Origin of the sequence: Flagellimonas olearia, assembly GCF_004150225.1 — a bacterium.
In the GTDB taxonomy this organism is placed as follows: domain Bacteria; phylum Bacteroidota; class Bacteroidia; order Flavobacteriales; family Flavobacteriaceae; genus Flagellimonas; species Flagellimonas olearia.
This window is the reverse complement of sequence record NZ_ML142914.1, coordinates 115344-224392: the sequence shown is the minus strand read 5'-3', so window position 1 is coordinate 224392 and position 109049 is coordinate 115344. Positions and strand designations below refer to the sequence as shown.

Annotated in this window: 94 protein-coding genes and 1 pseudogene (1 of these 95 only partly in view); 45 read left to right on the top strand and 50 right to left on the bottom strand. The window is 44.5% G+C overall.

Translation table 11 applies throughout. From position 1 onward, the window contains the following. The 3 genes from DN53_RS16595 to DN53_RS16585 all read left to right on the top strand — a co-directional run. Nucleotides 1-852 (top strand): T9SS type B sorting domain-containing protein (locus DN53_RS16595; RefSeq protein ID WP_129656039.1); only part of this gene is annotated, 852 nt, incomplete at its 5' end. Nucleotides 853-882: 30 nt separating this feature from the next. Beyond that, a complete protein-coding gene (locus DN53_RS16590) occupies nucleotides 883-1773 on the top strand; it encodes a PorP/SprF family type IX secretion system membrane protein (protein WP_129656038.1) in 891 nt (296 codons plus the stop codon). A gap of 191 nt (nucleotides 1774-1964) precedes the next feature. Next, on the top strand, nucleotides 1965-4175 hold the full coding sequence (locus tag DN53_RS16585; RefSeq protein ID WP_129656037.1) for a carbohydrate binding family 9 domain-containing protein: 2211 nt from the start codon (nucleotides 1965-1967) through the stop codon (nucleotides 4173-4175). Here the strand turns inward: DN53_RS16585 and DN53_RS16580 are convergent. Next, nucleotides 4172-4573, bottom strand: a complete 402-nt coding sequence (locus DN53_RS16580) for a response regulator (RefSeq protein ID WP_129656036.1) — start codon at nucleotides 4571-4573, stop codon at nucleotides 4172-4174. The genes DN53_RS16585 and DN53_RS16580 overlap by 4 nt on opposite strands. A 5-nt stretch (nucleotides 4574-4578) precedes the next feature. Beyond that, nucleotides 4579-6768 carry a PAS domain S-box protein gene (locus DN53_RS16575; RefSeq protein ID WP_129656035.1) on the bottom strand — a complete coding sequence of 730 codons (2190 nt, stop codon included), beginning with the start codon at nucleotides 6766-6768 and terminating at the stop codon, nucleotides 4579-4581. A 237-nt stretch (nucleotides 6769-7005) separates the two neighbouring features. Between DN53_RS16575 and DN53_RS16570 the strand changes: the two genes are divergently transcribed. The 16 genes from DN53_RS16570 (at nucleotide 7006) to ric (ending at nucleotide 23379) form a co-directional block, all read left to right on the top strand. Then, nucleotides 7006-8247, top strand: coding sequence for an MFS transporter (locus tag DN53_RS16570; RefSeq protein WP_313790148.1), 1242 nt, complete (start codon nucleotides 7006-7008; stop codon nucleotides 8245-8247). A gap of 240 nt (nucleotides 8248-8487) precedes the next feature. Next, nucleotides 8488-9492, top strand: a complete 1005-nt coding sequence (locus tag DN53_RS16565; RefSeq protein WP_129656033.1) for a DUF6340 family protein — start codon at nucleotides 8488-8490, stop codon at nucleotides 9490-9492. Nucleotides 9493-9697: 205 nt separating this feature from the next. After that, on the top strand, nucleotides 9698-11053 hold the full coding sequence (locus DN53_RS16560) for a hypothetical protein (protein WP_207211138.1): 1356 nt from the start codon (nucleotides 9698-9700) through the stop codon (nucleotides 11051-11053). Nucleotides 11054-11097: 44 nt separating this feature from the next. After that, nucleotides 11098-12339: a dipeptidase gene (locus DN53_RS16555; protein ID WP_129656032.1), complete on the top strand. Its 1242-nt coding sequence runs from the start codon at nucleotides 11098-11100 to the stop codon at nucleotides 12337-12339. A gap of 930 nt (nucleotides 12340-13269) precedes the next feature. Then, complete coding sequence (locus DN53_RS16545) at nucleotides 13270-13779, top strand: c-type cytochrome (protein ID WP_129656031.1); 510 nt, start codon at nucleotides 13270-13272, stop codon at nucleotides 13777-13779. A gap of 5 nt (nucleotides 13780-13784) precedes the next feature. Then, entirely contained in the window at nucleotides 13785-14366 is a 582-nt protein-coding gene (locus DN53_RS16540) for a fasciclin domain-containing protein (protein WP_129656030.1), read from the top strand. 33 nt (nucleotides 14367-14399) lie between these two features. Next, nucleotides 14400-16352, top strand: a complete 1953-nt coding sequence (gene nosZ, locus DN53_RS16535) for a Sec-dependent nitrous-oxide reductase (RefSeq protein ID WP_129656029.1) — start codon at nucleotides 14400-14402, stop codon at nucleotides 16350-16352. A 126-nt stretch (nucleotides 16353-16478) separates the two neighbouring features. Then, nucleotides 16479-17090 (top strand): hypothetical protein, encoded by a 612-nt coding sequence (locus DN53_RS16530; protein WP_129656028.1) that lies wholly within the window; start codon nucleotides 16479-16481, stop codon nucleotides 17088-17090. Nucleotides 17091-17101: 11 nt separating this feature from the next. Beyond that, nucleotides 17102-17536, top strand: a complete 435-nt coding sequence (locus tag DN53_RS16525; protein WP_129656027.1) for a nitrous oxide reductase accessory protein NosL — start codon at nucleotides 17102-17104, stop codon at nucleotides 17534-17536. A gap of 10 nt (nucleotides 17537-17546) precedes the next feature. Continuing rightward, a complete protein-coding gene (locus tag DN53_RS16520) occupies nucleotides 17547-18005 on the top strand; it encodes a pyridoxamine 5'-phosphate oxidase family protein (protein WP_129656026.1) in 459 nt (152 codons plus the stop codon). 103 nt (nucleotides 18006-18108) lie between these two features. Then, entirely contained in the window at nucleotides 18109-19305 is a 1197-nt protein-coding gene (locus tag DN53_RS16515) for a nitrous oxide reductase family maturation protein NosD (RefSeq protein WP_129656025.1), read from the top strand. After that, a complete protein-coding gene (locus DN53_RS16510; RefSeq protein ID WP_129656024.1) occupies nucleotides 19302-20015 on the top strand; it encodes an ABC transporter ATP-binding protein in 714 nt (237 codons plus the stop codon). The genes DN53_RS16515 and DN53_RS16510 overlap by 4 nt, the downstream gene beginning before the upstream one ends. Further along, nucleotides 20008-20790 carry an ABC transporter permease gene (locus DN53_RS16505; RefSeq protein ID WP_129656023.1) on the top strand — a complete coding sequence of 261 codons (783 nt, stop codon included), beginning with the start codon at nucleotides 20008-20010 and terminating at the stop codon, nucleotides 20788-20790. Before DN53_RS16510 ends, DN53_RS16505 begins: the two co-directional genes overlap by 8 nt. Nucleotides 20791-20819: 29 nt before the next feature. Beyond that, nucleotides 20820-22019: a hypothetical protein gene (locus DN53_RS16500; RefSeq protein ID WP_129656022.1), complete on the top strand. Its 1200-nt coding sequence runs from the start codon at nucleotides 20820-20822 to the stop codon at nucleotides 22017-22019. Between the two features lie 146 nt (nucleotides 22020-22165). Next, nucleotides 22166-22600: an RrF2 family transcriptional regulator gene (locus DN53_RS16495; RefSeq protein ID WP_129656054.1), complete on the top strand. Its 435-nt coding sequence runs from the start codon at nucleotides 22166-22168 to the stop codon at nucleotides 22598-22600. Nucleotides 22601-22653: 53 nt separating this feature from the next. Beyond that, entirely contained in the window at nucleotides 22654-23379 is a 726-nt protein-coding gene (gene ric, locus DN53_RS16490) for an iron-sulfur cluster repair di-iron protein (protein ID WP_129656021.1), read from the top strand. Nucleotides 23380-23483: 104 nt separating this feature from the next. Here the strand turns inward: ric and DN53_RS17980 are convergent, their stop codons facing one another. From DN53_RS17980 to DN53_RS16470, 4 genes are all read right to left on the bottom strand, one after another. Next, nucleotides 23484-23675, bottom strand: coding sequence for a hypothetical protein (locus DN53_RS17980; protein WP_165357485.1), 192 nt, complete (start codon nucleotides 23673-23675; stop codon nucleotides 23484-23486). Nucleotides 23676-24339: 664 nt separating this feature from the next. Then, complete coding sequence (locus tag DN53_RS16480; RefSeq protein ID WP_129656019.1) at nucleotides 24340-24837, bottom strand: DUF7689 domain-containing protein; 498 nt, start codon at nucleotides 24835-24837, stop codon at nucleotides 24340-24342. A gap of 10 nt (nucleotides 24838-24847) precedes the next feature. After that, complete coding sequence (locus tag DN53_RS16475; protein WP_129656018.1) at nucleotides 24848-25288, bottom strand: hypothetical protein; 441 nt, start codon at nucleotides 25286-25288, stop codon at nucleotides 24848-24850. A 1-nt stretch (nucleotide 25289) separates the two neighbouring features. Continuing rightward, nucleotides 25290-26030: a TIGR04255 family protein gene (locus DN53_RS16470; protein ID WP_129656017.1), complete on the bottom strand. Its 741-nt coding sequence runs from the start codon at nucleotides 26028-26030 to the stop codon at nucleotides 25290-25292. Between the two features lie 77 nt (nucleotides 26031-26107). Here DN53_RS16470 and DN53_RS16465 point away from each other — a divergent pair, with 77 nt between their 5' ends. The 4 genes from DN53_RS16465 to DN53_RS16450 all read left to right on the top strand — a co-directional run bounded on the left by DN53_RS16465 (nucleotide 26108) and on the right by DN53_RS16450 (nucleotide 29076). Beyond that, the gene (locus DN53_RS16465) at nucleotides 26108-26596 is read left to right on the top strand and encodes a hypothetical protein (protein WP_129656016.1); all 489 of its coding nucleotides are present in this window, start codon (nucleotides 26108-26110) and stop codon (nucleotides 26594-26596) included. A 471-nt stretch (nucleotides 26597-27067) separates the two neighbouring features. Beyond that, nucleotides 27068-28324: a tyrosine-type recombinase/integrase gene (locus tag DN53_RS16460; RefSeq protein WP_129656015.1), complete on the top strand. Its 1257-nt coding sequence runs from the start codon at nucleotides 27068-27070 to the stop codon at nucleotides 28322-28324. Nucleotides 28325-28486: 162 nt separating this feature from the next. Then, nucleotides 28487-28663, top strand: a complete 177-nt coding sequence (locus DN53_RS16455; RefSeq protein ID WP_207211137.1) for a hypothetical protein — start codon at nucleotides 28487-28489, stop codon at nucleotides 28661-28663. Between the two features lie 200 nt (nucleotides 28664-28863). After that, nucleotides 28864-29076: a hypothetical protein gene (locus DN53_RS16450; RefSeq protein ID WP_129656014.1), complete on the top strand. Its 213-nt coding sequence runs from the start codon at nucleotides 28864-28866 to the stop codon at nucleotides 29074-29076. A gap of 53 nt (nucleotides 29077-29129) precedes the next feature. On the opposite strand, the gene DN53_RS16445 is transcribed toward DN53_RS16450, so the two are convergent. The 7 genes from DN53_RS16445 to DN53_RS16415 form a co-directional block, all read right to left on the bottom strand. After that, complete coding sequence (locus tag DN53_RS16445) at nucleotides 29130-29858, bottom strand: outer membrane lipoprotein-sorting protein (protein WP_129656013.1); 729 nt, start codon at nucleotides 29856-29858, stop codon at nucleotides 29130-29132. A 98-nt stretch (nucleotides 29859-29956) separates the two neighbouring features. Beyond that, nucleotides 29957-32269, bottom strand: coding sequence for a Gldg family protein (locus tag DN53_RS16440; protein WP_129656012.1), 2313 nt, complete (start codon nucleotides 32267-32269; stop codon nucleotides 29957-29959). Between the two features lie 11 nt (nucleotides 32270-32280). Continuing rightward, nucleotides 32281-33222 carry an ABC transporter ATP-binding protein gene (locus DN53_RS16435; protein WP_129656011.1) on the bottom strand — a complete coding sequence of 314 codons (942 nt, stop codon included), beginning with the start codon at nucleotides 33220-33222 and terminating at the stop codon, nucleotides 32281-32283. A gap of 31 nt (nucleotides 33223-33253) precedes the next feature. Further along, complete coding sequence (locus DN53_RS16430) at nucleotides 33254-34606, bottom strand: TlpA disulfide reductase family protein (protein ID WP_165357483.1); 1353 nt, start codon at nucleotides 34604-34606, stop codon at nucleotides 33254-33256. A gap of 197 nt (nucleotides 34607-34803) precedes the next feature. Then, the gene (locus tag DN53_RS16425; RefSeq protein WP_129656009.1) at nucleotides 34804-36243 is read right to left on the bottom strand and encodes a RagB/SusD family nutrient uptake outer membrane protein; all 1440 of its coding nucleotides are present in this window, start codon (nucleotides 36241-36243) and stop codon (nucleotides 34804-34806) included. A 10-nt stretch (nucleotides 36244-36253) separates the two neighbouring features. After that, nucleotides 36254-39583, bottom strand: coding sequence for a SusC/RagA family TonB-linked outer membrane protein (locus DN53_RS16420; RefSeq protein ID WP_129656008.1), 3330 nt, complete (start codon nucleotides 39581-39583; stop codon nucleotides 36254-36256). Between the two features lie 122 nt (nucleotides 39584-39705). Next, entirely contained in the window at nucleotides 39706-40866 is a 1161-nt protein-coding gene (locus tag DN53_RS16415) for a FecR family protein (protein ID WP_129656007.1), read from the bottom strand. A gap of 121 nt (nucleotides 40867-40987) precedes the next feature. Between DN53_RS16415 and DN53_RS16410 the strand changes: the two genes are divergently transcribed. Next, nucleotides 40988-41590 (top strand): RNA polymerase sigma factor, encoded by a 603-nt coding sequence (locus tag DN53_RS16410; protein ID WP_129656006.1) that lies wholly within the window; start codon nucleotides 40988-40990, stop codon nucleotides 41588-41590. Nucleotides 41591-41771: 181 nt separating this feature from the next. Further along, nucleotides 41772-42059 (top strand): site-specific integrase, encoded by a 288-nt coding sequence (locus DN53_RS16405; RefSeq protein WP_129656005.1) that lies wholly within the window; start codon nucleotides 41772-41774, stop codon nucleotides 42057-42059. Here the strand turns inward: DN53_RS16405 and DN53_RS16400 are convergent. The 5 genes and pseudogenes from DN53_RS16400 to DN53_RS16380 all read right to left on the bottom strand — a co-directional run. Then, nucleotides 42022-42915 (bottom strand): annotated as a pseudogene (locus DN53_RS16400) (AlbA family DNA-binding domain-containing protein); the annotation flags it as partial. The gene DN53_RS16405 and the pseudogene DN53_RS16400 sit on opposite strands and share 38 nt — an antisense overlap. A gap of 107 nt (nucleotides 42916-43022) precedes the next feature. Further along, a complete protein-coding gene (locus DN53_RS16395; RefSeq protein ID WP_129656004.1) occupies nucleotides 43023-43949 on the bottom strand; it encodes a hypothetical protein in 927 nt (308 codons plus the stop codon). 3 nt (nucleotides 43950-43952) lie between these two features. Next, nucleotides 43953-44645, bottom strand: coding sequence for a hypothetical protein (locus tag DN53_RS16390; protein ID WP_129656003.1), 693 nt, complete (start codon nucleotides 44643-44645; stop codon nucleotides 43953-43955). Nucleotides 44646-44683: 38 nt separating this feature from the next. Continuing rightward, nucleotides 44684-45865 carry a putative phage abortive infection protein gene (locus DN53_RS16385; protein WP_165357481.1) on the bottom strand — a complete coding sequence of 394 codons (1182 nt, stop codon included), beginning with the start codon at nucleotides 45863-45865 and terminating at the stop codon, nucleotides 44684-44686. Next, on the bottom strand, nucleotides 45855-46748 hold the full coding sequence (locus tag DN53_RS16380) for a hypothetical protein (RefSeq protein WP_129656001.1): 894 nt from the start codon (nucleotides 46746-46748) through the stop codon (nucleotides 45855-45857). The genes DN53_RS16385 and DN53_RS16380 overlap by 11 nt, the downstream gene beginning before the upstream one ends. Nucleotides 46749-47301: 553 nt before the next feature. On the opposite strand from DN53_RS16380, the gene DN53_RS16375 reads away from it, so the two are divergent. The 9 genes from DN53_RS16375 to DN53_RS16335 all read left to right on the top strand — a co-directional run bounded on the left by DN53_RS16375 (nucleotide 47302) and on the right by DN53_RS16335 (nucleotide 54718). Then, nucleotides 47302-47724 (top strand): single-stranded DNA-binding protein, encoded by a 423-nt coding sequence (locus tag DN53_RS16375; protein ID WP_129656000.1) that lies wholly within the window; start codon nucleotides 47302-47304, stop codon nucleotides 47722-47724. A gap of 61 nt (nucleotides 47725-47785) precedes the next feature. Continuing rightward, nucleotides 47786-48166, top strand: a complete 381-nt coding sequence (locus DN53_RS16370) for a DUF6876 family protein (RefSeq protein WP_129655999.1) — start codon at nucleotides 47786-47788, stop codon at nucleotides 48164-48166. Nucleotides 48167-48249: 83 nt separating this feature from the next. Next, nucleotides 48250-48699, top strand: coding sequence for a JAB domain-containing protein (locus tag DN53_RS16365; protein WP_129655998.1), 450 nt, complete (start codon nucleotides 48250-48252; stop codon nucleotides 48697-48699). Between the two features lie 374 nt (nucleotides 48700-49073). Further along, the gene (locus DN53_RS16360) at nucleotides 49074-49628 is read left to right on the top strand and encodes a BfmA/BtgA family mobilization protein (protein WP_129655997.1); all 555 of its coding nucleotides are present in this window, start codon (nucleotides 49074-49076) and stop codon (nucleotides 49626-49628) included. 1 nt (nucleotide 49629) lies between these two features. Continuing rightward, a complete protein-coding gene (mobB, locus tag DN53_RS16355; protein WP_129655996.1) occupies nucleotides 49630-50655 on the top strand; it encodes a MobB family relaxase in 1026 nt (341 codons plus the stop codon). A gap of 4 nt (nucleotides 50656-50659) precedes the next feature. Further along, nucleotides 50660-52288: a type IV secretory system conjugative DNA transfer family protein gene (locus tag DN53_RS16350; RefSeq protein ID WP_417935934.1), complete on the top strand. Its 1629-nt coding sequence runs from the start codon at nucleotides 50660-50662 to the stop codon at nucleotides 52286-52288. Nucleotides 52289-52539: 251 nt separating this feature from the next. After that, complete coding sequence (locus DN53_RS16345) at nucleotides 52540-52995, top strand: hypothetical protein (RefSeq protein ID WP_129655995.1); 456 nt, start codon at nucleotides 52540-52542, stop codon at nucleotides 52993-52995. A 157-nt stretch (nucleotides 52996-53152) separates the two neighbouring features. Then, the gene (locus tag DN53_RS16340) at nucleotides 53153-53965 is read left to right on the top strand and encodes a hypothetical protein (protein ID WP_207211136.1); all 813 of its coding nucleotides are present in this window, start codon (nucleotides 53153-53155) and stop codon (nucleotides 53963-53965) included. A gap of 96 nt (nucleotides 53966-54061) precedes the next feature. Next, nucleotides 54062-54718 carry a hypothetical protein gene (locus tag DN53_RS16335; protein WP_129655994.1) on the top strand — a complete coding sequence of 219 codons (657 nt, stop codon included), beginning with the start codon at nucleotides 54062-54064 and terminating at the stop codon, nucleotides 54716-54718. Nucleotides 54719-54928: 210 nt separating this feature from the next. On the opposite strand, the gene DN53_RS16330 is transcribed toward DN53_RS16335, so the two are convergent. The 10 genes from DN53_RS16330 to DN53_RS16285 all read right to left on the bottom strand — a co-directional run bounded on the left by DN53_RS16330 (nucleotide 54929) and on the right by DN53_RS16285 (nucleotide 62923). Further along, nucleotides 54929-55405, bottom strand: a complete 477-nt coding sequence (locus tag DN53_RS16330) for an RES family NAD+ phosphorylase (protein WP_129655993.1) — start codon at nucleotides 55403-55405, stop codon at nucleotides 54929-54931. After that, the gene (gene parS, locus DN53_RS16325) at nucleotides 55402-56028 is read right to left on the bottom strand and encodes a type II RES/Xre toxin-antitoxin system antitoxin (protein ID WP_129655992.1); all 627 of its coding nucleotides are present in this window, start codon (nucleotides 56026-56028) and stop codon (nucleotides 55402-55404) included. Before parS ends, DN53_RS16330 begins: the two co-directional genes overlap by 4 nt. A gap of 117 nt (nucleotides 56029-56145) precedes the next feature. Further along, nucleotides 56146-56931 (bottom strand): DUF4138 domain-containing protein, encoded by a 786-nt coding sequence (locus tag DN53_RS16320; protein ID WP_129655991.1) that lies wholly within the window; start codon nucleotides 56929-56931, stop codon nucleotides 56146-56148. Nucleotides 56932-56942: 11 nt separating this feature from the next. Next, nucleotides 56943-57824, bottom strand: a complete 882-nt coding sequence (gene traM, locus DN53_RS16315; RefSeq protein ID WP_129655990.1) for a conjugative transposon protein TraM — start codon at nucleotides 57822-57824, stop codon at nucleotides 56943-56945. Nucleotides 57825-57836: 12 nt separating this feature from the next. After that, nucleotides 57837-58451 (bottom strand): conjugal transfer protein TraK, encoded by a 615-nt coding sequence (locus tag DN53_RS16310; RefSeq protein ID WP_129655989.1) that lies wholly within the window; start codon nucleotides 58449-58451, stop codon nucleotides 57837-57839. A 37-nt stretch (nucleotides 58452-58488) separates the two neighbouring features. Next, the gene (locus DN53_RS16305; protein ID WP_129655988.1) at nucleotides 58489-59307 is read right to left on the bottom strand and encodes a hypothetical protein; all 819 of its coding nucleotides are present in this window, start codon (nucleotides 59305-59307) and stop codon (nucleotides 58489-58491) included. A gap of 9 nt (nucleotides 59308-59316) precedes the next feature. Continuing rightward, nucleotides 59317-59901 carry a conjugal transfer protein gene (locus tag DN53_RS16300; protein ID WP_207211135.1) on the bottom strand — a complete coding sequence of 195 codons (585 nt, stop codon included), beginning with the start codon at nucleotides 59899-59901 and terminating at the stop codon, nucleotides 59317-59319. Continuing rightward, nucleotides 59898-62333, bottom strand: coding sequence for a TraG family conjugative transposon ATPase (locus DN53_RS16295; RefSeq protein ID WP_129655987.1), 2436 nt, complete (start codon nucleotides 62331-62333; stop codon nucleotides 59898-59900). Before DN53_RS16295 ends, DN53_RS16300 begins: the two co-directional genes overlap by 4 nt. Beyond that, a complete protein-coding gene (locus tag DN53_RS16290; protein ID WP_242502204.1) occupies nucleotides 62308-62598 on the bottom strand; it encodes a hypothetical protein in 291 nt (96 codons plus the stop codon). The genes DN53_RS16295 and DN53_RS16290 overlap by 26 nt, the downstream gene beginning before the upstream one ends. A gap of 31 nt (nucleotides 62599-62629) precedes the next feature. Then, entirely contained in the window at nucleotides 62630-62923 is a 294-nt protein-coding gene (locus tag DN53_RS16285; protein WP_129655986.1) for a hypothetical protein, read from the bottom strand. A gap of 191 nt (nucleotides 62924-63114) precedes the next feature. On the opposite strand from DN53_RS16285, the gene DN53_RS16280 reads away from it, so the two are divergent. Continuing rightward, nucleotides 63115-63735: an N-acetylmuramoyl-L-alanine amidase family protein gene (locus tag DN53_RS16280; RefSeq protein WP_129655985.1), complete on the top strand. Its 621-nt coding sequence runs from the start codon at nucleotides 63115-63117 to the stop codon at nucleotides 63733-63735. 217 nt (nucleotides 63736-63952) lie between these two features. Here the strand turns inward: DN53_RS16280 and DN53_RS16275 are convergent, their stop codons facing one another. The 7 genes from DN53_RS16275 to DN53_RS16245 all read right to left on the bottom strand — a co-directional run bounded on the left by DN53_RS16275 (nucleotide 63953) and on the right by DN53_RS16245 (nucleotide 69899). Next, nucleotides 63953-64885, bottom strand: coding sequence for a hypothetical protein (locus tag DN53_RS16275; protein WP_129655984.1), 933 nt, complete (start codon nucleotides 64883-64885; stop codon nucleotides 63953-63955). Between the two features lie 59 nt (nucleotides 64886-64944). Then, entirely contained in the window at nucleotides 64945-65925 is a 981-nt protein-coding gene (locus DN53_RS16270; protein WP_165357479.1) for an SMEK domain-containing protein, read from the bottom strand. A gap of 123 nt (nucleotides 65926-66048) precedes the next feature. Further along, nucleotides 66049-67161, bottom strand: a complete 1113-nt coding sequence (locus DN53_RS16265; RefSeq protein WP_129655982.1) for an endonuclease/exonuclease/phosphatase family protein — start codon at nucleotides 67159-67161, stop codon at nucleotides 66049-66051. 12 nt (nucleotides 67162-67173) lie between these two features. Next, complete coding sequence (locus DN53_RS16260; protein ID WP_129655981.1) at nucleotides 67174-67878, bottom strand: ATPase; 705 nt, start codon at nucleotides 67876-67878, stop codon at nucleotides 67174-67176. After that, nucleotides 67862-68500 carry a hypothetical protein gene (locus DN53_RS16255; protein WP_129655980.1) on the bottom strand — a complete coding sequence of 213 codons (639 nt, stop codon included), beginning with the start codon at nucleotides 68498-68500 and terminating at the stop codon, nucleotides 67862-67864. Before DN53_RS16255 ends, DN53_RS16260 begins: the two co-directional genes overlap by 17 nt. Beyond that, the gene (locus DN53_RS16250) at nucleotides 68497-68784 is read right to left on the bottom strand and encodes a helix-turn-helix domain-containing protein (RefSeq protein WP_129655979.1); all 288 of its coding nucleotides are present in this window, start codon (nucleotides 68782-68784) and stop codon (nucleotides 68497-68499) included. The genes DN53_RS16255 and DN53_RS16250 overlap by 4 nt, the downstream gene beginning before the upstream one ends. A 275-nt stretch (nucleotides 68785-69059) precedes the next feature. Then, nucleotides 69060-69899 carry an RteC domain-containing protein gene (locus DN53_RS16245; protein WP_129655978.1) on the bottom strand — a complete coding sequence of 280 codons (840 nt, stop codon included), beginning with the start codon at nucleotides 69897-69899 and terminating at the stop codon, nucleotides 69060-69062. A 385-nt stretch (nucleotides 69900-70284) separates the two neighbouring features. Between DN53_RS16245 and DN53_RS16240 the strand changes: the two genes are divergently transcribed. From DN53_RS16240 to DN53_RS16220, 5 genes are all read left to right on the top strand, one after another. After that, nucleotides 70285-70656 carry a DUF7793 family protein gene (locus tag DN53_RS16240; protein ID WP_129655977.1) on the top strand — a complete coding sequence of 124 codons (372 nt, stop codon included), beginning with the start codon at nucleotides 70285-70287 and terminating at the stop codon, nucleotides 70654-70656. A 50-nt stretch (nucleotides 70657-70706) separates the two neighbouring features. After that, entirely contained in the window at nucleotides 70707-71669 is a 963-nt protein-coding gene (locus DN53_RS16235) for a helix-turn-helix domain-containing protein (protein ID WP_129655976.1), read from the top strand. An 83-nt stretch (nucleotides 71670-71752) separates the two neighbouring features. Next, complete coding sequence (locus DN53_RS16230) at nucleotides 71753-72196, top strand: MauE/DoxX family redox-associated membrane protein (protein ID WP_242502202.1); 444 nt, start codon at nucleotides 71753-71755, stop codon at nucleotides 72194-72196. An 85-nt stretch (nucleotides 72197-72281) separates the two neighbouring features. Continuing rightward, nucleotides 72282-72572: a DUF6520 family protein gene (locus tag DN53_RS16225; protein ID WP_129655974.1), complete on the top strand. Its 291-nt coding sequence runs from the start codon at nucleotides 72282-72284 to the stop codon at nucleotides 72570-72572. A gap of 61 nt (nucleotides 72573-72633) precedes the next feature. Beyond that, a complete protein-coding gene (locus DN53_RS16220; RefSeq protein WP_129655973.1) occupies nucleotides 72634-73695 on the top strand; it encodes a hypothetical protein in 1062 nt (353 codons plus the stop codon). A gap of 68 nt (nucleotides 73696-73763) precedes the next feature. On the opposite strand, the gene DN53_RS16215 is transcribed toward DN53_RS16220, so the two are convergent. The 3 genes from DN53_RS16215 to DN53_RS16205 are packed head-to-tail and all read right to left on the bottom strand — an operon-like array spanning nucleotide 73764 to nucleotide 81224. Continuing rightward, complete coding sequence (locus DN53_RS16215) at nucleotides 73764-76748, bottom strand: amidohydrolase family protein (RefSeq protein ID WP_165357476.1); 2985 nt, start codon at nucleotides 76746-76748, stop codon at nucleotides 73764-73766. Nucleotides 76749-76777: 29 nt separating this feature from the next. Next, nucleotides 76778-78268, bottom strand: coding sequence for a RagB/SusD family nutrient uptake outer membrane protein (locus DN53_RS16210; protein ID WP_129655971.1), 1491 nt, complete (start codon nucleotides 78266-78268; stop codon nucleotides 76778-76780). A gap of 10 nt (nucleotides 78269-78278) precedes the next feature. Beyond that, nucleotides 78279-81224, bottom strand: coding sequence for a SusC/RagA family TonB-linked outer membrane protein (locus tag DN53_RS16205; protein ID WP_165357474.1), 2946 nt, complete (start codon nucleotides 81222-81224; stop codon nucleotides 78279-78281). Nucleotides 81225-82080: 856 nt separating this feature from the next. Between DN53_RS16205 and DN53_RS16200 the strand changes: the two genes are divergently transcribed. The 5 genes from DN53_RS16200 (at nucleotide 82081) to DN53_RS16180 (ending at nucleotide 86441) form a co-directional block, all read left to right on the top strand. Next, on the top strand, nucleotides 82081-82389 hold the full coding sequence (locus DN53_RS16200) for a helix-turn-helix domain-containing protein (RefSeq protein ID WP_129655969.1): 309 nt from the start codon (nucleotides 82081-82083) through the stop codon (nucleotides 82387-82389). Between the two features lie 275 nt (nucleotides 82390-82664). Continuing rightward, the gene (locus tag DN53_RS16195; RefSeq protein WP_129655968.1) at nucleotides 82665-82874 is read left to right on the top strand and encodes a KTSC domain-containing protein; all 210 of its coding nucleotides are present in this window, start codon (nucleotides 82665-82667) and stop codon (nucleotides 82872-82874) included. 5 nt (nucleotides 82875-82879) lie between these two features. After that, nucleotides 82880-83101 carry a hypothetical protein gene (locus DN53_RS18030; RefSeq protein WP_129655967.1) on the top strand — a complete coding sequence of 74 codons (222 nt, stop codon included), beginning with the start codon at nucleotides 82880-82882 and terminating at the stop codon, nucleotides 83099-83101. Continuing rightward, nucleotides 83091-85400: an AAA family ATPase gene (locus DN53_RS16185; RefSeq protein WP_129655966.1), complete on the top strand. Its 2310-nt coding sequence runs from the start codon at nucleotides 83091-83093 to the stop codon at nucleotides 85398-85400. Before DN53_RS18030 ends, DN53_RS16185 begins: the two co-directional genes overlap by 11 nt. Nucleotides 85401-85409: 9 nt before the next feature. Continuing rightward, nucleotides 85410-86441, top strand: coding sequence for a hypothetical protein (locus DN53_RS16180; RefSeq protein ID WP_129655965.1), 1032 nt, complete (start codon nucleotides 85410-85412; stop codon nucleotides 86439-86441). Nucleotides 86442-86555: 114 nt separating this feature from the next. Here the strand turns inward: DN53_RS16180 and DN53_RS16175 are convergent, their stop codons facing one another. The 12 genes from DN53_RS16175 to DN53_RS16120 all read right to left on the bottom strand — a co-directional run. Further along, nucleotides 86556-91364 carry a RecQ family ATP-dependent DNA helicase gene (locus DN53_RS16175; RefSeq protein WP_129655964.1) on the bottom strand — a complete coding sequence of 1603 codons (4809 nt, stop codon included), beginning with the start codon at nucleotides 91362-91364 and terminating at the stop codon, nucleotides 86556-86558. 371 nt (nucleotides 91365-91735) lie between these two features. Beyond that, nucleotides 91736-92692 (bottom strand): nucleotidyl transferase AbiEii/AbiGii toxin family protein, encoded by a 957-nt coding sequence (locus DN53_RS16170; RefSeq protein ID WP_129655963.1) that lies wholly within the window; start codon nucleotides 92690-92692, stop codon nucleotides 91736-91738. Nucleotides 92693-92707: 15 nt separating this feature from the next. Beyond that, nucleotides 92708-93280 (bottom strand): hypothetical protein, encoded by a 573-nt coding sequence (locus DN53_RS16165; RefSeq protein ID WP_129655962.1) that lies wholly within the window; start codon nucleotides 93278-93280, stop codon nucleotides 92708-92710. Nucleotides 93281-93594: 314 nt separating this feature from the next. Beyond that, nucleotides 93595-94548, bottom strand: coding sequence for a hypothetical protein (locus tag DN53_RS16160; protein WP_129655961.1), 954 nt, complete (start codon nucleotides 94546-94548; stop codon nucleotides 93595-93597). Further along, the gene (locus DN53_RS16155; RefSeq protein ID WP_129655960.1) at nucleotides 94532-94945 is read right to left on the bottom strand and encodes a hypothetical protein; all 414 of its coding nucleotides are present in this window, start codon (nucleotides 94943-94945) and stop codon (nucleotides 94532-94534) included. Before DN53_RS16155 ends, DN53_RS16160 begins: the two co-directional genes overlap by 17 nt. Nucleotides 94946-95235: 290 nt before the next feature. Further along, complete coding sequence (locus DN53_RS16150; RefSeq protein ID WP_129655959.1) at nucleotides 95236-96195, bottom strand: NAD-dependent epimerase/dehydratase family protein; 960 nt, start codon at nucleotides 96193-96195, stop codon at nucleotides 95236-95238. A 10-nt stretch (nucleotides 96196-96205) separates the two neighbouring features. Further along, nucleotides 96206-97783 (bottom strand): aminotransferase class V-fold PLP-dependent enzyme, encoded by a 1578-nt coding sequence (locus tag DN53_RS16145; RefSeq protein WP_129655958.1) that lies wholly within the window; start codon nucleotides 97781-97783, stop codon nucleotides 96206-96208. Between the two features lie 531 nt (nucleotides 97784-98314). After that, nucleotides 98315-101206, bottom strand: a complete 2892-nt coding sequence (locus DN53_RS16140) for a M16 family metallopeptidase (protein WP_207211134.1) — start codon at nucleotides 101204-101206, stop codon at nucleotides 98315-98317. A gap of 541 nt (nucleotides 101207-101747) precedes the next feature. Then, nucleotides 101748-103934, bottom strand: a complete 2187-nt coding sequence (locus DN53_RS16135; protein ID WP_165357473.1) for a zinc-dependent metalloprotease — start codon at nucleotides 103932-103934, stop codon at nucleotides 101748-101750. Between the two features lie 109 nt (nucleotides 103935-104043). Next, nucleotides 104044-105441, bottom strand: coding sequence for a RagB/SusD family nutrient uptake outer membrane protein (locus tag DN53_RS16130; RefSeq protein WP_129655955.1), 1398 nt, complete (start codon nucleotides 105439-105441; stop codon nucleotides 104044-104046). An 11-nt stretch (nucleotides 105442-105452) separates the two neighbouring features. After that, nucleotides 105453-108686, bottom strand: a complete 3234-nt coding sequence (locus tag DN53_RS16125; RefSeq protein WP_242502201.1) for a SusC/RagA family TonB-linked outer membrane protein — start codon at nucleotides 108684-108686, stop codon at nucleotides 105453-105455. A 261-nt stretch (nucleotides 108687-108947) separates the two neighbouring features. Continuing rightward, a protein-coding gene (locus DN53_RS16120) for a FecR family protein (RefSeq protein ID WP_129655951.1) crosses the window boundary here: on the bottom strand, nucleotides 108948-109049 show its end. 1113 nt of this gene lie beyond the right edge of the window; only the last 102 of its 1215 coding nucleotides appear in the window; its start codon lies beyond the right edge, outside the window; the stop codon is at nucleotides 108948-108950.

The following is a 109049-nucleotide window of genomic DNA, read 5'->3' as shown; positions in this document are numbered from 1 at the left end:
GGAGACAACGCCGATGATGACGATGATGGTGATGGTACCTTGGACATCAATGACGATTTCCCAAAAGACCCGACCGAGGATACCGATACCGATGGTGACGGAACCGGTGACAATGCCGATGACGATGCCGACAATGATGGCACTCCAGATGATGAAGATGCCTTCCCACTAGATCCAAACGAAGATGCCGATGCGGACGGAGATGGCGTTGGAGACAATGCTGATGACGATGACGATAATGATGGTATCACCGATATCGACAACGATGGTGATGGTCTAGGAGATAACGTTGATAATGACGATGACAACGATGGCATTCCAGATAGCGAGGATGATTTCCCTAATGACGCTTCGGAAACCACCGATACCGATGGGGATGGCATTGGTGACAATGCGGATACCGATGATGATGGAGATGGGTATTCCGATGAGCTTGAACTAGAGCAGGGAACAGACCCAACCGATGCTTCAAGCATTCCATTGGATACAGATGGTGACGGTATTCCCGACAGTTTGGATGACGATGATGACAACGATGGTGTTGTGGATGGTGACGATGCCTTTCCAACAAGTGATGAACCTTCTTTAGTTCCCGCTCAGGCCTTTACACCAAATGGTGACGGTAACAATGATGCTTGGGTGATTCCAGGGATTGATAATTACCCTAACAACAGGGTATCGGTCTACAACCGATGGGGCCACGAAGTGTTCGCTACGCAATCCTATCGTAACAACTGGGAAGGATTCTACAAAAGCAGAAATGAAAAACTTCCTGCGGGATCGTACCTGTACATCATCGATTTGGGTGATGGAAGTGCTCCATTGCAAGGCTGGATTTTTATCAACTATTAATCGCAACAACAAAAAACACACAATACAAACATGAACCTAATTAATAAATTACAGATACTGTTGGCGGCCATGGCTTTTACCGTAACGGTGAGTGCCCAACAAGACCCCAATTATACCTTTTACCAGTATAACATGAACATATACAATCCGGCTTTTGCCGGAAGCTCGGAGGCTGCAGAATTCTCATTGGGAATTCGGAGCCAGTGGGCCGGTATAGAGGGTGCCCCAGAGAGCCAAAGTGCTATTTTTGGAATGCCCATGGGAAAGAATTTGGGACTGGGAGCGTCCATTCTCAATGACCGTACCTTTATAGAACAACAGACATGGGTGGCCATAGACATTTCGTATTTCATCCAATTGGATGAAGACCATCGCCTTTATTTTGGCATCAAGGGTAGTGCCAATTCTTATGATGCCAATACCGATGGTTTGATCACCTACGGGGTGGGACAGGATGGGGCCCTTATGAACTATGAAAGTAGGTTTACCCCAAATGTGGGTGCTGGGGCCTACCTGAAGCACGACAGATACTTTGTATCGCTTTCGTCCCCTAAACTCCTCACCCCGGATAGATTACAGGAACGGGATGGCAATGCGTACTTGGGTGCAGACCGTATGCATGCCTACCTCAGTGGAGGCTATAGCTTTTTCCTGGGCAAAACCTTGGACCTAAAGACCATGGGGATGTTCCGATATGTAGATGCCTCTCCCATATCCTTGGAGGTCACCGGTATCTTGGACTTTGGGGAGCGATTTGAATTTGGGGCATCCTACCGCCATGATGAGAGTATCAGTGGACTTGTACTCTTCAATGTGAGCAACGGTTTCAACTTGGGATATGCATATGAGACCTCCATCCAGAATTCCATTGACGGACTGGACAACAATACCCATGAACTCTTCATGCGATTGCGTATGTAAAATCAAATTCCATGTATACTTGAAAAATGCCCCATCCAAGGTGGGGCATTTTTTTATGGATTTTCTTATGTTTTCTTATTCTTACTAAGAGTTTCACAACTTAATGCCCAATACCGTAATATCTAACAAGATTTTTAGCGCGTACCTCATCCTTTTTTTTAGCTTTGCCAGCATTCAACCAAATTGCAAAAATGCAGCGCCTTTACGTATTGTTCTTTTTTCTCGTTAGCCTAACGACCTATTCCCAAGATGTAGAAATTTTTAAACCCAATCCCAATAAAAATAAGCTGGAAGCCATGGAGACTTCAGGTCCCATCAAAGTGGACGGTGTTCTGGATGAAGCAGATTGGGCAAAAACCAAGCCCCACCCCAGGTTTACCCAGGTAGACCCTTATCAAGGTGAAGCTCCCAATCACGATACCGAAATCAAGGTGCTCTTTGACGAAGACAATCTGTATTTTGGGATTTTCTGCAAGGATTCATTAGGAAAAAAAGCCATTCGTGCCACGGATTTCAAACGCGATTTTAACTTTAGGACCCATGATTTGGTTACCTTATGTTTTGACGGGTTCAATGACGAGCGAAATGCCATGTCCATTGTGGTCAACCCCTATGGTGTACAACGGGACTACCTATCGTTTGATGCCATGTACTACGATATTGAATGGGATGGTAGATGGACTACCCGGACTACCCGAACGGACAAAGGTTGGATTGCCGAAATTGCCATTCCTTGGAAGACTTTAAGATACCCCAAGACCGATGACCCCACTCAAATTTGGGGCTTTCAATTGTATCGCAACCGAAGATTGACCAACGAGATTAGTGCCTTCTCACCATTTCCACGTTCGTTCAGTGCGGCGAGAATGGATTATGCAGGAAGGCTTACCAACCTTAAACCACCTCCGCCAACGCCCAATATCCAAGTAAAGCCTTACCTCCTCACCTCCTATAATCGATATAAGGGAAACAACCCCGATATTGAAGATGAGAATACGGATGTGAAAGCAGGGGGCGAATTTAAATGGGCCATTGACCCCAACAATGTTTTGGACATTACCGTGAACACTGATTTTGCCCAAGCTGATGTTGACCGACAGGTGAACAATATCAGTCGTTTTTCGGTCTTCTTCCCGGAACGGCGACAGTTTTTTCTGGAGAATGCTTCCCTTTTTGGAATCAATGTGGGCCCAGGTGATCGCTCACAGGGCGGATCCATGGTAGTGCAGCCATTTTTTAGTAGAAGTATTGGTCTTGACGGCGAAGGGAATCCACTTCCCATTGATGTTGGAGGACGTTTTGTTCATCGAGCTTCGCGAAGGAATTATGGTGGTATCTACATCCGTCAAGCAGGAAATTCAACCATATCCGGAACCAACTTCTTGGTGGGAAGATACTCGGAGAATTTTGGAAAACAGAACCGTATTGGAGCATTGATGACTGCCAAGAACGGTTCGGAGAATACCAACATTACTGGTACGGTAGATGCCTTTATACGTTTGGGGGAACCCCATTCCATCAACGCCCTTTTGAGTTACTCCGGGAACACTGAAATAGGTGGTGGCGGTTTTTCGGGTATTGCCCAATACTATTACACTTCCAACAAGTGGAAAGCATGGTGGACCCAATCCGTGATCACCAAGGATTTCAGTCCGGAAATGGGATTTGTCTCCAGAAGTGATGTTATCGGAACCACACCTGGAATCACTCGGTTCTTTCGAGGTGAGAAGATGCCTTTCAAACAATGGCTGCGCGCCTATGAACCCAGTGCACATGCCCAGTTTTATCACCAAGCCTCCACGGGCAAATTGATCGAGCGTCAGTTGACTGGAAATCCATTGTACCTCAACCTTCAGAATGGGGGTAATTTTGGCTATGAGATTACCAGTTTTTTTCAAAACCTGACCGAAACCTTTACCCCATTGGGCCTATCCGTGCCTATGGGTGAATATGATTATGTTCAACATTCGGTTTTTGGAAACAGTGACCCTTCCAAAAAACTCAATTTTGGTGGCGAGATAGAATGGGGAAGCTATTTTGATGGGGATTTAACCTCGTACAATGCACAGATAGGATACTCTCCCCTTCCCCATATTTCCTTGGGCGGAAGCTTTAACCGAATTGAATTTGAAGGCGTAGGAACGGGCAGTATCAGTAAAAATGTGGATCTGTTCAGCTTGGAATCCCGTTTGGCCTTGAACCCAAGGGTCCAACTTTCTGGCTTTCTTCAGAAGAACACAGAAAACGACCTTACCAATATCAATATCCGTTTTTCTTGGGAATACAGCCCGCTGTCTTTTGTGTATTTGGTGTTCAACGATCGAGATTTCAATGAGACTCTTTACGGAAATCAAACCGAACAACAGGCCATTGTGAAAATCAATTTCTTAAAACAATTCTAGTTTTTCGCGATTAAAACTTGTTTTAGCTCCTGCTCGTTAAGGGGTTTAATGATGTAGTTCCCGACCACCTCGTAGTTTTTGGCACGCTCTTGGTCATGCGGATGTATGGATGAACTGACCACATAAATGGTGACCTTTTCCCTATTGTGATGGGGTATTTTCACAAAGTCGTCCAGAAAGCCCCAACCGTCTTTGATGGGCATGTTCAAGTCCAAAAAAATGACCGAAGGCAATGGTTTTCCAGCCCCCAACCTATCCAAAAGACCATCTATGGCCTCTTGCCCATTTTGGAAAACCAATACCTCATTGGAAAAGTCCAATCTCTTCATCAAGACCTTCATCCCGAATAAGTGTATGGGATCATCATCTACAATACAAGCACTTTGCAACTGGCTCATTGGTTCTACGCTTTTAATAGTTTCACCCTAAACTTTGTTCCTATATTGATTTCACTTTCAACCTCTATGCGCCCACCCATGGACTCTATCTGGTTTTTAGTGATAAAAAGTCCAATACCCCGGGCATCTTTGTTGCCATGGAAGGTTTTGTACATCCCGAACAGCTTTTGGCCATATCTTTCCAAGTCAATTCCGAGGCCATTATCCTCCACCAATAATTCAATGTACTGTCCCTGGTTAACAGCATGGATGGTAAGTGCACATTCCTTTTGGTGGTCTCGGTACTTAATGGCATTGGTCACTAGGTTTAAGATAATGCTCTCCATATAGGCCGCTACCCCTTTTACCTGCATTTCAGCTGGAACATTGACTTTGACCTGAATTTTGTTCTCGTTGATCAAGGCATTCACATCCATCAAAATCTTATCCACGGTTTTCCGCAGCGGGACTACCTTTAATTTCTTTTCGGTTTCCAGTTTTACCTGCACCACTTCATTAAGGTGGGCAATGGTCTCATTGAGCCCATGGGAAGCCCTGCCCAACATGGTCAATGTATCCTTTCGCTCTTCCTGACTCAAGGTGTCATCCAAAAGGAACTCACTGATCATGGTAAGATTTGCTGCGTGGGAACGCAAATTATGCGAAACTATATGTGCAAAATTGAGAAGGCTATTGTTTTGGTTGGTGGTCAACTGCAACAATCCCTTTAGCTTCTTTTCTGCATTGATTCGGGATGAAATATCCACGATCTGCGATATAAAATGGGAGATTTCCCCATCGATTTTCTTTACCGAAGTGACTGTTAAAAGCACATATACCAACTGCCCTTTTTTATCAAAATAGCGCTTCTCTATTTGATAGGTAGATCGTTTTCCTTCCACCACCTCCCTTAGCAAGGACAAATCTATTTCCAGATCATCCGGATGGGTAATATCCTGAAAGGTCAATCGCAATAGTTCCGAATTGGTGTAGCCCAAGCTGCGGCAAAAGCTTTGGTTCACTTGAATGAATGTACCATCCATCCCAACCAACGCCATACCCACCGAAGAGTTCTCAAAAGCACCTTGGAGCGACTCTTCACTGGTGACCAATTGTAATTGGGCAATTTTCAATTCGGTTACATCCGTATTGATTCCTATCATTTGTAAGGCCGTGCCTTGTTTATTTCTAATGACTGTAGCCTCGGCCTTTATCCAGCGGACTTGCCCATTGGGCCATTTCACTCTAAATGTGGTGTTAAAATCCTTTTTTCCCTCTATGGCATCCTGCACGGCTTGGGAGGTTTTTTCCAAATCTTCTGGAAGGACGCTGGCTTGCCACGCTTCATACACTCCCGCAAAATCGGATGCTTCTATACCATAAAGGATATACATGTTCGGATCCCAGAATACTTCGTTGTTCTGGATATCGTATTCCCATATACCTATTCCAGCGGATTTTGTGGCCAACGTCAATCGCTCACTCACATTTTTGTGCTCGATTTCAGCTTTTTTGCGCCTTTCAATATCCTGAAAGGTTCCGGTGATCCGAACACATTTGCCATCCATCATTTCGGGTTCGCCTATGGCCCTTACCCAAACTTCCCTTCCATTGGCCGTAACAATTTGGAGTTCCGTGTCCCAAGGCGTTCCATGCTCAATACCAGCCTGCACCAATTTTGTTATGGTATCCCGGCTAAAGCCTTCTTTAAAGAAAAATATCCAATCTTTAAGGTTGGGAATATAGTCCTTTGGCACTTCATGGATCTCCCGGGTAATACTTGACCAATAAATGGTATTGTTCACAAGTTCAACTTCCCAACCCCCTATCCGTGCCACTTGCTGGGATTTTATCAAATGGGCCTCGTCCAATTTTCTCTCGGAGATATCTTCCAAAACCAAGATCAATCCATTGACCACGTCATCTTCGTCCTTTATCGCATCTATCTTCCATTCGTACCATACACTATCACCATTTTCCAAAATCACTCTCATGGTATCCGTCCTGAAACTGACACCTTCCAAGCAATAACCAATATCCAGTCTAAGCTCTTCAGGTAATTTTGGCATGGATTCAAAAAAAGGTTTGCCCATGGTACTCCGGGATAGCCCAAAGTGATTCAACCATCGGTCTGAAAAATCCACGAAAGTTAATTGAGTGTCCAATAACGCTATTGGAACGGGGGTCCTTTGAAACAGAGATTGATCAATCGTCATGCAGTACGTTAAGTTATGATATTAAATTTAGGAAAAATGTCACTAAGTAGGTTGTCATGGCTACTTACAATAACGACAAAAAAAACGGGGCTAGTATTCATATACAATGTTAATCCCCATCTCTTCCAAAAAAAATTCCACCGCCTGCCCGAATTCGTTTTTAATGCCTTTACTTGATAAATCAATACAGAATTAAGTAAAGATGCTTGTAATGCCTTTAACCATTACCACGTACCTTTGCCACTTAACTACAACCTTAAAAGTGCAAATTTGGATCAGTCTTCAAATTCAACAAACACAAAAGCCCTGTTATCCTTAGCCGTTGGTGGGTTTGGGATTGGTTTAACAGAATTTGTAATCATGGGAATTTTGCCCAACATTGCGGATTCCATGGATATTTCAATATCCAAAGCCGGGCACTTTATCGCCATTTATGCTTTAGGTGTTGTGGTGGGAGCTCCCTTTATGGCCAAACTCATTGGGAAACTTTCTCCAAAAAAATCATTGTTGTTCTTGATGATTTGGTTTACTATTTTCAATACGCTATCCGCGTTTTCAGAAAACTATTGGGTTATGCTATTGTTCCGCTTTTTGTCCGGAATGCCCCATGGAGCCTTTTTTGGTATCGGTGCGGTGGTCTCTGGTTACCTAGCCAAACCAGGCAAGGCAGCCCAGGCCATGGCGATTATGTTCTCTGGGCTAACCATTGCCAATGTGATAGGTGTGCCTTTGGGCACCTACATTGGGCAAGAGTGGCATTGGAGTTTTTCTTTTATGCTTGTGGGGATTGCTGGTATTGCCACACTTACCAGTTTATACTACTGGATGCCCAAACAGTCTTTGGAAAAATCGGAGACTATGGCCTCCAAAGGGACCTCATCTGGAATACGAAGCAAAAAACTTTGGGCCTTAATAGCATTGACGACCATTGGAACAGGTGGTTTTTTTGCTTGGTACAGCTATATTGCTCCGTTGGTCATTACCGTGACCAAATTACCCGAGGCCTATGTAGGTTATATTATGATTGTTGCAGGTGTGGGTATGTTCGTGGGAAATTTTTTGGGAGCCAGAATGGTGGACTTCTTTTCGCCAGAAAAGTCTGTGGTCATTAGTTTATTGTGCATGGCTACCATTCTTTTGACAAATTCATTTTTTGCCAGTAGCAACATTGCTATTTTTATTATAAGCTTCATTATCGGCATCATTACCTTTTCAATTACCGCACCCATTCAAATCGCCATTATCAAAGCAGCTAAAGGAGCGGAAAAACTGGGGTCTTCCATGAACCAAAGTGCTTTTAACATGGGCAACGCATCTGGAGCCTATTTGGGAGGTCTTCCCATGGTTTTTGGACTACCTGTAAACTACGCAAGTGTGGTTGGGGCCATATTGGCCTGTACAGGAGCATGTATTGGAATTGCTATTTTATACAATCATAAAATGGAAGAAAAAAAGAGAAAGGAATCTCTTTGTACTTGAGGCTTTATCAAAGGCCATGTTTGCAATATGATTACATCTAAAAAGAAGAACAGAACTTTCTTTCTTTGTGCTTATTGTACTCTTTTTCCATCCACAAAACTCCATTGATTCGGGGCTACACCAAAGGATAACCTCTTAAAATAAAAGAGGTTCCATAGCGTTACAGGATATGGGAAGTCCGCAACTGTCTTTTTTTTGGCATGTTTGTTGTTTTAGGTTCTTTCCCAAATTCTTACAATTATGAAAAAGCCTCAACTTTTTGCCAGTTTTCTAGTTAGCATTTGTTTGGTTTCTTGCGCCAGTTCCGGATATGTTCACTTGGATTACCCACAGGAACCGCAATTGGTTTTGCCTCAGGGCATAGATGACATTGCCGTGGTAAACCGCTCCTTGACCAAAGAAGAAGATGCTTCCAATAAAACCTTGGAGTCCATTGCTACCGGAGAAATCCTAGGGTCGGACAAATTGGCCTCGGATGAAGCCATCAAAGGAGTTTTCGAAGGGCTTCAAAATAGAGGGCCATATAGGGTCGTGATTCCTTCCACTACTCGATTGCCCGGTACCGGAACCAGACTCACCCCGGAAGTATTGAGCTGGGAGACCGTGGATGAAATATGCGCCGAAACGGATGCAGATGTACTTTTGGTGCTGGAAACCTTCGACTCCAACTCGGACTTTGTATTGAATACAGCCGTGGAACAGGTTACTTCCGTATTACAAACTGGTAAAGCGAGTGGGCGGATACCCAGACGTGCCCGAGTAAATGTAAAAAGCTATTGGAGACTCTACGACCCAGAGCAAAAAACCATTATTGATCAGTTTCAACAAACCCATTTAATGGATTTTGATCTCGTGAACGGAGCCATCCCCTTTACCGCTCTACCAGAAACAGCTTATGCCGCTGGTTTGGACTATACCAGTCGACTCTTCCCTAGCTTCTATAGGGTTAGACGGGATATGTACAAAAAAGGGAAGGGACGGGACAAGTCCTTATTCGATGCTGGCTGGAGAAGAACCGAGGTGGCCAATTGGCAAGAAGCCATAGAGATCTGGACAGAAATTGCCAATGACCGATCCAGTAAATCGGCCGGAAGGGCTGCATACAATATTGCCGTTGCCCATGAAGTTTTGGGAAATACCGACCTTGCCTTGCAATGGGCCCAAAAATCCTATCAAGATTATGGAGATAAAATGGCACGCGACTACGCCAAAGTTTTATTAAGGAGAAAGCGTTGGGAACTATAGCTTTTGAATATATCATGTAGCTAACATGCCTTTGCATCAAAAAGCTTTCGTAATCAATTTAATTCAACTAATAAACACTTAAACACAAGGAATTGTAACAAACAATTTGTTTCTTTTTTGAAAGGTTACCATGAATTATAAGTAACTTGTAGGCAATGATGAAATACTACAGTCACTTCATAGAATTTACAAGATAACCTTAACCATGAAAGCAAAGAAACAGCTCGAAATTAAAGCCGGGGCGGCTGATTCATGCCCAACCACAGAAACACATTTTACACGTCGCGAAGCAATGGGACTGACCGGAATGGCCGGTTTAGCGGCACTAATGGGCCTTACTTCCAGTGCCATTCCAATGCAGCCACAAAAAAAGGTGCGTATTGCATGTCTTACCACCTATTGGGCCGCGACCCGGTCGCATGCAGATTGGATTTTCACCAAGTTGTTGGATGGCTATTGGTGGCAAGGTGCCTATATGGAGTCGCGCGTGGAGGTGGTTTCCGTTTACATCCACCAACTTAAGGAAAGTGGCTTGGGCCAGAAAATATGCAAAGCTAAGGGCATTCCCATTTATAATACCGTTGGCGAAGCTGTTACCCTTGGTGGTGATGAACTTGCGGTGGACGGTGTGGTCATCGTTGGGGAACATGGAAATTATCCTACGGACCTAAAAGGCCATTGGCTTTTACCCCGCTGGTGGATCTACAATCAAGTTATTCGGGTTTTTGAGCGGAGCAACCGTTCAGTTCCCGTTTTTAATGACAAGCACCTTTCTTATAATTGGGACGAAGCCAAGTGGATGTTTGACAAATCTCGTGAGTTGAACTTTCCACTAACCGGAGGTTCTTCCATCCCCATTTATTACAGGACACCTGCAAAGGACCTTCCCGTGGACACTCCCATAAAACATTCGATCGTACTTGGGGGGACTTCCGATGAAGGTGCCATTTTCCATGCCATTGATGTACTCCAAGCCTTTGTGGAACGCCGTAAGGGAGGAGAGACAGGTGTAAAGTCCGTTCAATCCATACGCGGTCCGGAAACCTGGAAATGGGTGGAAAACACCCCATGGGCCAGCAAACTCTTAAGTTCCGTGGAGAAAAAATTTGAATTGGAAGCCGGACATTTTCAACAGCATCCGCAAACCAATATGTGCCTTATAGAATATAATGATGGCACTATGGCCGCTGTTATTGGTGGTCGAGGTGTGGGATGGACCTATGCCGGAGAAATTGAGGGGCAAAACGACCCTACTATCATCTCCATGCTGGGTTGGGCAGGCCCTTTTGACCAATATCATGCCTCCAATGCCCAACCGCACTGGATTACTGAGATGATGGTAACCAAAAAGGAGCCTTTCAATGCAGAGCGACTATTGTTATCCACAGGCATTGTAAACCATTATATGGAGTCCAATTGGGAGAATAGCCAATATTCCCCAGTAGGTCGCCGCATTGAAACCCCGGTACTCAATATGAAATACCACACTACTCGGGGAGCGCAATTCAATACGGGGGAACGGCCACCAAGCCGACCATACATAAGAGGCTTTAGCGAATAGTGCAAGACCCAATAATGATTATTTGATACCAAAGTAATACACATATGCAACGAAGAGAACTAGTAAAGAGTTTATCCATGCTTCCTTTGGCGGGAAGCGTTTTTCCCATAACATCCTTATTGTCCACTCCTGCAGTAGGGAGCAAAATACCTTTGGATTTTGACCAACAAACCATGCCCGAGCTACATCGGAATGCTTTTGTTATGGATGGACACACCCATGTAATGACCCGTGAACTGTTGATGGGGACCGACATAGGGCAGCGTTATTCGGATGGTACCGTGGACCTTCCCAGGGCCAAAGAAGGTGGCCTTGATGCCATGTTCTTCTCCGTATATACCCCGGAACATTATTATCCCGGGAGACTGGAGACCAAAAACACCTTTCGTGTGATCAATCTTGCCCTTGAGCAAATTGAAAAGAACAACGACGTCATCGAATTGGCCCTTAATGCCTCTGATATAGAACGTATCAATAAAAAAGGGAAAATGGCCGCTTTTCTGGATTTGGAAGGTGGTTATGACCTTGATGGTGACATCCTTTTACTCCAAGCACTTCATCGATTAGGGCTTAGGTCTATGCAGTTAACGGCACATAATACAACCAATGCCTTTATCGACACCTGTAACGATGTGAGCCGTTGGGGCGGAATCAATGATCTTGGGAAAGAAGTCATTGCAGAAATGAACAGGCTTGGCATGGTCATCAATGTTGCCCATGCCTCCAATGATGCCATCCTGCAGACGGTTGAGGCCAGTAAACATCCAGTGACCTACAGCCACGGCGGATTCTATAGTATTGTGAACCACCCTCGTTGTATTACGGATGAGGCAGCTAAAGCGGTCGCAGCAAAGGGAGGTGTGATCGGCATTCACTTTGGCAGTCTTTTTAACAATCCAAAATATTTTGGATGGCAGCAAAAAGCCGCAAATGAGACCACTCCGTCCTCGGTACAGGATTTTGCAAAGACCCTTGAGGAAGCAGATAGGGCAGTTGCCAAAGAAGTTCCGTTAAACTTCAAGGGAACCATTCCAGATGAGTACTGGATGCATGTAGATCAACTGGCCAAGGTCATTGATTATGGTGTGAACTTGGTTGGCGAAGATCATATGGCCATAGGTTCCGATCTGGATGGTGGTCCTGAGTTGCCCCGTGAAATCAAAGACATCAGTGACTTTCCCCAAATCACTATGGCCATGCAAAGGCTGGGTTATAGCGACGAACGAATCAAAAAAATCCTTGGTCTCAACTGGCTCCGTGTAATTCGAGAGGTAACCGGAGGATAGTGGAAAGAGCGGAAAATTGATACGATCAATTAATGGAATGCTATCCTTTTCTCTGTGAATACATTTGTTGATCCAAGAAGGTTTTTTATCTTAATTGAATTAGTACATATGTAATCCTATAAAAAAATAAAACGGATCGTAAGATCCGTTTTAAACCAACTAAACTAAACTTCAACCGAAGGGAATTAAGAAGGGACATCCCATCAGCATCAATTTATCTTTATTGAGGAAAGAATTTCACCCAATCACAGCTATATTCTCAAGCTTTTATTTTTCTATTTCAATTATATCATACACTTCAACTGCGGGTACTTGAATTTCGATCAAGCCATTTTTATACATAAACTTTAGAGCTTCATTGCTTGGTTGCAGTTTTATCTTCTTTGGCTTCTAATCGGATTAAGTGTCACCTTTAAATTTGGGGTTGGCCTGAGCCCATCATAGGCAAGGACATTCTTGTTGAAATGTTCCCCCGATGAGTTGATCAAATGAATTAAAGTGGCATCTCCTTTCTTTCCCAGTACAACATGAACTTTGTCCGAACCTTCAACTTTAAGCATTGGTTCCACTACAAGTCGACCTACAACCTTATTTATCACATTATTGAAAACCGGGTATTCTGTGGCATATGCATTGTACGAGCCATTTGTTATAGATCCGTTGCCAGTCCATTTTTCCAAACTTTTGCCAAGTAAGCTTCCGGTACGTGAATTACTCTATAAATGTCCCTCACCATGATTTTATGGTTCTCATTGGAATGTAAAGCCAGATACAGTACCCCCTTTACTGCATATTTGGACGAATTGGAAAGCATATCCCTCACACATTAAATAAGGATTAAAAGATATTTTTATCCTTTTCATGACTTATATCATGTTATAGACTGGTAGCCCTATATACATTTGAACCAGAATTTTAACCAATAATCATATGAAAACGAAAGTGAAAAGTATAATCCTGCTCTTTGCGATGCTCATGATTGGATGTGGAGGAAAAAAAGAAGAAAAAAAAGATGAGGGCTTTAGTGTTCAACGGAAAAAAACTTCCACAGAACAGCCCGTTGAAGCCAATACCCCTAGCGACAAAGCATCTGAACGGGTAGATTTAACCACCAAGGGAGTGGGGCCGATCAAATCAGTAACATTGGCGCCTGAAATTGATCAGGAGATGGCTTCCAAAGGTAAGGAGGTCTACGATCAAATGTGTCTGGCCTGTCATAGAATTGGCAAAAAGTTCATTGGCCCTCCTCCCAATGGAATATTGGAAAGAAGAACTCCAGAATGGGTCATGAACATGATTTTGAACCCTCAGGAAATGGTTCAACAAGACCCTTTGGCAAGGGACCTCCTCCAAGAGTTCAACGGATCGCCCATGTCCAACCAAGGGCTTACCGAAGATCAGGCCCGGGCCGTTCTAGAATACTTCAGGACCTTAAAATAAAACATATGAAATCAACCATTAAACTCAGTACAATGGGGCTATTTTTATTGCTCGCACTTAACAGCGGTTGTAAAAACGGAGCCCAGAACGACACCACAGCCTCCGGCCAAAATGATACCGAGGCCATTCTGGAAAACAACAAGGGACAGGCCTTTATTGAAGATGATGGATCCACCCCAAATGTATTACAGATTGCCATTGGATCACCTGACCACAGTACGTTGGTCGCAGCAGTACAGGCAGCAGAGCTTGAAAACGCCCTGGTCAACGCAGGCCCTCTTATGGTATTTGCCCCCACCAATAGTGCTTTCGAGGCCCTGCCAGCAGGTACCGTTGAAGACCTATTAAAGCCCGAGAACAAAGCTGCCCTTGCCAATATTCTCAAGTACCATGTCACCCCAGGCAACTACTCCAAAGACTTTTTAAAAAACTTCAAAAAACTGGGACAGGCCAATGATCAAAATGTCTCCGTGATAGTCCAAGGAGATGAAGTACTTGTTGGTGGTGCCAAGATAATTGCCAGTATCCCAGCTGGAAATGGAATTGTACATGTAGTGGACAAGGTTATCCTGCCCCCTACTCAATAACGCAACCCCAAAAAACTAATAAATCCTAATACAATGAAAATTCATTCCTATCTAATAATGACTATTGGGGCGGCCCTGATAATGTCTTCCTGTGGTCAACAGAACAAAAGTTCAAATGGGGCGCTTTCATCGAGTGCCGCCGAAAAAGTATATGTTGCTCCTGGGGAGCAAGACGAATACTATGCCTTCCTATCGGGCGGATACAGCGGTAACCTCACCGTTTATGGATTACCTTCTGGAAGAATGTTCAAAGAAATTCCTGTTTTCTCCCAGTTTCCAACCTCTGGATATGGATATTCCGAAGAAACAAAACCCATGCTGAACACCTCCCATGGTTTTGTGCCTTGGGACGATGCCCACCATCCTGATATTTCACAGACCAATGGAGAATTGGACGGTCGTTGGATATTCATAAACGGCAACAACACCCCAAGGATTGCACGGGTTGACTTGAGCACCTTTGAAACTGCAGAGATCATTGAAGTGCCCAATAGTGCAGGGAACCACAGTTCTTCATTTATTACAGAGAATACCGAATATGTTGTGGCCGGTACCCGTTTTGCCGTTCCCGTACCTCAACGGGATATGCCGATCAATGAATACAAAGGAAACTTTAAGGGCGCACTTACCTTCATCAGTGTAGATCCGGAACATGGCCATATGGCCATAAAGTTCCAATTACTGATGCCTGGGTTCAACTATGATCTTTCGCATCCCGGTAGGGGAAAATCCCATGGTTGGTTCTTTTTTACCACCTATAACACAGAAGAAGCCAACTCCCTTTTGGAAGTAAATGCATCTCAAAATGACAAGGATTTTATTGCAGCCATAAACTGGAAAAAAATCGAGGAATATGTAAACAATGGAGGAGGGACCAAAATGCCCGCCAACTATGCCCACAATGTATATGATGAGCATTCACACATGGGCACAACCACAATGCGAAAAGAAGTTTTGACTATAGATCCCACCAAAGTGCCCGGAGCAGTTTATTTTCTGCCCACTCCAAAATCGCCCCATGGATGTGATGTGGATCCAACAGGACAATACATTATTGGAAACGGAAAACTATCCGCAGACTTGACCGTACACTCCTTTGACAAAATGATTGCCGCCATTGAAGGTCAAAAGTTTGACGGAGATGCCTATGGCATTCCCATCTTGAAATTTGAAGATGTATTGGCCGGACAGGTAAAAAGTGGTGGTCTTGGTCCCCTTCATACCGAGTTTGATGGTAAAGGAAACGCCTACACCACCTTCTTCATCTCATCTGAAGTCGTGAAATGGCAATTGGGCACCTGGGAGGTCATCGATAGAAAGCCTACCTATTATTCCGTAGGACACCTTATGATTCCAGGGGGCAACTCCAGAAAACCTTTTGGCAAATATGTGGTGGCCATGAACAAGATTACCAAAGACCGTTACTTGCCCACTGGGCCTGAAATGGAGCACTCTGCACAGATCTATGACATCTCTGGGGACAAAATGGAACTGATCTATGATTTTCCAACCCATGGTGAGCCTCATTATGCAGCAGGTTGCCCAGCCGAGCTTTTGGCTCCAAAATCCAAAAAAATATATCGATTGGATGAAAACAGGCATCCTTTTGCCGTTACCACACCTGACGGTTCAAAAGTGGTCCGGGAAGGCAACGAGGTCCATGTGTATATGTCCACCATCCGTAGCCACTTTACCCCCGATAATATCGAAGGTGTTAAAGTGGGTGACAAAGTGTATTTCCATATCACCAACCACGAACAGGATTTTGATGTACCTCACGGTTTCTCTATCCTAGGTCAGAACACCTCCGAGCTTTTGATCATGCCCGGGCAGACCAAAACCTCGGTCTGGGAACCCAAACAAGTTGGGGTATGGCCATTCTATTGCACAGATTTCTGTTCTGCCCTGCACCAAGAAATGCAAGGATATGTTCGGGTCTCCCCTGCCAATTCCAATATGGAACTCAAATGGTCACTTGGTGAATAATTCGGATTGAGTCACCATTGAATAAAGCGGGCCGTGTCCATGACCTGCCCGCTTTTCCTTACAAATTGAAGTTCATCAACCCTTCTGAAAAAAACACTCTCAGTTTGTAACCCTTAAATCAAAAAAATGAAAAAGGCAAGTATAATAATGATGGTTGGCCCTCTCTTCTTATTGGGATTGTACATTTTTCCACTTTGGAATATCATGTTGGGAGCTCCCCAGTATCCGGACCCTCTAGGTTTGAACATTCATATAAACGGTCTTAAGGGGGTTAACGAGTTTGACATCCAGAACATTGATGGTCTCAACCACTATATTGGCATGCACACCCTCCCCAAGGTTGAAGATATGTGGGAGTTTGGAACCTTCCCTACTATTATCGGAATCATGGTAGCAATTGGAGTGGTAATTGGTATTCTGGGATACTTCAACAAAGTGGGCTACAAATGGTTTTGGGGGTGGTTTGTACTCATGTCCATTTTAGGTTTGCTGGGCATGTACGATTTCAATGAGTGGTTGATGGATTACGGCACCAACTTGGACCCCAATGCCATTATGAAATTGACCCATCCCGATGGCACCCCGATGACCTATAAGCCACCTTTACTGGGGCATGTAAAGATGCTCAATTTTGATGTGACCTCCTTGCCTTCCACAGGAGCCTGGCTCATGTTCGTGGGTATGATGCTCACCTTGACCGCTGGCTTTTGGGGTTGGAAAAATGCAAAAGAACAATAATCCCCATCACTATGAAATATCTTGTACTACCGCTCTTTACCATGCTCTGCTTGACCATTGCATGTTCCGTAGGCCCTAAATCCATTGATTATGGCCATGTAGGCTGCCACTATTGCAGCATGACCATTGTGGACAAACAACATGCCGCTCAATTGGTCACCAAAAAAGGGAAGGTCTTCAACTTCGATGCCATTGAGTGTATGATGAACCATTTGAAAGATGAGGACCAAGCCACCCTGGCCCTGTTCCTGGTCAATGATTTTGACCAACCCGGTGAACTGGTGGATGCCACAAAGACCACCTATTTGATCAGTGAGAACATTCCCAGCCCCATGGGAGCGTTTCTGAGTGCATTCTCCAATAAAAAAGCTGCCCAATTTGTGTTGGACTCCAATGGTGGTGAACTTTATTCATGGGCGGAAATAAAAGAAAGGTTTAAACAGTAACACAATCGTAATGACAGATTTGGAGCCTATAAAATGTGAACAACTCTTGGCCGACAATTATGTGGGGCATCTGGCCTATATAGCCGACAACCAACCGTATGTAATCCCTTCTACGTATTATTTTCTTAAGGATGAAAAGAGTATTCTATGTTTCGCCTCCAACGGGCATCGGATCAATGCCCTAAGAAAATGCAACAAAGTCTCCTTTCAAGTAGATAGGATCAAGTCCTTCCGCGATTGGGAATCGGTACAAGTACATGGTTGCTTTCATGAACTTACGGGAAATCGCGCCAAGCAATATCTAAAACATTTCGCCGAAGGCGTACAGGAAACCATAGATCTTAAAAATGCCGAGCGTCCCCATTTTTTAAGTCATTTTTCAGGGAGGTTGCAGGAAGAGGAAATGCCCGTGGTTTATTGCATTGTAATAAACCAAATGACTGGAAAGTCAGTAACGGATTTTACCTAGAACACACCCAATTCAAATTAAGAAAGACTCATTATATACCATGCATCTCAAGTTTCCACTCCATCCAACCCACAAATATATTTTAGGGTTGCTCTTGTTCATAATGGGATCACCCATCTGGGCAAGTACATGGAATATCTGTAGGGATTGCGAACACAGTTCCATCAAAAAAACCATAGCGCTTGCCAAAGCCCATGATACGTTGTTGATCCAAAAAGGGATATATAAGGAATTTGAAATATTGGTGGACAAACCACTGGTCATCAAGGGCATGGGTTATCCCATTGTGGACGGAGAAAAAAAGGGAGAAATCTTCAGGGTACAGTCAGATAATGTCACCTTGGATGGCCTGTTCGTCATCAATGTAGGTATAAGTTATACCAAGGACAATGCCGCCATACGAGTGGTACAGAGCAAAGACTTTCTCATTCAAAATATGGTATTGGAACAGTTGTTCTTCGGAATTTACTTGGAAAAATCCTCCCATGGCAAAGTGTACCACAATAGGATCATTGGGGAGGCTGTGGATGAATACAATTCCGGGAATGGGATACAACTTTGGTATTCTACGGACATTGAAGTCCTCAAAAACCATGTGCAGGGTACCAGGGATGGCATTTATCTTGAGTTTTCCGACCGCATCACCATTACCTATAACACCAGTATGGACAATCTTAGGTACGGCCTTCATTTTATGTTCTCCAATCATGATGTGTATTCCAACAACACTTTTGAAAATAATGGGGCTGGGGTTGCGGTCATGTTTTCCAAATTCATCACCATGAAAAACAACACGTTCCGAAAGAATTGGGGAACAGCTGCCTATGGCATGCTGTTGAAGGAAATCAATGATGCCGAAATCAGTGGGAACACGTTTGAGGAAAACACTATTGGCATCAATATCGAGGGATCCAATCGTATCCAATATCACAATAATGATTTCATCAACAATGGTTGGGCCATTCGGGTAATCGGGGCATGTTACACCAACAGTTTCAAGGGCAACAATTTCCTGTACAACTCTTTTGATATTTCATACAACAGCAAACTGAACGACAATGTGTTTGAAGGTAATTTTTGGAGCAGCTATACCGGTTACGACCTGGATAGGGACGGTATTGGGGATGTGCCTTATCGACCTGTAAAATTATTCTCCTATGTGGTGAACCGTACCCCGGAGACCATAGTGTTGTTACGTAGCCTGTTCATGGACATCATTGATTTCTCCGAGCGGGTCTCCCCGGTCTTCACACCCGATAACCTAAAAGACGCCCAACCTCTAATGAAAATACGACGATGACCATACACATAGAAAATCTTCATAAGAAATTTGGAAAGAACCAAGTATTGAAAGGGGTGGACCTTACCATCACGGAGGGCCATATTTATGCGATTTTGGGTCCCAATGGTTCGGGCAAGACCACCCTGATAAAAAGCATTTTGGGCATGGTGATTCCGGATAAGGGACAAATCTCCATTTTGGACAGACCCATCAAAAAGGATTGGAAGTATCGGAAGCACATCAATTACCTTCCACAGATTGCCAACTTCCCCCCCAACATCAAGGTAAGGGAACTCATCCATATGATCACGGACCTTCGGAACAGTCCCAGTGCCAAAAAAGAACTCATTGAGCGCTTTGGTCTGGAACCCTTCCTGAACAAAAAATTGTCCACGCTATCAGGAGGTACCAAACAAAAAGTGAACATTGTACTGACCTTTATGTTCAACAGTCCACTCATCATTCTGGACGAACCCACAACAGGGCTGGACCCAAGGGCATTGATCTATCTAAAGGAACTCATCCAAGCTGAAAAGGCGCAAGGAAAGACCATTCTGATCACCTCCCACATTATGCAATTTGTGCAAGAAATGGCGGATGAAATCCTATACCTGTTGGAAGGAGAAATCTATTTCAAAGGGAGTATTGCAAAACTTTTGGAAGATACCCAACAAAAGAATTTTGAACATGCCATTGCGGCCATAACCACCACCAAAAGCCATGCTTAAAATACTGAAATATAGCTTTTACGACCTCATACGCAGCCGCTGGAGCTACGTATACTTTTTGTTTTACCTTGCCCTTGGATTTGTACTATTGTTTCTGAACAACGACGTTTCCAAGGCCGTGATCACCTTAATGAACGTGATCATTGTGCTGATTCCTTTGATAGGGACCATATTTGGGGTGATGTACTACTACAATTCCAGGGAATTTACCGAACTTTTATTGGCACAGCCCATTAACCGAAGAGCCATTTTTATGGGGCAGTATTTTGGAGTGGCAGGTTCGTTGACCTTGAGTCTTGTGCTAGGCTTGGGGATTCCATTTGTTCTGTACGGCCTTTTGCGGAGCAATGCCATTTTTGATTTTACGTTACTGCTGGTCACCGGGGCTTTCCTGACCTTCATATTTGTGGGCCTATCCTTTGTGATTGCCATATCCAACGAAAACAAGATAAAGGGGTTTGGCTACGCCGTTCTGTTATGGCTCTTCTTGGCCGTGGTCTATGATGGATTGTTCCTGATGTCCCTCATTGTTTTTGAGGAGTATCCCTTGGATACTTTTTCCTTGGTGGCCACAGCGCTAAATCCCATTGATCTTTCCCGAATTTTGATCCTACTCAAATTAGACATCTCAGCACTATTGGGATATACAGGCGCCATTTTTAAAAAGTTCTTTGGTACCGATCTTGGCTTTTTGGTCTCCATGGCCATTCTTTTACTTTGGACTATATTGCCTATACTTGGCTTAAGCCTTAAAGCAAAAAGAAAGGATTTTTAATGAGACCCTAACCATTTTTCCATAAAATCATGAAAGAGAGCTTTCACCAGCGACACCTTTTAATTGCCCTTGTTTATTTCTGTGTTGCCGCTGGCTTGGGCCTATTGCTTCGCTCCTTCCCTATTTTCTCCTTTGATTTCAACTTTAAATATGTGGTCCATTCCCATTCCCATATTGCCCTTTTGGGCTGGGTATATGTGGCCTTGACCACTTTGCTCCATTATTGTTTTATGGAGAATACATCCAACCATACCTATATCAGGATTTTTTGGGGCACCCAAGGCACTTTGGTAGGGATGCTGTTTACCTTCCCCTTCCAAGGATATGCCTTGTTTTCCATTATATTCTCTACCCTCTTCTTGATTATGTCCTATGCCTATACCCATTATTTCTGGAAAAACATTGACCCAAAGTATAAGAAAAGTAACGGCTTAACCTGTGTAAAAGCAGCACTGATCTATATGGTGGTGTCAAGTTTGGGACCTTGGGCGTTGGGAGCGGTCATGAGTACGTTGGGCGCCCAATCCATCTGGTACCGCTTATCCATATATTTTTATTTGCACTTTCAGTACAATGGTTGGATGTTATTGGCCTTATTGGGGCTGTTCCTATTTGTTCAGGAGCAGCGGGGCCATAATATTCCCCAAAGAAGCTTTGTCCGTTTCTTTACGGCAATTAACCTGGGCATTGTTCTTACTTTTTTCCTGTCCACCCTATGGACGGAGCCATCACCATGGCTGTATGTTCTTGGAGGTGTTGGAGCAATAATCCAGATTGGAGCTTTGCTAGTTTTTTGGACACTTGCCAAAAACGGAATTGGGAATTTGTCACCCTCAAATCTGCAAAACCAATTATTACGAACCGTTGTTGTCCTTGTCAGTGTTAAAGTTGGATTGCAACTACTGACTTCCATACCCTATTTTGCCCGAATGGCCACAAAGTACTTGGATTTTACCGTTGGGTATTTACATTTGACCTTCTTGGGAGTCGTGAGCTTTGGGCTGTTCTTTTTCTTGGATTATTTTGGTCTGCTACGTTTATCGCGCACCGTCTACCAATTGTATTTTGTGGGATTCTTGCTTACGGAAACTTTAATTTTCCTCAAAGGCTTTGCTTTCTGGTCGAAATGGGAGATTTTTGAAGGATATGCCGCAACCTTGGCCTTGTGCTCCTCAATAATCGTTCTAAGTTTGGTGTTAATGGTGCTTCAAAATCGCACTGCATCTTGATTTTTTAAAACAATCCATAGGGTTCCAATGGGTAATAGTTTAAATTTGATTTGTCTTATGGCAAGTTTTGACATAAAAATAATAAAGGACAATTTTGTCTTATTTAATATCATGCACTATCTTTGTGCGGATTCAAGTTCCTTATGATGTTTTCAAAAGCTTGTGAATACGGTATTCGGGCGGCGGTATATATTACGCTGCAATCCTTGGAGGGAAGACGGGTAAGTGTCACCGAAATTGCAGAGGAAATCGATTCTCCCGTTGCCTTCACCGCAAAAATCCTGCAACAGCTCACCAAGAACAATATTGTACATTCGGTAAAGGGACCTACGGGTGGATTTGAGATTGATCGTGAAGATATGGATGACGTAAAGCTGAATATGATCGTAAAGGCCATTGATGGGGATAAAATCTATGTGGGTTGTGGATTGGGACTCAAGGAATGTAATGCAAACAAACCCTGCCCCCTACATGACAAATTCGTAGATATAAGAACCAATCTAAGGACCATGTTGCAAAGTACAAGCCTATACGAACTCGCCACAGGTCTGGAAGTGGGACTGACTTACTTGAAGCGTTAAAAAAATTTAATCCAATAAAGGACAATTTTGTCCGATTAATAAAATTTGATATTATGGACCATGTAACTGAAAAAACAATAGGACAAATGGTTGCGGACAACTACCGTACCGCACAGGTTTTCAAAAAGCACAAAATAGATTTCTGCTGCAAGGGCAACCGTACCCTATCGGAAGTCGCAACCAAGAAAGGATTGAACTTGGAAATCTTACTCCAAGAATTGGATACGGTCCAAGCCCATGGTCAAGGAGATCACCTTGAGGTAGCGTCTTGGCCATTGGACCTACTCGCCGATTATATTGAAAAGAAACACCATCGCTATGTGGAACAGCAGATTCCGATACTCAACCAATATTTGGACAAACTTTGTAGGGTACATGGGGATCGTCACCCGGAATTGTTTGAAATATCGGAACTTTTCAAGGCTTCAGGTGGGGAACTGGCCATGCATATGAAAAAAGAGGAACTGGTACTCTTCCCTTGGGTCCGTAAAATGGTGGAAGGAATCGCCGATCGTGAACCTTTGGTGCGGCCCCATTTTGGAACAGTCCGCAATCCCATCCAAATGATGATGAAAGAGCATGACCATGAAGGTGAGCGATTTCGAAAGATTGCAGAGTTGACCAACAGTTATACTCCCCCAGCAGATGCTTGCAACACCTATCGGGTAACGTATTCCCTATTACAGGAATTTGAGGAAGATCTCCACAGGCATATCCATCTAGAGAACAATGTTCTGTTCCCAAAAGCTGAAACCCTGGAACAGCAAACCGTTCATTAATCAAGAGCAAATTCTAAAATGAACAAAATGACAAGCATATACAACAAACTGTTGATGGAGTTCAAAAAAAGACAGTTGGGCTATTCCTCCATCGCCATAATAGGTCAAAGCTGTTTGGGTTCGGCAGCGGCAATGGTATTGTTAATGGGTGAAATGGCGATGTCCCTTAGGATGACTTTACTCTTTTTTGTCACTATTTTCTGCATGGCCTTTAACGGAGCCGTATTGGCCCAATTGAAATCTACGACCACATTCAATCTTTTGATTTTGAGCTTGGCATTCAGTGTACTGGTCATTATGGTGCATATTTTTTAAGGTTCAACAAATACCTTGACAACTCTTTCAAAATAAACCTAGCACAAGAGATGTTTTATAAAAACAAATAAGGTTGATGGTCTGTTACCATCAACCTTATAATGTTAAAGTCTGGGTGGAAGGTCGACCCTATGAAACATAAATAGCTGATTTAATTTACTTTACACTGTTAACTTGGACCAGTTAACCGAACCCTGAACCGTATTCAAATCGGCACATCCAGAGGCAAAACTTATGGATGTTACACCCAAGGCAATACATATTTACGTCTGCATTTGACATAAAGTGAACTTACACAAAACCATTAAATAACATAAATTGCTGTCTATAAATCTTTTAAAACAATGGATTTAGCCTGAAAATTACCTGTAAAAAGAAAAAGTGCGCGCTTTCGGAAAGAAAAAAGCCTCCAATTTTATGGAGGCTCCTTATTTACTAGTGATCGCGGAAGAATCCATAAATTGTATTTAATACATTGATAATCAAATATTAATACCAATAAACATGATACTTTACTGATACTTTGTTGTGTTTATATGTGTTTACATAGGTAGAATGTTGTGCAAATGTTGTGCAGATTGTTATGCTTTTCTTAACTCCTTTGAAGCATATAAAATCTAGCTAAAAGATTTCTACGTGATTATATCACAACATACTCTTTTTCATTATTTGATATACCTGTCCATACGCTATGCCTTCAATTAAATATGGATCTGTATGTGTAATCAATGGTCCCTCCCCCAATTTACTAGACCAAATTCCTTTATCATTTTTATATGTCAATTGTCTTGCCGCATGAGTAAACTCATTATTCTTCTGATAAAGAGCCACTTTCTTATATCCTTCTTCGTAGATTGGGTCTTGACAACAAGTGTAATTAAGGAATTCGAATAATTTAATTAGCACTTTTGGATCACTTGAAAAAGGTAGGCCAAAAGGCCAGTCAAAAACAACACCATCAAGTCGAATAACCGGCCTGTTATCTTCAGGTAATGGCTGGTACCAAAGGTCTGATTTGTTGGCAGCCCAAGCAATGCAATTATAATCGGGGGAAGCATCATCCTTTATCCGATATCCTGGGTCATTTTTAAGAAGTGGAAATGCTTTAAAAATATTTTCATTATGTAAATTCTTCTGCGCCAATAATTATCACCTATTTGAATTTTAAAAGACCTTTCTTGTGCAATTCTACCCATTTCTTGCAACTCTGCGTAACATTCATTCTAACAGGTGATTTAATATGCATCCCTGTGATAATGTTTAACGCCCAAACTAAATGACTTGGATTCTCGTCAATATTTTTGATAATTAATGGAATGGCTTGCTTGCCTAAATTTAAAATTTCTTGAAAATTCTCATCTTCGATTATTCTATCAGAATTAGACTCAAACCATGTATTCTCCTTCCAAGCTTCAACTAGCGAATCAAATTTGTCTTGAAGAAATAGTTCTTTTGTTAAATTAGAATCCAGTTTATAAATTAATTCATCATTTCCATTATTTAAACCATCTTTGGTTTGGTTAGTAAAATGTATGAATTCCGTTTTAGCTTTCTCCGATAGAGACGGTGGAGGCAAATCAACAATAAATGGCATATTATCTAATTAGCTGTTTTGTTTTTTCAGTAATTCCATCATTAAAAAGATAGTTTTTTTTGTCTCGAATCTTTGTGAAACCATTCAAAATATCTTCGTTTGTGTTTGGTATTTCCTTATTCATTAATACATCGATGTCAAAAAAATATGGGACTTTGTCGGAAATAGGCTTTTCCAATGCTTGCCCTATATTCCAAAGCATGCTATTATCCTTATCAAAAGAAGTGTATTTAAATTGAAAAGTGCTAAACTTATGAGTACCGGTATCCGATTGAATGTAACTTGTAAAGTAATCATTTATAGATTTTAAATCCATAGGCAGATTGAACCTATTTATCGTTCGCACAGAAATTCCAGATAACTTCGTAACTTCCAGTTTTTCTTTAAAGAAATCCCATAGTTCCATTGCTTCTTTAATAAAAGAATCCCATCCGGTGTACTTTTCTCGAGATTCTAAAGTGAATTTTTTGTCATTGATAGTTAAATTCTTCTTTTCGTTGGAAGAACTTAATAGTACGCCGGAAGTTTCAGCGTCACCAACTTTAATAGAAGTTTCTAAACCTTGGATTTGAATATCTCTAGTAATTTGAGGCTTACGATTTGGAAAGTTGTTAGAAAGTTTCTTGCTGTCTTTTATTATTTGTTCAAAGTTCAAATCTTCTATCTTATCATATCTAAACTGTATCATAGAAATGATAATAGGAGCATTATCAAAATATTCATATGATAAATTGCTTGCCATATTGTTCTCTAATTTTTGTACAAAATTAACCAATTATTCAAAGCAAAATTATACATTCATGTATAATTTAATCTTATATGGAAGTTAAACAAGTTGATAGGTTTTTAAAAAAACCGAAATACTCAAAAGTAGATTTGGACTTGTCCTACAGAATAATAAATCATTACAAAACATTTGGATTGATTGATGGAAACTTTAATTCAGGAAAATGGTTAAAGGTTAATTCTTACCAATTTATTTGGATTCAAATCATAGTTAAGTTAAGAACTTGGGGGGTATCATTAAAAAAGATTTCTCTTTTAAAAGAAAACCTTTTTACAAAGAGCCATGTTGGCTCAATAGATTTGGCTTCTTATATAAACAAATCGTTTGAAGAAGAAATAATACAGGCTATTATTAATAAAAATGATTTATATCTACTTGTTTTTATGGATATGACATACTCTTTTCAAGACAGTTCGAACAAAGGCCAATGGGCAAATCGAGCTTATAAGGATGTAGGTCATATAAACATTCCTTTGAGTAGAGTCATTTCAAAAGTTTATAGAGATCTAGAAAATGCTTAATACATTTTAATCCTTATCTCACTTAGATTCAAGCATTTTTACATAAAATACTACATAACAGCATTTTATGATATTGTCATCGAAAATCTGCACAGCTACTGCACAACATATTTATTTGCTATTCAAAACATAAGATTCGGACATTTATACGTAAACAACTATTATTCAGCATTATACGATTATATACGGTTGTGCAAATGTTGTGCAGGAAAGAAAACAAAAAAAGCGTAATTAACTGAATATCAATTAATTACGCTTAAAAATCCGTGATCGCGGAAGGATTCGAACCTTCGACCGTCTGCTTAGAAGTCCCAAAAAATCGATGCTTTTCAATTAAAATAGTATTTTGAAAATACTTAAAATACACATTTACTGATAGTTAGTGTTATTTGTGTTTTAATGGATTGAGATAAAAGTGTGCACAAAGTGTGCATTTTTATTTTCTTACTTTCATCACTATCACTAACTATTATGGCCAAAGCACGGATCATACTTGACACCAGGACCGAATCCCAAAGTAAATTTACAGGATTATATCCCATTGCGGTCAGAGTATTCCACAAAAAAGCTCGAATCATTAGGTTGTCTCACTATACATCTCCAAAGGGATGGAATGAAAAAGAAGGCACCTTGAAACGATCGGTCAAGGAAAATTCAAATCTTGACTGTGATGCTATCAACCATGAGTTGTTTGAAAAGCTTACGATGGCCAAGAGACTCATCCTTGACCTTGGTGAGAACATCGATAATATCACGGTGGACACCCTGGTAGATGAAATAAAGCGGTCATGGGAAAACGACAACAAAACAGAGATCAAACAGAAATATGAAAATTGCATCACGCTTTCCGAATTCGGCGAAGTCCTGATCCAAAGAAAGCTTAAGGCCAATAAGCCCGGCACCGCCAAATGGTACAAGGACTGTATCAAGGTCTTTATGGACCAGAACGGCGGTAGAGACCTGAAATTATCTCAGATAACCGTCCGCTTCCTTAAGGACTTTGAGGCGGAACACAGGTCCAGGGGAAACGTCACCAACACCATAAGCAACTATATGCGAGGGGCAAGGGCCATCTATAATGCCGCTATTAACGAGGATGAATATTTTCCCGAAAGAAATGTATTTACAAGATATAAGATCCCGACCAGTAAGCGAGTCAAAAAGAAAGCTCTTCCTAAAGAAAGCATTTTAAAGGTATTGCAGGTCGAGTATCCATGTGAAACAATTATGTGGCATACCAAAAATTATTTTATCACTATGTTCATGGCCCGAGGAATGAATTTTATCGATTTGGCAAAGTTGAGGGTGAAAAACATCCATTCCGGATATATCTTTTATGGCCGTAGCAAGACCGATGACCCTATAACAGTGAAAATTGTCCCTGCGCTCCAAAAAGTCCTTGACTATTATCTACAAGGAAAAAAACCTGATGATTTTGTTTTTCCCATCGGTAATGATGGGTCTCCAAAAATGTTCAAAAAATATAGGAACGATATCAGTTCCATCAACAAAAATTTAGCAATACTGGCCAAAGATGCTGGAATCGATGAAAAACTGACTACCTATTACCTAAGACATTCATGGGCGACCATAGCAAAACATATGGGTCTTTCCATCGCCATGATCAGTGATGCTCTTGGGCATCAAAGCGTGGTCACTACTGAAATTTACTTAAAAAGTTTTACCAATGAATCCTTGGACGAAGCAAATCTTCTTGTAGTTGGATAGCAGGATTTGTCACTTACTTTCCAAAATACCTTTTGTATGATCACATTCTGTAGGCCTATTTTTAATCTAAGCCATGGCTAATAAAAGAAAATGTAGAGAACACGAGCGGCCAACAGTGAATAACACTAATTAACTATATTCTGGGCCAAGGGAGCTGGAAAGATGGGCGATATTAACGGGCATCCAAAATTCCGTTTGGCCATCCTGCTCGACACCACCCATATCGGGATGATCCGAAAGACGGATGTGCTTATCCCAATGGTCACCGATTTTCTGGATTCTGACCTGAATGCGACACTACCTATCTTTAAGGTATATCCTGAACAATCTTCTTTTTGAGTAATACAATATGATTATGAAGATCTTTAAAAAAGAGTCTTGTTCAAACTGTCAAAATGTGGTGACATCAAAATTATCATGAACTATGTCTGTCCGTTTTCCTTACCGCACGGAGAGCTCTTATCCTGTCCATAGCTCCGGGGTATAAGATTATTACCCTCCGAAAACCTAACTAAACTACAAATTAAAACTTATCCCATATGGACCCATCCAAACAATATGTATGTTCTCTTTACGTGAAACTAAAACAATATACAAGGTATGCCAGCTATTTGATAATTGCCCAAGTTGAGGATATCCCCAAGACTGTGGAAAACCAGATTGGCAAGGCCCTGAAGTCCATTCGGGAGCAGGTCAAAGATCATATCTTCACTTTCTTTTTACTGACAAGAAAATGGATGGGGTTGGCTTGATCGCCGATAGCATCCCCACCCATATTGCCAGTGACCATTTATCTTTATCGGTATTATTTTTTTTCAAACTCAAAAAGGGCTTCATCGACTTCAGCATTCAAGACATAGGACTCAACATTGATAGCCAGTTGAACCTCATTGATAAACCAAGTTATGGTAAAGGGCAATAAGATCCCATTAACATTCTTATAATCCTGATAATAGGTATATACCATATGATCACTTCTTGTGTTTCGGTTTTCCACCAACATTTCCAAATAATTGTCCTTGTTTATGAATGAAATGGCTTCATCATCAACTTCTTTTCCTTTCACAAAGGTTTTTCCTTTGTTAATCTTTAATTTATAACAGTCTTCCCCCATTATCTTTTCTTCACCAATAAGCTCCATTCTATATCCCAGTTCTTTTGCTTTCACAAACATCAGCGGAAATTCCTGGGCTTCTTTTTTGGCCTTGGACGATATTTTGGAGTTCCGTTTGGTCAACTCACCTTTGACAAAATCATAGTCCCAAAAATGTTCCCCGTCAAAAGCAAACTGTACCACCCTTTTCCCTTCTACTATCTTATTGCCTAAAAGCCTTCCCGATTTACTAATGGTAAGAATCTTATCAGACCCCGAAGAAGTAATGAACTCTCCCTTCAAGTGAATGGATTTTATTTTACTCCAAGCCTCTTTCCCACCTATTTTTTCGATATGGTTTTCGATAATTTGATCTACAGATTGTGCTGATACTATACCAACAGCGCATACCCATAGAATAACTGTATAAACTCGTTTCATAAAAATATTTTTTTAATGTTAAACTGTAATTGATTGTAAGAGATATCTTCTGACCATATCCTTAATTTGATTCACAAAGAAATTTGGTCACGATCAATCTATTTTTTTCTTCTTGTCAGCCATATGGACAAATAGGTAATTGCAATTCCCAATGGTAACAACCAGACAAGCACAATTTTCCATATTTTGATAGTGGACTGACTGATTTTGAATCCATTGTCCTGAAATTGCGGTTTACGCACATCAACTGGAAATTCACTATTGGAGAGCCATTCAAAAATACCCATCATAAATCTTGGATTATTGGTTTCCAAATCTTCCCGTTGCATAAATGCCTCACTATTACTCCAACAATCCGCATCACCCAAGACCACTATACGTTGTACCTTGCCAGCTTTTTGTTTACTCAGTGCAACGGCCATTTCATAAGGTTTTTGAATTTCGCCAACATCAGTATTCTGAACCAAGCTGTCCGCCTCAAAATTTGTGGATTCCAATTCATTCCAACAGCCACGCCATTTGGTCTGTAAAAGGGGGGTAACCGCATACCCTTTTTCTTTGGCCAGCTCATATTCCAGTCCCATACCTTCGAGTGTTGTCACTTTTTCATTCCGTATTGCCATACGTTCAAATACAAAAGAGATTTCTTCCTGAATTTTGGGCGTAAGGTTATTTATGACCAAAGTGGGGGAAAAGTTCTCACTGGGTTCCACAATGACCCCATCAATAAATTCGACGCCAATATGTTTGGCTAAAGGGGCCAAATGCTCCCTTCTGTTGGGTTCTGCAGCAATGAGCAGATTACCCCCATTGCCTATGAAGGAATACAATCTTTTCTGTTCCAATTCTGATAGGGGTGACCTGGCATCGGCCACTACCAAAATATCAATGCTTGCCGGGACATCTCCATGAGACAGGTCTATCTCCTCAAAATCAAATCCATTGTTTATCAGTGACTCCCTATAATTTTTCAAAACCGAGACCCTGCTATAGTCAGCGTCTCCCGTACCGAACACTTCCCGTTCACCATGACCTTTTACAAAGCCCACTGTAATACTTCTTTTGTCGACACGCTTCAAGGCCACGGTGATTTCCTTCTCGTCAGGCATGACCTGCATATCCTTAAAAATCCGAAGAAATGTTTTTTCTCCATCTTGATGCTCCACAAGCCTTACAAATACGTTATCCTCTTCTTTCAATCCCATGCCCTTTACTTGATCCGGACCTAAAACTTCATTAAAATCTATGTCATAGAGATCTGCCACTTTTTTTGCCATTTCAGCTTCAGAATCGTCTGGATATCGACTGTAGATGTAAGGATTATTGCTTGGGGTATCCCAGTAATAAACATACTTTAGTTCGATATCCGGTTTAAAGCGGATATACTTCTCGAAGCGTTCCATATCGACCTTGACCCTAATGGGAACCCCATAGTACATGTTGTATCCCAAAATGTTCACATAGGTGGTTATGATCAATTTACCATCAATATTCTTGACAATACGCTGACTGTTCTCACGAAGGGTATTGTGCTTATTTGCAGTTACATCCAAATAACTTTTTATGGTTGGTCTTGAGAAGACAAAGCCCCCCACGACACCAATCAACAGAATTAAGGCATACCTACCAAAGTTCACAAACTTTTTCCGTATCCTTCCAGCTTCCAACTTAACAATGGTAAACCCTAAAAATATAGTGACCACTATTAGAAAATACATAACATCCTCGCTGGTCAATAAACCGGAAATCATGGTCTCCGTGCGACCGGACATTGACAGCCAATAGGTCAACTCACGTACGAATGCGATACTCTGACCAACCGTGCCAACATAGTTCAACGCGCCCAAAATTGCGAGTGTGCTGAAAGCAGCCACCACCTGATACGACGTGAGCGCGGACATGAAAAGTCCAATTGCGGAATAGGCACATATCAATAGATATACACCAAATAACCCTGAAAGCAAATAGGGAACATCCAAATTTTTGACCCCCATACTTCCAAAAATTACTGACAGTGATAATATTCCTATGAGGATCAAGCCATAGAACAACATGGCAAAATACTTACCAAAAACAATTTGATAGGATGACACCGGTGAAGAGAACAGCAGCTTTATAGAACCGCTGCTAATTTCACGACTCATCAATCCCATGGTCAATAAGGGGATATATAAGAATAGGTTGTTCTGTATTTTGATGAACACGGTTCTGGCCCCCATAGGTTCAGTAAATATCCTTGTTGTGATATTAGATGAGCTCCTACCTGAATCCGCAAACTTTAACAGCAACTCAAACATGTCTAGAAAGGTAATGTTCGCCTGTATGGTAAAAATGATAAGAATCAGCCAAGCTATGGGGGAATAGAACAAGTTCTTCAGTTCTGTCTTCGCAATATTTAGGATTGTTTTCATATTCTTTCGTTTTAAACTTGATTGACAAATTCTTTTTTTGATAAGGCGGCAAATGTTTCTTCGAGTGTAGTCTTTTCGACGGTTATCTCGTACAGGTGCCACCCTCCTTTTATACTCAGCTCGACAATGTTCTCAAGCGTGTCCTTTTCATTGTTGACCTTAAAACGGAACACGCCCTTGGCATTCAAAGGGGTCACGGCATCCACTCCTTTCATTTTTTCGAGTTCTTCTATGGAAGGTGGCGTTCGCATCTTTACCAGAGCTGTATTGGTCTCAATCACATTGTGGAATTCCTCGATGGTTCCCTCAAAGACCATAACGCCGTTCTCAATCATTTTTATGTGGTCACAAATGGCCTCAACCTCCGATAGAATGTGCGTGGATACAAGGACAGAACAGTCCTTGGCAATATTCTTTATTAGATTTCTGACCTCTATGATTTGATTGGGATCCAAACCATTGGTTGGCTCGTCCAATACAACAAAAGAAGGCTTGTGTACAATTGCCTGTGCGATCCCGACGCGTTGTTGGTATCCTCCTGAGAGGTTTCGCAGCAATCTGTTGCTGAAATGCATGATACCGCACTTGAGTTTGGCCTCTTCAATGGCATCATGAATTATCTTCTTGTCCGTATGCCTTAGCTTTGCACAATGCAACAGATATTCATCAACGGTCAAATCAGGGTGCAATGGTGCTTTTTGGGGTAAAAATCCAATTTGCTTTTTGGCCTCTTTGGGATATTTTCTAACATCAATTCCGTTGATAAAAATATCTCCCTTGGTTTGATAAAGGGTGCCGCACATGGTGTTCATCAACGTTGATTTTCCGGCCCCATTGGAGCCCAGAAGCCCTATGACGCCATTATGGGTGACATCGAAGCTTACATCCTTGACCGCCCATTGGGAGGTGTACCGATGGGAGAGATTTTCTATTCTTAATCTTGCGTTTTCCATTGCCATTAATTTTTAGACCTTACTTTTAATTCTAGTCGTTGTTTGGTTCAAAGGGGTTTCTATAATTGAATTTCAAGGGCTCAAGCCCCAAATGTTCGCGGATAAGGGGCTCGAGTCGTTTTCCCCGTGCATGTTTGTCCACTATTTTTCCTTCTTTGTCCAACAGCCAAACTGTGGGATAAGATGATATCTGGAACAGTGCATGGTGATTGACCTTAGCTTTCTTGCCCTTATCCAGGACTTGGGGCCATGTCGCATCCGCTTTTTCCGTGATGTCCATAACATGTTCCCTTGCAGCCTCACCTTCTTCCGCGATTCCGATGATCTCAAAACCTTTATCCCGGTATTTCTTGTACATTTCGGCTACCTGTGGCATTTCTTTGATACTGTAGGGGCATCGAATGGACCAGAATACAAGGAGGACGACTTTCCCTCTAAAATCTTCAAGGTCAATGACATTGCCCCCCATATCCGTAACTTCCAGTTGAAAGGGGTCATCGGGACTTCTGTGCTTCAATACTTCCAGTGCTGCCATGTTTTTCTTGGCTATTTCATGAAGGGCCGTAAAGGCCGATTGATCGGAAAAGGGTTTTCCACTTTCTGTTATCTCCAAAAAATGGGCCCAGTAGGGTTCCTGAAGGGAGGGAGCATAGCCTGATACATAACCTATGAAACGTTGGACCGTGGTCGCGATCGATTCCTCATTTGAATACTTGTTTAGAAGTTCGGTCATTTTCAAGCGGAAGGTTTCCCAATAGTGGAGATCGAACCGTTCCCAATAATTTTCTTCCGTAGGATCTTTGTACAGTCCTTGGTAGTATTTCAGCGCCAATTCCAAATCCCTATAGAACACCTTCAGGTCAATTCCCATTTTTTTGCTCATAGGCGCATCTGAATTGGATTTCGAAGCGGCCAAACTCCTTCCAAACCGAAGCCATTCCTCCATAGCTTGATGGTCCACTGGAACAACCCTGTTGAATTTGGAATAAATCTCAGCCTTTTCCTCTCTAGTTTTGGACGCTCTATATTGGACCGATACCCTATTTATTTCTGTTAACAGGCTGTCTGATATTTGATCTTCAATAAAATCGGGGGTGAAGGTGCGGTGGAAATACATGTCCAGCACCTCATCATAGTGGGGGTCGTCGGGATAATCCCTTAAAAAAGAGGCTGCGAGCTTACTTTTTTTGGATGCGATTTGATCATTGTGCCGTCTTCTTTCAAAAATCGATAACCCCTTATCGGGTGTGCCAAAATAATTCTTGATACTGTCCAGTTCTTCCCATGCTTCCTTCGCACTTGATTCCTTATTGCTAGTGCTTTGGGACCATCCGCTAATAGTCAAACAAGAACATAGCAACACTTGCATTGCTGAACGGATCATTAAAATAGCTTTCATTGTGTTTTAAGATTATGGATTAGTATTTCTTTCGAGCATTATCATCTGGCCCGCAGATAATTAAACCTTATCAACCAGGGTGTCGTAACATTTAAAAGCATATTCCTTTTGGACACTGTTCTATCTGCCGGCACTCGTATCAAAGAGACCGGCAGAATGAATATTCCAGTATGCTTAAAGGATCAATACCCCGGGTTCTGGGGTTCAAGGTTCGGGTTCAACTCGATTTCATTGAGAGGAATCGGAAACAGTACATCCGTATCCTTCCAGTTGGTTTTTATTGGGGCCAAGACTTCACTGGCCTTCCCCATTCGTTTAAGATCGAACCAACGGTGCCCTTGTTCAGTGAACAGTTCAACACGACGTTCCTGTAAGATCGCATCCAATAGATCGGCTTTGCCGGCCGCTGTTGTATTGGCCAGGCCTGCCCTATTCCTAATGACATTTAAGTCTTGCTGTGCACCCGAAATATTTTCCAATTGTGCCCTAGCCTCGGCACGAATCAAATATTGTTCCGCCAATCTGAATACTATGGTATACTCCAGAGATAATTCTGTGGTGTAGAAAGCTTCCTTGTACTTATGGGCATAATACAATGTAATTTCTTCGTCAGATTCGCTTGTAAAACTACTGATCCAATGCTCCAACCGTTGATCTCCTTCCTCAAACGACGACAAGAGTTCATCAGTGACCGCATAGTAATTTCCTGGTATCATCCGAATTATCAGCCAAGAGGCTTCATTTGCATTGTTGTCCGGATAATCATCAGGCTTGAACTGCCATATGGCCTCGGAGGATTCCTTCAAAAAGACATTGGCCACATCTGGTTCCAGTTCAAACCCATCCAATACTTGAGATGCCGTTGTCTCGGCCAACCCCCAGTTTTCCGTATACAGATAAATCCGCGCCAACAGTGCTTTGGCAACCCATCTATTGGGAATCACACGTTCGCTCACCACATAGTCCTCACCCAAGAGATCAATGGCATCGATAAGGTCATCAATAACGTGTGCATACACCTCAGCTTCCGACATGCGGCCTACAGTATTGTTTTTCAAATAATCGGTTGTAGTAATATAAGGGACATCACCGTACATGCCCACCAATAGACTATGTATAAAAGCACGAACAAAGAGCGCCTGCCCTTTATATTCATTTATTTCAGCAGTGCTTAAGCTTTGTGTTTGATCAAGACCAATGATGATATCATTGACCGCATAGATGATATTATAGGCATGGGTCCACCATTCCAAAGCAGTTGAACTGCTATTTATGACGCCATGATTATATATCCTCGAATATTCGACAAAAGAGTTATAATAATCTAATTCATCGCTATAGGAACCCATTAATAAACCCAAGCCAAAATTACCCGATACCATACCGTCATCCCGCATTTTAACATACACATTGGCCAATGCGGATTCTACGGTCTCTGAATCCTCAAAAACCGTTTCTGCTACCAAGGTATTTTTTGGAGGGTCGATTTCAACAAAATCCGTACAGGCATTAATCCCGAGTATTGCTAGTAAAAGGACTTTGTATTTTATGCTATGAACACATTTTTTCAAGTGCTCACGCTGTAAAATTGATTTCTTTATGTTGATTTCCTTAGTCTTCATAATCAATAATTTAAAAGTTTAGGTTCAATCCCAACGTGAATTGACGTAGTGGCGGTAAATAATTAAAACTTGTCTGTTCTGGGTCGCCAAATCTATACCCTGTGATGGTCAATAAGTTCTGGCCTTGTAAATAGACGCTTGCATCCAACCCTAGGCTAAAACCCTTTGGTATTCTATAGGTCAGCAAAACGTTGCGCAATCGAATAAATGAAGCATCCGTAACGGCTGCATCACTCGTAGCTTGGTATCCGCCAACATAGGGTAGATCACCGCTAAAGTCCAATCCAGCCGTTGCACGTGGATAGGGAGCAATATCTCCAGGTTCCTGCCAACGGTCATAAAAATCCACGGGTAGATTCCTAGGGTATCCGGGTAAATTCTGATCCCGATAATAGTTGTACCCCAATTGTTTTTTGAATTGAAAGAAAAAATCCAAGGATAGATTCTTATACCTTAATGTATTGCCCAAACCACCATAAAGATCGGGCGTAAAATCCCTTGTGACCTGTCTATCATTTGTCCTATCGGTGAGACCGTCGTTATTGAAATCCTCGAACTCATATAAACCGGTTTCCGGATTTACGCCAAGGGAGCGGAATAAATAACGAATGTTCAAGGATTTTCCGACTTCATATCTATTGGCAAATGTGGAATTTTCAATGTCATCGAACTTCAACAGTTCATTTTTTGGAACTGTGATATTGAAGCTTGTAGTCCATCGAAACCCCTTACCTTGGACATTAACCGTATTAAGATCTAATTCAAAACCGGTATTTTGAACAACAGCATCAAAATTCCCTTCTAAACTCCCAAAACCAGTTGTGGCCGCCAAAGGAATTCCTATCAACTGGTTGGATGAGCGGTTTCGATACCAAGAAGTATTCAATACTAACCGGTCTTTAAAAAATCCAAGCTCAAGACCAAACTCAAGTTTTTTGTTCTCTTCCCAAGCCAAGATAGGATTGAAAATTCCAGAGGGCTCCATTATGTTGATGCCATTATACTGCTCATTGGACGTGGTATAAGTATCCAAAAATTTATAATTTCCTATATTATCGCTCCCGGTAGTGCCATAACTCGCCCTTATCTTACCGAAATTGAACGTTGGATTGTCTTTAAGAAAGTTTTCATTGGAAAAAATCCAAGCCGCCCCGACAGCTCCAAAATTACCGAACTGTTTTCCCGGCCCAAACCGCGAGGAACCATCCCTTCTACCGGTAAGGTTAACTATATACCTGTCTTTCCAATTTAGGTTCAGTCGACCAAAAAAGGCTTGATAGTTGTATTCACTATCGATATCATCCACTATTTCAACAGTTTCTGCAGCAGCGATATTTTGGATGAGTTGGTTGCTGGCAAAACCTCTACCCCGCTGCACAAATTGTTCCGTGGTCTCTTGTTGAAAGGTGGATCCCACCAACACATCCAGTTTTAGGCCGTTCCATTCCTGCATCCAGTTTATTTGTGGTTCAACGATCCAAGAATCACGAGCTGAAGTATTCAGGTCAATGATTGAACCGGTCCTTGATGTGTATCCGTCACCGGGACTTCTGGAATCATGTGGAAAAGTATTGAAGGAACCATATTCGCTGTTGTTATACCCTAAGTTTGTCTTAAATTCCAAACTTGACAATAAGCGATATGATACTCCCAGATTTGCAATGAGTGTTTTTGTTTGTACTTGATAGTCCCTTAGCATTTGGGCCATCGGATTGTCCCGGAACGTATTGTTTTCCCAATTAATATTACCTTCTTCATCATATACCGCAGGCGCGTTCGGTGGCAAGGAATAGGCTAGGCTTGTTGGGTCTTGACGAAGTAAATCATTGTTCTCTATCGCATAATTGGTTGAAAAATTCAAACTAAAACGGCCATCTTTCGATTGGTGGTTGACATTACTGTGCACGGTTGTCTTTTTATAATTGGAGTCTCCCGGAAAAACGGTGGTCTGTTTTTGATGTGCCCCACTGATCAAAAATTGGGTTTGATCACTACCGCCAGATATAGAAAGCTGTACGTTGTTTCTGAAGGCTGTACCCCCAATGAGTTCTTTTTGCCAATCTGTATATCGATCTTGTCCCCACACCGTAATATCAGGCCAGAAAAAATCGAAAGCGGGATCCTCTAAAAATGAGCCATAGCCATCCTGTACAGCCCCTTCCCTCCTAACTTCCAAAAATTGATCCGTGGTCATTAAATTTCTGAACTGGCTCACCTTTCCCAGGGAGGTGCTTAAGTTTGCCGTGAATTGGGTTTTCCCAGCTTTTCCCTTCCTTGTAGTAATCAATACCACCCCATTAGCACCTCTAGATCCATAAATGGCCGTGGCATCTGCTTCTTTAAGAATTTCAATACTTTCAATGTCTTGTGGATTGAGCGCATTCAGCGGACTTACGTTCGCTTGATTAATCTGTGAACCTACCCGGGTTGCTTCCAACGACTCTGAGCTAAAAGGGACGCCATCGACAATGAACAAAGGATTTGTACCCCCGTTTATAAAATTTCTGCCCCTGATCTCGATTTCAAAACCGCCGCCAGGAACTCCTGTGGTCTGTCGTATGTCAACTCCCGACACATAGCCTTGAAGGGCCCCTAAAGGATTATTGACAGGTTGGTTTTCAATGGTTTTCTTATCTATTCTAGCAATATTTCCAGTGGCCTTTCTTTGGGAGGTTTTGTAATAGCCGGCGTTCAACACCACTTCGTCCAGTTCGCTGACGCTTTCCTCCAGACTTATATTGACCGTACGCAGCTTGCCTACGGAAATCTCTTGGCTGCGGTAACCGATACTGGTGAATACCAGAACACTGGATTCATCGGGCACCATAATTTTAAAATCCCCATTGAAGTCGGTAGCCACACCACGGTTCATGTTTTTTATCCGCACAGTGACCCCGGACAAAGGAACCCCGTCCAGGTTTGTCACCTTGCCTGTTACCACAAAATCCTGTTGCCTTTGGGGCAGGGACATGGTTTGGGGTTGGATGAATATGGTATTGGAATCGGTCAGGTCGAGAATTACGGGAGAATCGGCCAAGCTCAATTGCAAAAGCTTGTCCACTTTTATCTTCCCCTTCTTTAATTCGACCTTAGGCTTTCCCTTAAATAGGTCCACTTGGTAGATGAAGTTGTAGTCCGTCTGTTCCATGATAAGGTCAAAGACCTCATCCACGGTCAGCACTTGGTCGGTCGCAATGACTACCATTTGCTGGGATAACACCTTGTCCGTGTTCATTCCCATGGCCAAAGCACAAAAAAAGAGAAGGTAGCCTTTCATAGTCAATAGCAAGAGCTTGTTTCCAACGGATTTTGGAGAAGCCCAATTTGTTTGGTTTTTCATAAATTTGATTGCATTTAATTAATGAGTCATTAGTTATTTGTCCAGGGGGAAGGATTATCGTCGGTGAGATGTTGGTAATCCTGTCCCTCTCTTTTTTATAGTGGTCCACTTAATGGACGGTTCTAGCGGATAACCACTTTGTTCTCTTCTATGTCATAAGCGTTGATGAATTTAGTGTTCTTGATAAGTTCCAATATTTCTTCCAAGGGTTGGTCCTTGCTCAGAGTGCCCTTGAATTCGACATCCTTCATTGCACTGTCCGTGATCACTATTTCCACATCATACCATCTGGAGAGGGTGACGACGATCTCGCCCAAGGGCTTGCTCTTGAATATGAAGAGTCCCTCGCGCCATGCTGTTTCGGCCTTGACATCCACTTGTTGGATCTCAAGGGTACCGTTTTCAAGGTCTGCAACGGATTGATCGTTCGGCACCAAAAGGGCTTGTGAAGTGCCAAAACCTACTTCCACCTTCCCTTCCACTAAGGTCGTGTACACCTGTTTTTCTTCTAGGTACGCCTTGATGTTGAACTCTGTTCCGAGAACGCGGACATTTTGGTGTCCGTGTTCCACTTCAAAGGCATCACCTCCATGCTCCGTGGCGGGAGTGACATCAAAATAGGCCTCCCCGTATAAGAGCTCGACCACCCTGGTTTCCCCTGGATTGAAATGCACAGGATATGTAAGCTTCGAGCCTGAATTCAGCCATACCTTGGTACCATCGGCCAGCGTAACGGTAAATTGTTTCCCTCGGTTGACGGAAATGGTATTGTACCGATGGCTCTCCTTGGCCTTCTCCCTATCATAAACTACTTGTTCCCCATTACTGGTCACATAGTTGTTTTGATAGTTGCTCCCTTTTTGCAACACCACTTCAGTGCCATCTTCCAAGGTCAGGATGGCCCCATCGGTTCCTTGTTCGATGGAGGTTTCCACAATCTGGGTGGGCTGGTTTTCACTGGTCATATCATAAAAATACCAGCCGAGGCCCATACCCAACAAAAGGACAATGGAAGCTGCGGCTATCCATTTTCGACCGAGCTGGAATTTACTTGTTCCTGTGGTCCTGCCATTTTCATTGGCCGATTTTAGTACCTGTTCATAGAGACGTTCCATATTCGCATCTGAATCTGATAGTCTCAGATAATAATCAGCTTTGACATAGATATTGAAGGTTCTTTTATTGGCCGGTTTCTCCAACCATGCCAATAACGTGTCCCATTCTTCCTCTGTCAATTTTTGGTCAAGGAATCGATGGATCAGCTGTTCTTCTTTTTCGGTCATTGGTTATGTGTTGTTTATGGGTTAAACGGGCGCCACTTAAAAGATACTTAATCATTTCTTAACTTTTTTCTACATTTACCCAGCGTCGGTTTGTTTTGTCCCATCACTCAATCCCCCTAAAATGAAGACATTCGAAAATGACAATTTATTGGCAAAGGCGATCATTGATGGTGATAACCAGGCGTTTAAATTGTTTTTCGACACCTACAACAGGCCGCTGTTGGGGTATCTCCTGACCCTGACACAGGACCGGGACCTGGCAGAGGATATTGTCCAAATGAGTTTTGTCTCGATTTGGAAAAGACGAAAATCCCTACAGCCTTTTGGGTTCAAGCAGTTGTTGTTCACCACGGCAAAGAACCAATTTATAGACCAATACCGAAGTACCGTTACCCGTGCCAACCTTTATGCGGAATTAACCTTTGATGCGGTCTACGATGAAGAGGAAGATAAGGAGCACATCCAACAACAGATCATCAAACTCAGAAAGATCATCGAGACCTTGCCGGAACGTTGCCAACAGATTCTGCGCATGACTAAATTGGAGGGGTTGAGCCAGCAGGAGGCCGCTGATTATTTGGGAATTTCGATCCGTACGGTCGAGGCGCAGGTTCGGGTTGCATATACCAAGATCAGGGAAGCCTTTGATGGTGATGATGCGATGATCCTTTTTTTACTTATGGGGGCATTGTATCAATTATATGTGGAACAGGACAACTCATGATTACTTATCCTCTATTACCGGGACAAGACAAGAGAACCGTTGCCTGTCCTCCTATCCGCTCCGTTGTCAAATTTCTTTCAATACCGTTTGAAGGGCAAAAGATGCGGATTTTTCAGTATACAAATAGGTCATGCTGGAAGTTCCGTCAAACACTAAAATTATATGCCTTCCACATGACAAGATGAACAAATGCCCTAAAATTATTGCCTACGATACAGAAATAGAGAAAAAACTTATCACCTATACCATTAGACTTTCATGGACCGCCATTGCAAAATACCTTAGTGCCTCAATGGCCCCTGTAAGTGAGGGCTTGGGATACAATTCTATCACAACCACGGAAATCTATTTGAAGAACTTTGAGAATGCTGCATTCGACCAAATCAATGAACTGGCCATAGTCTATACCTTATCATTGTCAACCATTTCTCTCAATCATTCTCAAACACTTTTATTTCCTTCCATTTAATCTCACCTTCCCTCGGCTCGGCATTGTCACAGTATACTATCCATTGCAACACTTCCTCTGAGGTCAAAACTGACGGATTGAGCCCTATTTTCTTAAGCAACAGAAATCTTTTCGGCAATATGGGGTCATACCTCGAAGGGCCCAACTTTTCGACAGCATCACTACCGGTCATGGAAGGGAAAAATTGTACGTCCACAACCTCACGTACGGTATTGTCCATAAAAAAGGTCGCCATGCCTTCTTTATTCTCCTCGTTTTTGGCAAGGTATTCATAGGGTATCCCAATATCCGCATTCAAATACTGGGCAAGTACCCTGCCCGTGTTCACGGCCCAAACCCTAAGCGTCAAATACGTTTTAACCTTTTTTTCTGGTTCGGTCCCTCCTAAGGAACCCAGGCTAAGAATTGGGTTTTCAAGATAGGATGGTGATGCTTTTACCTCTACCGTTTTGGAAAGTATTTCAAACTCAAGGTCTATTATGGGGTCTTTGGTACGGTTAAGAACGTCCCTGATCTCATAATCAAGCATAGCCTCCGAATTAAAATTGTATCTCTTATAGTATTTCTTATCCTTAGCTTGGTGTGCAGTGTTGCTCTTTGGAATATCCACCACATAGATTACATGGCCTTTTTGCTCATTCACCGTGACTGGATGGATTTTGATTCCATCTATTCTTGGTCTAATATTTCCCTGGATGATTTGCTCTAACCATTCCTTTGAAACCAAATTTCTGTCAATGGGATCGATTCCTTGGGGCAAATGTCGCTTTTCAGGATCTTCCGATACCCCATAGATTATGGTTCCACCATCTGAATTAGCAAATGCCGATACATCTTTGGAAATTTCATTCACCTTTTTGTCCTGTTTTCCAAGAGATGCCGATGCCTAATAGTCAAGATTTAGGTTTTCCTCAATCTTATTAGAAATCAAACTATTGATTTTATTCAAGTCCCATTGCATTTCTAATCCGTCTTATGTTTAAACTTATCCCATTCAATATCACTAACTAATTTACCTTTTTTCGTCTTTGGATCACGTCTTATCAACATCAAACCTTTTTTGGATTCATCCCAATTATTTGGAAAATTTGAAGCTACATTGATTTCATAGACCAAGGCATCTAACATCAACTCTATTTTGTCCAAGGTATCCCGAATCAAAGTAGATGCGAGAAAGGATAAGGAAATTCCCTTATCCTTGTCATAATTTGCCAAGCTCTTTTTAAAAAATCTTTTTGACGTATCAGAAGCGGAAAGGTAAAGTTGTGTTACTTTGGTTTCGTTCGATTTAAATGCCATTAGAGGATGAACATCCCGTTTTGTATGGATTAATCGGGACCTATAATCATCTAGTTTAGAAACAAAATCATCATTAACTCGTACTATGGTTTCTTTGATCCATAAAGTGGATATTTCATTTCCCTTTGCCTTCGCATAATTTCTTAGGCCAGACCAGTACACCGTTTTTTTTATTTTTTTCAAACATATATAGCTGGTGATATGTGCCAGATAATCAAAAGAGGTGTTTAGGTGATAAACCAAACTATCGAAAATGGCCGCAAGCTCCTCCTCAATTTTCCCGGCTACTGGATTTTTACCTCCCCAATTAACCTGAAACAATCTTGGGTCATTCTCTAAAATCTTCGTTAGTTCCCGCTCTTTCAATTCATATTCGTTCAAGAGCAGCAGATATAAGTGTTGAGCCGATTTTAACCGATATGCTAAATTGTCCTTGAGCTCATGTATTCTTTCAAAAGAGTTGATATCATCTGAATAATCATGATATATCATTGCCATAGCCTTTAATCCATGAATCATTCTCCCAACCAAGAGATTTATTTCTTGGTAATCTTGGTTCCTATCATTGATATCATAAAATTCAGACTCCATGGATTATCGTGAGGTTTGACTATAATGTCGTACGATCTGTATATTGACCTTATTGAAATAACTCTTGATTACCCCGATAAAGCCCTTTAAAAATTCAGTGGATTCAATTTGGACGAGTTTTCGTTCCGGGTAATAGGTGACCCCGTTCCTATTATCAATAAAACTCCGCAAATCACTCTTCATTTCAGTTATCTTACCACTTTTGTGGGTGATTGCATTCCGCAAACGTTGATGTTTAAGTATTTCGTTCCAATCTTCCATGGTTTCGTCCATGTCCAACCCGATAACCTTTATCAAATAGCGCCTGCACTGGTCTATATAACTGTTGCCGGAAAGATCTCGGACCTTCATCCTACTTTTATGGAGACTTCCCGTCATCTGACAGAGTTCAAGGTAGTGGGATTCAAACATGGCGTAGAGCACCAAATACACTGAATTGTTGAGCAGTTCTGGGAATTTGGAGTGTTCCAAGACCTCATTTTCATACACGTCATACGCATCGGGCAAATCTGAATCCTGCTTTTGCTTCTCGTTCCACTCTTCAAACTTCCTACTGATCTCCTTTTCCTTTTCAGCGATCATCCCCGAGGCACCATCCAAGAATGAGATTACTGGATCAAACTTAAAATCCAGCATGACAGAATCGGTCTGGAAAGTCCATAATAATGAATCCCCGATCTTAAAATCTCTTCCCATAGTATTGTTGTTTTGTTTTCATTTCTACCGTCAAACAATCACTCTCTTTTTTCCATTGTCTTTTTCCTATATTCCTGAAATTCGAAAAGGTAATCATCATTCCTTCCTTTCTCCTTTCTATAGGTTGGATTGTCATCCAATCCAAACTCTTCCACCAAATCAAAATCATGCAACAACAGCCCATTGTCCAAGTTGTGGATCATACGGTAATCCGTAAGGAATTTATTTCTTGGGTCGTTCCACTTTCTGCCAAATTTCGATTTAAAGTTATAGAATAAAAGAGCCTGCTCCTGATTGGAAAGCTGTGCCCGCAAGGTCCTGAGATAACTCCTTTTTTCCTCATAGGTGATAAAATCCTCAGGCTGTTTGGCAACAAATTTGACCGTTTGGTATAGGTGCCGGTAGTAATGGCCCAATTGACTGCCATGGCCATAGGCCATCCAACAGTCAGGGAACTTCTTTATCCGGTCTCCCGTATGGTGGGCGATCCCATTTAGCCCTGAAGAAATTCCCCCTCCGTTTTTGTGAACCGCATTGACCTGGATAATCCCTTTAATGGCCTTTGAATGTGGGTCTTTGGACGGTTTCTTTGCATAGGCTACATCCTGTTCTCCTATTCCCTGGAAAAAATAACTGTAGGCCAAATCAATATGGAATTCCTTTTCCTCCAGTGGGAAATAGTGTTTGACAATGGCATAAATTGCCTCTACCTCCTTTAAAAATTCCACAAAAACCTTTCGCCCATATACTTCCCTGGGCTCTTTGGCTATGGGCCGTACCACGAATAACATTTCATCTATGTTCTCCTTGTGCAAACGCAGCATCTCATAGAACCTTTGTTCAAAAGCAGTTTGTTTAAACTGTTTTTGTTGTTCCTTCAGTTCCTTTTGGAACCGGTCCCGTTCCTCAACAATCTGTTCCTCGAACAGTTCGCGCTGGAGTTTATTGGCTCTGACCTGCATATAGAATGCCAAGAAAGTTGATATAACCCCGGCCGCGGCAATAAAAGGGTTCATGATTCCCCCAATGGTATCCCCAACGGTTCCATACGGTGACATGTCAATATAGGAGAATCGTGTGAGGAGCCATGGTGCGAAGAAGGAAAATATCAGGAGTAGGGCGGCCAGCAACATCAAAACCTTGGAAATCTTTCCCAATTTGAACTGCTTGGTCCCGGCATCGTTGGTTTGTTTATCCTGAGCCATACTATTATGAATCATGTTCAAATTTCATTGTAAACCGCTGTGCCTTGACGTTCGCCTTTTTTATTCTCTCCCATTCTTTTTCGCTAAAGAACATGATATGCGCTGATTTACCCTTGCCGCTATCAAACATGGACTTTCTGCTTTGGACCATATTGGCAATCAGATTGGAAGTCCAATGGGTCAACAGGATGTCCCGCTCATAATCCAAGGCCTGGGTCTCAAAACGGGAAACTTTATTTTTGGCATCCCAGACATAATTGGTCAGGGTATTCTCCATATCATATTCCATAAGCCGTTCTTCAGTCTCTGGATCAAAGACCTCAATGGTTTTAAAAAATGGGATGGCCTTCAATCCATGTTTGTAACTGTTCAATTCTGTGCGGTTGGCCAGCTCGCTCGCCAATACCTTTAAGGAACGATATATCACATCCACGCATTTACTAATATCATGTTTGACTTTATCCTGTTCCACACCGGCATAGAACAAGTGTTGTATAAAGGGCATTTGCCTTTCTTCCTGCTCCATAGTGAAGAATAGAATTTTGCTGAAGGTTTCATCCAAGATGTTCTTCTCTCCCTTGGCAAATTTTCTGATTTCTTCATTGTTGTGCTTTCTCTGGGCAAGTCTTTGTAATATCCTCTTGTCGTTCATTGTGCCATCTTTTTCGGGTAAAAGGGCAAAGATGAATTCGAAAAGTGCCTCAACCGACAAAAGAAAGGTAAATCGGATATCCATCCTGATGGTCCTGTCGTAATCCTTCCTATTGCCATTGATGATTCCCTTGAAGGTCCGGGGAAAAGTCTCTTCGTCCATTTCCAACAAATACCGGTTGGATTCCTGTTTATAGTCAAAGTGGTTCAACTGGAAATAATTGTAGAAATGTTCCGAACTCAACATAGATTGAAATTTTAACAAGAAAATTACCAAATATCCTTAGAATGACCATGCAGGTCAATCGAACAAATTAATAGGTACTACTACCGTTGTAGTTTCCTTTCTCCATTTTGTGCTGCTTCCATGGGATATGGGCTTCACAGGATTCCTTTTTGCCCCTTCTCTCAAGCCGCGCTGACCCTCCTCTTTTTTTGTAGGCAAAACAACAACATCCCTCCTTGTAGCCAGCATAAAGCCAGAACCCCACTTCCGTTGGGGCTCTTTTTTATATGGCTTGCACAATTAGCGATGTTGTACTCTGATCAGCATCAAAAAAAGGTGACAGCGACGGCGCTACTGGAAGTAAATCAAAAACTGGAACCCATGAAATCGTACACATCCCATATATCGGAAGCAGTTCAAAAAAATCAAAAAAAGGAAGACGCTCGAGATACCATAAGTAAATCAGGAGCCTTCGGCCTTTTTCCAGTGGGTTTTTGGGATGGGTCGGGGTTTCCCATTGAGGTTGAGTTCAATTTTTTTCTAACCGCCCTTTTTGGGCATAAATCCTTTAATCATGAGCAATTTTAGAAATCATGTGCAATTAGTCGGAAATGTGGGGGACGACCCTAAAGTGACCAGCCTTGAAAGTGGTCGAAAAGTGGCCCGTTTTCCCTTGGCCACCAATGAGTATTACAAAAATGGCAAGGGGGAGAAAGTCCAATCAACCGATTGGCACCAGATCGTGGCTTGGGGCAAGACCGCCGAAATCCTGGAAAAGTACACTTCCAAGGGTAGTGAGGTCGGGATCAGGGGCAAGATCAAGACCCGTTCGTTTACTGCAGATGATGGCAACCAACGGTATGTTACCGAGATCGTGGCCGATGAAGTGTTACTCTTGGGGGCGAAGACCGAGACCGAGCCTGTCAACGGCAGCAAGAACACAACCGCCAAAAAAGCGGAGACCCCTAAAAGGAAGGCCAATGAAAAGGCTGCCTAAGTCAAAAAGGGGTGCCCGTTTTGGGCATCCCTACTTTCTCATTAATCCTAATCTATATCCCATGGAAATATCCATCCAAGATTTTAAGGAACAATTGAGCCAATTCCATGGTTCGCAGTGTATCTATAGCCTACCCATTTGCCGCACGCGCTATACCGAGGGTGTGCAATACCTTGCCAGTACCGCCAATGCGTATTGGCTATTGACGGATGCATCGGTCATGGGCAAGAGCCTGATGGAAAAGAGCAGGTTTATCACAGTGGACTTTAAATGCTATTCCGAAGCGGAACGGGAAGAGATCGGCTTTGATGCGGTCATTGCCTACAGCGATGGGAACGATACCGTTTTCACCGAGCAGCAATACCACATCACGGATTTTCCCTTGGACGAGCTGCGGCTCTTTTTTGTGGACAATACCCTGCTATTGCCCTCCGAGTATTAAAAATGGTCGAGAGGATGCCCTGTTATACCCCCAGAACATCCCCACTGCCCATTTTTCCAAACACTTTTTAAATACCTAGAAAAATGACAGCTAAAGTTAATGAAATAAAAATCAGCTATTGCGAGAAATTGGGAGCAATCCACTCCCCTAGGGTGACCTCTTCCCATGAAGCGGCCAAGGTGTTGCTTGACAATTGGAACCGGGATAGCATTGCGGTAAAGGAGACCTTCAAGGTGCTTTTGCTCAACAATTCCAACCGGTTAAAGGGTGCCTTTCAAGTGTCTGATGGGGGCATTACGGGAACCTTGGTAGATTTGCGGATTCTATTTGCCGTGGTACTCAAGACTTTATCCGTGGGCATCATCTTGGCACACAACCATCCATCGGGCAATTTGAAACCGAGCCAACAGGACCGACAGTTGACGGAAAAAATCCGAAAGGCTGCCGAACTGTTCGACATCAAGGTGCTCGACCATCTTATCATCGTGCCCGAGGGGGGATATTTCAGTTTTGCGGATGATGGCCTGTTGTAAGCCATCCCAAAACGCAAAGGAAAGCGGGCCATTTTTATGGTCCGCTTTTTTTTTGCCCTTTGAAAAATATGCAGCAGTTTTCCAAAATCACTGGAAATTCCAAAAAAGTGAAGTTGGAATTTTCTTAAAAATTTCCTTTTGGTCCTTGCCAAAAAGCAATACACGTACCTTCAGGTACGGGGCTATGGATTTTTATGCGCGGCATAAAAAGGAATAGCAAGAGGGCAACACGGCTGCGCCATGTTGCATTGATTTTATTGATTCAATACATTGAAAATCAATGTATTGAAAACATAATAAGTCCGAAACAGCCAAGGAGCTTTACAGTAAAAACGCTCCCAGTCCCCGAAAACACGGTAAAATTTACAGTAATCATGGGGGATTCCTACCAAAAATACCGCTTCAGTGCCATCAGTATCAAAAAAGAGGTGGCCGACCGCTTTCGGGAATTCTCCCGGGAGGTGTCCCCTACCCATACGGAGACCCTGGAGGCCATGCTCAACTTTTTCAAATGGAACCAACTCTCCCCCAACGATGATCTTGGGGTGAGGGAAGATGGGACCAAAAAACGGATCAATGCCCTGATCTCCATTGTCAAGAGCATTGAACGGGATGGCATCCTTCCCACCAAGGCCATGATGGAAATGCTCTTTGAGCTCCGGCCCAACCAGGATGAACTGGAAGAAAAGGGCAAATTGTCCATGCCCGAACCCGAAAAAATCAAGTTGGACATGACCTTCGAACTCCTCCGGGAACGTGAGCAGCGTATCAATTTGGAGGAGGAACTGGACCGCACCAAGACGGCCTTCAATGAGCTGCTGTTCCACAGGATCAAATCGGTACGGACCACCTTGGGACCCACCCGTCTACAGGTGGAGATGACCCCGAAGGAATTTGAAAACCTCAAACAACAATTTAAAACCCAATGATATGTACATCACCATCACCCGTCAACATATGGGCCAGACCTTTTCACAAAGTTCCGGGGACTTTGTGGAATATCTAGAGAAAGAGAACCAGGGCGTACCCCATGAGCAGAGGGAACCCTTCTTTGATCAACAGCAGGACCGGATTGCCCCGGGGACCGTGGTCAAGGAAATCGATGCCAACACCGACCGGCTCAAGCAGCACGAGCCCAAGTTCTATTCCCTGACCATCAACCCCAGTAAACGGGAACTGGCCGCCATCCAGAACGATCCCGCCAAACTCAAACAGTATGTTCGCGAGGTGATGAAGGACTATGCCTCAGCTTTTTACCGAAAACAGCCCGTCCAAGTGGACCAGCTCAAGTACTTTGCCAAGATAGAACATGAACGGACCTACTCTGGACGAGATCGCGAGATCCGGGAAAACCGTCCCTATCGGGGCCAAATCGCCAAACTCCATAATGACCTGGCCAAGGTGGACCGGGGGGAGATCCATGGCAATCCCAAACAAATCCAACGGGACATCGATCGGTTGTACAAACAGATGCCCCACCAACAAAACGGGAAGCCCATTGAAGAGGGAATGAAAAAACCGGGCTCCCAGATGCACGTGCATATCGTGATGAGCCGTAAGGATGTGACCAACAGACTCAGCCTATCACCGGGGAGCAGCTATCGGGAATCCGAAGCTACACTCAATGGCCAAAAGGTAAAAAGGGGATTCCGTAGGGACGAGTTCTTTGAAAAAGCGGAAAAGACCTTTGACCGGCTATTTAAGTACGACCGGAACTATGTGGAATCCTATAACGCCCGAAAGACCCTGGATAAGGACCCCAAACGCTATTTTGCCAAATTGGTGGGCCTTCCGACGAGTCAACGCACCGTGGCCCTCAAACTGTTGGCCAAGACCGGGGCAAAGGTGCCCATCCCGAAGATTCCTACCAGCAAGGTGGCGATGGTCCGGAAGACCATTGTCCAGTTGCAAAAATCCCTGGCCCAGGCCAAGAAATCCAGTTCCATTGAAATCTGACCCCATGCCAACGGATACTCTTTCTTCAATCGATACCTTCCTGACCGACCATTGGTGGGTCCTTTACCTTTTAATCACATTGCTGATCTTTGGTTTTCAGTATTTCCACCGTTGGGCCTTTTGGGTGCTGACCGTTCTTTTCCTGGGGGAAGGAGCCACTTTATCGGCACAATTGGGCTGGCCCCAATCGGCTCCACTTTGGTTATATGCCGTATTACCGGCCCAGTTCATCAATGCTGTAATGGTATTGGGGCTGTCCCTAAGGGAGGATTATGACCCCATCGATCACAAATACAAGGTGAGGTTGGCCCTGCGCAACGGTTCCCTGACCCTTCGGAACATCAGGCGTGGAGTCTCCATCATAGGGTCGGCCGGGAGCGGAAAGACGGAATCCGTGGTCTATGCCCTGTTGCAACATTTCCATAAACACAAATTCTGCGGGGTCATCCATGATTACAAGCATTTCGAGATCACCGAACTGGCCTATCCCCTTTTCCAGGATAAGGATATCCCCTTCCATATCGTATCCTTCGATACCATCCATAAACGGGTCAACCCCATCGCTCCCCGCTACCTGCCCGATGAGGAAAGCGTGAACGAGGTCTCACGTGTCCTTTTGGAGAACCTGCTCGAACAACGGGAATCCATTGCCCATGGATCTTCCAAGTTCTTCAACGATGCGGTGGAAGGCCTCCTTGGGGGCATGATCTGGATGCTCAGGACCCATTATCCCCAATACTGTACCCTGCCCCATCTTATCGCCATCTACCAATACCTGAACCCATGGCAACTGATCCATTGGCTCAGTGGGGACCTCACGGTCAAGGCCATGGCGGATGCCTTTATCGCGGGAAAGGAATCGGAACGGCAGACCGCAGGGGTGCTGTCCACTTTGGCCAATGCCCTTAAAAAGATCAGTACCCGGAGGATTTTTATGGCATTGTCCGCCGATGAGGTCGATCTGGATGTTAACAATCCGGAACATCCCTCCATTGTCGCCATTGTCAACCATCCCAAATACGAAACCGCATTTTCGCCCATCATCGCCACCATTCTCCACACCATCACCAAACAGATGAGCATAAGGGGACGACGACATGCATTCATGCTAATGGAAGAGGCCCCTACCATTCGGTTGCTCAATATGCACCGGATACCCGCCACCCTCCGCAGTTATGACATCACCACGGTCTATGTGATGCAGGACAAGGCCCAGAACGATATGATGTATGGGGAAAAGGCCAGTCGCACCATTCTTTCCAACCTCTCTTACCAATTCTTTGGGAAGGTCAACGACCCCAGTACTGCACTTTATTATGAGCAGTTCTTTGAACGGATCAAGCGGCCCTTTCGATCGGTGACCCGAAAACAGGATCCCTTTGACCCCGATACCCGGGTCACCAAAGGGGAACGGGAGGTCAGTAAGGTCCGCTCCGATGTCTTTTTCCGTCTACGGCAAGGGGAATTCATCGCCTTTTCGGATGGAAGGGATCAACGGGTCCGTTTCCCCATCCCTCAATGGAAACGGGAGCTTCCTCCCCCTAAATACCTTGGGAACAGTGAAAAGATGGCCCATAACTTCCAAAAGATTCATGCAGAGGCCCAGGCCCTATTTAAAATCGCAAAAGATTAGAAAATCTTTATCCCAACTTGATCCTTATGGAAAATATGGTTCGATGTTGGGTGTGTGCAGAAGCATTTGTTTGACATCAATGAAACATTGTTATCTTGTGGTGACCAAACGAAATTTTGAATGGGATGGTATTCCTGGACTGGAATAGGGCTAGAATCCAATGAATAAAAATCAAGAAAATGGATGACGAACAGAAACATCTTGGAATGGCTGGACATTTGCTTGTTTTAATGGTTTGGGTTCAAAATGTTATGTCCAATCTAATCATACTGAAACAAAACCCGGAAATGCTAAGGGATTTTCAGGAGAAAAAGACCAATACTGATTATGGCGAGAAGCGCATTGAATATTGGCAGAAAAGTTTTGGGCAAGTAAAGAGAGCCTTTGTTCAAACTTTTCCTGAAATAGTCGAAACCTATGGCAATGACCTGAACCAATTACAACATTTAAGGGACTTTTTCGCCCATGCCAGATATAGCTTAAAGTCAGAAATAATATTCTACCAACCTTCGAAATCTAGACGGGATTTGCAAGAAAAAGTTGAAATACTGACCAAGCATCCTTTCGATGAAGACCAGACCTTTATGAAAGTGAAGATGAACGGTGAAAAGTATCATGAAATATTCCAAGAGCTGATGAAGTTCGAAAATGAAATATTTCCAAAAGTTGCCGAGCAGTTGGATATTGACCTGAATCGTCTCAAGTAAGAAGGAACCGGAGTCCATATCAATTTAGGTTGTATATTCCTACATTTGGATCAAATAATCCATTATCTTTAGGATGTTGAGTCTTCCCCCAGAAATTAATTGATCTTGAATACCACGTAGGACCACTATCATCCATCTGGTGTTAACCGTTTTGAGCATGAGTTTTCCAAAAATGACCATAGAGGGCAGATTGGGCACGAAATACACTTCCCATAAAGTGCATGGTGAGTTGCAGAATTATTCCAATTTCTACGATTCATTGTCCTTTTCCATTATGAATTGGATGCCCCAAGGAATCAAAGCTTTCCTCAACCTGGATACCTATGCACTTTCCTCCATTAAGGGAACCGTGAATTCCATTGGTGAACTTTTGCAAAAAGGAAGGATCAATGATGCATATGCCTTGATTCGCAAGTATTACGATTCCACTATCATCAACATATATTCAAACCTATATCTCCAGGACCATTTCAGCATCCAAAACTTCATCGTTGAACAAATTGACAATTGGAGAAAAGGGGAGGAAACCATTCCTGATTTCCGAATAATCTCCAATTATATCAGGGAATCCGATAAGGTAAAATCCATAACCGGATTGCTGCATAAGGACGATCGGTACAAAAAGATCAGGAACAGATGTAATGACCATACCCATTACAATTTCTTTCACAACATGGTCCTGAACGATCCCTTGGTACACAATCCCCATAGGATTAAATATTTGGAGACTATTTCCTTTGACATGGAATCGCTTTTCATCCAACATTTCGCATACCTCTTTTATTTGAATGACCATTATTTCATGTCAAGTGACTATATGGATTACTTGGATGTCGGAATGACCCCAGAGGAAGGGTCCCAATACTGGGTAGCTCCCTTTATTCAGGAAATCTTTAAAGAAACCATATACAAAAAGCGGCCAGATATTGCCACGGAAATAAAGGACAGGTCTGAAATGAAATTGGAATAAATACTTATGATTTGGTCAGGGGAACATATATCCAAGGAAATGTAACCGTTTTTATGAAGTCCATTTGACATGGGAAGAATTTAAAATATACATAATATGGAAGATAGAGTCATGGTCGATGTCTCAATGCTGTTGCATCGAGATAGCTTAAACCAAATGATCGGATTGGCCCAGGCAGGTGCCCTGGGACAGATTGTAGTTTCGGATACCTTTGTCAGGATGTTCGGGGAGGCCTTCAACAATAACAGTGAATTTGGTGAAATTGCCCTATCCAGTCTCTCCTTTCATTTTGAAATTGATGAAAACTTGATTGACATCAATGGCATCCGAACGTTCTTATTTTCAAAAGAATATTCAGAGAACATTGTTAGATATTCAAGTGAAAACTTTAACGAAAATGAAATTTTCACAAACCTCCTGAACCAGACAGAGGATGATTGGATTGCAGAGATTTTATTTGAGGAATGGGAGTTTTTGACCACAAATTCATGGCTTGTCTGTAAATTCCGTGCTGCACTGGACAAAATTGTTGAGGCAGGGGGAACAGCAATCCATGTTTCTAAGAGGGCTTTTGAGACCTTTGTCCGTAAAACCATAAAAAAACCACAAGGTGATCTCAGTCCCAATGATAATATACGGGCGTTTGGCAAATGGATTGCCGTTGGGGGAAGCGTATTGGCCGGCTTTACAATGCCCGTTACCTCGGCAATATTAACCGGTGCCTCTGGAGTATTTTTGATATATGATCCCTAATTAATGGACGGTATTCTGTATTTTCCCTAAAATTCAAAAACAACAACCATTATTAAAATGGATTGACAACAACCCCAACACTAAGATACAATGCCATGGAAAGGTGTATATATCATTGAGAGTGGAACCAAACCCAATTTCCCCGTGGACTACCATTATTTTGTTTCTGTTTGAGGTGGGGCAGTGGCGACGATTGAAAGGGAAAATGATTCAATTCGTATTGGGTCTTACGAAAATCCTTTGATCGAATGGAAAAGGCCCTTTGTCAATAATGGTCACCAGCCTGTTATAATCTGGAAAATGCGGGTTGAGCACATAATTGAAATCACCTTCCACTACAACTGAAGGTACTTTAAGTGCCAAATGGGTATTATCGAGAATGAACTGATCACCGATTGCCTGGGTTTCAGGACCATGGGGCAGGGTCTTCCAGTCGATAGGGTCCAAAAGCTTCATGTCAAGCTCCAATATCTTATCGTCGGGAATCTCCATTTTGACGAAACTGTAATCCTTTGGCACTATTCCCAAGGGTAGATGTACCGAAAGTTCGGACATTGCCAAAGCTTTGGATTCAGAAGTATAGAGCATGTAAACACCCTTGTTGTTCCACCTGCCACCATTCATGTAGGCACCTGACCCGGATAGGTCTTCAATGAATCTTTGTTTTCCCAGACGGTAAACGATCATGCCAAGATACCGTGTTCTATCCTGCCCAGTTCATCCTTGACCATATGGATGCCCACCGAGGTATCCAATAAGGAAACCGGTCTAATGCGACCAAGAGATAAGTTTTCGGTTTCCAACCATGCGTCAAAATTATCTTTGTCCCCGAATACATCAACTCCCTTTTGATAAAGTTGCTTTATTTCAATGATGCGTTCAGTTTGCTGTGATTTAAACGACCTGTGCTCTTTCTTGTAACGGTCCAAGGTTCTGGTGGTGGTATTAAGAATCGTGGCCCACGCCTCCTGTTCAAAGGGCATTGGTTCTGCCATCTTTTCAAAAACACCATAGTCGATACCATGGCGTATGACACGGACCAGCGCATGGCCCCTATAGTCATCGTTCCAGTCAAAGGTGGCAAAATCACCGGGTAAGGCCTCAAGCTGCGGCTGTGCAATAAGAAGCCCATATCTTGCATCCTGTGGTTTTTCCAAAGCTTCCAAATTAGCACTTTTGAGCGCAGCGGCCTTAGTGCCCCGATGTCTGGCTTTTGGGGCTTTTCTGGATCTTGAGCCAGTTCTTGGGCTTGGGGAATCGGAACCCTTGTCCGCGCTCTTCCCCTGTTTTGTAGTGGTTTTTTTCTCCATGGGATATCATTCAATGACGTAATTTACCGTAAATATACAAAATGTCTTAATTATTTCGACAAATGTCCAAAACTTTGCACAAAGTTTTGGGATGGGGTGATGGCTCGTCCACTTTTGCTACATGGTCACACGACGGCTCCCATGCTTTTCCCGAAGCTCCACCAGCAGTTTTTCCCGGTCCCCCAAGGTGAACTTGGGCACCACATACACAAAGCGTTGTTTTTGTCCTATTTTGACGATAGTGGGCATACGATGTTTGTAAACGGGTTCCAAAGGCAGTTTCTGGTAAGAGGACTTTTTTCGCGGGTTCCCGTGTGCCTTGAAGAGCTGTACAAAATCAAGCTCAAAGTCGATAGCGGACCGGTTCTCGATCTCCAGAACGAGATAGGTTTCCCTGCCGTAATAGGCCACGTCCCGAAGCCGAAGGATAATCCCATCCTTCCGTTTGGAACGCAGTACCGTTTGGGCCTTTTCCAAAAAATACATGCTGGCCTTTTGGTACTTGAGGGTATCCGACCCCAAAGAGGGCACGGGATTTTGGACCAAAGAATCCATAGGTTTCTCAGGTGCGATAGTGCCGATACTTTCCCCCACCTTCACGAACCGATGGCCTTCCTGTAGCTTTTTTCGATATGCCAAGGCAAAGGAATAGGCCAATCCATCATCGGTCAAAACCAACAGATTGCTGTCCATACCGCGATGTCCCTGCAACAGTCCCAGCCTTCCAGGCGCAGTGGTATCATAGTCAAAGGAATAGTTGGGATGTCCCGTAACCGCCCGTGCAATGGGTTCGGGAAAGATCAGGGCTAGATTATGGGTGTCGTTGACATAGAGTGTGTCCACTTGGGCATACGTTGTCACATAGATCAAAAGACTGAAAATGAATAGATGGAATGGTTTCATAGGATGGAATGTTATGGTTTGAGTATCAATTGGTATTGGTCATGGATGGTCACTTGGACCGTGCGGTTGGAACGCCGGAACACCTGTTTGATCCCATTTAGCTGGGGCATTCCGGGCAGGTTCACATCTTGGACGGCATCGTCCAGCACTTCCCTCGTGGCCTCTTCCCGATAACTGTTCTCCACATAGATGCCCTCACCGCCGTCCAAAAGGTCATAGGCCATTAGGCTTACGGGATTGGAACCGATATGATCAATGGTCACAAAGACCCTATTGGCCCGAAAACTGACAAAGCCATAGAACAGGGTGTTCCGGCTGAAATAGCTCCCGTTGAGTTCCACCGCCTCCTTCAACCGCAGTTCCAGGCGGTTTTTGGAGCGGACCGTCTGCTCCCCATTGACCATCGCCACTGCCATGGGAGGTTTGGCATTGGTATGTGTTATGTTATGGCCAAAGAAGTCCCGATGGGCTTTGGAGAGATCGATAGGTTCGGTTTCCTGTTTTGGAAATGGATTGGGTTTGGTGTGGAATGCAGCTTCATTTTCCAATGGAATCTTTTTGGATTTTCGATATGTACCCTCCCCATAGTCAATCCGACCAACACGGTAGATGCTATCCACGATACGCTGTCGCTCCTTCTCTTCCCATAGGGAATCTAGATGGCCCTCCCCGTATAGGCTGGGCTTTGTGATATGCCGCTCCTCCTTGATATCATCCACCGCCTCCAGTTTGGAGCCGTACTCCTCAGGTTGATCCTTGAGTTCAGGGACGTTGGGCTGCTTCAGTTCTGGACCCTCCTTGTTTTGCTCCATGGAAACGGCATATAGCACGATAAAAGCGGTAATACAGACTATCAATCCAATAAATATAATTTTGTTTTTTTCCAGTTTCATGATAGTGTGGGTTTACGGTTGTGGTTCCAGTTTGCGCAAGGCATCCTCGAAAAAATGGGTGATCAACAGCCCGTGGGGATTGTTCGGAAAGTTCCTGTCCACCAGGACCAGCTCTCCTGAAGTATCCAGTCGGTAGCGGTCGGTGACAGTCCCCCGGTTAACCTCAAGTACCGTCCTTGCCCGAAATCCATAGGGCTCTTGGTCGAGGTCCAGTTCAATGTCCAATGTGACCACTTCCTGCCGAAGCGAAAACTGCAACAATCGGTTATAGACCCCATCCGATCGTTTTTGCCGATAAATGGCATCCACGGATGCGTCCGCCAGCCAAAGGGCCTTTTCCAAGCGGGTTCTATAGTTGGTACCATCAATCCCATAAAATAGCCGATGGAAGCGGTCAATATGGGCCAAGGCCTCTACTTCACGGTTTTCCTGTTGGTCAACCAGTTCCAAGGGAATAACAGTGCCATCTGTACTCACCACAAAGGCAGAGTTCAGGAATTTCTCCTGATTGTGGTAGAACAGTCCCAGGGAAAGCCCACTGCTCAATAGGCAAAGGACGACTGTGGCCAATACGATAAATCGGTTCAGCCGTAAAATTTCGGTAATGTTTTTATAGGTGTTTTTCATATGCGCTTTAGTCTTTGATAATGAGCTTTGATCCTTTCTAGTTGGTGAACAAGCGGAAGGTAAACGAGGTCGCCCGTTTGTACAGTTTGAACTTCAACAGCACGATGAACCCAATTCCAGCCAGTTCGATCAAGGGGGCGAAAAGTTCGCTCCCGTACCCCGTTCCAAAGAGGTTGGGCCAAAAGTTGACCGTCACCTCTTGGTACAGGGCATTGATGAACACATTGACCAAAAAGAAAGCGGGAACGATCATATACACTGCTGCATAAAGCCGAAAAAAACGATAGCCCATCTCCCTGAACTTTTCGAATACCGCCATGCTGATGACCAGTGGAAAAAATGCCTGCATGACCCCTAGGATAAAATAGCGTTCGGCCAAGAAAAGGGGATAGATGAACAGGTCCAGGACCCAAAGCATCAGTGCCCCGGCCCAGGCCAGGGTGCGGAGACCCAAAAACGGAGTGGCCAGCCATTCGTACAGCAGGGCCATGGCCTTGGTCGCGGCATCAAATAGGCCGGACTCCTCCTCTATCGGCACTTCCTGAAGTCCCAGGGGCAAAAGATTGGGGGCCGTTTCGCGGTACTGGCCCTCTATGGCCACCAAAACACTGTCAAAAGTAGCCAACACTTCCGTGGAGAAAAGCACCACCAGCACCACGGCAAAGTTCTTGATCAGGTCGGTGGGTGTCAATCCCCAGGTCAAGCCAGTCCGGGAGGCTCCGCCCTCATAATACTTTTTAAGGATGTTGACCAGAAAGAACAGCACGGCCAAGGCCTTCATGCCCCCGATGGTGTAGGTGGCAAAACTGCTGTCCTTAATGGTCTGGAAGACCGCGTCCACATATTCGAGTCCCATAACGTACCTTTAATAGTTCAGGTTCCTCTCCTTGATAAGGGCCTGCATTTTCCGGAAGGAAATGACCCTATCGTACCGCCGCTTCTTCAGTTGGATATCGGCCACCATCCCTTGGGATGCCTCCCGTTGGGCCTTCAATATCTCCAGACGTTCCGCATCGGTCATGTTCAAAACGTCGCTGCTGAGAACCTGGTCCATAAATTCTAGTTGGCCCAAGGAATGTTCGATCACACCGTTGAAGGTATTCGAGATGGTCTCCACTTCATGGCCGTGGATGTAAGGAGAGTTCAAAATTTCCCTAAGACCATCCCGGACCATCTCAAAGAGTTGTTCGTTGTTGCGAGTGATGTCCTTAACGGCCTGGTACTGCTTGACGGCATTATTGACCTTCTCGATCTTTTCCCGGACAGCGTTCAGTTCGTCCACCATCTTTAACAGTTCCGCGGTCTGTTTGGCGGATTCGATGAGTTGTTTCCCGAGGGAAATAAAATTTGTATTATCATAAACGGGCATCCCCTGGGCGGTAGCACGTCCGTGCAGGTATAGGGCCAAGCCTAGGGTGATGATGAGCGCTTTGGTGATTTTTTTCCTCATGTCTTTTGATTTTGGATTGTTGATCTTTTGGTTGTAGCGATAAATTCCTTGATGGCCTGCTCCATATCCTGGGTTTCCTTAAAATGGTCCATTATAGCTTTATTTTGGATGCCGTCAGTGAGGTAGGCCGCATAGACCTCCGGGGGCACTTCCAATCGGTAGATGTTGCTCTCAGCACCGATCTTGATAAAGATCTCCGTGTACTTGCGTTCACCCTTCAGGTCATTTTTGATGGAACGGAGTTGGTCCAGGTCATGGGCGCTAAGGTTGAGCCGATGTTTGAGGGCTTCATATCCTTTTTCGTTGCGCAGGCTGTAAATGACCTGGGTATTCTCCAAGATGGTGGCCGAAGTATGGTTTTCGGGCAATTGGTTTATGGACTGTAGAACAATGCCGATGGCACCGTTCTGCTTGCGGATGGCCTGATAACAGAACTCCACACTCTCCAGCACGTTGTCGAACTTGAGCTGCTTGGCAAACTCATCGAAAAGGATAATCCCCCGCTCCGAACGGTTGCGCCAGATGGTCCGTTGAATGGCCGATTTGATGAGCTTGAGCATTACCGAGAGCACCTCCCGGTTGTCCCTGACCTCGTCCAGTTCAATGACGATAAGGCGTTTGTCCTCCAACCGATGGGATTGGTCTTCCCCGACCTTGAACAGGAAGCTGTAGAGGCCGTCCCCCACATATTCGGAAAGGATATGCAGAAAATGGGTCAGGTTAAAATAGCTCCGGTCGATGCCCAGTTCCCCCAACAGGGATTCCCGGTTTTCCTCGATAAAGGTATACAGCCCGTCCAGACTATGGCCATGCTTGATCTTTCCATAGTAACTGCGCAGGATTTTCTTTAACGCCACTTCCTGGGCCTTGTTCACTTTTTGATGGGAACCATAGAGTTCCATCAAAAAGACGGTCAGGTCCTCCAGCCACTCCGGGGCGAGACCTTCGCCTGGGGTTTTATAAAAGGGGTTGATACCGAGGTTTTTCCCTTGTTCGTATTTCAGGGTGATATGTTGATTGGGATAGAGCTGGGCGAACTTGGCATAACTTCCCCCTAGGTCGATGATCACCAAACGGACCCCTTGTTCAAAATATTGTCGCAGGATGTTGTTGGCCAAAAAGGATTTCCCCTCTCCGGTAGGTGCAAAAATGGCAAAGTTCCGGGCCTTGATGCGCTTATTCCCCTCGTCCCATACATCCTTTCGGACCGGGATGTTGTTCAAACGATCGTTGAAAAGTACCCCTTCATTATCGGAGCGGTAGTTGGTCACATTGACCATCAGGCAGAGAGCATGTTTCAGGTCGGCCACATACAGGTCACTGTCCGAAAAATTGGAGGAGAACAGGGGATAGCTGTTGAGCAGGTAATGGATTCGGGACAGGCCTTCGGGACAATAGGGTCGGATATCCAGTTCCTTGAACCTCGCCACAAGTTCCGAGACGGTGGCATCCAGTTCCTTTTCTTCTTTTGACCAAAAGATGGTGTTCAACTGGCCCCGTATGATCCGGGAGGAATCGTCTTGGTTTATTGTATCCAAGGTGTCCGAGACCCTGTCGTACAGCACTTTGTTCTGGGAACCGAAATTGCTGCTCTTGGAAAGTTCCTCCAGACGTTTCTCCAACAGTTTCCGCCATTTATGCCGGTCATCGAGATGGATGATCTGGTTGACGATATGGTTCCCCGGAAAGGTCAGGCCAAGGCCATCGATAAAACCCTGGTGGAACAGGAACCCGTCGGCCGTGTATTTCTCATTGGGCCGACTTGTCTTTACCACATCCCCGAAACAGGTCTCATTGTTCACGGCCATGGCCCCGAACCAGTGGTCCCCTATTTGGGCCTTGTCCTTGTCAAGCACCATATCGGTATCAAATCCCTTGTTGAACCCGTTGAAATAGTCATCGGTATATTGGATGACGGATGCCTGGTTGAACGGCTGGAGCGATAGATGGGTACCATTGTTCAGAAACATCACGGCATCCCGTACCGCTTTGCCAAACTCCTCTGCCTTTTCCCCTAGTGTCTCGGGCAGCTTTTTGGGGATATGGGCAAAGGGATTGGACAAGCTTGAACTGTTGACCGTTTTGTTCTTGGGCCAAACAAAGAAAAGCAGGGATTCATGGGAGAGATGTTCCCGGCCTTGAAAATGCTTGGCGGTAGCTTTGGCCAAAAAGGAATCTCGATGTAAGTCCTCGGTATCAAAGGCTATTTTTTTATAAATGTCCTGTTTGTGGACCAGGGTACCCGCGGGCAGGGATTTGAGTGCCTGGAACCAGAGCCCATGGAGGTCCTCGAAGTCTTTCTCCGAGAGGGAATGTATCTCGGGAAGTTCCAGACGGTAGGCATAGGCCAAGTTCCCATTGTTGGCCATGATCCGGTTTTGGTCCACATCCACTATGGGATATCGTTCATGGAAGTTCATCGTATGCTTCATTTAAGGTGATTTTTTTGTTGGAGATCATATGGGGAAATACATTTCCCGTTCGTAACAATTCTGGTCTTCGGGCCAATTTGAGGAGGAGACCGTAGAGGATGCCATTGCCCAACATCGCCCCAAAAAGCAATCTTAGGTCAAAGGAGAAGATGACCGCCATCAAGGAGCCGATGACGGCCAGCATCTGGAGGGCAAAAAAGGCCACGGGCAGCCCAAATATCAGGGCACGACTGCGGATATGGCGGTAGATTTTATACGGTTTCATAGCAAGAGGATAAAAACAGGCTCTTTTACGATTAGACCACAATACCGATGAGATAGGTAAATATGCCCACGACCGCCCCTGCGATAAGGACAAAGACCAGGACACGGGTAATCCCTTTTTTGAGATCGGCGTTCTCCCCGAAGAAATGGCCTGCATTGAACAGGAAACCGATAAGGAAGATAACCCCAAGAATGATGGGAAAGATGGTACGGATGGTGTCCGAGATATCGTTGACGGAATCCTCGATGCCCCCGATCTGGGGGTAGATGGGCAGGGATGCCAATAGGCAGGCCCATAGCAACAATGCTCTTTTTTGGTTTTTCATGACTGTTCGACTTTTGGCCTGATTAGGGCCGGTTATTGATGAATGCTTGATTTCCAATGCGGAATCTCCAACGATTTTATACAATCACTTTAACAATCATATTTTTTAACACTTAAAACTGTTAATTTTTGATGTATTCTCATCTAAAGAAAAGATTCACTGGAAATTGTTCAATCCGAAAACAAAATAATATGAAACGAAGCATCATCTTGATCCCATTGCTTTTGTCCCTCTCCATGGCCATGGCACAAAAACCCATAGTGGTCATCGATCCCGGTCATGGAGGGGTTGATTCCGGGGCCGTTGGAACGAATGGAATCTTGGAAAAAGAAGTGGTCATGGGTATAGCCACGGAATGTCTACGTTTGAACCATACCTTGTTCCAGGACAGCTTGGAAATATATCTGACCCGTTATAAGGATACCTTGATATCCTTGGGGGACCGGAGCCGATTGGCCAAGATCCTTATGGCGGACGCCTTTGTATCCATCCACTGCAACCAGGCCCCAAATGACAAGGCACAGGGATTTGAGGTGTTTGTTGCTGACGGACCGGTGGATCCGAGGTCCCAGAAATTGGCCGCTGCGATCACGGATCGTTTTGGTACTTCTCTGGGAATCGTTGACCGTGGATTGAAACGGGCCAACTTCCAAGTACTACGGGAGACCTATGGGCATTTCCCTTCCCTCCTTTTGGAAACCGGTTTCATATCCAATAGTATTGAGGCAGAGCATACACGAAAAACGGAAAGCAGAACGGCAATCGCATTGGCCATTCTACAATCCCTGACAAAGACTCTGCACCATGATTGAAGTGTTCAAACAGCTTGGCCAAGTCCTAAAGGAAATCATTCAAGAATCTTTCCTTTTTCTTTGTGCGGAAAGCAAAGGTCTTTTTCGAAGAAACCCATGATACAACCGACCATATGGCCCACAATATGCCAAAAACCTAACGAAATCAATTAAACGGCGGATTCTTGAAAGGAAATCATCCCTTTTTTCCAATACATCCCCGTCGGAAGGAGTATTGTCATCGCTTGATATGTGCTTTGAGGACATCAAACAACTTATTGAGTGCCACAGCATATTCATTTAGGATGATTGTCCAAGATATTGGATAATTCGTCAAGGGATATTCCAACCCAAAAGAATTTAAGGTTTCAATATAGTTGTCCACCTTATCCGTATGGATAGGATATCCTTGACGTATGTGGTTTATGCTCTTAAGTGGAATGATAATCTCATCCGGGTTCGTAACAAGTGTACTGAGGAAGACTTCCAATTGTTTGATGGGTCCAATCTCCTTTTTGGGCAATCCCATCATGGCCAGGACACATTCCTTATTGATCTTTCCCGCAAGATTTGCTAGAGCTGCCATCCCATACCAAAATTCTTCCTTAGTCCTAGGTGACCTATAAAGGTCTTTGAGATTTTGTTCTTGTTCCAATTCCAATAACTGCATACCGGTCCTGTCACGGACCAATACATTGATATGGTCCCTTGTACTGATAATCGTGTCCGCAAGCGAGGTATGGGAAGTGTGTTGGTCACCTGAATCAACAGATATTGTGTTCTCTTCCAAGGTTTCTTCATAACCGACCACCTTAGGAAATTCATCCATATCAAATTCAGGTGCAGACGGTCCATGGATCAATTTGACCACCTCGCTTTCCTTTAAGTCGCCCAAGTCATATTTTTCTTTTACGTGTTCGATGGCATATGGCATAAGCAAGGGTACCAAATCTTCATATTCTTCCGAGGACCTCCAAATGGCAAACCCCCAGTCTGCGGCCAGTGTCCCAGAAATAATTACATGGACCACATGTGGAATCTTATGCTCCACTGGCTTTTTTCTTCCTTCCTTTGTCATTGTTACGACATCATAAAAAAATTTGATATCAATACCATCCAAGGAGGATGGAACATGTCCTACACCTGTGATCTTAAGTATGGTCTTTTTCATATAATCGATTTTACATGCAATGGTATCACTTGGTCCTTGTCCACTTGATCTGGGTGCCGTTATCCATCCAATAGCGTAAAGTCCATGGATACAAGGATTTTTCCCAAACAATCCCTTTCCATTGCGAAATAAATGATATCCGTGGTCACAGTATCCATTTTCAAACTGATTTCAGGATCAGGCCCTTCGGGATCATAAGCAAATCCCTTTCGCATCAAAATGCCTATTTCCTCTTTTAACTCCTGCTCGGGTATCTTCAATTTTCTTTTCAGTTCCTGATAATCTACAAGATAATTGTCAAAGGGTCCATCGGTGCCTATTGAAATCATTATTTCAAGCAACTCCCTGGTGACCCTGGGGAGTTGTCCGAGTTTTTTAAAAGAGACTTCCAAATCTTCCAAGGAATACCCTCCATCCGGAAACATCTTGAAAAAATCCTTGGCGTTTTCACAAAAGGTGGTCGGGGCAATTTCCAATTTGTCAAACAATGATGTGGGATATACTCCTTCATTGTTGGGGATTTCAAATTCAGTAAGCACAATCTGGAACTCCCTTTCAAACAGCTTGTGCAAACTGTAAAGTCTTTCATAATCCAATGTCACCAGGTGTTTGCCCAAGTCAGCAATGTCCATAATGGAATCTAATTGAAAATTACATTTGTCCATCAGATCCTGTTTGACAGCAACATAGGAATTCTGTTTTTTACCCAGAATAAATATCCCTATTTCATCATATTGGTCACATTGTATTTCGTTGATACGCTGCAAGGTATCATTGATTTTATCGGATTTGGCGGTCGAAGTTACCTGAAATGCCATCTTACTTTTCAAATCCCCCAAGTCCAGCCCCGGTTCATTGCTCCTTCCCTCATTGAGATTCTTCAATTGAATATCAAAAGTGATATTTAGGACTTCCTTGATAAAATCCTCACTGAATTTATTCAAATCTGTCAACCCAATTTGGCACCTTAATTGAATTTGAGACTGTAAAACAGCTAGGTCATCAATCAATTTACCTATGATATGTCCCCTGGTAAGCATGATAAGACAATTTTTAACAAACTTGGAAATTAATTGGAGGCCAATCGACCTCTCGTTGATTTCAGTGGTCTTTCTATTCCATGGGTACTCCCTTATCACCAAATATAATTGAATTCCCAGAAATCATACGTCAAACTCCGCCCATAGCATGGGATGCGCCATATTATCTGAGTAGCCTTTTGGATTCGAGAAAAGGGATGTGATTCCTTTTTGGCCCTTTTGCGAAAGAGGGACTTGTACCCCACATCGTTGCATCGCTCCATATAGTGCCGGGGAACTCAACAGATAATCGTGCTTGGCTGACCATCCCTTATACGGCTCCCCTCCCACCAGATCCTTGGGACCCTTTCCCATGGCAGCATCAAAATCCAGGTGCTGGGGAATGTCCCGCATCCACTTGCCGCCCAACAACGGCCTAAGTGCATCCCCATAGGCCACTTCTCCCAAATATCCGCAAACAACAATCTTATCCTTGCCCTCGGCTTTCAAACGATCACAGTACCAGCACACCCTTTGGGCCTGTTTCTTTCGTTTGGCATGGAAATCCGTGGAAAGGCCATCCCCTTGGAAACGGGCACTGATGATAGTGATCTCCGTCCCGTTCGGGGTCACGATCGTGAATTCCGGGCAATCCATTCCGAACAGGTCACCATCGGTCGCATCCCGTTCGTGGGCGTGGGTTTGGAAACCTGTGATCCGATAACCGTTACGGGCCAATATGGCATGGCCAAGCCCCCTGGGGTCATTCCCTTCGGCGAAGAGCCACTGATCGAAGGCCCCGCCCAATTTTGGTCCCAGATATTCCCTATTGAAATCGGAAAGGGAGGGTCTATCCTCCACTTCTTGGAGCACCAGGATATCAGGTGCGGCCTGGGCAATACACTCTACCTTCGGCTGGCGGTGCCCTTCATCCAAGGGATAGCTCCTAAGTTCCACCCAACCGTTCCAACCGACCCGTTCGGTGGCCTTGCTCTGGCGTTCACTCCCCAAGGGCTTTACATAAAGATGCCCTCCTTTCCTTCGAAGGGTCAGAAAGGGTTCGGTCGTCTGCGGACTGAAACCCATCAAAAAGGCGAGTTCCCGCATCCGGTTCAGCACATGCTCCTCCTTTTTAGGGTTGCGCAACAAGTGTTGGAACTCCTCCATCCAATCTTGGAGGTTTTTGGAGGCATTTTGTTTTAAGAACGATAGGTCCCTGTGGAACAGGTTCTGGATGTTTAATGTGGCTATCTTCATTTTTTTTGGTGTTTAGCGTTTTCTTTGTTTTTCCTTGACAGGGCCTTCTCCCTTGGGAGGGTGTCCCCTTTTATCCCGGGCACTTTGATCAAAGGCGATCAAATTGAACAGTTCCCGCATGCGGCTCCTGACCCGTTTGCCATAGCGCTCCTCCAGTTCCTGGGCGTTCAGGTTGGTGGTCCCATGGGTACGGAGACCCGATTCCAAAAAAAGTTCGTACCGGGAGAGCAGGATCTCCCCCATTACATTGCAATCCTTGCCAAAGTGCCGGCCCATGGGTTCCACCCCGATATCGTCAAAGCAGTAGAAATGGCCATTGCCGTAGTCCTCGATGATCCGGTGCCCGATATGGTTGTACCCAAATACGACGTTTCGGGCCGGGATGATCTCATAGGGCCGATAGTGCGGGGTGATGAACCGGATCAGTTTCATGAGACTGGTCTTGCCACAGCCCACTGGTCCTGACAAAAGAATGCCCTTGTTGGGATCGATGCCTTGTTTGCGACAACTGGCATGGTCTCGGACCATATAGTTGCAGAGCTTTAGCAACACTTCCCTGTCCTCTGGATGGATTTGGAATTTCCGTCCAAAGAGCAGTTTGCCCTTGGCGTCCAGGTAGGTCAGCACTTTGGAAAAGTCGTAGCGGACCTGCTTCCCGTCAAAGTGGCCAAGGGAATAGACCACACCGCCTTCGGTTATCTTAGAGGGGTTCGCCATAGTCTTTCTTTGTTTTGACCATCAAGTGATCCGACTTCAGTTCTTTTGCCTTCAGCATCCAATTGTCCGCCGCTGCTTTCCAATCCACAATGGGCACCTTACCGCCCACTTTCCAACCTATGGCCTGGTAATGGTTGAAAAATTTGAAGGCCTCTTCAAGCCTGTATTCTTTTTCCTTAAAAAAATCGAGGACTTCCAGTTGGCTTTTAGGCTTGGCTCCCGTAGAGCGTTTGCTTGTTTGGTATGTTTTCTTATATATGGTAACCGGTACGGATATGGGACGGTAGGCCCCAAAAATGGTACGGGTCCGTTCCAAAAGTGTACCGCTGTCGTCCCAATTTTTGGACAGCTTGACCGTACTGGGCCGTGATGGGCTGTTAGAGGGCGAATAGGCCAGGTATCCCCAATCGTCCAGATTCCGCAACAATCGATGGTAGGTGGACTTGGAACCCATCTTGGCCATTCTCATAAGCTCTTTCCGGTTGACCGGGAACTGTTCTGGAAAGCGGTGCAAGTTCCAATAGAAGAAAAGGGCCAGGTAAAGGCTGACATGGCCGGGGGCCAACCGATCGTCCCCATGGATTTCCACAAGCACTGCATTGAGATGTTTGATATAGTTCATAGGCTCCCATCCATCAATTGGACCCTGTTCTCCAAGATGATCTGATCGATCTCGAGGGCATCATAGTAAAGGATGCCCTCCACCTTATAGCTTGGAATGATGTTCTTGTTACGAAGGTTCTGTAAGGTGCCATGGCTGATCTCCAACCGCTCCAGTACATCGCTGGAACGTAGCCAGGTCTTGGGCCGGGGATGGGTGTGTTCCACCATCAGGTTCTTGAATTCCTTGAGGAGTTCGTCCTTGAACTCCATAAGGTCCTCCGTGGTAATGATCGTTGCTCCCATAGTAATGTGGTTTAATGGATGGGGTGGACCCAATCGGTTTGTTCTTTGGGTCCGCCATCCGGGTTCTTGCCACAAAACTGAAGAGTCTTTTTGGAAAAAATTCCCAAGTTGGTACCAACTTGGGAACGATTTTTTTAAAATTTAATTTATGCTGCTTTGGGTTTGTTTGGCCTTATGCGGGGTTCAAAATTTTGATAAAATCCAAAAATATCGCATCAAAATTGGCCGAAAACCAAAATTCCCAAGTTGGTACCAACTTGGGAAAAATAAAAGCCTCATTCATCCAGGGATTCCATGCGCCGGTTGAGCATTTCGATGAGCTTGTCAAGAAACCTTGTCCGACTACTTTTCCGCGACCTGATATCGATAAAGGTGTGGTAGTAGTTGCCAAGGTCCACATTGTAAAAATGCTCAAAATGTGAGGCCATTTCCTTGATGTCAACGGTTCCGCTATTGATGGAACCACTGGAGTGAAGTGCGTACAAGAGTTCGATCAAATCGGTCTTGCTCCCGGTCCAGAACAGTTTTGAAGGTTTTTCCATAGGTATGTTTTTTTGGGGTTCCAACGTATTGGTCAAGTCATCCACTTCCTTTCTAAGGTAGACGATGAGCATGTCATAGGCCATAATGGTGGCCACGGTCCCATCCTGGCAGGTGGAGAACTGGTCATCGATCAAAAAGTGGAAGGATTCTAGCGGAAGCCGTAGATCTCGGTTGCCGCGCACAAAATACCGATCGTCAAGGGACATGGCCCCGCGTCGATAATAGTTGTAAAATTCCAGGTTGTCATTGAAAAAGGTCTGGAACTTGTCGATCTGGTGCTGTAAGTATTTGATCTGGGCGGCATTGTTTCCCCTTGGCCGCTTGCTCTCGATATTGAAGAGTTTGACATAATAGATCAGCTTGCTGAAAATCTGGGGCTTCACGTGCTTGAAGAAATAGATCTCATCGGCCTGGGTGGCAAACGTCTTGCCCGTGATCTGTTTTTGGAGTTTCCGGATACTCTTCTCCACCAGTGCGATCCCCTTCTCCGCCTTGAACAGTACATCCCCGTTCCCACTTTCCAGATGATCCAATTGACCCTCAAATTCCGATAGCAGTTTCTGATATTTCATGTCCATGATCTTTAATACATATCCAAGGTACCACTTGTGACTTTGGACGGATGGACAAAGGGGCGGTCTGCACCTGTTGGAAAAAACTTGTCCATTTTTTTTTTTTCTTTGGTGAACAACTGGCAATTACCGATCCGATTCAAATGGAACCATTTTTTGACACCAAACCTTAGCTTTTCACCTCATAACCATTCAAATGTTACGGATTCTCAAACTAATCAAAATCAACAGTATAAGCTTTAAAAGGTGCTGTTGGTCTACAAAATAATCCCTATCAGATACATTTTTTTCCATTTTAGAGCTGATTCTGTTAAATATTAGGATTTTTCCTATTAATGTGAAATTGAAAAATCAGTAATTTAATCCCCGTTTGAAAAAAAAACGGATGGAACGGCATGTGGAAACAGAGATTGCGACAATGTGGTTGAAGAACGGAATACTCTTCTTCATTTGGAAAGAGCATGCACATATCGACCTTCCCGGGGCAAAAACGGTCGTGGCCAGCCGGATACGTCTGCAGCAAGGAAAACCCAGTCCCATCCTGTGCAGTTTAAAAGGCCTTAAGCATGTGGAGAAGGATGCATGGCGGTATTTGGCAAGTGAAGGGACGGAACTTGTCGAGGTCCTGGCCCTTGTGGCCACCACGCCATTGGAACGGGCCTTCTCCAAATTCATCATGTCAAAAATGCCCACTGTCCCGGTCAGCATCTTTGCGGACCTGCACGAAGCGGAGCAATTCCTTTTGCACGATGGCTGAACCGGAATTGAGGATCACCAGACCATGGGGCCAAAACAAATAGAGAACATATGGACCGACCGGAAAACAAAGAAAGACTCGACAGGATATATGCCCAATTGCTGAAGATAGCCAACGGGAACTTCTCTTACCAAATCGAACGATCCGATAAGAATGATGTTTTGGAGGCATTGACTTTCTTGGTCAACAGTGCCACAGAGGAAATCAAGGATGCCTTTATGCACCAAGGGTTCGTGAACATACATGATTCCTATAGGCACATTGTGCAAATGTTCTTTGAACTCGATGGTTCGGGCCGAATACAGCGAACGAACGATACGGTCGTGGAGATGTTGGATCATCCGATTGGCGAACTGGCCGGCCTCCCTTTTACGGCGCTTTTGTCCCCGGACTCGCAGAAGGGCTGGAGCAAGGTGATCAAGGTGTCCCAGAGCCATTCCATTTGGGAGATGACCGTGTCCTTGGACTTTGCAACTCCTTCGGGTCTTACCCTACCTACCCACTGCCACATCATTTGTTTCCCTAAGGCCAATGGGGAAAAACGGAGGATCATCGTGACCTGCTTTGATATGGTACAGAACAAAGGGGTACATGAAAAGCGTCTGAAAAATAACATTGAGCGCAAATTGAGGAGCCATAAACTCTTGCCCAAGACAACAAAAAAGGAGACCGCTATCCTCCATATCATGGATGTTGAGAACTTGAGGACCGCCGAACAGTACATCATGGACAATCTGGACAGGCCCCTACCCCCTATAAAAGTACTGGCCCTTATCTGTGGCACCAATGAATTCAAGTTCAAAAAAGGGTTCAAGGAACTCTACGGAATGACCGTCTTTCAATTTCAAAAAAACGAACGGCTGAGAAAAGCTCATATTCTGATCGAACACTCCAATAGGACCATCAGTGCCATTGCCAAGATGGTCGGGTTCAAAAAGGGCAACCATTTGGCCAGGGAGTTCAGAAAACGGTATGGATATAGTCCCACTGAACTCAGGATGCTCTCAAAATAATCCTTCCCAGAGCCCAAATAATCCCTCATAGAGCCATGGGCCTATGTAACTTTGTCGCTGTAAACCAAAGAATTACGGTTGGCATGAAATGGATAGAAAAATATACAAACACTATTGTGGAGACCGTCAGTCTTCTGTTTGTTGTGCTGTTCATATATGCGGCGACCAGTAAGGTGATGGATTTCCATGGGTTCAAGGTGCAGTTGGGGCAATCGCCCATATTGGAAGAACATGTGGTTTGGGTGGCCTGGTTGGTACCGGTTGTGGAATATGCGCTTGCCCTGCTCTTGTTGGTTGAAGGCTTCAGGACAATGGCTCTGTATGGGAGTTTTGCACTGATGGTAATGTTCACCACCTATATCACATTGCTGCTGAACTTCAGCGACCATATCCCCTGTTCCTGTGGCGGGGTCTTGGAAAGTCTTGGATGGAAGGAGCATCTCATTTTCAATATGTTCTTTGTCCTTGCGGCACTGTTTTCCATTTTGCTCAGTACCGACCGACCCAAAAAGATAAGATTCAAGTAGACAACGATATTTTATTGCGCGATAGGATCAGGGGAACCCGAAAACCTGATAAAAAGAGTAGGGGTAACCTATTAGTATTCATAATATGAAAAAGTCACGTTTAACGATAGCGCTTGCTGTCATCGTATTTGCCGTCGGAAGTGCATTTGTGGCCCAACCCGCAAGGGTCGGGGAATCCCAGATGGCCACTTTCGATACGGAGGAAATGTCACAGATCGGGTATTACAAGATCCCGAACCAGCCCTGTGGCCAGATGCAGGTTGCCTGCAATCCTGTTACACTTACTAATTTGTGCATAATGCCCGTTCCGGGACAATCCGGCCTACATCAAATCTATGATGCGGATTGTACGACCCCATTACGGAGGGATCCATGATCAGCGATTCTAGGCCCCATATCTTGGGGCCTATTCTTTTATCTACCAAAGCCTATTTGATATGAAGACCTATACAAAACAATTGTTGTTTCTTACGGTAAGTTTTCTGGTCGGGGCATCACTGCCTTTGATCTTATTTCTTCAGTCTAGAACGGTTGATTCCACCAAGAACGGTTTTGAACGGGAATATGGAGATTCACGTCCTGTACTTACTAGGTCCAATATCTTGGATTTGAAGTTTGAAGGCTATTATATCGCCGGAAATACCGATCATCACCTATTTTTGGGCCATAGGGAAGCTCCGGCACATCTGTTGATGACGGATACCGAATTGAGGGATACGGTCCATTTTAATTTAAAACTTAACGTTTCAACAGAAAACAAAAGGTTCGATGTAGACCGGCTGAGAGTGAATATTGACTCACCTATAGTATACATGAGCGATGGACCTGCGGGTATGGTGCTAAAGGGAAATTTGTTTTCCGATACCGTTGATGTCAGCGGATATGACAATTTTTCTTTTGACGGTTTCCATGGGATTTCAAAGCACTTGACCGTGTTCAGGACATTGGACGCGGTAAGGGGAAAAACCCAACTTATCCCAAGAAATGCACAGGGGGACACCCTTCCCTCCTACACCTTGCCAAAACAGGTGGATGGCATTTTCTGTTGTGACGGTATGCTTCTTTATGATAGGGCTTTTGAACAACTGTTGTATGTTTTCTATTATAGGAACCAGATCATCAGTTTGGATACCCTTCTTCGGGAACGCTATATGTCCCGTACGATAGATACCGTTTCCAAGGCCCAACTGGAATTGGTGGAAATCAATTCGGGCAGGGAAAGGACCTTTGGAAAAATTCCCACCAAGGTCAATAGGGGAAGCTGTGTCTTTGGCCCCGACCTTTATATCAACTCTTCTATAAGATCGGACAATGAAACGTGGGAGGTGTTCGGTAACAATTCAGTTGTTGACGTTTACCGTACAAAAGACGGAACGTATCGCCATAGTTTCTATCTCCCGAAATATCAGGGTCGGGAACTGCGCTATTTTCAAGTTGTTGGACAAACGGTGTTCGTGCTCTACCAAGATCATTTGGTCACGTATCGCCTAAGACCCTAAATTGATTCATACCCGCCCAGTAGCATTACAGTGAATGCACCGGACAGGTATTTAGCTAAATCAAATACTTATCTTTGATTCTCTCGGCCCTTTTTCATTGGCCCTTGCTCGGGTTTATGGACAACCCCGTTCTTTATCGTGGTTTGGATCGTCAGGGTATTCTTGATGTCCTGCATAGGGTCTTTCTCCAAGATCAACAGGTCCGCTATTTTTCCCTTTTCAAGGGAGCCCAGGTCATTTTGAAGCCCAAGGCCCTCAGCGGCATGGACAGTGGCCATGGAGAGTGCCTCATAGGGTGAAAGTCCACCTTGCTGTAGGAGCCATATTTCCCAATGCAACTGTATCCCGGGATAATCCCCATGCGAACCGGCCGTGATGCGCACACCTTTTTTGATGAGATTGGCAAAATTCCGGGCATAGTACATTCCCCTCGATTCCTTGTGCATCAAGTTTGTATTGGTACTGGCTTTTTTCAATGTACTATCCGGCACATGATCCAAAGATTTGATGGGCGGGTAGTTCAGATGCGATCTGTAGCGATGTTGTATCTCGGCAAATTTGCCCGATGAATTGATAAGGGTCGGGGTATGCCAGATCTTTGCGATTTTGGAAAGCTCCGCTACATCATTGTACAATCGGCCATTGCCAGTGATATGTTCCCGTCCGGTATAACCGTCCAAGATCATCGATAGATTATATATGCCATGAAGGTTTATCGAAGCGGTATGTCCCGTAATGTTCAAGCCCTCCTCTTTTGCGGCAATGGCCATATATTGCCTTTGCCTTCGGGAATATTCGTCATGTACCTTTAGGAACAGGGCTCCATGCGCCTTTTCGGCACGGGCCAAAAACCGGGCATCCTCTTGGGTATCTATTCGGAATTGGTCGGAAGCGTGGGCAATGGCACCAAAGGACCTGGGACCTATCAACTTGCCGGATTCGATCAATTGGACATACCCTAAATTGTTAAAGGTACAGGAAGGATCTCTGGCGGTGGTCACCCCAAAGTTCAGGTTTTCCTTCAAGGACCACCATTGTTTTGGGAAATAAAGATCAGGCAAAAGGTTATGGGCGTGCATATCGATAAGGCCCGGAACTATGGTCCTACCCGTCACATCCATTATCCGGGCACCCCGCGGAATGGGAATTTGTCCCGCATGTCCAATGTCCCTGATGCGTTTTCCCTCGATCACCAGGGTTCCTTTAGCAATGACCCCCCTTGGGCCCATGGTGATGATCTTTGCCCCTGTCAAGGCCAGTACGCCCTCGCCCTTCTGTTCTTTGAAGGGGAGCGTTATGTGTGCCAAGGTATCGGTGGGAACCACATTCCTGCTTTTTCGGTAGGATGGGTCCTGTCCGTCCAACGTCAATGTTATCGCTGCCAAGGAAACTTCCAGTATATTGGAATTGGATATGTAGTAAAGGCCCTTGCCATCTTTCGTCCAATCTGCCGTATGTCCCCCTTGTACGGGGTTGATCGTTATGATCTGGCCCATATTGGGACCATGGCTCAATATGGGGGTCGATTCCCGGTGAAGTGTGATATCGGTCAGATAGATGCTGTTGCCGATACGGTAAAGTACATGTCTTCCATCGGGAGAAAGGGAAACTTCTTTGGCGTAGCGATCCAACAAGGCCAAGGTCGTGGTCTTTCCGGTTTCCAAATGCTTCTTTTGCAGTTTCTTATATTTTGATTTCCTTGGCCGGGTCAACAAGACCAGTTCTTTTCCACTGGGTGTAAACCCTCCGGAATCATCTATTTCGACACTGTCCTGCACTCGCTTCATCGTTTTTCCGTCACTTGAGATCAGTAAGAGACTGCCCACATTGGAAAGTGCATTTTTCCATGTAGGCGGTTCATGGGCCTTGACAACGGATATCCATTTGCCATTTGGTGACCATTCGGGATGTTGATAGTAGCCTGGTGTAGCGGTCAATTTTTTGGGCACCCCCCCATCAGCGGAAACCACCCAAAGGTTCCCGATGGTATCTGTTTCATAGGTGACAAAAGCTATCTTGGAACCATCCGGGGAATACCGGGGTGCGAACTGGCCCGTGGATTGTTCCACCAATACCTTGGGTTTTCCATGGGGCAATTGCATGGTGTACAATTGGGAAAGTGCACTGAATACATAGCTTTTGCCATCCGGGGACAGGTGACCGCTCTCCAAGTAGGAGACCTCTGGCACCTTGTCATCCATGGAGAAGGTATGGTACAAGGAAGATCCCATTTCAACCTGGATGTCCGCGGTAAAGGGAATGATGGTATCCTCGCCCGTATCGATATCTATCCTGTGGATCTTTCCCCCGTATCCGATCCATAAGGTCCTTGAGTCCTTTGAGAAGGTGAACTGCTCCCAGTTTTCCCGCCACTGGTCTATGGGGCATACCAAGCAACGCTCCTCACCGGTCCTTAGTTCACGTAATTTGAGATGGTTGTCCCCATCCTTGCGCTGGTTCCATACTTTTAGGTTGATATGGGCCAACCAATGCCCGTCCGGGGACAGAATAGCCTTGCTATAGGGAAGTTCCAAGTGCTTCACAATCGAATCCACGGCGTGAAGGTTGTTCCTTGCCATGGGTTCTTTGTGTCCTTTCAGGTCATGGACATGGCCATTGGCCTCAATCTTGTTTCCTATATCGGACCACCTGAAACCGTTGACAAATGCATTCAGTCCCTCTTGGGAAATGGCCCTCTTATGGGAACCATCGGCGTCCATGACCCAAATGTTCTCGGTTCCCGTACCATCGCTCAGATAGGCCAATTTCTTTCCATCCGGGGACCATTTGGGGTGCCTGTCCCATGACAGTCCCGTGGTCAGTTGTACTGCCTTGCCCCCTGTGGTGGGCATGGTGAAAATATTGCCCAACAGTGTGAACGCCAATTGCTTTCCGTTGGGGGAAATGTCGATATCCATACAGGTCCCCTCATCGGTGTGGATGGTAAAAAAACGTTCGGCCTTTAGTGGCAGGCCATCGTTGGTAAGGTTGGGGGGATCCAACTGGGCGCAATGTGCGTTCAGGACCCCCAATACCAATATCAGAATGTGCATCTTTTTCATATACTTGTCCATCATAGGGTTCAGTAACCTGGGTTTTGTACTAGATTGGGATTGGCCTGGATTTCTTTTTGGGGAATGGGAAATAGGACATCGGTCTGCTGCCAATCCGGTTTTAAGGGTCCCAAGACCGCTCCCGCCCTGTTGGTCCGCTTAAGGTCCAACCATCGGTGCCCCCATTCCGCGAAGAGTTCATGGTGCCTTTCCCTTATCAGTGCATCGATCACACTGTTTTGGTCGTTTCCTTGGATGTCGGAAAGCCCGGCACGCTCGCGTACGGTGTTCAGGTCCGCCAGGGCACCGGAAAGGTTTCCCAGTCGGGCCCTCGCTTCGGCACGTATCAGGTACTGCTCCGCCAAGCGCAGTACCATGGAGTGTTCATTTCCCCCGCCACCTGATTTCAACTTGTATTTAAAGGGGTAATGGTATGATGCATTGCTACCGGTGATTTGGCCCGTCCATTGGAGCAGTCTGGCGTCGTCCGCTTCAAAACCTTCCAAAAAATGGTTCGCCAAGGTCATCCCTGTTGGGGGCGTGGCGGTCAGGATAAAATTGTTGCCTTCCCAGGTATCGAGGGTGGGCAATACGGGCGCCAGTTGCCAGATGGCCTCTTGACTGTCGGATAGAAAGACATCGTCCAAATTGCCCTCTAGGTCAAATACATCAGATCTCGCTATAAGTTCGGAGGCCTCCCGTTCGGCCAAGGTCCATTCCTCCAAAAAAAGGAAGGTCCGCGCCAGCATGGCCGAGGCCGCATAACGTGTCGGTCTTGTCCGCTGCCCTGAATAAGGGGCGTAGTCCCTGGGCAAGTAGCTTTTTGCATCCCGTAGATCGGCCAATATCTGTTGATATACCTCCTCGGTGGTGCTCCGGGCGATGGTGCTGTTGAATGCATAGTCCGTGCTGGCCACCAAGGGAATGTCCCCGAAGAGGTTAACGAGATGGAAATTACAGAAGGCCCTTATAAATTTGGCCTCCCCTTCCAATCGTTGTCCGGTGTCCGTTGGGATGGCGGTGGAACCGGCCAATCCTTCCAGGACACTGTTCGCGGCATAGATATGGTTGTACCCCTGGTTCCACAGGTCCTGTCCCAATGTTGCGTTGGCCGCATTGAGGGCATTGGCATAAAATTGGTTTTCATCGGCTCGGAAGGAATAATTGGTAAAGGTGTCTGCCGATAGTCCACAGAGATAGGTGATGCTCTGCCTGCCACCACTGGCAAAGGAGGTTCCGCCCATGATCTCGCCGTAGATGCCGACCAGGGCGGATTCCGCGGTGGCCCCATCCTGAAAAACGGAATGGTCCGACAACAGATGGTTCGGTTCGTCCACGGCCACGGATTCACAGGAGGTACAAAGGAACAGGTGACTGGAAATCAGCAACAGTGTGGGTATCAAGGATCGTTTTGATAAAGCTCCCGGTATGGGGGGCACCCATTGGGTACACTTTTTTTTCCGTAGGGAAGAAAAAGGAAGTTTATATGTGGTAATCGATGTTTTTTTGAATGTTTTCATGGTCAAAGGATTAAAAGTTCAATTGAAGTCCCAGGGTGTACTGCTTAAGGTTGGGGATTTGGTTGGCCCCTGGGTTTTCCGGGTCAAGCCCCTTATAATTGGTGATGGTCACCAAGTTTTGGCCTTGCAGGTAACAGCGTACCCCAATTTTAGCTCTGCTCGGGAGCGGGATATCGTAGGAAAGGGAAACATTGCGCAACCTGAGGAAGGAGGCATCGACCAACGGATAGTCGCTCACAAGGAGGTCGTAGTAGGTAAAGGCGGCCGCATTGTAGGTGGAGGCATACCGCTGTACATTGGCGACGTCCCCCGGTTCCTGCCAACGGTCCAAGACCTCAATGGGCTGGTTGGACAGAAATCCAGGTGGGTCAAAAGTGAACGCGGCGCTGGTGCCCATCTGTTTTGCACCTTGGACCAGGAATTCAAGGCCCAGGCCGCCCCATTGAAATGTGTTTTGGACGCCCCCGAAGAAATCGACCGATAGGTCCCCGAGAACTTGGACATCATCGGGAAAGGAAAGGAAACCGTCACCGTTGACATCCTCGAATTCGTAGACTCCCGTTGTTGGATGCACGCCCGTGTACCTGTAACCGCTCTGTACGCTCAGGGGTTCACCGACAACGTAGGTTGAGGCATAGGGCGAATTCTCCAGATCGGGGTATTCCAACAACCGGTTCCGTAAGATGGACAGGTTCATCGAGGTGTTCCATTGAAAGTTGTCCGTTTCCACGTTCTTGGTGGTCAACTGGAATTCCCATCCCGTGTTCTCCACGGTGGCGGGCAGGTTGGACTGCACGGTGGTGAACCCTGTGGTCCCGGGCAAGGGCAGTCCCACAAGCTGGTCACTGGACCTGTTTTGGAAATAACCGGCGCTCAACATGAGCCTATCGTTAAAAAATCCCAGATCTAGTGCGGCTTCCAATTTGGTGTTGGTCTCCCATCCAAAATTGGGGTTGTACAACCGGGATGGGGCAAGCCCGCTTATGTTCTGGTAGGGCTGTGAAACGGGGCTCCAAAGGTTGAGGTATTGGTAGTTCCCGATCTGATCGTTGCCCGTGGTGCCATAACTTCCCCTGAGCTTTCCAAAGCTCAGTACGGTGCCGTTGCCAAAGATCCTTTCATTGGTGAAGATCCAAGCGGCGCCAAGGGCCCCAAAGTTTCCGTACTGTCTGCCCGGTCCAAAACGGGAAGATCCGTCCCGTCTCCCGGTGAGGTTGAAAAAGTAGGTGCCATCAATGCTCAGGTTGGCCCGGGCAAAGATCGCTTGGTATTTGTATTCGGTTTCACTATCCTCGTAAATTTGAAGGGTCGTGGCCGCTTGGAAGTTTTCCATAAGGGCATCACTGTTGAAGCCCTTGGCATTGACCACGTACCGCTGGGCGGTGGTCTTTTGGAGGGTGGCCCCTGCCATGGTGGTCAGTCGGAACTTTCCCAATGCCGTTTCGTATGTGATCTGTGGTTCCCATATCCAGGTGTCCACGGCACTTGTGTTCCGGTTGGCCGATCTTGGGGTGAACGCCCTATAGGACGGCCGTATGGAGGCATGGGGGGTATATTGGGATTCCCGTGCGGAAAGGGTGTTGTAGCCCAGGGCGGAACTGAGTTCCAGTCCGGGAAGGGGCCGATATGCGATGTGGGCATTGGTGATCAGGTTCGCGGTGCTGCTCTTGTATTTCTTTTCCAGCTCTGCCAGGGGATTGCTCCATGTATTGTCCGCCCAATTAAGGTCTCCGTTTTCATCGTATGGTTCCGGGGCATTGGGGGCCAGCTTGAGTGCAGGGAACAGGAGCAGGCCGGAGAGCATGTCCGATTGGTCGTGGACAAAGTTTGCCGTGACCGTGGCATTGAACCTGCCGTCAAGGGACCTATGGTTCAGGTTCAATGAGCCGTTGATCTTTTTGACCCCGAAGCTTGCCGGTAGTATGGTGGTCTCGTTTCGGAACCCCCCCGCCAACCGAAAGGTGGTCTGTGCGTTGCCTCCTGAGGCGGACAATTGGACATTGTTCATGTGGGCCGTACCGCCGAGTAGCTCGTCCTGCCAGTCGGTATGACGGTCCCGGTCCCAGACGGTGAGGTCGGGGGCGTTTGCCGGGGTGGGCACAGCGTTGTCGTTGGCAAAGGCCTCCTCGCGCATCTGTAGGTATTGTTCGGTGTTCAACAGGTCCATATTATGGGCGATGCGGGCGGTTCCCGTCTGTAGGTGAACGTTGAATTTCAGCTTTCCAGTATTGCCCTTTTTTGTGGTGATCAGCACCACTCCATTGGCGCCCCTGGAACCGTAGATGGCCGTTGCATCGGCATCCTTGAGGATTTCCATACTGGCGATGTCCATGGGGTTGATGTTGTTCAAGGGGCTTGAGGTGACGCTTGCCGAGCCCACTCTGGAATCTGTGATGGCGGTGGACGGAAAGGGTACGCCGTCGATGATGTACAGGGGTTCATTGCCATTGGGGCGCAGGCTGTTGGTGCCCCGGATGCGTATCTTGAAGTCCCCTCCCGGAAGTCCCGTGCTCTGTTGTACATAGACCCCGGGCATACGTCCCTGTAGGGGGGCAAGGGGATTGGAAATGGGCTGTTTCTCGATGTCCGCGGAGGTCAGTTTTTCGATACTGCCCGTGCGTTCCCGCTCGGAGACCGTATAGTAGCCTGCGTTGAGGACCACCTCGCCCAGTTGGGTCACCTCCTCTTCCATTTGGAGGATGATCACATCCCTGCCCGCAATGGGCATGGTTAGGGGTTTAAGGCCCACCATGGTAAAGAGAAGCACGTCATCGGGGGCGGCTTGGACAGTGAAGGAGCCGTCCAGTTCGGAAATGGTCCCTTGGTTTGAGGATTCCACCGTGATGTTGACCCCTGCCAAGGGCTGTCCCTCGGTATCGGTGACCTTCCCATGGACCATGGATTGTGGGGGTTCGATGGGCTTGTGCGCCGTGGGTTCCGCTGCGGTCAGGGGCATTGATAATAAGTATATGAGCAGGAATAATGGTATCCTGCGTGTGTGTTTTGGTGATTTCTTCATAATGTTGGGTTCATTTGATTAAAGCGTTGGTTTTGATTGGATCTCCCTGGACTTCTACTGTCCTATCGGGTTTTTTATGTGCACTGCCCATAAGTCACTGCAAAGTGGTAACTTACGTAGGCCAAGGTTCGGACATAGGGTTCCCTGTCCAAGTGTCGTGGGCCCTTGGAGATGGGGTTCCTAGTTGGAAATGACTATGGATATGTACTGGGGCCGGATACCCCGTAATGGCTGTCGTCAGTTATGGGACAATTGGATTTCGTTGACCGGAAATAAGGCTTTTGTGCATCCCAAAACTATAGTCAATGGGGTTTCAGATGGGGTTCTTGGGCTTTTTACGGAACAGGATGTCGAAAACCGAATGTGATGTCCCAAAAATAGGACAGGAACATGGTGTGAACCCTACGTGAAAAAGTTGCCAAGTGTTTCCCATAACCCTCTGGTTGGGCGAAACCTCGAAAAAATAAAGAAATCAAACGCTGAGAAGAAAGTTGGAGAAAAACCATCACACAAAAGAAGGCGCGGAACTCAACTTACCCGCTAGCGGTACTGGTATACCTTACACTGATAAGAGAGCCCACGCCCGGGTCGTGAGCCAATCCACTTATCATCTCTAGTGTAAAAATTACCAGTTTTCTAGCGAGAGATTCAAAGCGATTGCTTCAAATATAATCTATACGAAGAATCGCAAATGTATTTATTAACTGTGGCAATATAACAAAAAATAGAATCATTCGCTATCGCGAACAGTTTTTTTTTAGTTAACGGCTTTTTTTGAAAAAACATTTACACATTGCCAAAGCGTAGTTCAAATAAAGAAGAATTAAAGAAGATTAATGCTTTAGTGAACAAGTACATATGTAACTTCATTGCTAAAAAATTCTTTAGTCCGTATTATGACGAAAATGGTAAAGTGACCTCTCAAAATGAATATTCGGAAAAGTGTGGTATAGCTTCTTCAACTCTAACCAAAATGAAAAGTCCTGATGGTTATAATATCCCGATGACCACTGTATACAGTATTTGTCGGTTTGAAAAATATCCTTTAGAAGATTTTTTTGGAGAATTTGAAAAAGAATACGGCACAAATATTCGACCTTAAAACATCCGACAGTAAATTTAAACTCTTCTTTTAAGAAGTCCTTTTTACTCTATTTTTTATATTCTTACAGATTTTCACATTTTCCTTTTCTCGAAAATTCTTACATTTAAAACATATTCAATTCTCCCCCAGAACTTTATAGGACAAGATTTTGGCTAATTACACGATTTCTATTCTGTGATTAAAAATCTGTTGAAATCGAGATATTGAATAATAATGAATATTAATATAGAAGATAACTAACATTTAACAACCAGATATTAAACATAATTGATATGAATAGACAATCTGTTAATTCCTCAAATCTGGCATCTGTAGGATATGATGCGGACAACGAAATTCTGGAGGTAGAGTTTAATAATGGCGGAGTTTATCAATATTTTGATGTACCGGCAGAGATTTATGAAGACCTGATGAACGCTCCTTCACATGGCCAATACTTTTCAGCCAATATCAGAAATGATTATGAATATGAAAAGCAGTAGCAATTATGCCAGTTTATTCAAATAAACGGGGGAATTCGCCCATTACAGATTATGAGATATTTGATAATGCTATCACTATATGGTTTAAAGGGGGTAAGGCATATACCTATAGTTATGATGGGCCTGCTGGAAAATATCATGTTGATGAGATGAAAACTTTAGCCAAGAATGGGATTGGATTAAGTGCTTACATTACAAACAACGTTAAGTTTGATTATGATAAGTAGGTTTGATTATATCAAAAACTTTGGGATCTATAAAAATTTCATTTGGGACAACTCTCATGAAATTGTAGAATTTAAGGAGAAGAATATTATATATGGGTGGAATTATTCTGGAAAAACAACATTTTCAAGAATTTTTTCGGCCTTAAGGGATGGAGAGATCTTTTCTGATTACTCTGATGGCGATTTTAAAGTAACATGCTCTGATAAAACAACGTATTTGGTATCTGACTTAAAAGAGTTTCCTCATAAAGTTTTGGTTTTCAACTCTGACTATGTGCGGGAAAATTTACGTTGGGAATTAGATGATGAAATCAATGCCATTTATTTTGATGTTGGGGACAAAGCAAAAAGAGCGACAAGAATTGAAGAACTTGAAGGCTTTATAATAGCAATTGAAGGAGACGATAAAGTAAAAGGGAAAAAGGAACCATTTTTGGAAGATGTATCCGCTTTTGAAGAGTTCGATCAATCTCTTTTCACCAAGGAATCAAGAAGAATAAAAAATGATGTTTTCTCAAGTTTGATTGATTTTAACAAAGGACATTTTAAAAAGCAGATTCCTTTTGTCTTACAAGATTTGAATTCATTTCTTCTCAAGAAAATAGAAGTTTCAAAGATTAGCAAGACTGTGAAAATAGAAGAACCTAAGCCCGAAATTAGTTTAGTAGAATATGATTTGGCAATTAACAGTATAATAGGTTCTGTAAATGACATTCTTGAAAGTGAGCCTAAAAAATCCGATTTAATCCCAGTTCTAGAGAAAAATCCCCAAGCATTTGATTGGGTGCAAGAAGGAATACCTTTAAATAATGCTAATACTAATTGTTTGTTCTGTGATAATTTGATTACAACAAACAGAATGTCCTTGTTGAACAAGTTTTACGAGAACGAAGGTTCTAAACTCAAGGAAAAAAGCAAACACGTGTTTAAACTAATCGATTCGGAAAGAAAAAAAGTTGAAGAATTGAACTTTCCAAACAGTGTTCAAGAAATTAACGAAGGTTTTCAGGAATCATTTTTAAAAAAAAAGAAGAGTGTTGAAAAAAAGCTAAACCAATATACCAGAAAACTTAATACTTTATCTAAGCTCATTAACAATAAAATAAGTAAACAGCTATATAATAAGATAGATCCAACTTCAGAGATGGATATTTCAAAGCTAAAGGACGAATTAGAGGCACTAAATCAAATTTTAAAAGACAATAACACCTTTAGCGCGGATTTTCAAAATTTGATTCAAAGAGAGAGACTGAAATATATAAATCATCTGGTTGCCAAATACTTAAAAGATAATAAATATCAAGTTAAAGAAAAGAAACATGCAAAAGCATTAGAGGAAATTGAAAAACTTGACACTAAAGTTTTAGGTTATCAAAGGGAAATCGATAGGTTAAGGGCTTTAAATGATAGCGGTGAAGAAGGATGTCAACAGTTCAACTACTTCATTCAAAGTTTTTTAAGCAAAGAAGATATTGAAATAAAGTTCGATGAGAGTAAGGGAAAATTCACATTGCATCGTGGTACAGAGATAGCGCGCAATTTAAGCGAAGGTGAAAAAATGGCTATCTCATTTTCCCATTTCTTAGTTACACTCAAAAGCATTGATGAAAAAAAAGAACTAAAGGATTACATCCTTTTTATCGATGATCCGATGTCTAGTTTGGATGGCAACCACATTTTTCAAATAAATGCACTTTTAAAGGATTTCTTATATACACAAGTGCAGAATCCTCAAAATCCCTCTCAAAAAATGTGGGAGCAAAAGTGTTTGCAACTTTTTATATCTACGCACAATTATGAATTTTTTAATCTATTGAAAGAAATGCCAACAATAAGGGGGTTTGGCTACGAGAAAAAAAATAAAAAAGAATCTAGGTATTTTATAGAAAGAAAGGTAAATGAATCGTCTATCGAAACACTTCCGGCAGTTTATGATTCGTTTAAATCCGAATATCATTTTTTGTTTAAGGAAATAAATGATTTCAATGAAAATCCTAGTCCATCGACATCAGACCGGTTGCTGCTAATGCCTAATATTTTACGTAGGTTCTTGGAAATATACACTTTAGCCAAATACCCTAGTAAAGATGAAGTTGATGAAAGAGCCACTGAAATTTTTGGTCCTGTAGCTTCCAAACGTATCTGCAAGCCTTTTCATTACTTTAGCCATTTCAATAATATCGACAGAATCGGTAAACAAAGTGAATTTTTAGCTGATGTGAGCGCAGCATGCAAAGAGTTAATCAAACAGGTTAAGAAGGATAAACAGCATTATAAAGCACTACAATCAGTACTCTAAAAAAGAATTATGCCAGCAATAAAAATAAACCAAAAACTACGACGAGTCGAGATTCAAAAATTTGAGTTGGACAATGAGATTGTCTTCAATTATTTCGACAACCTTCCAATGGCAGATAGAGATGATAAATTAATTAGGGCACTTTATATTGGTGTACTTGCACTTATGGAAGATCGGATTTCAGCATTTCTCTCTAAAACAACCAATGAACTTGGTACAGAGCTTGAAAGCCTGAAGATGATTTTTGAGATGAAGAAAGAGCTTTTTTATAAGTCTACTATTAAAGGAGCATTGGCGGAAGATGAGATTGCTGAGTTTATGAACGATTATTTTCAAAGTAAAAAAATGGGTGATAAGGCCTTGCTTACAGGTAATGCCGCAGGTGAAATACCAAGAAATAAAACCGGCGATATTATCTGTAGGGTTAATGGTGATGAAGAGTTAAGAATAGTTATTGAATGCAAGTTCGACAAAAGCATTAAGCTGGGCACAATTGATAGTAAGGACCTGTTTATCCGAAAGACGGATACTGCATGGAGTCAACTCATTGAAGCCGAAGCAAATAGAAATTCGAAGGTAAGCCTTATTGTATTTGATAGATCTTTGGTGGACAATTCAATTCTTAAATTTTGCGAAAATGTAGGTTATATTCCAGAGATAGGATTTATAGCCATAATAAACTCACAAAAAGGTGACTACGATAATCTTATTATCGCTTATATGTTGGCAAGGGATATTGCCATAAATGCAAAAAAAATAGACCTTGATAAAAATATACTTGCTGTATTGGTTACCCGAATTATTAAGGACATCAGTGAAATTAGGTCAATCAAATTACTAGTTCAAAGAAATATCGATACCAATCAAGAAATTTTAAAACAGATTGAGAAATCTATGTTGTTAATGGAGTTTAATCAAAAGTACTTGGCCCAATTTCTCCAGACTGGCACCTTGACAAAAAAAGACTTACTTGATTTTTATATGGGTGACGAGGTTAAAGATCGATTTAAGCTTATAGAGAAAGAAATCAATGAAATTTGAAATCCATATCTAATTACCGAGATAAAATTACTCAACTATGAGTGTATTCGAGAAAACCTTGTACCAAATGAAAATAACCTAGTTCAACTCTGCCTGTCAAATCCTTTGGCTTCCTTAAAAATCCCTTTTCTCAAATTTCAACCTAGGCAACACTATCTTATACTCCTTTTCCTCGTCCTTGTTGTACCAATAGACAATATATTCTGCTGTGGCACTGGTGATATCATAGCCCTTTTTGATCATTGGATTGTATTGTTCGGTGACAAATTTCTTTGAGAACAACAATAGATTGCCTTGATGTTCCTTGGCCAGTCCGGGGGCTTCGTTGTCTCCGAAGATCTTGATGTCCTTTACAAGTGGGACGCCTGTTTGGATGGTCCTTAAAATTGATAAGGGCACTTGATATTTAAAGGAATTTAAACTTACGTCCTTGTGGCCCAAGATCATTTCGTATCTCTGTGGTTCGTTCAGTTCCCTTGTATAGCTGTTTCTGGTGATGTTCTTGGATTCGATCTTGTCATAGAAGTGGATATTGGTGTGGATATGCAAGGTCTTCTTGGCCCTTGTGCTTGCGACGTATAACAATCTTCTGGATTCATCGGTGGTAGAATCATAATCTGCCAACAACATCAGAACATGGTCGTATTCCTTGCCCTTGGCCTTGTGCATGGTCGATACGATGATACTTTCGGAATCGGGGTTTATGGCGTCCTCCATATTGATTTCCCTGCAGAATTCCCTCCAGTCCACGAGAAGTTTTTTGTCGGGGTTTGCATGGTCAAATTTCTTGATCAGGGCCATACAGGTTTCAAAGTGCAGACTCTGTTTGAAAGTTTTTCTGAACCAATCCAAGGCCAGCTCCCATGATGCCTCGAATATGATCCCTGATTCCGCGACCTCACTGTTCAATTTGTGGTCAAGGCACCTGATCTCAAAGAGATCGGAGATCCGGAACCCGTCAAAACCTGCCATTAGCTTAACCTTGTGTCCCAGGGCCTTAAGCATGGAACTGACTTGCAGTGCCTCCATATTGGTTCGGGTCAAAACGGCCTTGTTTCCGGGAAGCTGTGTTCCGGCAATATATTCAACCAGAGGTTGTTCTATATATTTACCGTCATATTTAATGATATTGACTCTTCCTTCACCCCTAATTCGACTGGCAATGAGCCTCTGGCTTTTTAATCGGTTTCTGAGATGGCCTAGGACCTGGTTGTTGAACTCCACGATCTCGGGACAACTGCGGTAGTTTTTGGGAAGTGTATATAAGGTTGCGGTGTATTTGGTTCTGAACCTGCCCATGAATGCGTTTGAAGATCCCCTAAAGCTGTAGATGTTCTGGTCATCGTCCCCTACAGCGATCACCCGTGGCCTTTCTGCTTTTTCGATGATCAGTTCTATCAATTCCCACTCTTTTTGATTGACGTCTTGGAACTCATCGAACATCAAGATGCTCTTGTTCTCAAGGGATGAAATATCGATGTCCCCCTCCCTTATGGCCTTGATGCAGTCCTGTATCACGTTTTGGGACTTGTTCAGGTCGCCCAATTGGCCCAACAATTGAAAACAGAAGCCATGGAAAGTGGTAATCTTGATGAGCCCGGCATATTCGGGCACCAGGTTTCTGACACGCTGTTTAAATTCCAGTGAAGCTGCCTTTGAAAAGGTGAGCATCATGAATTGTTCCGGCTTTATGTCCTCTATCAGCAACAGACTGGCTATTTTATGGACCAGGACCTTGGTCTTGCCACTGCCCGGACCTGCGTAGACCAGTATGTGGTCCGATTTGTTGTCCTCAATGACCTTGGTCTGGTCGGTGTCCAGGTCTTTGATGATCTCCATAAAGCGTTTCGGGGTTATTGCCCTTTGTATTTCCTTTTTCTTTCTGGGAAAATAGCGGGCCAAGAACTCCTCGTAGTCCAATGTGAAATAGTCATTGACATATGCTAGAGCCGATTCATAGTTTTGGACACATTTCTTGGCATATTCCCCCACAATATGGATCTGCTCTGTTCGATGTAGATAGAATTCTTTGATCTTGCTGTAGTTGTCCGTGGTAAAGACTCTTTTGCCCGTGTCCACGTCCGATATGTTCAGTTTGTTATAAGAGACCATGAACCCTCCTTCCAGGGATATGGCTTTTATGTCGTTTAGGAACAACAGGCATGTTTCGTATTTTTTGGTGTTTTCTTCTACCAGGTTTCCCATGAACTGGTTGGATTCCCTTAACTCCAGCAGGGAGAAGGAAACCGGTACCTCTTCCTTGCCCCCCATATGGTCCTTGTTGTTGACGGCTAGGTTTTCAAGAAAGCCGAATGTTGACAAGGATAGGTCATGGCGCCATTTGATATCTTCAATGAGGTCTTCCCGTTTGATGAATTCTATTTCATAGATGTCCCTTTCTCTGTCCTTTCTGCTCTTCTTGACAAATCGCCTTTTGTCCCAATATGTGAGCAAGGATCGTATGGACGCGACATTTGACTCGACAACCCCACTGTCCAGTAACCTTTGGTTCAATTCCCGTAATGGGATTTGCAGTTTATCTGCTTTAATAATGTCAAGTATGCCCTTTTCTACTTTTAAATGGTCCTCCACTATTCTTTTTGAACCATTCTTGGATTGGACCAAGCTCAAGAAAGCGGTCAGATCCTTGGCATCGCCCAGTATTCTATGGTCCCTGAGCATTCGAATGACGTCCTGTATCCTTTTGGTGTTCAACTGGGTGGTATCGGCCAGATAATCCACTCTGGTCTCGCCATCGGTGATCAATCGTTTTAAAACGATGCCACAGTCTTTTTTGTCTTGATCTGTTATTTTTTTACTGTTCCTGAGGATCTCCTGTCCACTTCCAAAACTCTTGACCAATAGGCTATCGGCAAATACCCTCGGTGAATTTAAGGACCTTATCAAGAACCCTTGGTCCTCCAAAGCTGAGATAGCGGTCTTTACTTTCGTTTCCAAGTCCAGCATTTCTGTGTCCCAACCGGATTTCCTGGCAATCTCCAAAGCCGACTGACTGATTTTGTCCCTGAACTTGGCCTGGCCTTTGATCGCTCTCCAGATATCCTTTATCTCCTTATGGTTCAATTTGGTCTGCTGTAACAAGCTGAAATGTTTGTTCAAGTCCTCCTCACTGTACAATATGTAGCACTTGGCGTTGATTTTTTCATCCCTTCCTGCCCTGCCCGCTTCTTGAACATAATTTTCGAGGGAATCTGAAATATTGTAATGGATAACGGTCTTTACATTGTCCTTATCGACCCCCATCCCGAAAGCCGAGGTGGCCACGATGATTTCATGCTCCTCTCCCATAAAGGCATCCATGTTGGCCTTTTTGGTGTCCTTGTCCAGTTTTCCATGGAAAAAGGTGGCGTTGAAACCGGCTTCATTCAGCAAGGCACAGACATTTTCAACCTGTTTGGTCCGGGAGGCGTAGACAATTGCAGGCTTTTCACAGTCTTGAAGTACACTTAGCAAATGACCCATTTTGCGCTCGGGTTCTTCAACATTGATCACTTCATAGGACAGATTGGACCTTCCCTTGTTGGTGATGAACTCATCCAACTCCAAGCCCAATCTATCTTGGAAATAAAATTTGATGTCCTTGATCACCTGAAGCTTTGCCGTGGCCGTGAAACATGACACGGGTATTTGCGGTACATTTTTTTCGGATTCTATTTTTTTTATAAAATCTGCAATGAACATATAATCGACCCTAAAGTCCTGCCCCCAACTTGAAAAACAGTGTGCTTCATCAATGACGATTCGGCCTACGGACCGTGTCAATATCAATTTGAAAATTGAAGGCGACCTCAATGATTCGGGCGATAGATATAATAGGTCTGCCCTTCCATCGGAGACCATTTCAAAGGCCTCCTGGCGTTCAAGGGGAGAGAGCAAGCCATTGATCGCGACCGCCTTTGTTATCCCAAAACGGTCTCTCAGATTGTCCACTTGGTCTTTCATCAGGGAAATCAAAGGTGAGATTACAATGGTCAAATGCCTTGTGGAGGCGCCTCGCATCAAGGCGGGCAATTGGAAGGTAAGTGACTTTCCCCCTCCTGTGGGAAACACGGCCACAAAAGATTTTCTTTGCAGACCTGCCCTTACGGCCTCTTCTTGCAAGCTCGTTGTTCTGTGTTCTTCAAACTTTCTGAAATCTGTATAGTTAAAGAAATCAAAGAGGGCTTTTTTAGGGTTCAATTTATTTGTGCAGTATTCGCAGTTAGCATCATCACAGGTCTTGAAACGGATTTCATTGAGTATGTTCTCTGCTTCCGGGTACTCGTGTCTGACCCACGGTGGCAATACGGTATCGCTATCCCCTAATTTCAGTAAGGTAAACACATAGGCCATACCGACGGGAAACTGCCTTGAATAGTTTTCAAGATCAACGTTGGAGCATATCTGCGCTCCGATCAACTGGCCAATTGTTGTATGGACTGATTTGGAACCATCGAACCCGGCCATTTCAAAAAAGGTGTTGAAACTGGGGTTGTTTTGAAGCAAGTGATAATATATGCTTCGTTCTTCAATACGCAATCCGTTGAACCTGTTCAATTCCTTGATCAAGTAGTCTTCCGTCAATTTACAGTCTGAAAGTGGGTTGTTGGCCTCCGATGCATTTACAATGCGGTAGCCTTTGGTAAGCTTATGGTTGGGCCGCTTTACAAATAGGATGGGGGACCATAACAGGGTATCGATGAATTTCTTCCCTATGAAAATTTCTTCCCCTAGCCTACTTTTCAGCTTTGGAACATCATGTTTGATAATGTTGTGGCCGCAAATGTATTTGGCCTCCTTTATCCATTGCTCCAGTCTCTTGCTGTTTCTTTCATGCAGTTCTTGGCCCTTGAAAGTTGCCCCATAATCTATGGTGTCGGTTTTTGGATTGACCTCAATGTCTAAAAACAGGATATTGTGCATACCATGGTTTGGTTTCACCTAGTCCGCCCTATCGTACTTGGAAGAATGAACACGATCATTTTTTTATCCGTACGTTGTCAAGCGGATTTGAACTGGCCGGTTCAAAACTAGGTCATAGTCTCAACTTTTTGGTTTTGTGCATTTTCCTTCTCTTTGACCTTTATTTTTTTTTTCAATTTACGGTTTTCCAAAATCTTTTTATAATACCTATAAGAAATAGGAACCGAATGTCATGGCACACCATCCTCTTTGGGGAAACAAGTCCTGTCTTCGGGTTTTGAATCTCTATAGGATGATACTGGGTGTCATTGGTACAGTTGAAATCCGGCCTGAAAATGGGTCTTCATCTTGGAAGCTTTACTTTGTCGATCTTAGAGTCTATCGATATGCGCTTTGATCGTTGTGAGCAATGTTTCAAACTCTGGCTGTCCCTTGTAATATAGCGAAGCGGTGCCGATATATCTCTTTTTATAGGCTTCCCTTGTTTGTGGGTCGTTCAGTAGAAATGCCTCGTTCTCTGCGATGGGGATTTCTTGGTCCGCTTTGGGGAAGCGTTCCATTTTGTGTGCGGTGTAGGCCTCTGTTCCGATGAAATCCTGTACGTCTTTTTTGGCCAATAGGCAATGTACATCATAGTACTGGCGCATCATATTGGGCCGTGGTTCGGCACCACCTTGTTCTTGTCTGTGTTTTGTGGCTATGGTCTGTAGTTTTTCGACCAATGTATAACCTGGGTGATAGCAGGCTATGTCGATGGCCCTGTTGTCGATGATGGTCAGGTCGGGATTGCTGATCGCCCTGTCATAGGCCCATGAGCTGATTGTAATTGGTGCGTTGGGGGCAACGGTGTCAAATCCGGCTTCCAGCAATATGCCTTCTTTCATGCCCTCCACATGGCCGGTCTTGGATTCATAGTGGAGGCGGATACCCCCGCTTCGGTAATAGGCTTCGTCATCAAAGGCCGTATCCCTTTCAACGGTAACGATCCCATCGATATGGATATGGCCCGCAAGCCAATCATAGAATTCTTTTCGGGATTGGACGCTCTTGGGCTTGGTGTTCTTGGGGTTTTCGTTGACCTCCATATCTACTGGGGGCTTGATATGGATGTCGATGTCCTCAGAAAAACGGTCTATTATCCCATAGCCCTTGGATAGAGAGGTACCTCCTTTGAGCTCAAAGTCCAGACCTTGTCCCTTGAGCCCGTGGAGTACGTGCATGATCCAGTAATCTTTCTCGATCAACTGTACTTGGATGCCGGTCTCTTGTTCCACGATGCGCAACAGATCGGCAAAGTCGGGATGGTCATGGAGATATTTGGTGGGCATGCTGCTGTTGTTCTGTTAGTTGACCACGGGACCGAGGACCCGTTTTGCCCTCACCCCGCCGTAGGCCTTGACCGCTTGTCCGAGCTTTTTCACATCCATTTCCCGTGCCCTGTCATCAACATTGGCCAATACTTCCTTGGGGTCTTCCGCCAACCCCTCTAGGTTGTTCACCAAATCGACCAATAAAAATTCAGGGGTCAATTTTTTGGGGAAACGGGGCTTGGTGTGAAAGTAGAATGTCCTGCCACCCAGTTCAAAGACGCCGTGGCGCTTGTGGTTGTACACGACCCGTTTGTTGTAAAGCTGTGTGGTCCCCACCCCAAGGGTGTTGTAGGCATTGGGGGATGTAAGGAGAAACGCATCATCCTTGAGGAAGCTGCGCACTAAGGCTGCTTCGTCCGGTGGGGCATACCCAAATGCGGTTTCCTTTGGGTAATAATATAGTCCGTGCGAAAGCTTTTGAAGGGTTCCTTCCTTTACAAGCTCGCCGAGATGACGATCCACCGCATGGGACCATTGCTCAAGGTCGGCCCTGCGATATACCGCTCCCCGTCTGAGATGTTTCTTCAATTCCCTTAATTTGCCCATATCCTTTGGATTTATAGGGTATATGATTGCAAATAATATACCAATTTGCAAGTATTTTCATTTATAATTCATGCAAATATACGAATAAATTCCTTACATAGAGTACTTTGCGAATTTTAAGGGCTATTATATCCTTTTCTATGTGACATGGGTGGTAATGCCTAACACCGCTGGATTAGATTGAGCATCCGTCCTTAAAAACGATAAACTGATTTTCAGAATAATATATCTAAATATTGATGACTTAAATTTTCCGTTTTTAGGGGTCCCGACCATCCGGCTGATGCGGTCATTTCACATCATCCGATTTCCTGCTATATGTATGTAATATGTCTGGAATCCCTCATGATTATCCTTTGCCATTTCTCAAGTTCCGTCCCTCCACAACTTGAGTGCATCAGATTGTTTGGATCGTCATGATGTTGCTTCCAATACAGGTAATTGGCATGACCGAGTTCATGGGCAAGACAACCGGGATTTCCAGCCTCAATGGTTACATAATCGGAAAACAGTCCTAACGAGCATCCTCGTTTTCCCTTGATGTCCCTTACCGCAAAAACCACAATGGGGGCAGCAAAGCCCAAAAGACGGCGTCCAACTCCGTCAAAGCAATAGGTGTTGGCAATCAGTTCAAAATTGCTGCCCGTGGCAAGTACATCATCTGTCCATGCACCTATATCGCATTCCACATCTAGGTTTCTTTTCCGTAGTGCGCCTGGAATTACCGTATGGATATCCTCAACGATGAGTCTGACGTTGGCCGCGTCCCTCCACACATCTATGGCGTCATCAATGGTTGGCTGGAGGTTTGCAGGGGTGGTAAGCTCCCTTCCGTTTTCATCTCTTAGGATGATGATGCAGATACGCATTTTCTTTCGGATATCAAGCCCGAATAGGTCGAGAACCACACCGACCAATCCAACTACCCGCCACACTATTTCGATAATCAAGTTCCATAGCTGTTTGATCAACCTGCCAATGACTGGAATCATCAAGATTATGCTTATAATGCTTGCGATCATGTCAATGATAAGATTGACCGTCCAACAAACCACACGGAGCACCCATTTACCCACCGTAATGAGAATGAAGGTAACCACGGCCACCAAAACAATTTCAATCCAGCAGAACCATTTGTTGCAGCAAAGGCACCATTTTTTGCACCTTCGGCGTTTGCATTTCTCCACACGTTCTTCCCGCCATTCCGTTACCGGTTTTTCAATTTCTTCTTCTACCCATTCGTGGAACTCGTCACATAGTTGAGCCATGGTTTTCAGTTTTTAAGGTTGATTTAAATGCCTCTGTACGCTCCAGTTGATCAAGGATATTTCCAAGTTTGATATGACTGAGCAGAAGGCCCGCTATCTTGGCCAATGCACTTGCCAAGATTGATATTCCAAGGGCCCATAAAAGGAATTTCCATTGGAATGGGTACAAAATCGAGAGAATCGTCACACTGCTGAAAAAGGGGAGTATTAGGCCAATGGAACCCCACTTGCAACCGCACTCATTGAAAAGGTCAAGGACTTTGTCCTCTATTGCTCTTTTCTGTATTGGGTTCAGACCAAGCTCAATGGTTACCTCTTCAACATAGGGTCTGTTGAAAAGCTTATTGAGCCTTTTTGCGTTCTGGATATCCTGTGTCTTTTTTAGTAGCAGTTTCATTATCAGTAGAATATGATAATTGGCTATACTAATAGTAGGAAATTACTTCCAAATCTTAAATGGATTTTGTATGGATTGCATGTGGGACTGTTTTTTTGGCTTGAAGTTCAGGGTATGTGCTTCCCAAAGGACACATTAATCAATGGTAACCAACACTTATAAGGCTTGAATTTGTGCTGCAAGGAATACCTGAAAACTCTTTCAAGGAAGTCTTGCACGATTGGTTCTCTGCTAAGACTGGTGCTTGTGGACCTTTGAAAGGTGTCCTTAGCTCCATTTTTCCATTGGGGTCAACCTATCCGTTCCATCAAGTGCATCAAAATATCCTCGCTCATAAAGTCAAGGTCGTACTTGGGTGCCCATCCCCAATCCTTGGAGGCCGGTGCATCGTAGACTGCCCGGGGCCAGCCTTCGGCTATCGCTTGCCTTTGGTCCGGTTCATAAACCACTTTGAAGTCTGGACAGAACCGTTGGATGCTCAACTCGATCTCTTTGGGGGTGACGCTCATCCCTTGGAGGTTATAGCCTGAACGTACCCGTATCCGCTCTCTGGGTGCCTTCATGAGTTGTAGGGCGGCTTTGATGGCATCAGGCATATAGAGCATGGGCAAGCGGATGTCGGGGGCCAGATAGCAGGTATAGGACTCGCCCTTTACAGCTCGGTGGTAGAAGTCCACGGCGTAGTCCGTGGTGCCTCCCCCTGGTAGGGAGCGATGGCCGATAAGTCCTGGATAGCGGAGACAGCGCACGTCCAATCCGTAGCGCTCGTAGTAGTATTGGCACCAGAGTTCCCCAGCGGCCTTGGCGATGCCGTAAACGGTCCCGGCATCCCGCATTCCATGTTGTGGGGTGTTTTCAAGAGGGCTATGTTTTCCAAAGACGGCAATGGAGGAGGGCCAAAAGACCCGTTCGACCTTCATTTTTTTGGATACTTCCAAGACCTGTAACAACCCGTCCAAGTTTACTTGCCAGGTGGCCATGGGGTGCTTTTCCCCGTGGGCGGACAGTATGGCGGCCAGATGATAGATGTGCTTGATGTTGTAGTGTTGTACGATGGTCTCCATGTGCTCTGTGGCAAAGACGTTCAGGGGCTCGAAGGGGCATTGCTTGAAATATCGGGCCTTTGTGCGGTCGATATCGGAGGCCACTACCCTGTCCTCTCCGAATACGGCCGTCAGGGTGCGGACCAGTTCCTGTCCCAATTGCCCTCCTGCCCCTATCACCAATATGCGCTGTTTGTCCTTTAACATTGGGGGGTGTTTAGGTGAAGTTGACCTTCAAATCAGGTAAAAATGGGCTCTCGAACCAGTCTTTGATTGGTATTTTTATTTGGTCCACTGGGTTTTTGGGGATATGGCCGTCCTTGGTCTTTTTATAGTCTTTGGCCCATCCATGGCCTTTTTGGGCGATAAGCCGAATGGCGTGGCAGACCTGAGCCACCTCTTTATCGGTCTGGGTGGGATGGAAGGAGATCCGGACCCACCCGGGCCTGTCGAGGCTGCAGCCCAGTCGGCTCTTTTTCTGGATTTTCTCGGAAGCACTGGGATCGATGTCCATCAGATAGTGTCCATAGGTGCCCGCACAGGAACAGCCGCCGCGGGCCTGTATGCCGAAACGGTCACTTAGCACTCGGGTCACAAGATCGTAATGGAGCCCTTGGATGGTAAAGGAGAAGATGGAAAGGCGGTATTTGTGCCCGGATGCGAGTATCCTTAGCCCTTCAATTTTTTCCAAGTATGTGAATACCTGTTCATTGATCTCTTGTTCACGCTGGCGTATATGGGTGGTACCCATGGCCTCTTTCAGCTTGATGACCATTGCCGTGCGGATGGTCTGTAGAAATCCCGGGGTGCCCCCGTCCTCCCGCTCTTCGATATCGGGTTTATAGCTGTGGTTTCCCCAGGGGTCGGTAAAAGTGACCGTGCCCCCTCCGGGAATGTCCGGGACTTTTTTATGGTATAGTTTTTTGTTGAAGATCAAAATGCCCGAGCTTCCCGGGCCGCCCAAAAATTTATGGGGGGAGAAGGTGATGGCGTCCAGCGCATGGTTCTCGGAGGGATGCATATCGATGTCCACATAGGGGGCCGAGGCCGCAAAGTCCACAAAACAGAGCCCTCCATGGGCATGGGCCATTCCCGCGATCGTATGGTAGGGGGTCTCCACCCCGGTGACGTTGGAACAGGCCGTGATCGATACGATAATGGGTCGTCCCTCAAATTCCCCGAGATAACGTCCGAGGGTCCTTAGGTCCATTTCGCTATCATTGGTCTGGGGTATCAGCACGACGTCGCAGATGGTCTCCAGCCAACTGGTATGGTTGCTGTGGTGCTCCATTTGGCTGATAAATACAACGGGGCGCTTACCTGGGTCGAGTTTTGGGCGTTCCCCATGGTGTTCGGGAACCACCAGTCCCATGAGCCGCTGGAGCTTGGCCAAGGCCCCTGTCATACCTGTTCCGCAGGGTATGAGCACATCGTCGTCGCTGGCGTTCACATGTGCCTTGATCTGTCGTTTGGCCTCTTTGTAGGCCAGGGTCATGGTCGCACCGCAGAGGGAGGCTTCCGTGTGGGTATTGGCCACATAGGGGTGGATCTTGTAGAGGAGGGTCTCTTCGATGGGCCAGTACATGCGGCCACTGGCGGTCCAATCCGCATAAATCATGGCAGTCCTCCCGTTATGGGTGTCCACTTTCAGGGCTCCTCCGATGATGTTCCGCCGAAATGGCTCAAAATACTGTTCGAGGGTCCTTGTGGACAGGGTTCTTTCTTGCTGCTGTCGTTTTATGTCATCTAGATGCCCTTTCGTACTATCAGAGCGATTCAATGTGTTTGGTTGCATGGTTTCTCCTTGGTTTGGTTTTTTGGTCGTGGTATGCCTGCCGATGGGGCAGCGTGTACTGTTGCCAGATTGTACGGATCAGAGCGTTGTCGCTTTCAAAAAAGGCCTGCCCTTGAGCAGGCCCTTCAACTCACTAAATCAAGCTAAAAATGAAAGCTTTCGGTTCCGTTGTCCATGGGCAGTGGTGACCTGTTCCATACATGTCCTAAATGACAGGTCCCTTGCCGGACATTGCAAGGTCTTTGACCTTTTTATCCTTGTACGTTCATATCATCGTTCACTGTTTTATTCGTTCCGTCCATCACTGGGGCCGTGCCCTTTTTACTTTTGGACTTTTCAGTAGGCGGGCCTATCCACTTCTGCTTTCGATAGGCCCTGACCCTACATGAAAGGAATGCCTTTTAAATCAAACTAAACTAACTCAACCCTTCCCGATCCTGATCACAGGCGGCATTCCATGGGAATGGGCCATCTTCTTTTCCGCCTTGGGCGGTATATTCTCCTTGGACCTATTCGGGCCGTTTCTTTGCTTCACTTCGCTTGTGGGGGCGTTGTGATTTGGGCTCCCTGGGCATCGAGCTCCACCAAGGGCAGTCCCAGGGCCCTTAGGCTGTCCCCGTACCGTGCCATGTCGCCGACAACCAGAATGATCATACCATCGGGACGGATGTACCGCTGGGCCAAGCTGTCCAGCTCCCTTTCCGTTATGGACTGGAGCAGTTGACGTTGTTCTTCTTTGTAGCCGGCATCCAGATCATAGGTGATGATCTTGTTCAGGAAACCGGCCTTTTGTCCGAGGGTCTCATACTCCAGGGCTTCTCTCCTGCCCATGGCCGCTTGGGTGAACTGTAGTTCATCGGGGGCTGGGCCTTCCTTTTGAAAGGTTTTTAGTTCATTGAGGAATTCCCGGACGGCATCTGCGGTGTGCTCTGCCTTTACGCTCGCACTTGCTGTAAAAACTCCGGTCGAACGGTCACTGCTGAACCGTGAACCTGCCCCGTAGGTATAGCCCTTGTCCTCCCGGAGGTTCAGGTTGATACGGCTGTTGAAGGCCCCGCCCAAGGGGTAGTTCAACAGGGTGGCCTTATAGTAATCGCCGGTCGGGTCATAGCGAAGGTCGGTCGGGTGACCCATTCGGATCTCGGACTGTGGTGCCCCAGGCTTGTCCCTGACATAGATGGTGGTCTGGCCCACTGTGGGCAGTTCGGGTATGTCCACTTTGGACACACCTTTGGGGGCCCAGTCCTTGAGGAACTGGAGCATCGGTTTGATCTCTTTTTCCTTGATGTTGCCCACCACGACGAGTTCGGCATGGTCGGGGGCATAGTAGTTTTTGTAATGGGCTTGGACGTCTTCCAGGCTGATGGCTTCCAGGGTCTCGGGCAACCCACTGCTGGGCGGTGCCAGGACATGGTCCTTTCCGTACAACAATTGGCCAAAGGCCGAACTTGCCATGCCGCGTGGTTGCTGCTGGCTGGCCTTGGCACTTTCGATGGCCTGTTTCTTCAACCGCTCGAAATCCGATGCTGAGAAAGCGGGGTGGAAGAGCTTTTCTTGTAGGAGGGACAATGTCGGTCCCAGGTTTTTGGTGAGGCTCCATAGCGAAACCACCGTGGCTTGGTCGCCTGAGGAGATGGAGATGGAGCTTCCCAGCTTTTCCAGTTCCGCTGCCATATCGGAGGCACTGTGGTCTTCAGTTGATTCGTTCAAAAGGGCGGCCGTCAGGCTGCCCAGCCCCACTTTGTCAGCGGGGTCGTACAATTGCCCGCCATGGAGTTCCAGACGGATGGTCACCGCCGGGATCTCATCGGTATCGGTGCCGATCAGTTCGATGCCGTTGCTCCACTGGCCTTCCCAAAATTCGGGCACCTGTATTGACGGTGCCTCACCGACGGGCGGTAGTGCACTTCGGTCAAAATCGTCCTGTACCGTCCGGGTTTCCACTGGGGTCCCATTGGTTGGTGTTTGTGCCGTGTCACCTTGTTCCAAAACAAAGTTGTCGGGTCTCGCGGGTTGGGCATCGGCCTGGGCCAGAATGCTCATCACCACAGCTGGCCTGTCCTTGATATACTCGTTGAACACGCGTACCACGTCTGCTTTGGTGATGTCACGGTAGCGCTTTAGCTCCTTTTGCAACTGATTGGGGTTCCCTAGAAAAGTCTCAAAGGCCGCCAGTTGGGATACCTTTCCGGAGACCTTGCCCAGACTCTGGACCACACCGGCCTCGTATTGGGTCTTGAAGGTCTCCAGTTGCTCCTCGGTGATGCTTTCGACATCAAAGGCGTTAAGGGCCGAATCCATCTCGTCCTTCAGCTCGGTCAGGGACGTGCCCGGATAGGGCAGCAGGAAGATGTTGAACTCCCCGGCCAGTTCGCTGCAGGGATGTGGGGTGCTCGCCTGCACTGCTTTTTGTGTTTCGACAAAGGTCTTGTAGAGGTAGCTTGTCTTCCCTTGTCCCAAAATCTTGGAAAGGGCGTCCAGTGCCGGTTCGTCTCTGTGGTACCTTGGTACGGTAGGGAAGGCATGTACCAGTGCCGGGAACCGGATGTTCCTGTCATGATAGGACACATAGCGGTCTTCCTCCAGCACTACAGGATCTGCCTGCATGGGCTCCACTTCCGGTCCTTTGGAAATGGGGCCGAAATACTTCTCGGCCAGGGCCACCACTTGTTCTGGATCCACATCCCCGCCCACACTAAGGGTCGCATTGTTGGGTCCGTACCAGCGAAGGAAGAAGTTCTTGAGATCGTCAAGATTCGCCCGGTCCAGGTCTTCCAGCCTTCCGATGGTGAGCCATGAATAGGGATGGCCTTGGGGGTAGAGCGTTTCCGCCATGAGTTCATAATGGGGTCCATAGGGCCTGTTGTCGTAGTTCTGTCCCTTTTCGTTCTTGACCGTGGCGCGCTGTACCTCGAATTTCTCCTGGGTCACCGCTTCGAGCAAAAAGCCCATCCGGTCGGCCTCGAGCCAGAGCATGCGCTCCAATTGGTCGGAGGGAACGGTCTCGTAGTAATTGGTGCGGTCCCGGTTGGTGGTCCCGTTGAGGGTGCCCCCTGCTTCACTGACGATCTTGAAATGTTGCTCGTCCGCTACGTGGCCTGATCCTTGGAACATCATGTGCTCAAAGAAATGGGCAAAGCCGGAGCGTCCCAACTCCTCCCGGGCGGAGCCGACATGGTAGGTGACGTCCACATGGACCAAGGGGTCCGAGTGGTCTTCATGGACGATGACCGTCAGTCCATTGGACAGTTGGTATTTCTGATAGGGTATAAGGGCACTGTCGTCCTTGGTGGTGTCCTCCACCAATCGGGTCTGTTGCCCGCAGGCCTGGGTCAAAAGGAGCGCTACTAAAAGTATTGCATATTGTGCCAGTGTCTGCGCTTTGATGGTTTTCCGTCTGTTCAATGTCTTTCTAAATTTCAAATCAGTTCGTTTTGTTTGTTGTGGTCTGGGACTGTTGTGTTCATTGTCAAACTAGGGACCTCCTCCTCCCCCTCTTTTTGGCCCAATGGACCGCTATTACCCCTTAAGAGGGGAATTCGGAGTTTTTACTTGCACAATGACATATCTTGTTGGTCCTTTTTGATCAATTATGTGGGAGCATTGTCCCAATTTACTTTCACACATTAGGATAAATTGAAAAGATTCCCCTGCTCCCTAGGGGCAACAGGGGAATGGCCAACTCAAATAAAAATGTATGTATGATCATATGAATTCGGGGGTTTGTACCGCTTTTATCTTGTTATATACTCCTAAAACGATTGCGAAATTGGATTCCCTTACGCGGTGGACAAAAAATTAGGGTTTGTTGTTAAAGAGATTACTTTACAAATTTCACTCCTATTAGATTGATTGGATTTAGACCCATCAATGAAAAAAGAATTTAATGAAAGTTCTGATTTCTCCATTTTCCAAATGTTCGATGATAAAACAGCCTGAGTTGGATATAACGTGTCACTCCCTATCATTTTACTATGGTAACTTTTTTGAGTTCCCTTAAACATAATTTCAAATGACCAATATCATTATCATCTATATCACTATCCAGAGCAAGTTTTAAATCGGATTGTAGAGAAATAAGGGCTTTCATAAAAAGTCCCTTGGTCATTTCAGAATATCCAAAGTTGGCCAGAGTTGTGGATTGCTCCATTTCTTCTTGGGCCACCTTGACCATTAAAGTGATAAATTCTTTTTGAAGGGCCAGACTCCTACGGTCTCTTGTATCGGTCAACCGAAATAGTGTAGACTGAAACTTCATTAAAAATTGTTCGATTATACCCTCATAGCCCAAGGCTTCTTCCATCCATTCCAAACGTTTCAATCGATGTGGATCGAACAATTTTTGGACAAGTTTTTGTTGATAACCCAACAATTCATCTGGATGGGTTGAAAATCGGAGGTCAACCAGAAAATTGGGATTGGCCAACCAATCTGGGGGAGTGATTGCCTGCTGCATAAAAAAATACAGTGCTTCTTCTTGATCAGTCCTATCAATGGGCCTATAAATTGCACCTTGTTGTCCTATTGATTTGTACTGAATGGAGTAGCCACCAATCAGACTTAGGACATGCTGCATTTCGGCATACCATAGTTCCAGAGCATCATAATAACTGTTCTTCAGAATAGAACGGTCTAAACTCTCCTTGCGGTACATCCTGTCGAGGATTTCCATCACACGTTCCAAATTCTTGAGACCCAAACGAGTACTTTCGATGGGGTTGTCATTGTCCATTACGTTGTTTGCGGTTGCAGGCCCGATCTTTTCATATTGATTGAGATTATATCGGTACCACGGCACGCTGTCCTGTTGTAGCACCAAGGCTTCCAATGTTGGAAGTTCATCTTTGGGCATTTCCACATCCTGAATCTCCTGGTATCCCCATTGGATTTGATAATGATCCATTGGGCCTACTTTTTGGATAAGCAATGACGGTGGTATTCTATCCTCTGGCTGCACAACATAATTATGGCGTGCATAACCCATGATACTTGGAGTATGCCCCATTTCCTTTAACCAATGGCTATCTCTCATCTTCTCAAAAGGATAGGCATATTCCCCATAGTTTGCATCCTTCATCCCAAAGGCATGTCCTGCTTCGTGTGCTGTTACATATTGAATCAACTCTCCCATTAAATCATCAGGAAATGGATATACTTGTGCTCTCGGGTCCATAGGACTGCACCTTACAAAATATCTATCCGAAAGATCCTCAATGGAACCTATGATTATATCAGCTTTTAATATCTCCCCTGTCCGGAAATCGATTATTTTAGATACTGTGGAACTGGAATGTCTCTCCTTTCTCACACTATCTTCGGCTTCCCATCGGATTACGGACCGGGCCATGGCATTCTCGGGGAACAGGGAATCCTTTGGACCAAATTCCCTTACCTCCAAAGCATTCTTGAACCCAGCGGATTCGAAGGCTGGTTGCCATTCCATAATTCCTGCACGGATATAGGGTTTCCATTTTTCGGGCGTGGACGGATCTAAATAGAAAACGATTGACCTTAACGGTTCACTTAGTTTTAGATCCTTGTTCTTTTTTTCCAAGTGCCAACGCATAATACTGGCTACAGCGGGCTTTGGCCTATGGTTCAGTACATCCAATATATCTTCACTAAAAAAACCCATGCGATGATCAAATAATCTAGGTCTAATGGGTTTGGGAAGTACATAAAAACTAAAATCCACATCAGAGCTTATGTCTTTCCCTTTTTGTATTACGGTACTTTTGGTACCGATGACCACTTCATTCTCTAGGTTACATACCCCTTCAATATAAGACCTTTTCCTATCTACGGATTTAGGAAGATTTCTTTGCCAAGATATTGGGGCCTGAAGGATAAAATCCGTCAAATCCACTTGAACGAAACTTGAATCCTGACCACTGGGGAGGATTGGAAACCGTCCCAAAATTGGCGACGTCCCATTGACACCTTGTGGTATTTCAACTCCGGCAAGAGAATTTACTGGTGGAGCTTCCAACACCAGATGACCTCCAACCTTTGACCATTGTACTTGATACTGCCCTCCCTGCAATCCATGACGGACAAAAAGCATAGGTTGTTCAAATACCCGTTCGTTCAAGGTCATTATAAATCGTCCCCCTTCCAGATGACCCCTAAATTTGGAATCCGTCTGTCCCATAATGGGACAGACAATCAACCAAACAATTACAGAGAATAGAACCTTACAAGTATATCTTTTCGTAGGGAACAATTTCCTATTACCTAAGAACAATCTGCTTGTGTTCATTTCAATATCCTTCATTCTGGGGCTCAAGGTTTGGATTGAGCAACAACTCGGATTCCGGAAGTGGTAATTTTGCATCAGTGCCCTGCCAATTGGATTTAACCGGGGTCAGGACACCATCGATTCTTCCGCTACGCTTTAGGTCAAAAAAACGATGTCCAAGTTCCGTAAAGAATTCTATCCTCCGTTCCCTATGTATGGCATCTAACAAACTGACTTGGTCCATGGATGGGGTCATTGGAAGACCTGCCCTCTCCCGAAGGATGTTAAGATGGTCCAAGGCTAATTCTATATCCCCTAATTGGGCCGCAGCTTCAGCTGCTATCAAATGGAGTTCTGCCAAACGAATGATGATGGAACTCTCCTCTGTGGTCGCCGTATTGGTGTTCACTTTATACTTATAGGGATAATACCATGTATCCGAACCTTCTGAAACAGACCCGACCCAATTTGTCAAGCGGGCATCCCCTGTCTCAAAACTATTCACCAAATAATTGCTCATGGCCGAATACGGTGGTGGTCCATCAGTAAAAACAAAAGTAAATGCCTCCTCGGTATTTACACCATTGATCCCAGAATCCAACTGCCATAGAGTTTCTGGACTGTTTATTAAAAAAACCTGCCCTAAATCCGTATTCATTTGGTATCCTCCATTCTCAATGACATCATGTGCCTCCTCCAAGGCCAAGGACCATTCGCCTTGATACAGATAAACCCTTGTCAAAAGTGCTGAGGCCACCCAACGGTTTGGGCGGAAATTTGTCCCAGAACCCGTTGGCATTAATTCTTTGGCATGCATCAAATCATCAATAATCTTTTGATATATCAAGGTAGTTTCCATACGTCCTATGGTACTGTTGACCCTATAATCCGTACTTTGCACATAGGGAATTTCCCCGAACAAATTGGTCAGGTAAAAATGGATGAACGCCCGCAAGAAATAAGCCTCACCCAAAAAATGTTCCCTATCATCAGACGTCAGGGTTGTGGATGCACCTACACCTTCCAAAATACTGTTTGATGCGTGAATAAGGGTATATCCTGAATTCCAAAAACCCTGCACATATCCATCCGTGGGAAGTACATTGTTCTCTTCATAGATTTGAATGGATTGGAAACTGGGGTTGTACAGATTAAGCTCATCCGTATAGTGACCCAACAGATAACTTAGGCCAGAAGTCGTTCCATTGGTAAAGGAATTATGCCGCAATTCACTGTAAATATATGCAAAGGCCGCATCAACCGTTGAGGCTTCTTCAAAAACCACTGAGCCTGTCAACTGATCAGTGGGCTGATCAACCTCCGTAAATCCTTCACAAGCACTTAATATGAAAACTAAGATGTAGGATGGGCGAAAGACCTTATTCTTAATTGTATGTAGTATTCCGATAAATGATTTCATCTTATTTTTTTTTAAAATTTTAATTGGGTTCCCACACTTATCATTCGTAATACAGGTGGGCTAGAGGTTGATTGGGTCTCGGGATCTAACCCCTTATAATTTGTCCATGTCCAAAGGTTCTGGCCCCGAAGAAATAGTTCACAGCCAAATCCATGGCTATTCCGATGGGCCACCTCGTAAGAAATGGAAAGGGTCTTCAGTCGGAGGTATGAGGCATCTGATACAGAGGCATCGCTATTGGAGTACAGTGAATGTGTCCTTCTTGCATCGGAATCACGCCCTGAAGAGAACCGCTGAACCAAGGATTGGTCCCCTTCCGATTGCCAGCGTTGCAACACTACCAAGGGTTGATTGGCCATTCCTCCTGGTATTCCACTGGAATACCAGTAGTTGTAACCTTCCTGTTTGGAGAACTGGAACAATGCATCAAATTGGAATTTTTTATAGGAAAGTTGATTGGCAAACCCTCCATAAAACCTTGGTCCAACATCTTTGATGATCTGCCTATCATCCGGGGATGAAATATTTCCGTCCCCATTGAAGTCTTCAAATTCATAAAGTCCGGTATCGGGATTTACCCCATTGAACTGATAAAGCTTAACTATGTTCAAGGGTTCGCCTACTACCAATTGATTTGCGTAGGTGGAACCTTCCAAATCAGGGAAAGCTACCAACTTGTTTCTGGGAATGGTAAGATTAAAGGATGTTGACCAACGTAGATGCTGGCTATTAAGATTCACCGTATTGAGAGACAATTCCCAACCCGTATTTTCGACGGTGGCATCCAAATTCGCCTGTATGGAACCAAAACCCGTTGTGCCAGGCAAAGGAATTCCTACCAATTGGTTGGATGATCTGTTTTTATAATAGCTACCATCAAAGACAATGCGGTCGTTAAAGAACCCCAGATCCAATCCTATTTCAAACTTCTTGTTGGACTCCCAGCCAAAATCTGGATTGAACAAACGGGTCGGATATAGTCCTACCAAATTGAGGTATTGGGTACTGCCATAGGAATAGGTATCCAGATACTGATAATCCCCGATTTGATCGTTACCTGATGTCCCATAACTGGCCCTTAATTTTCCAAAGCTCAAGAATGGTACTCCTTGGGATATAAACTTTTCGTTGGAAAATACCCAGGCGGCGCCAAGTGCACCAAAGTTTGCATACCTTTTGTTCGGTCCAAATCTACTGGATCCATCTCTCCTGCCCGTTGCATTGAGGATGTATTTACTCTGATGGTTGATGTTGATTCTACCAAACATGGCATGGTAACGATAGACCTGCTCCGTGTCTTGGATAGGAATGATGTTTGAAGCGGCGGCCAAGTTTTTTATCAAGCTGTTGTTTGTAAACCCTTGTCCATTCTGTGAAAGCCTGTCATCCTTTTGTTCTTGAAAGGTCAACCCTGCCAACACTTCCAATCGCGTATTCCCAAAGTCATGCCCAAAATGCAGTTGAGGCTCCACGATCCATGAAGTGCGTTGGGATACGTTATGGATGGCACTGGAATATTCCGGACCCACCCCGTATGCTGGGTCATATATCGTAGAAGGAGTTGTTTTTAACTCCTTGACATGACTTTCCGTGTAGCCTAGATTAGTGGTCAAGCTTAGGTCATCAAAAAGGTTGTACCTAAGATTCATATTACTGATAAGATTGGTCGAATGGGATTCGTATAACCCTTCCAAATGCCTTAAGGGATTGCTCCAAGTGGAATTCTCCCAATTGAGCGACCCGTCGTCATTGAGCAGTTCCGGTGCATTCGGGGGTAGACCTAATGCGGTTGCGGCCAATCCAGTCGCCGGAAGGTTGTTTGTGTTAGCCGTATATCCTGTGGAGAATTGAAGGCCAAACCTATCGTCCTTGGAAGCATGGTTGAGATTGGCCAAAACGGAAATCTTATCATTGGCATAGTCCCCATAGTAAACATTGCTCTGTCTGTGATAATTTCCACTTATTAAAAACTGAGTCTGCTGGCTTCCTCCAGACATAGAACCTTGGACATTGGTCAAATATGATGTCTTTCCGAACAATACTTTTTGCCAATTGGTATATCTGTTTTCATCCCAGGTTCCATTGATATCGTAGGCATTGGACGGCAACGGGTCTATCCCATCATTGACATAGGCCTCCCTGCGCATGGCCAGATAGCTGGGTGTGTCCAAAACATCCAAAGTATTGGACACCTTTCCAAAGCCTGTCTGTATATTGAGTTCCACCATTGTTTTGCCCACTTTGCCTTTTTTCGTGGTGATCAAAACCACTCCATTGGCTCCTCTGGAACCATAGATGGCTGTGGCATCGGCATCTTTCAATATCTCTATACTTTCAATATCTGAAGGGTTCAAGTTGTTTAGGGGACTTATGGCTCCACCGGTAATGACGGTCGCAGAGGATTGCTGCTCCCCAAGGCTCGATGAGGAAAAAGGGACGCCATCGACGATATAAAGAGGTTCATTGGCACCGGGACGTATACTGTTCCTTCCCCGGATCTGAATATTGAACCTTGATCCTGTGACTCCAGAGGTTTGTACGATTTCTACCCCTGCGGCTCTCCCCTGTAGGCCTGCCAAGGGATTTGAAATGGGCTGTTTTTCAATATCTACGGAAGATACTTTCTCTATACTTCCGGTACGTTCCTTCTCAGATACGGTATAATACCCGGCATTGAGCACCACCTCATCCAATTCACTTACAGCTTCTTTCAGTTGAACATTGATCGTTGCCAGTTGCCCTACAGTTGTTTCCTCGGTAGCATAACCAACACTGGTAAAGACCAGAACATGGTCGGGGCTGGGTATGGTGATGGAGTAGTTGCCGTCGAAATCCGTTGCCGTGCCCAAGGTTGTTCCTTTTACCATTACGGTGACCCCGGGTATTGGGGTGCCATTTTCATCGGTGACGATTCCGGTGACCTGTTGTTGTTCGCTCTTTTTCCGTTCCTTGATCAGGATGGTGTTGTTCTTGGTCACAACTATGTTCAGGTTGGCCGTGGACAGGCTTTTGTTGATGAGCTTGTCCATCCGGATGCTGCCTTTTTTCAACTCAACTTTGGGAAGGTCCTGAAAAAGGTCTGCTTTGTAAATGAACATATAGTCCTTGGTCTGGGACTTGATGATCCGAAAGACCTCGTCCACAGACACGGTCTTGTCGGTATCGATCATGATCCGCTGGGACATGCTTTCTTTGGGGGTCAGGCCAAAGGTGGCAACACAAAATAAGAGTATTAGCGTTCGCATGATACATTTCAGTGCCCCTTCTATATGGACATAAAGGGGAACTCTTTTATTAATTTCCATAAATTTGCGTGTTATTGGTTGGTAAATAATCTGATTAATGACGTTTTAAGGGGGGTATGGTTCGCACTTGTCAGGTAAAGGCCATATTCCTCCTTTTTCTTTTTCTGGGTCTGAGAGTTAGTTTTTCTTTTACATATCGTTTTTGGTTTAATTGGACATTGGGTCAAGTTGTTTTTTAAAAATGGGACATTTCATATAGTTTTATTTCAGTACAATGGTCTTTTTATCGATTTCATAGGTCCGTATGGTGCCTGTTTCCATTAGGGCTGTGAGGATTTCCTCGATCTCATATTTTTTATTTAT

Bases quoted from the DNA above. Each gene is read 5' to 3' on its own strand.
- DN53_RS16590 (WP_129656038.1), top strand. From the start codon at position 883: ATGAACCTAATTAATAAATTACAGATACTGTTGGCGGCCATGGCTTTT.
- DN53_RS16585 (WP_129656037.1), top strand. From the start codon at position 1,965: ATGCAGCGCCTTTACGTATTGTTCTTTTTTCTCGTTAGCCTAACGACC.
- DN53_RS16580 (WP_129656036.1), bottom strand. From the start codon at position 4,573: ATGAGCCAGTTGCAAAGTGCTTGTATTGTAGATGATGATCCCATACAC.
- DN53_RS16575 (WP_129656035.1), bottom strand. From the start codon at position 6,768: ATGACGATTGATCAATCTCTGTTTCAAAGGACCCCCGTTCCAATAGCG.
- DN53_RS16565 (WP_129656033.1), top strand. From the start codon at position 8,488: ATGAAAAAGCCTCAACTTTTTGCCAGTTTTCTAGTTAGCATTTGTTTG.
- DN53_RS16560 (WP_207211138.1), top strand. From the start codon at position 9,698: ATGAAAGCAAAGAAACAGCTCGAAATTAAAGCCGGGGCGGCTGATTCA.
- DN53_RS16555 (WP_129656032.1), top strand. From the start codon at position 11,098: ATGCAACGAAGAGAACTAGTAAAGAGTTTATCCATGCTTCCTTTGGCG.
- DN53_RS16545 (WP_129656031.1), top strand. From the start codon at position 13,270: ATGAAAACGAAAGTGAAAAGTATAATCCTGCTCTTTGCGATGCTCATG.
- DN53_RS16540 (WP_129656030.1), top strand. From the start codon at position 13,785: ATGAAATCAACCATTAAACTCAGTACAATGGGGCTATTTTTATTGCTC.
- nosZ (WP_129656029.1), top strand. From the start codon at position 14,400: ATGAAAATTCATTCCTATCTAATAATGACTATTGGGGCGGCCCTGATA.
- DN53_RS16530 (WP_129656028.1), top strand. From the start codon at position 16,479: ATGAAAAAGGCAAGTATAATAATGATGGTTGGCCCTCTCTTCTTATTG.
- DN53_RS16525 (WP_129656027.1), top strand. From the start codon at position 17,102: ATGAAATATCTTGTACTACCGCTCTTTACCATGCTCTGCTTGACCATT.
- DN53_RS16520 (WP_129656026.1), top strand. From the start codon at position 17,547: ATGACAGATTTGGAGCCTATAAAATGTGAACAACTCTTGGCCGACAAT.
- DN53_RS16515 (WP_129656025.1), top strand. From the start codon at position 18,109: ATGGGATCACCCATCTGGGCAAGTACATGGAATATCTGTAGGGATTGC.
- DN53_RS16510 (WP_129656024.1), top strand. From the start codon at position 19,302: ATGACCATACACATAGAAAATCTTCATAAGAAATTTGGAAAGAACCAA.
- DN53_RS16505 (WP_129656023.1), top strand. From the start codon at position 20,008: ATGCTTAAAATACTGAAATATAGCTTTTACGACCTCATACGCAGCCGC.
- DN53_RS16500 (WP_129656022.1), top strand. From the start codon at position 20,820: ATGAAAGAGAGCTTTCACCAGCGACACCTTTTAATTGCCCTTGTTTAT.
- DN53_RS16495 (WP_129656054.1), top strand. From the start codon at position 22,166: ATGTTTTCAAAAGCTTGTGAATACGGTATTCGGGCGGCGGTATATATT.
- ric (WP_129656021.1), top strand. From the start codon at position 22,654: ATGGACCATGTAACTGAAAAAACAATAGGACAAATGGTTGCGGACAAC.
- DN53_RS17980 (WP_165357485.1), bottom strand. From the start codon at position 23,675: ATGACCAGTACACTGAATGCCAAGCTCAAAATCAAAAGATTGAATGTG.
- DN53_RS16475 (WP_129656018.1), bottom strand. From the start codon at position 25,288: ATGCCATTTATTGTTGATTTGCCTCCACCGTCTCTATCGGAGAAAGCT.
- DN53_RS16470 (WP_129656017.1), bottom strand. From the start codon at position 26,030: ATGGCAAGCAATTTATCATATGAATATTTTGATAATGCTCCTATTATC.
- DN53_RS16465 (WP_129656016.1), top strand. From the start codon at position 26,108: ATGGAAGTTAAACAAGTTGATAGGTTTTTAAAAAAACCGAAATACTCA.
- DN53_RS16460 (WP_129656015.1), top strand. From the start codon at position 27,068: ATGGCCAAAGCACGGATCATACTTGACACCAGGACCGAATCCCAAAGT.
- DN53_RS16455 (WP_207211137.1), top strand. From the start codon at position 28,487: ATGGGCGATATTAACGGGCATCCAAAATTCCGTTTGGCCATCCTGCTC.
- DN53_RS16450 (WP_129656014.1), top strand. From the start codon at position 28,864: ATGGACCCATCCAAACAATATGTATGTTCTCTTTACGTGAAACTAAAA.
- DN53_RS16445 (WP_129656013.1), bottom strand. From the start codon at position 29,858: ATGAAACGAGTTTATACAGTTATTCTATGGGTATGCGCTGTTGGTATA.
- DN53_RS16440 (WP_129656012.1), bottom strand. From the start codon at position 32,269: ATGAAAACAATCCTAAATATTGCGAAGACAGAACTGAAGAACTTGTTC.
- DN53_RS16435 (WP_129656011.1), bottom strand. From the start codon at position 33,222: ATGGAAAACGCAAGATTAAGAATAGAAAATCTCTCCCATCGGTACACC.
- DN53_RS16430 (WP_165357483.1), bottom strand. From the start codon at position 34,606: ATGATCCGTTCAGCAATGCAAGTGTTGCTATGTTCTTGTTTGACTATT.
- DN53_RS16425 (WP_129656009.1), bottom strand. From the start codon at position 36,243: ATGAAGACTAAGGAAATCAACATAAAGAAATCAATTTTACAGCGTGAG.
- DN53_RS16420 (WP_129656008.1), bottom strand. From the start codon at position 39,583: ATGAAAAACCAAACAAATTGGGCTTCTCCAAAATCCGTTGGAAACAAG.
- DN53_RS16415 (WP_129656007.1), bottom strand. From the start codon at position 40,866: ATGACCGAAAAAGAAGAACAGCTGATCCATCGATTCCTTGACCAAAAA.
- DN53_RS16410 (WP_129656006.1), top strand. From the start codon at position 40,988: ATGAAGACATTCGAAAATGACAATTTATTGGCAAAGGCGATCATTGAT.
- DN53_RS16405 (WP_129656005.1), top strand. From the start codon at position 41,772: ATGAACAAATGCCCTAAAATTATTGCCTACGATACAGAAATAGAGAAA.
- DN53_RS16395 (WP_129656004.1), bottom strand. From the start codon at position 43,949: ATGGAGTCTGAATTTTATGATATCAATGATAGGAACCAAGATTACCAA.
- DN53_RS16390 (WP_129656003.1), bottom strand. From the start codon at position 44,645: ATGGGAAGAGATTTTAAGATCGGGGATTCATTATTATGGACTTTCCAG.
- DN53_RS16385 (WP_165357481.1), bottom strand. From the start codon at position 45,865: ATGATTCATAATAGTATGGCTCAGGATAAACAAACCAACGATGCCGGG.
- DN53_RS16380 (WP_129656001.1), bottom strand. From the start codon at position 46,748: ATGTTGAGTTCGGAACATTTCTACAATTATTTCCAGTTGAACCACTTT.
- DN53_RS16375 (WP_129656000.1), top strand. From the start codon at position 47,302: ATGAGCAATTTTAGAAATCATGTGCAATTAGTCGGAAATGTGGGGGAC.
- DN53_RS16370 (WP_129655999.1), top strand. From the start codon at position 47,786: ATGGAAATATCCATCCAAGATTTTAAGGAACAATTGAGCCAATTCCAT.
- DN53_RS16365 (WP_129655998.1), top strand. From the start codon at position 48,250: ATGACAGCTAAAGTTAATGAAATAAAAATCAGCTATTGCGAGAAATTG.
- DN53_RS16360 (WP_129655997.1), top strand. From the start codon at position 49,074: ATGGGGGATTCCTACCAAAAATACCGCTTCAGTGCCATCAGTATCAAA.
- mobB (WP_129655996.1), top strand. From the start codon at position 49,630: ATGTACATCACCATCACCCGTCAACATATGGGCCAGACCTTTTCACAA.
- DN53_RS16350 (WP_417935934.1), top strand. From the start codon at position 50,660: ATGCCAACGGATACTCTTTCTTCAATCGATACCTTCCTGACCGACCAT.
- DN53_RS16345 (WP_129655995.1), top strand. From the start codon at position 52,540: ATGTCCAATCTAATCATACTGAAACAAAACCCGGAAATGCTAAGGGAT.
- DN53_RS16340 (WP_207211136.1), top strand. From the start codon at position 53,153: ATGAGTTTTCCAAAAATGACCATAGAGGGCAGATTGGGCACGAAATAC.
- DN53_RS16335 (WP_129655994.1), top strand. From the start codon at position 54,062: ATGGAAGATAGAGTCATGGTCGATGTCTCAATGCTGTTGCATCGAGAT.
- DN53_RS16330 (WP_129655993.1), bottom strand. From the start codon at position 55,405: ATGATCGTTTACCGTCTGGGAAAACAAAGATTCATTGAAGACCTATCC.
- parS (WP_129655992.1), bottom strand. From the start codon at position 56,028: ATGGAGAAAAAAACCACTACAAAACAGGGGAAGAGCGCGGACAAGGGT.
- DN53_RS16320 (WP_129655991.1), bottom strand. From the start codon at position 56,931: ATGAAACCATTCCATCTATTCATTTTCAGTCTTTTGATCTATGTGACA.
- traM (WP_129655990.1), bottom strand. From the start codon at position 57,824: ATGAAACTGGAAAAAAACAAAATTATATTTATTGGATTGATAGTCTGT.
- DN53_RS16310 (WP_129655989.1), bottom strand. From the start codon at position 58,451: ATGAAAAACACCTATAAAAACATTACCGAAATTTTACGGCTGAACCGA.
- DN53_RS16305 (WP_129655988.1), bottom strand. From the start codon at position 59,307: ATGGGACTCGAATATGTGGACGCGGTCTTCCAGACCATTAAGGACAGC.
- DN53_RS16300 (WP_207211135.1), bottom strand. From the start codon at position 59,901: ATGAGGAAAAAAATCACCAAAGCGCTCATCATCACCCTAGGCTTGGCC.
- DN53_RS16295 (WP_129655987.1), bottom strand. From the start codon at position 62,333: ATGAAGCATACGATGAACTTCCATGAACGATATCCCATAGTGGATGTG.
- DN53_RS16290 (WP_242502204.1), bottom strand. From the start codon at position 62,598: ATGAAACCGTATAAAATCTACCGCCATATCCGCAGTCGTGCCCTGATA.
- DN53_RS16285 (WP_129655986.1), bottom strand. From the start codon at position 62,923: ATGAAAAACCAAAAAAGAGCATTGTTGCTATGGGCCTGCCTATTGGCA.
- DN53_RS16280 (WP_129655985.1), top strand. From the start codon at position 63,115: ATGAAACGAAGCATCATCTTGATCCCATTGCTTTTGTCCCTCTCCATG.
- DN53_RS16275 (WP_129655984.1), bottom strand. From the start codon at position 64,885: ATGAAAAAGACCATACTTAAGATCACAGGTGTAGGACATGTTCCATCC.
- DN53_RS16270 (WP_165357479.1), bottom strand. From the start codon at position 65,925: ATGCTTACCAGGGGACATATCATAGGTAAATTGATTGATGACCTAGCT.
- DN53_RS16265 (WP_129655982.1), bottom strand. From the start codon at position 67,161: ATGAAGATAGCCACATTAAACATCCAGAACCTGTTCCACAGGGACCTA.
- DN53_RS16260 (WP_129655981.1), bottom strand. From the start codon at position 67,878: ATGGCGAACCCCTCTAAGATAACCGAAGGCGGTGTGGTCTATTCCCTT.
- DN53_RS16255 (WP_129655980.1), bottom strand. From the start codon at position 68,500: ATGAACTATATCAAACATCTCAATGCAGTGCTTGTGGAAATCCATGGG.
- DN53_RS16250 (WP_129655979.1), bottom strand. From the start codon at position 68,784: ATGGGAGCAACGATCATTACCACGGAGGACCTTATGGAGTTCAAGGAC.
- DN53_RS16245 (WP_129655978.1), bottom strand. From the start codon at position 69,899: ATGAAATATCAGAAACTGCTATCGGAATTTGAGGGTCAATTGGATCAT.
- DN53_RS16240 (WP_129655977.1), top strand. From the start codon at position 70,285: ATGGAACGGCATGTGGAAACAGAGATTGCGACAATGTGGTTGAAGAAC.
- DN53_RS16235 (WP_129655976.1), top strand. From the start codon at position 70,707: ATGGACCGACCGGAAAACAAAGAAAGACTCGACAGGATATATGCCCAA.
- DN53_RS16230 (WP_242502202.1), top strand. From the start codon at position 71,753: ATGAAATGGATAGAAAAATATACAAACACTATTGTGGAGACCGTCAGT.
- DN53_RS16225 (WP_129655974.1), top strand. From the start codon at position 72,282: ATGAAAAAGTCACGTTTAACGATAGCGCTTGCTGTCATCGTATTTGCC.
- DN53_RS16220 (WP_129655973.1), top strand. From the start codon at position 72,634: ATGAAGACCTATACAAAACAATTGTTGTTTCTTACGGTAAGTTTTCTG.
- DN53_RS16215 (WP_165357476.1), bottom strand. From the start codon at position 76,748: ATGCACATTCTGATATTGGTATTGGGGGTCCTGAACGCACATTGCGCC.
- DN53_RS16210 (WP_129655971.1), bottom strand. From the start codon at position 78,268: ATGAAAACATTCAAAAAAACATCGATTACCACATATAAACTTCCTTTT.
- DN53_RS16205 (WP_165357474.1), bottom strand. From the start codon at position 81,224: ATGCCCCTGACCGCAGCGGAACCCACGGCGCACAAGCCCATCGAACCC.
- DN53_RS16195 (WP_129655968.1), top strand. From the start codon at position 82,665: ATGAATAGACAATCTGTTAATTCCTCAAATCTGGCATCTGTAGGATAT.
- DN53_RS18030 (WP_129655967.1), top strand. From the start codon at position 82,880: ATGCCAGTTTATTCAAATAAACGGGGGAATTCGCCCATTACAGATTAT.
- DN53_RS16185 (WP_129655966.1), top strand. From the start codon at position 83,091: ATGATAAGTAGGTTTGATTATATCAAAAACTTTGGGATCTATAAAAAT.
- DN53_RS16180 (WP_129655965.1), top strand. From the start codon at position 85,410: ATGCCAGCAATAAAAATAAACCAAAAACTACGACGAGTCGAGATTCAA.
- DN53_RS16175 (WP_129655964.1), bottom strand. From the start codon at position 91,364: ATGCACAATATCCTGTTTTTAGACATTGAGGTCAATCCAAAAACCGAC.
- DN53_RS16170 (WP_129655963.1), bottom strand. From the start codon at position 92,692: ATGCCCACCAAATATCTCCATGACCATCCCGACTTTGCCGATCTGTTG.
- DN53_RS16165 (WP_129655962.1), bottom strand. From the start codon at position 93,280: ATGGGCAAATTAAGGGAATTGAAGAAACATCTCAGACGGGGAGCGGTA.
- DN53_RS16160 (WP_129655961.1), bottom strand. From the start codon at position 94,548: ATGGCTCAACTATGTGACGAGTTCCACGAATGGGTAGAAGAAGAAATT.
- DN53_RS16155 (WP_129655960.1), bottom strand. From the start codon at position 94,945: ATGAAACTGCTACTAAAAAAGACACAGGATATCCAGAACGCAAAAAGG.
- DN53_RS16150 (WP_129655959.1), bottom strand. From the start codon at position 96,195: ATGTTAAAGGACAAACAGCGCATATTGGTGATAGGGGCAGGAGGGCAA.
- DN53_RS16145 (WP_129655958.1), bottom strand. From the start codon at position 97,783: ATGCAACCAAACACATTGAATCGCTCTGATAGTACGAAAGGGCATCTA.
- DN53_RS16135 (WP_165357473.1), bottom strand. From the start codon at position 103,934: ATGGGACAGACGGATTCCAAATTTAGGGGTCATCTGGAAGGGGGACGA.
- DN53_RS16130 (WP_129655955.1), bottom strand. From the start codon at position 105,441: ATGAAATCATTTATCGGAATACTACATACAATTAAGAATAAGGTCTTT.
- DN53_RS16125 (WP_242502201.1), bottom strand. From the start codon at position 108,686: ATGCGAACGCTAATACTCTTATTTTGTGTTGCCACCTTTGGCCTGACC.